General features: G+C 68.6%; 70 protein-coding genes, 3 tRNA genes and 1 pseudogene (1 of these 74 running past the window's edge). 46 read left to right on the top strand and 28 right to left on the bottom strand.

The features are described from left to right. From NE236_RS10185 to NE236_RS10170, 4 genes are all read right to left on the bottom strand, one after another. Positions 1-1,701, bottom strand: the 5' portion of a protein-coding gene (locus NE236_RS10185; RefSeq protein WP_252841635.1) for a sensor histidine kinase. Its footprint begins 615 nt before the window's first position; 1,701 of the gene's 2,316 nt are visible here — the first part of the coding sequence; its start codon is at positions 1,699-1,701; its stop codon lies off the left edge, out of view. A gap of 266 nt (positions 1,702-1,967) precedes the next feature. Continuing rightward, positions 1,968-3,497, bottom strand: a complete 1,530-nt coding sequence (locus NE236_RS10180) for a serine/threonine-protein kinase (RefSeq protein WP_252841634.1) — start codon at positions 3,495-3,497, stop codon at positions 1,968-1,970. Between the two features lie 44 nt (positions 3,498-3,541). Next, complete coding sequence (locus NE236_RS10175; RefSeq protein WP_289850191.1) at positions 3,542-4,537, bottom strand: serine/threonine-protein kinase; 996 nt, start codon at positions 4,535-4,537, stop codon at positions 3,542-3,544. Positions 4,538-4,959: 422 nt separating this feature from the next. Then, entirely contained in the window at positions 4,960-7,503 is a 2,544-nt protein-coding gene (locus NE236_RS10170) for a hypothetical protein (protein ID WP_252841632.1), read from the bottom strand. Positions 7,504-7,927: 424 nt separating this feature from the next. On the opposite strand from NE236_RS10170, the gene NE236_RS10165 reads away from it, so the two are divergent. After that, positions 7,928-8,179 carry a hypothetical protein gene (locus NE236_RS10165; RefSeq protein ID WP_252841631.1) on the top strand — a complete coding sequence of 84 codons (252 nt, stop codon included), beginning with the start codon at positions 7,928-7,930 and terminating at the stop codon, positions 8,177-8,179. A gap of 300 nt (positions 8,180-8,479) precedes the next feature. On the opposite strand, the gene NE236_RS10160 is transcribed toward NE236_RS10165, so the two are convergent. Beyond that, complete coding sequence (locus NE236_RS10160) at positions 8,480-9,454, bottom strand: LysR family transcriptional regulator (RefSeq protein WP_252841630.1); 975 nt, start codon at positions 9,452-9,454, stop codon at positions 8,480-8,482. Between the two features lie 81 nt (positions 9,455-9,535). On the opposite strand from NE236_RS10160, the gene NE236_RS10155 reads away from it, so the two are divergent. The 3 genes from NE236_RS10155 to NE236_RS10145 all read left to right on the top strand — a co-directional run bounded on the left by NE236_RS10155 (position 9,536) and on the right by NE236_RS10145 (position 19,173). Next, the gene (locus NE236_RS10155; protein WP_252841629.1) at positions 9,536-10,108 is read left to right on the top strand and encodes an RNA polymerase sigma factor; all 573 of its coding nucleotides are present in this window, start codon (positions 9,536-9,538) and stop codon (positions 10,106-10,108) included. 131 nt (positions 10,109-10,239) lie between these two features. Beyond that, positions 10,240-12,300: an AfsR/SARP family transcriptional regulator gene (locus tag NE236_RS10150; RefSeq protein ID WP_252841628.1), complete on the top strand. Its 2,061-nt coding sequence runs from the start codon at positions 10,240-10,242 to the stop codon at positions 12,298-12,300. A gap of 435 nt (positions 12,301-12,735) precedes the next feature. After that, positions 12,736-19,173 carry a hypothetical protein gene (locus NE236_RS10145; RefSeq protein ID WP_252841627.1) on the top strand — a complete coding sequence of 2,146 codons (6,438 nt, stop codon included), beginning with the start codon at positions 12,736-12,738 and terminating at the stop codon, positions 19,171-19,173. Here NE236_RS10145 and NE236_RS10140 read toward each other — a convergent pair. Next, positions 19,154-27,568, bottom strand: a complete 8,415-nt coding sequence (locus NE236_RS10140; protein WP_252841626.1) for a hypothetical protein — start codon at positions 27,566-27,568, stop codon at positions 19,154-19,156. The genes NE236_RS10145 and NE236_RS10140 overlap by 20 nt on opposite strands. Positions 27,569-28,202: 634 nt before the next feature. Between NE236_RS10140 and NE236_RS10135 the strand changes: the two genes are divergently transcribed. From NE236_RS10135 to NE236_RS10105, 6 genes are all read left to right on the top strand, one after another. Then, positions 28,203-28,637 (top strand): cupin domain-containing protein, encoded by a 435-nt coding sequence (locus tag NE236_RS10135; RefSeq protein WP_252841625.1) that lies wholly within the window; start codon positions 28,203-28,205, stop codon positions 28,635-28,637. A gap of 122 nt (positions 28,638-28,759) precedes the next feature. Then, positions 28,760-29,455, top strand: coding sequence for a hypothetical protein (locus NE236_RS10130; protein ID WP_252841624.1), 696 nt, complete (start codon positions 28,760-28,762; stop codon positions 29,453-29,455). A gap of 50 nt (positions 29,456-29,505) precedes the next feature. Next, positions 29,506-30,012, top strand: coding sequence for a WXG100 family type VII secretion target (locus NE236_RS10125; protein WP_252841623.1), 507 nt, complete (start codon positions 29,506-29,508; stop codon positions 30,010-30,012). Then, positions 30,009-30,518 carry a WXG100 family type VII secretion target gene (locus NE236_RS10120; protein WP_252841622.1) on the top strand — a complete coding sequence of 170 codons (510 nt, stop codon included), beginning with the start codon at positions 30,009-30,011 and terminating at the stop codon, positions 30,516-30,518. The genes NE236_RS10125 and NE236_RS10120 overlap by 4 nt, the downstream gene beginning before the upstream one ends. A 48-nt stretch (positions 30,519-30,566) precedes the next feature. After that, on the top strand, positions 30,567-43,445 hold the full coding sequence (locus NE236_RS10110; RefSeq protein WP_289850190.1) for a hypothetical protein: 12,879 nt from the start codon (positions 30,567-30,569) through the stop codon (positions 43,443-43,445). A 1,001-nt stretch (positions 43,446-44,446) separates the two neighbouring features. Then, on the top strand, positions 44,447-45,328 hold the full coding sequence (locus NE236_RS10105; protein ID WP_252841619.1) for a helix-turn-helix domain-containing protein: 882 nt from the start codon (positions 44,447-44,449) through the stop codon (positions 45,326-45,328). Positions 45,329-45,415: 87 nt separating this feature from the next. Here NE236_RS10105 and NE236_RS10100 read toward each other — a convergent pair whose 3' ends face one another. Next, positions 45,416-46,882 carry a hypothetical protein gene (locus NE236_RS10100; RefSeq protein WP_252841618.1) on the bottom strand — a complete coding sequence of 489 codons (1,467 nt, stop codon included), beginning with the start codon at positions 46,880-46,882 and terminating at the stop codon, positions 45,416-45,418. A gap of 360 nt (positions 46,883-47,242) precedes the next feature. On the opposite strand from NE236_RS10100, the gene NE236_RS10095 reads away from it, so the two are divergent. Genes NE236_RS10095 through eccCa form a run of 5 tightly spaced genes read left to right on the top strand, consistent with a single transcriptional unit; the run spans position 47,243 to position 56,101 of the window. Continuing rightward, complete coding sequence (locus NE236_RS10095; RefSeq protein ID WP_252841617.1) at positions 47,243-47,620, top strand: WXG100 family type VII secretion target; 378 nt, start codon at positions 47,243-47,245, stop codon at positions 47,618-47,620. A gap of 20 nt (positions 47,621-47,640) precedes the next feature. Next, the gene (locus NE236_RS10090; RefSeq protein WP_252841616.1) at positions 47,641-47,958 is read left to right on the top strand and encodes a WXG100 family type VII secretion target; all 318 of its coding nucleotides are present in this window, start codon (positions 47,641-47,643) and stop codon (positions 47,956-47,958) included. A gap of 43 nt (positions 47,959-48,001) precedes the next feature. Beyond that, entirely contained in the window at positions 48,002-49,348 is a 1,347-nt protein-coding gene (eccD, locus tag NE236_RS10085; RefSeq protein WP_252841615.1) for a type VII secretion integral membrane protein EccD, read from the top strand. Between the two features lies 1 nt (position 49,349). Continuing rightward, positions 49,350-52,028, top strand: a complete 2,679-nt coding sequence (locus NE236_RS10080) for a right-handed parallel beta-helix repeat-containing protein (protein ID WP_252841614.1) — start codon at positions 49,350-49,352, stop codon at positions 52,026-52,028. After that, positions 52,025-56,101 carry a type VII secretion protein EccCa gene (gene eccCa, locus NE236_RS10075; RefSeq protein WP_252841613.1) on the top strand — a complete coding sequence of 1,359 codons (4,077 nt, stop codon included), beginning with the start codon at positions 52,025-52,027 and terminating at the stop codon, positions 56,099-56,101. The genes NE236_RS10080 and eccCa overlap by 4 nt, the downstream gene beginning before the upstream one ends. Before the next feature lie 50 nt (positions 56,102-56,151). Here eccCa and NE236_RS10070 read toward each other — a convergent pair whose 3' ends face one another. Continuing rightward, entirely contained in the window at positions 56,152-56,403 is a 252-nt protein-coding gene (locus NE236_RS10070) for a DUF397 domain-containing protein (RefSeq protein WP_308209072.1), read from the bottom strand. A gap of 54 nt (positions 56,404-56,457) precedes the next feature. Here NE236_RS10070 and NE236_RS10065 point away from each other — a divergent pair, with 54 nt between their 5' ends. Next, the gene (locus NE236_RS10065; RefSeq protein WP_252841612.1) at positions 56,458-56,784 is read left to right on the top strand and encodes a DUF397 domain-containing protein; all 327 of its coding nucleotides are present in this window, start codon (positions 56,458-56,460) and stop codon (positions 56,782-56,784) included. A gap of 111 nt (positions 56,785-56,895) precedes the next feature. Here NE236_RS10065 and NE236_RS10060 read toward each other — a convergent pair whose 3' ends face one another. The 3 genes from NE236_RS10060 to NE236_RS44380 all read right to left on the bottom strand — a co-directional run bounded on the left by NE236_RS10060 (position 56,896) and on the right by NE236_RS44380 (position 60,561). Next, entirely contained in the window at positions 56,896-59,484 is a 2,589-nt protein-coding gene (locus tag NE236_RS10060) for a hypothetical protein (RefSeq protein ID WP_252841611.1), read from the bottom strand. A gap of 66 nt (positions 59,485-59,550) precedes the next feature. Then, on the bottom strand, positions 59,551-59,724 hold the full coding sequence (locus tag NE236_RS45015) for an ATP-binding protein (RefSeq protein ID WP_372494296.1): 174 nt from the start codon (positions 59,722-59,724) through the stop codon (positions 59,551-59,553). Between the two features lie 12 nt (positions 59,725-59,736). Next, positions 59,737-60,561: an RICIN domain-containing protein gene (locus NE236_RS44380; RefSeq protein ID WP_252841610.1), complete on the bottom strand. Its 825-nt coding sequence runs from the start codon at positions 60,559-60,561 to the stop codon at positions 59,737-59,739. 578 nt (positions 60,562-61,139) lie between these two features. Here NE236_RS44380 and NE236_RS10050 point away from each other — a divergent pair. From NE236_RS10050 to NE236_RS10030, 5 genes are all read left to right on the top strand, one after another. Next, positions 61,140-61,628 (top strand): cupin domain-containing protein, encoded by a 489-nt coding sequence (locus NE236_RS10050; protein ID WP_252841609.1) that lies wholly within the window; start codon positions 61,140-61,142, stop codon positions 61,626-61,628. Positions 61,629-61,837: 209 nt separating this feature from the next. Further along, on the top strand, positions 61,838-66,700 hold the full coding sequence (locus NE236_RS10045; protein WP_252841608.1) for a hypothetical protein: 4,863 nt from the start codon (positions 61,838-61,840) through the stop codon (positions 66,698-66,700). Between the two features lie 150 nt (positions 66,701-66,850). Next, positions 66,851-68,104: an RNA polymerase sigma factor gene (locus NE236_RS10040; protein WP_252841607.1), complete on the top strand. Its 1,254-nt coding sequence runs from the start codon at positions 66,851-66,853 to the stop codon at positions 68,102-68,104. 193 nt (positions 68,105-68,297) lie between these two features. Next, positions 68,298-70,163, top strand: coding sequence for a substrate-binding domain-containing protein (locus NE236_RS10035; protein WP_252841606.1), 1,866 nt, complete (start codon positions 68,298-68,300; stop codon positions 70,161-70,163). After that, entirely contained in the window at positions 70,160-70,312 is a 153-nt protein-coding gene (locus tag NE236_RS10030; protein WP_252841605.1) for a hypothetical protein, read from the top strand. The genes NE236_RS10035 and NE236_RS10030 overlap by 4 nt, the downstream gene beginning before the upstream one ends. A 363-nt stretch (positions 70,313-70,675) precedes the next feature. Here NE236_RS10030 and NE236_RS10025 read toward each other — a convergent pair. After that, a tRNA-Leu gene (locus tag NE236_RS10025) sits at positions 70,676-70,761 on the bottom strand. Between the two features lie 228 nt (positions 70,762-70,989). On the opposite strand from NE236_RS10025, the gene NE236_RS10020 reads away from it, so the two are divergent. The 3 genes from NE236_RS10020 (at position 70,990) to NE236_RS10010 (ending at position 75,082) form a co-directional block, all read left to right on the top strand. Further along, a complete protein-coding gene (locus tag NE236_RS10020; RefSeq protein WP_252841604.1) occupies positions 70,990-72,297 on the top strand; it encodes a M20/M25/M40 family metallo-hydrolase in 1,308 nt (435 codons plus the stop codon). 109 nt (positions 72,298-72,406) lie between these two features. Beyond that, the gene (locus NE236_RS10015; protein ID WP_252841603.1) at positions 72,407-73,198 is read left to right on the top strand and encodes a hypothetical protein; all 792 of its coding nucleotides are present in this window, start codon (positions 72,407-72,409) and stop codon (positions 73,196-73,198) included. Positions 73,199-73,336: 138 nt separating this feature from the next. Further along, positions 73,337-75,082 (top strand): chaplin family protein, encoded by a 1,746-nt coding sequence (locus NE236_RS10010; protein ID WP_252841602.1) that lies wholly within the window; start codon positions 73,337-73,339, stop codon positions 75,080-75,082. Between the two features lie 276 nt (positions 75,083-75,358). Here the strand turns inward: NE236_RS10010 and NE236_RS10005 are convergent, their stop codons facing one another. Further along, complete coding sequence (locus tag NE236_RS10005) at positions 75,359-75,544, bottom strand: DUF5703 family protein (RefSeq protein ID WP_252841601.1); 186 nt, start codon at positions 75,542-75,544, stop codon at positions 75,359-75,361. A gap of 147 nt (positions 75,545-75,691) precedes the next feature. Between NE236_RS10005 and topA the strand changes: the two genes are divergently transcribed. The 7 genes from topA to NE236_RS09970 all read left to right on the top strand — a co-directional run bounded on the left by topA (position 75,692) and on the right by NE236_RS09970 (position 86,308). Further along, positions 75,692-78,328 carry a type I DNA topoisomerase gene (gene topA / locus NE236_RS10000; protein WP_252841600.1) on the top strand — a complete coding sequence of 879 codons (2,637 nt, stop codon included), beginning with the start codon at positions 75,692-75,694 and terminating at the stop codon, positions 78,326-78,328. Positions 78,329-78,354: 26 nt separating this feature from the next. Beyond that, entirely contained in the window at positions 78,355-80,379 is a 2,025-nt protein-coding gene (gene tmk / locus NE236_RS09995) for a dTMP kinase (RefSeq protein WP_252841599.1), read from the top strand. A 192-nt stretch (positions 80,380-80,571) separates the two neighbouring features. Beyond that, positions 80,572-81,726, top strand: coding sequence for a DNA polymerase III subunit delta' (locus NE236_RS09990; protein ID WP_252841598.1), 1,155 nt, complete (start codon positions 80,572-80,574; stop codon positions 81,724-81,726). A gap of 130 nt (positions 81,727-81,856) precedes the next feature. After that, positions 81,857-83,569, top strand: coding sequence for a S8 family peptidase (locus tag NE236_RS09985; RefSeq protein WP_252841597.1), 1,713 nt, complete (start codon positions 81,857-81,859; stop codon positions 83,567-83,569). 264 nt (positions 83,570-83,833) lie between these two features. Continuing rightward, the gene (locus NE236_RS09980) at positions 83,834-84,313 is read left to right on the top strand and encodes a low molecular weight protein-tyrosine-phosphatase (protein ID WP_252841596.1); all 480 of its coding nucleotides are present in this window, start codon (positions 83,834-83,836) and stop codon (positions 84,311-84,313) included. Between the two features lie 3 nt (positions 84,314-84,316). Then, a complete protein-coding gene (locus NE236_RS09975; protein ID WP_252841595.1) occupies positions 84,317-85,174 on the top strand; it encodes a fructosamine kinase family protein in 858 nt (285 codons plus the stop codon). Positions 85,175-85,243: 69 nt separating this feature from the next. After that, positions 85,244-86,308 carry a WD40 repeat domain-containing protein gene (locus tag NE236_RS09970; protein WP_252841594.1) on the top strand — a complete coding sequence of 355 codons (1,065 nt, stop codon included), beginning with the start codon at positions 85,244-85,246 and terminating at the stop codon, positions 86,306-86,308. A 27-nt stretch (positions 86,309-86,335) separates the two neighbouring features. Here the strand turns inward: NE236_RS09970 and NE236_RS09965 are convergent, their stop codons facing one another. Then, complete coding sequence (locus NE236_RS09965) at positions 86,336-86,956, bottom strand: TetR/AcrR family transcriptional regulator (protein WP_252841593.1); 621 nt, start codon at positions 86,954-86,956, stop codon at positions 86,336-86,338. Positions 86,957-87,040: 84 nt separating this feature from the next. Between NE236_RS09965 and NE236_RS09960 the strand changes: the two genes are divergently transcribed. Further along, entirely contained in the window at positions 87,041-88,552 is a 1,512-nt protein-coding gene (locus NE236_RS09960; RefSeq protein WP_252841592.1) for an FAD-dependent monooxygenase, read from the top strand. Between the two features lie 183 nt (positions 88,553-88,735). On the opposite strand, the gene NE236_RS09955 is transcribed toward NE236_RS09960, so the two are convergent. Next, entirely contained in the window at positions 88,736-91,516 is a 2,781-nt protein-coding gene (locus tag NE236_RS09955) for a lectin (protein WP_252841591.1), read from the bottom strand. 190 nt (positions 91,517-91,706) lie between these two features. Between NE236_RS09955 and NE236_RS09950 the strand changes: the two genes are divergently transcribed. The 3 genes from NE236_RS09950 (at position 91,707) to NE236_RS09940 (ending at position 94,259) form a co-directional block, all read left to right on the top strand. Further along, complete coding sequence (locus NE236_RS09950; protein WP_252841590.1) at positions 91,707-92,534, top strand: PSP1 domain-containing protein; 828 nt, start codon at positions 91,707-91,709, stop codon at positions 92,532-92,534. Positions 92,535-92,618: 84 nt separating this feature from the next. Then, positions 92,619-94,124 carry an alpha/beta hydrolase gene (locus NE236_RS09945; RefSeq protein ID WP_252841589.1) on the top strand — a complete coding sequence of 502 codons (1,506 nt, stop codon included), beginning with the start codon at positions 92,619-92,621 and terminating at the stop codon, positions 94,122-94,124. Positions 94,125-94,186: 62 nt separating this feature from the next. Beyond that, positions 94,187-94,259: transfer RNA gene (locus NE236_RS09940), tRNA-Thr, on the top strand. Positions 94,260-94,662: 403 nt separating this feature from the next. On the opposite strand, the gene hemE is transcribed toward NE236_RS09940, so the two are convergent. Continuing rightward, a complete protein-coding gene (gene hemE, locus NE236_RS09935) occupies positions 94,663-95,754 on the bottom strand; it encodes a uroporphyrinogen decarboxylase (protein ID WP_252841588.1) in 1,092 nt (363 codons plus the stop codon). Between the two features lie 644 nt (positions 95,755-96,398). Between hemE and NE236_RS09930 the strand changes: the two genes are divergently transcribed. Continuing rightward, a tRNA-Thr gene (locus NE236_RS09930) sits at positions 96,399-96,488 on the top strand. A gap of 228 nt (positions 96,489-96,716) precedes the next feature. Here the strand turns inward: NE236_RS09930 and NE236_RS09925 are convergent. Beyond that, positions 96,717-96,890 (bottom strand): hypothetical protein, encoded by a 174-nt coding sequence (locus NE236_RS09925; RefSeq protein WP_252841587.1) that lies wholly within the window; start codon positions 96,888-96,890, stop codon positions 96,717-96,719. A gap of 107 nt (positions 96,891-96,997) precedes the next feature. Beyond that, complete coding sequence (locus NE236_RS09920; protein ID WP_252841855.1) at positions 96,998-97,240, bottom strand: hypothetical protein; 243 nt, start codon at positions 97,238-97,240, stop codon at positions 96,998-97,000. A 331-nt stretch (positions 97,241-97,571) separates the two neighbouring features. Here NE236_RS09920 and NE236_RS09915 point away from each other — a divergent pair, with 331 nt between their 5' ends. Further along, positions 97,572-98,141: a PH domain-containing protein gene (locus NE236_RS09915; RefSeq protein WP_252841586.1), complete on the top strand. Its 570-nt coding sequence runs from the start codon at positions 97,572-97,574 to the stop codon at positions 98,139-98,141. Positions 98,142-98,191: 50 nt separating this feature from the next. On the opposite strand, the gene NE236_RS09910 is transcribed toward NE236_RS09915, so the two are convergent. Together NE236_RS09910 and NE236_RS09905 are read right to left on the bottom strand one after the other, a co-directional pair. Beyond that, positions 98,192-98,497 (bottom strand): YciI family protein, encoded by a 306-nt coding sequence (locus NE236_RS09910; RefSeq protein WP_252841585.1) that lies wholly within the window; start codon positions 98,495-98,497, stop codon positions 98,192-98,194. 138 nt (positions 98,498-98,635) lie between these two features. After that, positions 98,636-99,523, bottom strand: coding sequence for a helix-turn-helix domain-containing protein (locus NE236_RS09905; protein WP_252841584.1), 888 nt, complete (start codon positions 99,521-99,523; stop codon positions 98,636-98,638). 291 nt (positions 99,524-99,814) lie between these two features. Between NE236_RS09905 and NE236_RS09900 the strand changes: the two genes are divergently transcribed. From NE236_RS09900 to NE236_RS09885, 4 genes are all read left to right on the top strand, one after another. Further along, positions 99,815-100,537 carry an alpha/beta fold hydrolase gene (locus NE236_RS09900; RefSeq protein WP_252841583.1) on the top strand — a complete coding sequence of 241 codons (723 nt, stop codon included), beginning with the start codon at positions 99,815-99,817 and terminating at the stop codon, positions 100,535-100,537. A 184-nt stretch (positions 100,538-100,721) separates the two neighbouring features. Further along, positions 100,722-101,597, top strand: coding sequence for an arylamine N-acetyltransferase family protein (locus NE236_RS09895; protein WP_252841582.1), 876 nt, complete (start codon positions 100,722-100,724; stop codon positions 101,595-101,597). Between the two features lie 164 nt (positions 101,598-101,761). Beyond that, positions 101,762-103,249 (top strand): immune inhibitor A, encoded by a 1,488-nt coding sequence (locus NE236_RS09890; protein WP_252841581.1) that lies wholly within the window; start codon positions 101,762-101,764, stop codon positions 103,247-103,249. 432 nt (positions 103,250-103,681) lie between these two features. After that, entirely contained in the window at positions 103,682-104,932 is a 1,251-nt protein-coding gene (locus NE236_RS09885) for an exo-alpha-sialidase (protein ID WP_252841580.1), read from the top strand. 215 nt (positions 104,933-105,147) lie between these two features. Here NE236_RS09885 and NE236_RS09880 read toward each other — a convergent pair whose 3' ends face one another. Then, positions 105,148-105,867 (bottom strand): class I SAM-dependent methyltransferase, encoded by a 720-nt coding sequence (locus tag NE236_RS09880; protein ID WP_252841579.1) that lies wholly within the window; start codon positions 105,865-105,867, stop codon positions 105,148-105,150. Positions 105,868-106,451: 584 nt separating this feature from the next. Then, positions 106,452-106,865: a hypothetical protein gene (locus NE236_RS09875; protein ID WP_252841578.1), complete on the bottom strand. Its 414-nt coding sequence runs from the start codon at positions 106,863-106,865 to the stop codon at positions 106,452-106,454. A 125-nt stretch (positions 106,866-106,990) separates the two neighbouring features. Between NE236_RS09875 and NE236_RS09870 the strand changes: the two genes are divergently transcribed. Beyond that, positions 106,991-107,119: a helix-turn-helix domain-containing protein gene (locus NE236_RS09870; RefSeq protein ID WP_252841577.1), complete on the top strand. Its 129-nt coding sequence runs from the start codon at positions 106,991-106,993 to the stop codon at positions 107,117-107,119. Between the two features lie 300 nt (positions 107,120-107,419). Here the strand turns inward: NE236_RS09870 and NE236_RS09865 are convergent, their stop codons facing one another. Beyond that, the gene (locus tag NE236_RS09865) at positions 107,420-107,833 is read right to left on the bottom strand and encodes a YchJ family protein (protein ID WP_252841576.1); all 414 of its coding nucleotides are present in this window, start codon (positions 107,831-107,833) and stop codon (positions 107,420-107,422) included. Between the two features lie 65 nt (positions 107,834-107,898). After that, positions 107,899-108,789 (bottom strand): alpha/beta fold hydrolase, encoded by an 891-nt coding sequence (locus NE236_RS09860; RefSeq protein ID WP_252841575.1) that lies wholly within the window; start codon positions 108,787-108,789, stop codon positions 107,899-107,901. Positions 108,790-108,886: 97 nt separating this feature from the next. Here NE236_RS09860 and NE236_RS09855 point away from each other — a divergent pair, with 97 nt between their 5' ends. Then, positions 108,887-109,300, top strand: a complete 414-nt coding sequence (locus tag NE236_RS09855) for a winged helix-turn-helix transcriptional regulator (protein ID WP_252841574.1) — start codon at positions 108,887-108,889, stop codon at positions 109,298-109,300. Here NE236_RS09855 and NE236_RS09850 read toward each other — a convergent pair. Further along, positions 109,215-109,907: pseudogene (locus NE236_RS09850) on the bottom strand (amidohydrolase family protein); the annotation flags it as partial. The gene NE236_RS09855 and the pseudogene NE236_RS09850 sit on opposite strands and share 86 nt — an antisense overlap. A 103-nt stretch (positions 109,908-110,010) precedes the next feature. Here NE236_RS09850 and argG point away from each other — a divergent pair. Further along, positions 110,011-111,459 carry an argininosuccinate synthase gene (argG, locus tag NE236_RS09845; RefSeq protein ID WP_252841573.1) on the top strand — a complete coding sequence of 483 codons (1,449 nt, stop codon included), beginning with the start codon at positions 110,011-110,013 and terminating at the stop codon, positions 111,457-111,459. Between the two features lie 21 nt (positions 111,460-111,480). On the opposite strand, the gene NE236_RS09840 is transcribed toward argG, so the two are convergent. Next, on the bottom strand, positions 111,481-112,113 hold the full coding sequence (locus tag NE236_RS09840; protein ID WP_252841572.1) for an NAD(P)-dependent oxidoreductase: 633 nt from the start codon (positions 112,111-112,113) through the stop codon (positions 111,481-111,483). 101 nt (positions 112,114-112,214) lie between these two features. Between NE236_RS09840 and NE236_RS09835 the strand changes: the two genes are divergently transcribed. Continuing rightward, positions 112,215-112,601: a winged helix-turn-helix transcriptional regulator gene (locus NE236_RS09835; protein ID WP_252841571.1), complete on the top strand. Its 387-nt coding sequence runs from the start codon at positions 112,215-112,217 to the stop codon at positions 112,599-112,601. Between the two features lie 185 nt (positions 112,602-112,786). On the opposite strand, the gene NE236_RS09830 is transcribed toward NE236_RS09835, so the two are convergent. Both NE236_RS09830 and NE236_RS09825 read right to left on the bottom strand, forming a co-directional pair. Beyond that, positions 112,787-113,278 (bottom strand): hypothetical protein, encoded by a 492-nt coding sequence (locus NE236_RS09830; protein WP_252841570.1) that lies wholly within the window; start codon positions 113,276-113,278, stop codon positions 112,787-112,789. A gap of 193 nt (positions 113,279-113,471) precedes the next feature. After that, positions 113,472-114,305 (bottom strand): alpha/beta fold hydrolase, encoded by an 834-nt coding sequence (locus NE236_RS09825; RefSeq protein ID WP_252841569.1) that lies wholly within the window; start codon positions 114,303-114,305, stop codon positions 113,472-113,474. A gap of 313 nt (positions 114,306-114,618) precedes the next feature. On the opposite strand from NE236_RS09825, the gene NE236_RS09820 reads away from it, so the two are divergent. After that, positions 114,619-115,290, top strand: coding sequence for a hypothetical protein (locus NE236_RS09820; protein ID WP_252841568.1), 672 nt, complete (start codon positions 114,619-114,621; stop codon positions 115,288-115,290). Positions 115,291-115,343: the final 53 nt, after the last annotated feature.

Raw genomic sequence — 115,343 nt, 5'->3', positions numbered from 1 at the left:
GCCCCCGTCCTCCACCTCGACCACGTAACCGCTGGCCACAGGTTCTCCGCGCACACGCACATACGTCTCTGGTGGTGAAAAGGAAGTCGCGTTCTCGATAAGTTCCGCCAGCATATGGGTAACGTCGGCGACAGCCTCACCCACCAGTGCGGCGGCCGGCCCCGTCTCCACAATGACACGGGTATAGTCCTCGACCTCGGCGATCGCGGCCCGCATGACATCACGTATGGGCACCGGGTTGTGCCAGCCGCGGGCTGGTGGCACGCCGGACAAGATCACCAAGCCCTCGGCGTGGCGGCGCATACGCGTCGTTAGGTGGTCGAGCGCGAAGAGGTCTTTCAAGGCAGCCGGCTCGGTTGCTCGCAGTTCCATGGCGTCGAGCATGGAGAGTTGGCGGTGCAGCAAAGTCTGATTCCGCCATGCGATGTTGCGGACGACCTGGTGGATGCTTTCCCGTAGATATGCCTCATTGATGGCCGCCTCGATAGCGGTTCGTTGCAGGGTGCTCAGCGCATCGGCAACGTTTGCGACTTCTTTGCTCGTGCCGATGTAAACGCGCGGCGCTTCGGCGGTGACGTCTACTCTCTTGTTTTCTCTAAGGTGCTTGATCACCCTGGGGAGGCGCTCGTTGGCCAGATGGAGCGCGGTCCGCTGAAGGGCGGTCAGCTCACGGGCTAGGCTTCGGCCGAACCGTGCTGAGACCGCGATAGAAAGCGCCACGGCGACCAGGCCAAGTCCGCCTGCGGCATATAGCAGCAACATAATTCTGTCGCCGATGGGCTTGGCCTCGCTGGCCAAAGCGACGCCGGTCCGGGCGATCGCTTGCTGCAATGCCGCCATGACCGATCCGGTGGCAGCCCGCCAGCTAAGCGCCGTCGGCGCCAACGAGGCTCTCGCACCACCGGCGATAACGGCGCCTTCCAGTGTGCGAAGGGCAGCGAAGCTTGAGGAAGCGGCCAATTGGCCGAGTGGGGCCCGTAGGCTCGGGGTCAGATCTGCCATTCCGGTATCGAACAAATAACGTTCGTTGTTCGCGGTCTGCACGAACATGGCGTACTCCGGGGCGGTCAGCTTCCCGGTCCTACTGGCCAGAGCCCCGGTCACCAGTGCATCCTCGCGCGCCAGGAGTTCTTCGGCCTTGCTCACATTGACGATCGCGAGACCTTCGCGGTAGACGTTCAGATCGTTGATCATCACGAGGCCACTGTAGAGATGCATGAACGAGTCGATCAACGCGCCGTAATCATCGATCGCACGCAGCGCGTCTACCGGTCCGGCATCGACCCGCAGACGTATGTCGGGCAGCCCGGCGAGTTGCTTCAGCAACTCGCCGAGCCGCTGTCTGGTCAAGGGGCTCGACGTGCGGCGAGCAGCAGATGACAGCACCGATCGACGGAAGGTCTCCACCATCGCGTCCGTGCCCGCCCGGCTGCGTACGACCGACGAGCGCCCCTGCGAACGAGCCGTTGCGACATACGGCACCGATGTGCCCCGCTCCAGTTGGAGCGCGAGTGTGAGCGGCATACCCGGCATGGCGATCTTGTGGAACGTGGTCGACGCGTCGTACTTAGCGAGGGCGTCTCGGGTCGTCACGTAGGCGCCGAACGACCAAATTACCGTCAGTGATGAAAGAGGCACCAAAAGTAGCGCCACTAGACGCAACCGCAGCGAACGGCGCGTAGAACGCTTGTGTGTAGCCATGACAGCCCTATCGGATTCGTATGGGCGCATGACAGGCGCAACATCAGCGCAGGATCGCCCAATGCGGCTGAGTTCACCATCTAGCCGACAATCGCCACAAGCGCCTCAAGTGCCACAAAATGGACTCAGTGTGTCAGGGGCGTAGCCGGGGTTGCTGGTCATCGATGGTGAGGACGGCCGGGTGGGCCCGCGTTCCGCAGACCCCACGCTCGTCGACCGCAGAGAGAGGGAGGCAGGCGTCTGACGTCGTCGGCGTACGCGGCGCATTAGGCCGGCTGGAGTGTTTGGAACGCCGTGGTCAGCGCGGCGGCGTATCGGTTGTTCCAGCGCGCAGCCGCGGCGACGACAAGGATGGTGTACTGATGCCCATTCGCGGTGAAGGCGCGGCCATAGCCGTGCAGCCTGTGGTGGCGGCCCCGGGCCGAGGTGAACTCGATGTCGGCCGTTGTCCAGCCGCGGGCGGAGAACGGCTGGCCCCACCGCAGAACGCGCATGGTGGGGAACGTTGATCGCTGAATCATTTCACGCTGAAATCTTCGCCAGTGTTCGACGGGGTCGGGCACGTCCCAGTGGGCGGCGCTCACCTGAACATAGGCCCCCGTCTTCGGCTCGGTCCATCGTACGGAAGCGGCGGTCAGCGCCTTTCGCCGCCATTTGGCCGGTACGTCGAGCGTCGTCATGCCGGGGCCGTTCGCCTGCCGAAAACCAGCCGCTACGGCGGAGGCCCAGTTGCTGCCATGGTCGGTCTTCTCGCCGGGCGGGCGGAGTGCGACGAAGCCCGCCCCGGCCACGGCGAGTACGGTCAGCGCCGCCAACACCGGCGTCCTCCATTTCCTGGTCCGTGACGGTTTTCCCGCAGGCGGAGCCGCTTCCGGCGTAGGCTCGTTTTGCGTGTGCGGTTCGATCGGGTTTTCTGGAATGGGCGTGTCTGGACTAGGAGATGTCTGCTGGAGGACTTGGGCGAGTCCTTCCGCCGCCTGCTCGGCCGACATCCGAAGCGTCACGTCCTTGGTCAGGAGGCCTCTCAGCACAGGGGTGAGCGGCCCGGCGTGGAGTGGCGGGGTGGGCTCATCGCTGTAGACCGCCTGAAGCGTCTCCATGGCGGTGCCGCGAGAGTAGGGCGGCCGTCCCTCGACGGCGGTGTACAGCGTCGCTCCGAGGGACCACAGGTCGGAGGCGGGGCTCGCCCATTCGCCGGCTACGCGTTCCGGGGCGATGAAATTCGGAGATCCCAGGACCGTGCCGGTGCGGGTGAGGGCCTGTTCGCCCTCGATCGCGGCGATCCCGAAATCGGTGATCACCACGCGGGAGGTCGCGGCCACGTCGCCGGATTCGGTAAGGGTGAGTAGCACGTTGGGCGGCTTCACGTCGCGATGCAGGATGCCGGCCGCGTGTGCGGCTCGGAGTGCGGCCAGCATCTTGACGCCGATCGCGGCCGCCTGCATCGGTCGCATCCTGCCGTTGGCTCTGATGACATCGTGCAGCGAGCGGGCATGAAGGAGTTCCATGACGACGCAGGGCTGGCCGTCCTGTTCAAACACATCGTGAACGGTCACAATGCCGGGATGGGACAGCCGTGCGGCCGATCGTGCCTCTCGTAGCGTCCTTTCGTAGAGCACCTGACGCTCGGCCGTTGTCAGGCCGGGCGGAAAATGGACCGTCTTGACCGCAACTTCGCGGTTGAGTCGCTCGTCGAGCGCGCGCCAGACGGTTCCCATTCCGCCGTTACCGACGCGCGACAGCAAACGGTAACGTCCGGCCAGAACCGAGTCTTCTCTCAACTGCATGGTGGGCATGATTTTTCGATGCAATTAATATGGCAGCGTGTCAAAGCCGAACCTCAGCGGACGATGGCGAAGACGATCAGATCGGCCATGACGGTCACCACTATTGCGACTAGCAATGCCGATTGCAGAGTCGGTCGTCGCCTGGGTGACTTTACCGATGGCTCTGGCGCGACCGGCGCAGACGACACGAACAACTCGGAGAACTCGGTAGTTGAGTCGGAGGGGTCATTCATGACCTGTTCGAGCATGGCTGCGGCCTCCGTGGCCGTTAGTCGCTCGTCGGGGTCCTTGCAGAGGAGGCCATCGATCACGGGTTGGAGGGGCCCGGCCTTCTCGGTCGGAGCAGGGTCATCCTTGAGTACGGCGACCAGGCTCGCCACCGGCTCGGGCCGCTTGAACGGCGGTTTCCCCTCGACCGCTTCATACAGCGTGGCACCGAGGGACCAGAGGTCGGACGCGGCGACCGAGGGTTGGCCGTCCACACGCTCGGGCGCCATGTAGGCCGCGGAACCGGTCAAATCTTCGGTCTTGCTGGTGGTCGCGTCGCTGTGCGCGCGGGCGACGCCGAAATCGGTGAGCACAGCGCGCAGGGACCGCGACTCGTCGACGAGCACGTTGCCCGGCTTGACGTCGCGATGCAGAATGCCGGCCTCGTGCGCAGCGAGGAGCGCGTTCGTGATCTGCAGCCCGATCTTCGCGACAACAGGCGGCTCCAGCGGGCCGCGCTCGTCGATCAGGTCCCTGAGCGAAGGAACGTGGATCAGCTCCATGACGATCCAGGGCCGGTTTTCCTCCTCGACGACGTCGTAGATGTTCACGATCGCCGGATGAGACAGTCGGGCGGCCAGCCGGGCCTCTTGAAGCGTCCGCTGGTAGACCTCGTCATACTCGGCCGGTGTGAAATCGGACGGCAAAAGTATGGCCTTGACCGCGACATCGCGGTCAAGAAGCTCATCGTGAGCATGCCAGACCGTGCCCATTCCGCCGCGGCCGATCTGTGATAGCAGACGGTAACGCCCACCCAGTGTGGAACCTTCTCCTAGTGACATGACCCCTATAAGTACCAAATCGTCAGCTCTATGCGGAGCTGGAACGCCTTGCCGAACGTCAGGCAAAGGACGTGCTTGATCACTGGGCGGCGCGAACGACTCCATTCACCGTCGTCGCGGAGCAGCCAGTCTACGGTTCGAGTCGGCTGCGGCATAGTGAATGGGTGCCACAAAATAGAACGAGAATGTCATGTGTGAATGAGTTCCCGCCGGGCGCGGAGGCGAGCCGTCATGTGCTTAATGTGATGCAACTCATGCAACTCATGCAACCCCTTACCGGCGCAGCACCACTTGCGGATGTCGCGAGCGACGCGGGACCGAACGGGAATCACCTGCCGACGCTGCGATGGTCGGCGTACGAGGCAGGGATCGCTCCGGACGGGCGCGAGGCCGATGACGCTCTGCGGGACTGCCCGGACCTGCTACGTGAATTTCCGGCACACTTCGGCGACCTCGACGCAGAGTTGGCCGTCACTGAGGGAGCTGAACTTCCACCTGAGGCCATTGTCGTCGGTCACGAAGCTGTCATGGACGCCCGGTCCGGAGCCAGCCGTGTGTTCTGTCGGGGTGCCGGCGCCGTGCTGCGGGGGGACGATACCGGATGTCGCGAGATCCGCGGTCACGACGTGTGAGTCGGTCAAGGGATACGGGCTCCGTGAAGAACCGGCGGGATTCACCTCGTGTGTCGGTGTCTGCCAGTCCTTGCGGAAAGTCGGCCTCCCGCCCCGCATCCGCGGGGGAGCGTTACCGCGGGCGATCTGTTGGGCGATGGCGTTCGCCCACTCGGCGCGGTTCTTTGGCAAGGGCGTGTTCTGCACCAGCACTTTCCGACCGGCTTCATGCACAGCGTTTGCGTCGACGTTGTCGCCGGTCCAGCCCAGGGTTCGGTCCGTGCGTAGAATGCCGTTGACGAATTTCAGCAGGTCAGGGTCATTCCGATGCCTGAGCCAGCCGCTCACGCCCCACAGAATCCGCTGCGTCTCCTCGACGGGCCCGTAAGTGTCCGGGACTGGGTGGACTGGCCCGATACCGTCAGCCACCTTCCTCAGGGCTTTGGCGAGCGATTCGGCGTTTGCGGCCGGATCGTGGAGGTACGCGCCGAGTTCCGCGAGGATCGCCTGGACTTCTGAGGCGGTCAATATCGGAGCCGCGTTATCATCGACCACCTCCAGTGCGCGGAGGGTGTCACGCACTGCCGGATTCGTGCTGGTGCTCAGCTCTCTTGCCAACCGCCGCCGGTGCTCGGTCCGTCGTGGATCGTTGTGTTCGGCATCCCGCATCGTGCGCGCGGACTCATAACTTTGGGTTGCCAGCTGTTTCAAGTCCGTGAAGGTGGCCTTCACGTCATTGAGTGTGCGGGCCCGCCGGTGGCTGGACCGTAGTTCGAGCAGCACCAAGGGGGTCCGAAGCCCACGCTGCGCGGTGTCGAGGTTGGCGAAGCGGGTACGCACGCCGAGGGCCTGGTACTGGTCGACGATATGCCCAGGATCGGGAAGCAGGGCGTTGTCGAGGTAGTCACCGATCGTGGCGTTGCTCTCGTCGTCCAGTCGTACCTTCAGGGCGTCACTGGTCAGCCCCGGTCTTTCGACGCCCGCTGTGCGAAGCAACTCCGCGCGGATCTCCGCCGCGCGGTCGCGTAGGAAGTCTTGGACCGGCTGTGGCAGTGCTGCCCGCCATGCCGCGAGATTGGTACGCAGGGCGACGGAGGTACGGTTCTTGATCATCTCCGGGTCCTGTGAGCCACCCGGGAAGGCTGCCGCGACCTGCGTGTACACGGTTGCCAGAAAGAACCTGAGCATGGAGACGTCTCGTTCGTCCAGCAGGTCGGCGGTGGGCGGCGCATAGCGCGTGCCGTGATACAGGGATATCATTTCCCCGGAAAACCGGATGCCGTCCGAAAGTCGCCTCTTCCTTATCGGGTGCCATTCGTTGTCCCGAACGTGCTCAAGAAAGGACACCCCGCTTTCGAGTGGCATTCCAACGGTATAATGCATGTAGAGTTCTGGTCTGATACCGTCTATTGTGGGGTCCGGTATCAGGAGAGCGTCTTCGGCGTCGTGGGTATAGGTGAACCGGTCTTTGGGGAATATCTCCTCAATCGGAGTGCCTTGGGGGGAGTGTCTCATTCGAGACAGGGCGCTTTCGACGGCGGCGAAGACCGCACCTGCACTTCGCCGCGCACGCTCTTCTCCGGGTAGTACCGCTATCGGCGCGGTGACGATCTCCAGGATCGGCCAATGGGTCCACTCCGCCACCTCCTTTCCAGCGCCGAGCAGGTTATCTTCCGATTTGTAGAACGTACCGTCCTTGGCCTTATAGGCACCGTTGTTGTCGAGGACTACCTCGAACGTGCCGTCTTTTGCGATGATCTGGAAATCGTCGCCGGTTATCCCTGGGCGGAGTGTGACGCGCGGTAGGAGTTCCGCCTCGAAACCGATCGCACCGCCCGGCAGGACCGGGAGCGGTTTGCCGGCGATGTGGTGCGCGACCCATTGCGCCCGCCCCCGCGGGTTGCCGGGCGGCCTTCTGCCCGCCCGTTCCAGCTCTCCCAGCGCGTTTTGAACGTCCTTCCCGTCGATGTCCTGGCCGGTTCGTCCAAGTTGGCGCAACTGTGTGTTGGTCTCGTGCAGGAGGAAGTCATGCGGCTTGCCCGGCGAAGTGCGGTCGGGGGTCGTCGCGATATGGCCTCGACCGGCTCCTTGGGGCCCACGGTGCGTGCGCAGCACGCCAGGGCCGACGGCTGAGCTTCCGCCGGGTTCATTGGCCGGCGCCGGCGGTCGTGATCGGGCGCCTGGTTTTAGATGGTGGAACTGGCCTTCGTGGTCGATGACGCCGGGCGCCGCTTCGACGCAGGCCCCAGCAGTGTGAGCCGACTTACGCCACAATCGAAGGTTTGCGCCCGGCCCTGTCCCAAGCCCTGCGAGTGTCTCCGCGGTGGACGCGACGCCCGTGCCTTGAGCGGTCATGGAGAACTCACCGGGCGCCGTCGTGCTCTACGACGCAGCAGCCGGTTCCACGGGCTGCGGTCAGTCCGGCGTGGCCCGGGCATGGTACCGGACAACACTTCCCCATAGATCGAGTAGCCATCCGATGGCTGCAGGATGGCCGCTGCATAGACAAGTAAGAAGCGTTGTCCGCTCGACCTTCTTTGCAACAGCGTGCTCAAGTCTGGCGTGGCGCCATGGCTTCAATAAAGAATATGCGCGTCAGATATTTGAATTTAGGCGCCAGTCCTTCGGTCCCTGGCCTTCGCGTTGCCCTCTGGGGCCGTACCTGCCAGCGGGTCGAATCGGCGGTGTGCCTGTCGGGCACCGGCTTAGTCCTCCTGTGGGATGGAGTTCGAACCGGCGTTCCGGGTCGTCAGGTAACCGTCCAAACGCTCGGCCGCGCATGTGGGGCAAGATCGAATTGAACACGCCGACCTCAAGGGGTAATTTTGCTCTCAGTGCCAATGACTGCACGATGAACTTCCCGCTGAATTCGCTGCTACCTGCATCGGATACTCGCGCCGAGACGATCGGAGCCGATGCTCGACCGCTTACGGCCTATGCGAGCGCCGCGCTCGAGGCCCGTGGCACATGGGCGGCCCGTCTCGAACGTGAGGACGATCGCCAGAACAGTGACCACACCGAACTCGAATGACAGTCATGGCGAGATCTTGTTGGACGCTCCCGGACGGCTCCACCTAGCGTGACCTCTGGAAAGGCGGAAGGAGTGATCATTTGCGGTACCGGCAGCCCGGGAGTTCCGGGGCGTGGTTCCTTGCTCGTCCTCGGTACGTTGCCGGGCGGACCGGCGAGGCGACCCGGGCCACGCGTCCGTCTTCGTGGCCCACGCCGACCCTCACCGGCGTGACCCCCTGCCTCGACACGGGAACGCCGCGGCTGCAGACCAGCTGTTCCTCCCCCCTCCCCCGAGGGACGTGGCCGGCTCGGCGCCCCCCTACGCCGAGCCGGTCCGCGTCACTCCAGCAGACTCCGAGGGGCCCTTTCGGATCTCCGCTCCGATGTCCTGCCGCGTCGCGGCCAGGACCTCCGAAGTGAACACCATTTCGGAGAGCAGCCGCACGGGCGGGCCGCTGTCTTCCGTGGTGACGAAGTGCACGACCCACTCCAGGTCCGGTTCGGGGAACGGCCGTCGTACCAGGCCCTCGGCCTCTGGCTTGCCGGCGAGCGGTGCGGGGACCAGCGCGATGCCCAGCCCCTTGTGCACCAGCTCCATGAGCATGCTCATGTCGTTGACGGTGAACGCCACGCGCCGTACGAGGCGGCGCGTGGCGAACGCTGCGTCGACGATCCGCCGCGCCGTCCACGTCACGTCGAAGTCGACGAACGGGTGCTTCTCAAGGTCCGGCCAGGTCACTTCGTCACGGGAAGCCAGCGGGTGCCCGGACGCCAGCACCAACTCGAAATCCTCGCGGGCCACCTCGAATGAGTCCAGCTTCTGGCCCGCCATCGGTGTGACGAACGCGCCGGGCTGGGCCAGGAACGCCGCGTTCAGCTCGCCCCGGAGCAACTGGTCGAAGACGGCCTGCGTACCGAGCTGCTCGAACCGGAGCGTGACGCCGGGGAACTGCATGTGGAACGACGCGATCAGCTCGGGCAGGTCGACCAGGTCACCGAGGCACTGCTCGGAGCCGACGGAAAGGGCCCCTTCCGGCGAGTCCTCCGCGAGCTCCCGCAGTGCGGCGCGTGCGTCATGCAGCATGCGGCGGGCGTGCGGGAGGAAGGCGTGACCGGCCGGGGTGAGCGCGACGGCGCGGGGCGTGCGGTCGAACAGCTGGGTGTTCAGCTCACGCTCCAGACCGCGGATCGAAGAGGACAGCCCCGACTGGGTGACATACGTCAGCTCGGCGGCCCGCGTGAAGTTGAGCTCCTCGGCGACCGCGACAAAGAACTCGATCTGCCGGATATCCATGGGTCACCCCCCGCCGAGCATCATATCGATCCAAGCGCCGAGGTCAGAGGGGATGTGCGCCGTCCGTCGGACCTCGGAGTCGTGAACGAGATCTCTGTCAGAACTCGGCCGACCGCCGCAGCACGTGCGCAGATCGATCTCGTCCATGCGGCACAGCAGGGTGACCTGCAAAGCCTCGGGCTACTGCTGAAGACTCATTACGCCGGGATGTACGCGGTGGCGTGCAGCATCCTGGGAAGTGTTCCCGATGCCGAAGACGTCTGCCAGGACGCTGCCATCACGGCGATGTCCCGGCTGGGAGACCTGAGGGATCCCGCGGCGGTGGGGCCGTGGCTCAAGGCCATCGTGCGCAACAACTGCCGCATGCGCCTCCGGGCCCGCCTGCCGGTTCCCGTCGGCTTCCCGGAGGACTCGGCCGTGATGGCCTGCGCCGACGACCCGGCCCTCTACTGCATCGCCACCGACGGTCGGTACCGGCGTCGTGGTGTCGCGACGGCCCTCACGCTGGAGGCGCTACGGATCTCCCGCGAGGCCGGCCACGCGGTCGCCACGCTCCAGGCGAGTTCGATGGGAAGGCCGGTCTACGAGCGCATGGGTTTCACGACCGTCTCGTACTACCGCCTGTTCCAGTTCGATCCGGCGGAGGAGATCTGACCGGAGGCGACTCGGGACGGCGAGAGTGACGTCCTGACACCCGGCCGCCGCCGTCAGCGCACGCGACGACGGAAGGCGTACCCGGGTCGTGAAATCGATGGGCTGAAAAGGCGGCAAAAGGCGGACGATCAGTGGAAGAAGTGCGAATTCAGATCCTCGGTCCGTTGCGGATCTGGCGGGGCGACGTCGAGCTGGATGCCGGCCCCTCGCAGCAGCGTTGCGTGCTGGCCCTCATGCTCGCCCGCGGCGGCGGCCCGGTCAGCATGGCCGAGTTGATCGATCTGCTGTGGGCCGACGACCCTCCGGCCAGCGCGGTCAATGTGATCCACAAGTACGTAGGCGCGCTTCGCCGCCTGCTGGAGCCGGAACTGACGGCTCGCGCGCAGGGCTCATGGCTGATCCGGCACGGCAACGGTTACCGCCTTGTCGCCGGTGCGGACCACCTGGACCTGGCCGCCTTCCGGAGCCAGGTCGACATGGCGAGGAGAAGCCTGCGCGAGCACCGGCCGGACGACGCGCTCGACCACTACATCCAGGGTCTTCGCCTGTGGCAGGGGCCGCCGGGCGACGGCCTGGCCGAGAGCACGGCGGCGTCGGTGGCTCTGCCGGCCCTCGAGGACGAGCTCTTCGAGGCGGCCATGGAGGCCGCCGAGCTGGCCATGCGCCGGAACCAGCCGGCCCGTGTGCTGCCCGTACTGCGGCGAGCGGCCGGCCTGGGGCCGCTGAACGAACCGATCCATGCCCTCTTGATGCGGACGCTGGCCGCGGCGGGCCAGCAGGCCGAGGCGTTGTCCGTCTTCCAGGCCGTACGCGACCGCCTCACCGATGAACTCGGCATCGATCCGGGGTCGAGCCTGAGGGAGGCGTACCGCCAGGTGCTGAACCAGAGCGCCGCGGCAGCGGAGAACCGTCCCGAAGCCGAGCTGCCGAGAACCGGTCGCGGAGTGAATCCCGAGCGGATCGAGCCGGTCGACTCGGCGTTCCTGACTCCGCTCGTCAGACCCGCCCAGCTCCCGCCGGAGCTGCCGAACTTCTTCGGCCGGAAGACCGAACTGTCGACCCTGACCGGACTGTTCGAGAACCGGCGCCTGGGAGAGCGCACGAGCCCGTTGATCGTGGCGATGGACGGTATGGGCGGGGTCGGCAAGTCGACGCTCGCCCTTCATTTCGCCAGCCGGATCGCCGAGCGGATGGAGGACGGCCACCTCCATCTCTACCTGCGGGGAAACGAGACCGAGGCGCTGCCGGTCGGTGACGCCCTGAGATCTCTGCTGCACGCCCTGGGCGTGCCCGCGCAGCGGATTCCGGACACGTTCGACTCGCTGGTGGGCATGTACCGGAGCCTGACCGCGCGCAAGAGCCTCCTGATACTGCTGGACAGCGCTCGCGACGTCTCGCAGGTCCGGCCGTTGCTGCCCAACTCCGCTGAATGCGTCGTCCTGGTGACCAGCCGGGCACCGCTGGTCGGGCTGGCCGCGTTCGACGGCGCCCATCTGCTGCACGTCGACGTCCCCGACATGCCGGAGGCGCACGCACTGCTCGAGAGGCGCCTGCCGCCGCTTCCGCCGGACCTGCGCGACGAGCTCATCGACGAGGTCATCACCGCATGCGGCCGGCTGCCGCTGGCCCTGGCGATCGTGGCGGCCCGGATAAGCGCCCGTCCGCATCTCTCGCCGGCCGCGGTGGCCGCCGAGCTGAGGGATGACGAGGGCCTGCTGGGCGCCTTTCCCGGCGGACACGGCGTCAGCGATCCACGTACCGCCTTCGCCTGGTCCTACCAGCGGTTGAGCATCGGTGCCGCGCGGCTCTTCCGGCTCTCGTCGCTGGCCCTCGGCCCCGACGTCTCCGTGGCCGCGTACGCCAGCCTGGCCGGGCTGGACCCGCGGAAGACGCGTGAGCTTCTGCGGGAGCTGTCGGAGGTGGCGCTGTTCCACGAGCACAGCGCCGGCCGGTTCTCCTCCCACGTCCTTGTGAAGGCCTACGCGAGAGAACTCTGCGCCACGACCGACACCGAGCAGGAGCGGGACGAGGCCACCAGCCGTCTGCTGCAGCACTATCAGCAGCTTCAACGCACAGGTCGCCCTGAAATCGCACCGGACCCCGATCCAGCCGCCGCCCGCGGTGGCCGGCGTCCGTCCGGAGCGGCCCGGGCGTTACAACGAGGCGATGGCATGGTTCGCCGCCGAACATGACGTACTCGGTCACGCGGTACGGGAGGCCGGTCTTGAGGTTCCCCCGTTGCGCGGACACCTGCGGTGTGGTCACTTGTGAGGGGGCTGCGCATTTCGTTGCTGTCCGTGAGGGTCTGAGAGCAGTATTCTCGCTGCCGGGTGGAATTGGCACGGTTATTCAAGTATCCGTCGCCAGTCTTCTGTTTTGGCTGATCCCGTGTGTGGCCCGTCTTGTCGGCGGTCTGATCGCAGAAATCTATCGGGTGGAAATGTTGGGGCGGGTGGTCTGCGGTAGAAGGGCAGCGGGCTGTTCAGCCGACTTTCACCTGGTGTTGTGGAAAGAAGTTCGCGTTCGTACATAGACTGCTGCCGCAGGTTCAGGGGCTCATCGGACCGCAGGCTCTCTGACACCGGTGAGTTTGGCGGATCCGGCGTTGTGTCTTCGCGAGGAGACGAATGACCGAACGGAACCGACCGTGGCGCACGTCCAGCCGGAGCGGTGCAGCTTTCTGCGTGCAGGCGCGAGCGATGCATGTGCGCGCCGTATCCGGGACGCGTGAGCGGCCGGCCGAAGACGGGCGGCGCGGCGGCGTCGGAATTTCCGCGCTGCCGACGTCCTCGCCCGTGCGGGACCGGGTGGACGCAGGGAAGACATCCGCCAAGGACGACTTCTTCGAGGAGTTCGACTGGCTCGCCGCCGCGATCGACAGCGGCTGGCCGCAGGTCGAGGCGCCCGAGCCTCCCCGCCCGGCCGATCCGCCGGATCCACCTGCGCCGTTGCCGCCCTGGTACGTGCGCCAGGGCGGGTTCGGCGACGGCGGGGTGTCGTCGATGGCAGAGGTGGTCAGCGAGTCCGTACCGGAGGGCAAGCCCCTCGACACCACGGTCGACCAGTGGATCACCGGGGTGACCACCGGGATGAAACAGGCGACCGCCGCGAAGGTACGCGCACGGATCATCGCGTTGCTGGGAGAGGACGACCCCCGGGCGTGGGAGCGGCTGCTGCGCCACGGCAAGCTGATCGTCGCGGACGGCGTGCGGGTGAAGCTGACCTTCTCCGCCGAGCAGCTCGGCTACGAGCCCGGCGAGCCGGCCGAGCCCGGCTACCAGACCTACTTCAGCAAGTACGGTGACACCTCCTACGCGGAGGGCGAGTCGTCCCACCGCCGGACCGCCGGAGGCGCCCGGATCGAGCCGGTGCTGTTCGTCGCGGCGGCCGCGCAGGGGGGCCTGTCACACGTATCGCCGTCGGTGAAGGTCGGCGCGGAGCAGGGCCACTCCTCCGGGCACAGCGTCGCGATGGAGGTACAGTCCGGAAACCGGGTCATCGCGAACGCGACTCACCTGTTCACCGCGAAGGTCCGGGTCGCGGCGGCGGTGAACCGCGAGGCCGGCCGCGCCGTGGTGCTGCCCGGCAAGGCGCGGCTGGCGTTCCCGACGGTGTACTCCTCGGCCGCCGAGGAACGGCCCGGCGACGGCGGGCATCCGACCCTGCGGGTGGTCGAGCCGTCGGTGTTGCAGGGCCTCGACCACGCGGTCAACGCCGCGGTCCCCGGGGACCTGCTGGACGCGCTGACGGAGACGCTCGAGAACGAGCTCGGCCTACCGGAAAAGGCGGTCGACGAGATCCGTCAGGAGATCGCCGAGGAGTACCTGAACGAGAAGACGCTGAAGGACCGCAGCCAGTGGTGGCTCACCAACAGCTGGGTCTCGGGCCTCATCACCAAGAAGCTGTCCTGGTTGCGCTCGTTCAGCGGTCACCTGGAGATCAGCGCGATCCCGCGCACGGTGCGTTACGTCACCACGACCGAGCAGGAAGTGCTCATCCGCAACGACATCGCGGACACGGCCATGTTCCGCGACGGCGGCGAGCATGAGAGCTCGGCGAACATCGCGCCGGGGCTCGCGCTGGGCGTCGAGATCGGCGACCACCTGGCCACGCCCGGCTTCGACCCCCTGAAGATCTCTTCGGAGCACGGCCACGGACGGACGGTGGCCGGAGGCGGGCAGACCAAGAACGCCATCATGCGCAAGGACCGGCTGGTCCGCTACCGGACCGAGTTCGAGATGACGGTCATCCTCCGGTCGGACAAGGGCCAGGCCAAGGTGACCAGACCGGTCCTCGGCGAACTGGCCGTCGGCCGCGAGCACGCCAAAGAGTTCGAACGCCGGGCCCTGGGCGGGAAGCACACCGGCTCCGGGCTCGTGATGGCACCCGGGGAGTTCGAGGTGCCCGACGGACGCGAGCCGGCACCCGTGCTTCCACCGCGACAGAAGGCGGGTTTCACGCAGCGGCTCCGGGACAGGTTCATCCGGAGCGACACGACGCCGGCGCCGTTCCCCAGTGGCGGCGTACGCGGTGTGGACGACCTGCTGCGGCTCGCCGGCCGGGGGCCGATCGAGATCGCCCTGCCGCCGGCCCTGCACGACGGCCGGGCGCCGACCGGGCTGCGGTCGGAGGGCCGGCGGGCGCTGCTCGGAAACCCGGGCGTCACGTGGGTCTTCATGGGGGACGAGGCGTCGAGTCTCGTCTCGCGCGCCGAGGGCCCGGCCAACGCGTCCTGGCGGTACGTGGTGGACGACGAGGCCCGGGTGGTGGGCGCCCTGTTCATGGAGGAACAGCCGACGGGCGTACGGGAACCGCGCGGGTACGTCCCCAACCCCGCGGCGACCGCCCCGCCGAAGGACGCGGAGCAGCAGCGCCCGGACGCGGCGACGGAGCCCACGCGGGAAACGGTGACGGAGCCAACGCGGGAACCGGTGACGGAGACGTCCGATCCGGTCGGCGAGCTGGACCGGGCGCTGCGCGTGGCCGGCCTGAGCGGCGTCGCCGACTTCGTCACGGGCGGCGGTGTACCGCAGGTTCAGCTCAGTGACGCGCTCCGCCGGCGGCTGGACAAGGCCGCCGCCTCCGACCCGCTGGCCCGGGCCGTCATTCTGATGCGCACCGCACCGGGGATCCATGTCATTGGCGCCGACGGCCGGCCGCTCGCGGCCGAGGACCCCGACGACGAATCGGCCGAGGAGCGGCACGACGCCGGAACGCCGGTCGTGCCGCCGGAGAGCCGGTTCGTCATCGACGGCGTCGGCAGCGGGCACGGCCCGCTGCGGCCCTGGCATCACGTCCCGCATCCGCGCGAACCGAGGGCGCTCGCCGCCCGGAAGGGGCTCGGCCGCGGCATCGTCCGTGAGACGCCCGGCCTCGAAGAGGTGTACCGGGAAGTGCGGAACGCCCTGGCGCACCAGATGCGCGCCGCTGGCGTCGAGAACGCGCTCACGGCGAGCGAACGCCAGCACCTGGCACGGGTGCTGGCGATGAAATTCGGTGTGCCCGGCCTACGGGGTGCCTACGCAGGCCTGCTCGACGGTGGCGTCGCGCACGAGGTGCAGGTCGGCGACTACGTGTTCACGGTCATGCTGGACGCGGAGCTGCGCCACCTGCGCCGTGAGCCGGTGGCCGAGACCGGCGTCACCCTGGACGCCCAGCGCAAGGGCGTCACGACGATGGACGTCGAGGAGAAGCGCGGCGTGGGGCTCGGCGCCGGTTTCGACATCCGGTTCCGGGCCAAGCTGGCCCACGTTTTCAGCATGGACATCAACGCGTTGAAGCTCGGCTACAAGCGTTCCTGGGCGCACAAGGTCATCGACAGCACGGGCATCAAGGAGTACCGCCGCGACCGGACCGCCGGGAACGTCACGCGGTTCGAGTACGAGACCGCCTACAAGCTGGCGGTCACCACCCGCCGGGCGTCCGAGGGCGTCGTCGCCGCCCAGGTCCGGGAGTTGTCCGGCGACGCGTACTGGACCGCCGTGACCGTGTCCGACGCCCACCTGCCGGACGAGCCCGTGTCCGCCGACGAGCTGCTGGAGGTCGGCCGGGTCACGGTGGAGAACGGCCCGCTGACAGATGAGGGCGTCCAGGAGCTCGCCGGCGGGCAGGGTAAGGAGTTCGACCTCAGCGAGAAGGGGCTGTCCGGCATCCAGGTCGGCCTCATCGGCGTCAGCGAGATATCGACGCAACTGGCCGCGATGGTGGCCCAGCACAACCACCTGTCCTGGGCCGGGACGAAATCGGACGCGTTCCAGGAGGTCCTGGGGAAGATCGTGCCGTCCGGCGGCCGGTACGGAGTCGCCGAGCGGATCCTGCGGGCCGGCACGCAGACCTTCCTGGAGGCCAACGCCCGGACGACGATGCGCGAGAGGGGCCTGGTGGTTCCGCTGCCGCCGACCGCGGACGGGTGGCAGCAGGAGGTCAGGATCCGCATGCGGACCTTCAACGCTCGTCACGACAAGACGGTCAAGGGCGGCACGCTGGAGCAGTACACCGAGGCCGACCTTCGCTTCGGCGAGGAGAACGAGGTCACCGACACGCTCGACGCTGCCGCCGGCCTGAGCGGCGTCGGGCGGATCGGCGGGACCCCGCCCCAGGAGGGCGCACGCACGGCCAGCCAGAAGTCGAGCAGTCAGATCTCGGGCGGGGTCATCGGCAGCGGGGGCGCGTCGTGGGGCCGGCACGACGGCGACCTGGGCGGCGGCCTGGACCTGAACCTCGGCACGTACTCCGGCGACGGCGAGATGTTCGGCGCCGACCCGGTGTACACGCTGGAGTACCGCCGCTGGCGTCGCCGGTCTCGGATTCCCGAGCGGCCCAAGGACCAGAACGTGTTGAAAAAGAAGCGAGCCACGCCCACACCTTTCTCCTACACGGTCACCCGGCACGTCAGGATCGACCGTGGGATGGAGATCCTCGCGCCGTACGTGCGCGCGGCCGACCACGGCCTGCCCGTTCCCGCCCGCGACGGTGTGACCGTTCCCGCCGGCGACGGCCTGACCGTTCCCGCCCGCGACGACCGGCCCGTCGTGCAGGGCGAGCGCGGCTACCTCGAGAAGAACCTCGCGCTGGCGGTCGCGTACGTGGAGGACGTGGACGCCGGCGGGGTCGGCGACACCATTCGGCGGATGCTCGGCGAGCGCGTCGATCCGGAGCTGCTGCGCGCGGTGGAGACGGCGTTCTCCGAGGAGGCGGTCCGCGCCCAGTACGGCATCGCGCGCCGCGGCGGGATCCGCCGGATCTTCACGATGCCGGCGAAGCTCTGGCCCGACCACGGCGCCTGGGACCACATGAAGATGTCCCCGCGCACCAGCGGCACCATGCACACCGGCATCCGGGTCACGGCCACGGAGCAGTCGGTCGAGTACGAGCGGCCCCGGCCGGACGTCAAGGTGACGACCGGCGGACAGGCGTTCATCCAGAAGGGCAAGGCCCGCAGCCGCGGACGCACCGGCCGGGTGTCCGGCTTTGTCCACGGCCGGTGGGCGGGCGCGCCGTACGGCCTGCGGCCGGCGGGTGGGGTGAGCGGCGCCTACGAGTCCGGTGGCCGTTCGAAGGTGGGCACGAACTCGACCGCGCGCGACATCCGTCGCGCCACCGCGCAGGACACCTCGCAGGAGTTCACCCACACGGTCACCTACAACATCGAGATCTTCTACCGCTACTCGCCGGACGAGCTCACCCGCAAGGCCGGACGGCTTCTCTCCCTCGCGCCCGAGCTCCTCGAGGTGCTGTCACGAGGGGAGAGCCGGCGGTTGTGGCAGCGCTTCTTCCCGGCCGACCGGCCCTCGGCCGTAACGGAGCAGGTGCCCGGCCGGGCTACGGTCCTCGTCCCCACGCACCTGACGACGACGGCCTCCCGTGCGTCGGCCGCCGGCCCCGTGGCACCACCGGTGACGCTCGCGCCGGCACAGGGCGTCGCCCGAACGACGGCACCTGCTCCCTCGGCGTTGGCGACGGCACTGGCCGAGCACGTGCAAGCGCTGTCGGTGCCGGGAGCCGAGAGGCTGCCGATATGGGCGCCGCTCGCGGCGGTCCCGTGGCGCCGCGTCGACCATGAGGCGGTGGAGCAGGGCGTCGAGCCGATCGTGGAGGAGTTCGCGCCGGGCACCCAGGACGGCCTCACCCTCGACCTGGCCCTGGATGAACGCAACCTGCGCGCCAACATCGCCGCGCTGCTCGCCGGAACGTACAGCATCCCGCTGGTCAACGGTGACCACCTCACCGTCCAGCTCGTGCCGTCGCGGGCGCGGTGGCTCGGCCGGGGCCGATACTCCGCCCTCAACTTCCCCGAGCACGCCGCCGAACCGGACCGCGTGAACGAGACGCACCGGCGTTCGAGCGGCGGTATCGAGTTCGACCTCGGCCACCCTGCCGGCCATCCGCTGAAGAAGGACGCGGAGCGGCCACTGCTGGACCCGGGAGTCGGTGCCGACCGAGACGGCACGACGGTCCGCGTCACGAAGAGCTCGGCCGGTGACTTCGTCGAGTCCAACCGCCAGCGCGACGGCGACTTCGACTACTACGTGTTCGACGCCGAGTACCACGTCACGGGCCCGTACGGCCATCGGCTCAGGGTCGCGACCGTGGACGGCCTGGCCGGCATGCTGCCCGCCACCGTCGTGGCGCGGCTTCTCGCCAAGGACCCGGACCTTCCCCTCGAGCGGGCCCCGCTCGACGCCGAATGGGCGCAGGATGGGACCCTGCCCTCCGGGGCGGCCGCCCGGATCGTCGAGAACGCCGGTGGCGCGGAGGCCGTGCGCGCCGCCGGAACGCTGCGACTGTGGGCTCCGGCCGAGCACCCGGCGGCCGCCACCGTGACCGCAGGGCGGCTGGCCGCGGACGCCGGCGTCCCGGTCGAACTTCTCATCCGCGACGCCGACGGCTCGATCGACCGCCACCTCGTGGCCGCCGCCGGCGACGAGACCTCGGACGGCGTCGATGCCGCTGGCCTTAAGTGGACGCCCAGCAGCTACAGCGCCGGGGGCTCCTCGGAGGGCGAGGGGACGTTCTGCGTCGAGGTCGCCGTGACCCAGGTCATGATCAACGCCAGATCACAGTGACCTCGACGCAGAACGGCCCCTTGCTGTAGCTCGATTTACTGTATTGCAGGCCGATGTCATCGGTCTCGGCGTTCTTTCGCTGTGGCTCCCGCTCGTCCGTCTCCGGGACGCGCGTCGAGGCGGCCCGATCGTGTCCAGGCTCGGCTTGCGGCTCCTCCAGGAAGACGCGAGGGTGATCCGGACGGGAACGCTCACCGGCCGCAGGGCTCGGCGGCCTGACCCCCGCTGATCCCGATCTGCGCAGGGAGGCGACGGCGGTGGCGTGCAGATGGGGAATGGACGACGCGTCGCTCGCCCCGCTCGTTCCGTCCGGTCCGGCGTCCCCGCTCGACGACCTGAGGAGAGAAACAGGCTGTGACGAGGGGAGCCGGAGCGAAAAATGCTGATCGGGAGCGACGATCAGGAAGGTCGGCCACGCGCCGGCCTCCTGCCGCAGTTCCTCGGCGCTCAGGCTCCGGATCTCCGCCCCGGGTACGTACGTGCGATACCGCCCTCTGCCGAGCGCGACCGCCGCTCCCGTCGCGGTGTCGCCGTCGAACGCCACCCACGTGCCGCTCCGCAGGTCGTCCGGCAGTTCGCTTCTCGTCCTGACGAAGCGGTCGGGTCGACTGAGTTCCTCTTCGACACGCTGAGACAGGCTCATGCCACGGTCGGCCGTCAGGAAGTCCAGCGCGTTGGTCCAGTCGGTGCCGACGATGTCTTCCACCGTGACGCCATTGTTCGGAGCGCCGTGCATGAGCCAGAAGACCGGAGCGTAGTCCGCCAGCGGACGGCCGGGCCCCGCGTGGGGGACCGTGCGCCCGTCGTCCTGCATCGACAGGTGCGCGTCGGTGAGGGTCAGCCCCATGGGAACCCGCGGCGGGTCCTGGCTGAGCAGCGCCTGCGGCACGCGCGAGGAGGACGTCCCTCCCCGCTTGGCCAACGCGGCGGCGGACGACCGGAGTCGCTGGAAGATCGCCTGTCCGAGGCGGAGATTCGATAGCCCGTCGACCGGGTTTCGTACCTCGCCGTCCAGATTGAGGTCCAGTGACGCCGTCACACCGGCCGGCCGGCCCACCGGCCGGCCCAACGTGTCGAACCACCGGACCGTATCGCCTTGGTTCGCCGCCACGAGCGGGCGCCCGGACGAGAGCACCAGCGACACGGCGCCCGAGCGGGCCTGGATGAGCTCGTCTTCGATCGTCGCGGCGGTCGTGTCCGGCGACCGGGTCCGGTACGCACGGCGGACGCGTGGCGACCGGGCCAGCCGTTCCAGCGAAGTCAGGTCGTCGAGCCGCTCGCCCATCCGCCGTACGAAATGCGACGATGGCCGCTGGAGTTCGCCCGGCCGGGCGAACTCCAGCAGGCGGTCCAGGATTTCACCCGCAGTGGCCGCGTCCTGGGTCCCGCGGACCTCAATGCGCCGTTCGCTGCGCCAGTCCAGCTCGCTCCGCCAGAACTCGTGGGCCTCGTATGCGTGCCGCAACCGCTCCGACATCCCCGGGTGCACCGTCTCCAACCGTTCGCGGCGGGCGGCGATCTCCTCCGCGACGGCCTGCTCGAACGTCTGCTGGCGCGCCATCGAGTCTTTGTACAGCCGGCCCAGCTCGGCGTCGTCGAGCGCGAAGGCGGCGACGTCGGTGCGGTGCCAGTCCGACAGCAGCCCGTGCCGGTACGCGAGGTCGGCGGTGAACGGGCGCTCGCCCCGTTCGTCGGAGACGTGGAGGTTGCCATCCTCGTCGACCCGGTCGCGGGCCGGGTCGAAGGAGTGCACGCCGCCGTCGGGGGCGATCCAGGTCGACCGCATCGCGCCGCCGGCCTGCCGGACGTCGACGCGCACGTGGGTGTCGAGGGCGTGCGCCACGTCGCGAGCGACGTACACCGGGTCCTGCCCGAGCACCGATATCCCGGGCGGCAGCTCCGGCAGGACCTGGAGCGACGGGCGGGGACGCCCGTCGCGCGCCGACGCGTTCGCGATCGCCTCGTTCACGGTGTCGCGTGCGGCCTGGACGTCTCTGATCATCGCGTCGACGTCCTGGTTCATCGCCGTCGCCAGGTCGGGTGTCCTCGCGGGCTGCCCGTTCGGGCCGATGCGCTGCGCCGGGTGGACGGCCCGGTTCCCCTGCTCCCACTCCTGGAGTTGGCCCAGCCGCGTCTCATAGGTCCGCCGGTTCGCCGGTTCGGCGACGTCGTCGCCGACGGCTCCGCGGGCGGCCCCGAAGTCGGCCCGCATGGTCTCCACCGCCCACGACAGCGCCGCGCGGTACCTCTGCATCGCGAGGGTCCGGTCGTCGGCGGTGAGGACGACCGGCCGGTCACCGCCGGTCTGGGTACGGATCTGGCGGGCCACGTGCTGGTAGGCCCATGCGGCCTCCAGGTGGTTTTCGGCCGCGCCGGTGAGCAGGGGGGCGAGGTCGAAGGCGGGAGCCCGGCGCATGTCCGGCCAGGGCTCGGTGCGTGGCCGTGCGTCGGCCCGCTCCTGCTCGATCTTGGCGCGCAGCTCGTTGACCTCGGCCTCGAACAGCTCGGCGTACACGTCGCCGCTGATCGGGTCGCTGTGGAACCGGCCCTTGAGCGTCGGCTTGCGGAACATGTGGTGCTGGAACTTGTCCGCGTGGAGCCGCCCACGGAACTGGAGCCGGACCATGTAGACCGGACCCTGCTCCTTGGCGTGCTGCTCACGGCGGTAGTTCTCGGTGCCGGCGCTGTTCTGGTTCAGTGAGGTGACGCGGCTGCCGGGCTGGTCGGGGTTCCAGGTGTACGGGGGTTGGTCCTGGGACGGCTTCAGCTGGGGTCCCACGGAACCGTCGACCTGGTAGTCGCCCTCCAGACGTACGTGGTCGGTGCCGGCGAAGGTCGTCGTGCCGCTCTGGTGCTTGCTGTAGCGCCCGGTTCCGGTGCCCTCCTTCATCGGCGCGATCACCTGCAGGTCGTACAGCCCGCCCTCGAGGAAGAGGTCCGCGCGGGTGTCGGCGTCCCCGGGCATGTGGAGGCCCTCGGCCACCTGGTAGGTGCTGCCGCCGGTCGCCTCCGCGAGGTGGTTGGTCAGGTGCAGCCGCGACAGCAGGATCGGAAGCGACCGGCTGGACTCCTCCTTCGGGCCCCCGGCCCCGAACATCCGCGCGACCGCGCCGGGCTTGAACACCTGTGCGAGCATCTTCTGGGCGATCGGCAGGGCGTCGTCGATCATGGTTCCGGCGATGAACCCGTTGCCCGGCAGCTTCGGCAGGGCCGCCAGGTCACGCCGGGCGGACGGGCCGCGGATCACGCCGGCCTCCGCGATCGCGCGCGGCACCTGGATCTCCAGCCGGCCCGGCACCGTGACCTCCGACGTCCGGTTGTGCCACGTCATCCGGTTGAACTTCCTCTGCAGCAGGTTGTTCAGCGGTCGGCCGGACATCCTGAGTCGCCGCACCTTGACCGTCATCGCCTCGCCGAAGTCGGCCAGGTAATGACCGGACCAGTCGTAGACGGTCTGCTCGGTGACGCCCGTCTCGGCGCGCGTCGTTCCGCGGTGATGCCCTTCGGAGATCTTCGCGGCGCCCGCACCGGACCCGGTGTAGGTGTCCGTGCCGCCCGCGCTGAGCTTGGTCGTGAGGGACTGGGAACCGTCCTTGGACTTGGAAGTCGAGGCGCTGCGGTAGCCGTGGGAGTAGACCTCGATGCCGGTGTTCGGCACGAACTCGCCGACCTTCGGCGCCGAGGTCAGGACGCTGGAGATGTTGATCTCCACGATGTCGGTGAGCAGCCAGCCGGACGGGTGGGCCAGGTAGAAGGAGTGACCGTTCGTGGACAGGAACTCCTCGAACATGCCCACGTCCCGGCCCTGGGCCAGCATCGCCTGGAGCGCGTCGACGCCGCCCTGCATGCGGCCGACGACCCGTCCCCTCCGGTCCCAGATCTCGGCCCCGGCGGCCAGCATGCCGGGTGCCACCGCCTCGATCTGCTCCTTGACGATCTGGTACGTGGTGCGGCCGTCGTCGTGCCGGTAGGTCTGCATGCCGCTGTGGCCGAGCATCCGCCCGCCCGGGTCCTCACGCGTCAGGTACTCGGGCAGTTCCATGTGCTCGAGCGGCGTCTTCGGGCGCGGCAGTGGCCGCCGCTCTTGCGGAAGGACCGTCTCGAACCGCTCCCGCGTCGCCGCCTGCCGGATCGGGAGCGCGCCCGCGGAGTGCAGGTCGTACAGGAGCTGGACGAGCTCGTCCTGGTCGTCGGTCCCGTCCGACAGGTGGGGCACCGTGGTCATCCAGCGCGCCAGGATCTCGGCCACCACGTCGCCGTTCAGGGTGAGGTCACCGTTCCGCCAGGCGTTCATGGCCTCGATCAGCCGCCCGTCCGGCAGGTTCACGGCGCCCTTCGCGTAGTCCAGCAGGTCCTGGCTCCCGGACATGTCGACGGCGCCGGACGAATCCCGCGGTTCCTCCAGCCTCGTGGAACGAGTGAAGGTGGCATTGAAATCCCGCCGGACGTCGGCGTCACGTACCGGCGTCGAGCCCGTACGATGCATCCTCGAAAGGGCGTCTGCGAAGCCGTTGGCGTGGCGGAGACGCCCGGCGCGTTCCGTGTCGAGCGCGCCGGCCGGCTGCGTGGTCCGGGTGCGCAGGTCGGTTCTCCAGCGCGTCAGGACCCTGGCCACGGTGTCACCGCTGAGCGTGAGCTTTCCGTCCTGCCAGCGTGTCAGGGCGTCGGTGAGCTGTGCGTCGGAGATCGGCACGCTGTCATCGGCGTAGCGTTTCAGCGCCTCCGGCTCCGACAACAGGAACATCACCGTGCGCGGGTCGAGCCGTTCCCGCACCAGGCGCTTCGTCCAGATCGGCGCGGGCTTGGAGTGTTTTTCCTGCCGGGCCGAGACGGCGAGGTCCAGCCGGGCGGTGAAGGCGTAGACCTGGTTGAAGTCGAGCTGGATCAGTTCTTTGGCGCCGGTGCGCCCGCTGGAGGTCGAGGTGTTCCACTGCCAGCGCCGGTTGAGGTCGGCCTCGCCGGTCAGCCCGGCGGTGCCGGCGCCGCCGCCGAAGGCGAAGTCCAGCTGGTCCCAGGCGATGCCGAAGGAGTTGTTGTCGGTGAGCCGGTTCTCCAGCAGGGCGAGCTTGATGTCGCCCTTGACGAACTTGTCCCCCGAAGAACCGCTGAACCGTACGTCGTGCATCTCGCCCGAGATGTCCAAGGCTCCGAGGGTGTCGACGAACAGCCCGGTGTCGAACAGCCGGTCGGTGGTGTACTCGCCCTTGAGGATCTCCCGCAGATGAGCCCGTACCCCGATGGTGCCGGCGAACGTGTCGATGTCGGCGTCGGCGGTGCCGGCCGGTCCGGTCAGGTCGGTGAGCGCCCGGCCGGCCAGCTCCCGCAGGCCGGTCGTGTCGACGAAGTAGCCGACCCCCTGGTCGAGGAGGTCGTCGGGCGCGCGCCCCTCCCGCACCGGCCCGCGCTGCTCGGCGGTGCCCAGCGGCATCAGGTGCACCACCGCCGTCTGACCCGGCAGGCGGACCTGCCGCGGGCGCCGGTCCTTGCGCAACCTGTTCCTCGTCTGCTCGGGGGGCCGGCCGACCTCTCCCGTCCGCTCGGGGCGCTGGACGATCTCTCCCGTCCGCCCGGAGTACTTGTACTCGAAGCCGACCTCGTAGTCGCTGGTCAGCGTGAACTCATCGACCTCGCCGGGGTACTCCAGGAGCTCGGGACGGTTGTTCAGGAAGCCGACGCTGTCGGCGGCGCCCACGGTCCGCTGGATCTCCACGCCCATCGCGGCGCCCCTGAGGAACGTGTACAGCCCCCGGAGCGAGACGCCGGCCGCGAGCTTGCGGGACCGGCTGACGCTCTGCCCCGTGGTGTCCATGCCCATCGCCAGGTTCACCGTGTGGTACTCGTTCGTGGTCCGGTGGTACCTCGGGGGGCTCGTGGCGCTCTGCCTGGCCTTGACGGTCACCTTGACCGAGTCGACGTCGAGATCCGTGCCGGCGATGCCGCTGCTGAGCCGGAGCGTGAAGGTCATCCCGTCCTGGTGGATCTGGTCGTAGTGGGAGTCCAGACCCTGCGTGGAGATCATCTTCCTCAGCAGGTCACGGTTGTCCAGCCGCCGGCGAAGCCGGTTGCCGTGGCTGTACCAATGGTGCCGGGCGAACGGGTCGTCCTGGTCCGGTGGCAGGAAGCCGAACCTGCTCACCTCGTTCTCGACGATCCCGCGGAGCCTGCTGACGGCCTCGTCCGACACCCGGACGAGGCCCATCCCGACGCCCTTGCCCTCCTGGACGTGCAGCGGCACGTCTTTGCTCTGCGGGTCCTGCGGACGGCGTCCGGAGTCCAGGACCGCGTCGTCCCGGTACGGCATGGTGTTCCCGTCCGGGGGGTTCTCCAGGGTGGCCCGGTCCACCGTGAAGCCGTGCGCGAACGCCGCCTTCACCGGCATCCGCACCAGCCCGCGCCCACGGACCGGCGTCGTCGGCTCGGCCCGCCGCCCGCCGAGGACGCTCACGGTGGCGTGGTGCTCGAATTCGACGTTGTACGCCGCGGTGCGGCCGGTGTACCGCGGCACCAGGACCCACAGGCCGGTACGCCCCGCGGACAGCGTGTCGGTGCGGGTCGTGCTGTACGACGCCGCGGCGCTGAGGTTCAGGCCCAGACCCTCGATGCCCGGGTTCGGCAGCAGGTCGAACTCCACGCTCAGGGCGGCCGTGGTGGAGTTGGTCAGCGTGTGGCCGCCGCTGCTGCCGTCGATCGCGGTGCGGACGTCCTCCAGGTGCACCTTGTCGCTCACCGCACCGACCTGCTGCGCCGCGGCTGGGTTCAGCAGCCGGCTGTGCACCTGCACCATGGCGATCTTCTTGCCCTGGTCGTCGTGCAGCGTGATCTGGTAGCCGATCTGCCGCCCGTTGACCGCACTGTCGAGGTGGGTGTTCAGGTTCCACAGCTTCTGCAGCAGTTCCTCGCGGGTGACGCTCCCGGCGGGCAGCCGCAGACCCTGCCGGCGCAGGACCGTGAGGGTCTCGTCGAACAGTCGCGGGATGTCGGTGAGGCCCGATGCGTAGTAGTTGCTCGGCAGCGTCCCCCTGCGTCTGTCGACCTCGGGGCCGGTCGCGGTGACCGTGGTCGTGGGTGCCGGAGACTGCTCGGTGTACGGCTTGGGCACCCACACCAGCAGCGCCTCTTTGCCCGACTCCGGGATGTCGTGGCGCGGCAGGCCCTGCCAGCGGGGCACCGGCTCGTTCTTCCTCTGCTCGCGGATCTTGTAGGAGACGTTCACCTCCGGATACGCGATCAGATCCGCCTCGATCCGGCCGTCCTCGACCTTGCCCCGCTCGGCGTCCTTGACGGCCGTCGTGCTCCGGTTGGACTGATTGGCGGTCCCGGCGATCGAGCCGCCGACTCTGATCAGGTTGAGCACACGCGGTGCCAGGCCGCCGATCCCGAACGAGAACCCGATCTTGCCGCGGGTCGCGCCGGTCTGCCCGCCGTACGTCTCCCCGTGCGCGCCGGTGCCGTACGCGGCGTTGATCGTGCCCACGGCCATGGAGGAACCGTCCGGAGCGGCCTGCTTCGACGGCGCGGTGTACGAACCGGCCGGGTTGCGCACGACGCGTTGTGGCCGCTGGGGATCGAAGGTGATCAGGATCTCGATGGACCCCATCGGGACCACCAGCCCGCTCGCGTTGTCGTCCGTACTCCGGCCCAGCAGGTACGGGTAGTTGGCGAGCAGCCGCTGCACCAGATCGTCCTGCTGTTTCTCGGTGAAGGTCTGATCTCGGACGGCCATCTCGAAGCCGATCGCGGCCAGCAGCGCACTCATGTACGGCAGGCCGGCACGGGGCACGCCGATGGAACGGGCCATCCCGTCCAGAGGCCGGCTCTCCGTCACCGGCGCGTCGATCGTCGGCACTTCCCGTGCGCCCGCGGTCAGCGAGGCCGCGATCGGCAGGCCGTCCGGTATGCCGGGTTCGTGCAGCCGGAACGGTTCCGGCACCGGCCCGTCCTGGCTGGGGCGGAAGAACGTCAAGCCGGTGTCCAACGTCAAGCCGTTGTCCAGGTCGAGCCGCATGCCGTCCGGGGCCGCCAGAACCGGCCCGTCGAACTCTCGCGCCAGCGGTTCGGCCACCCCCGCCGCGCCCGGGACCAGCAAGAACGGCTGCATGCCCGGAGCCCTGGCGGCGATCGTGCGGTGCAATGTCGCCGCCGACACCGGGTGGTCACCGACCACCACCCGACCGTCGCGCTCCGCGGCGATCACGAACACGGTCTGCGGCGGCACCAGGTCACCCAGCGCCCCCAGCGTCGCCTCATCGAAACGCAACCCATCGGCGGGCGCACCCGGCAGCCACAACGCCACCGGCCGGCCGCCGACCACACCCACATCCGTGCCGGCCAGCAGCTCGACGAGCGGCGCCGTCCGCTCCGGACCGGACTCCGTGTCCAGCGCGGGGGACCGCATCGCCGATTCCTCGGCGGTAGATTTCTCACCGTCCCGCTCGCTTTCGCCTTCCGCGTCGGCCCAGCGAACGGTCTTCCTCCGGCTCGCCACGGTCGCATTCGCCGTCGGCTGCCCGGAGGTACGAGGAATGTCGTAGGCCCTTGCCTGGACGCAGAAGGATTGCTCGGCCCCGTCACTCCACCTCGATGTGCGCCAAGCGGGTTCGGCCGGCGTGATCTCCGATCGGCCGCCCGCGTCGACGTCGGCCGGATCGACGCGGCAGGGGCCTGTCGCCCGCTGACCACGAGCTGTTCGCATAGATCGCTCACCTACCGACGACCGCCGAGCGCAGCACGGCCATGAACCCGACTTCCTGACGGCTGGATGTACGCCCAGGGCCCGAATGTTTCAAACATGTATCACGCAAGTTAGAACAAAGGAAGAGAAATCGTTTCCGACAGACGTGTCCGCTATATGGGTTTGCGTATCCGTGCCATTCGGTTGAACTTCAGCGCCATCTGGGCTCTGCTGAGGGTGCCGACGTGTCAGTGAGTGATCGGGTGTTCAATGCGTTGGCGCCGGCGTTCTAGCCGTGCGCCTCGGCTGGCGTGCATCCTTGTTTACCGCTACCGATGCAGAGGGTTCGGGGAACATCATGAGATATTCAGGACGGTTCGCCGTCGTCGGTGCCGTCGTCGCCGGTTTGTTCCTCGCTGCAACTGCGGCGAACGCCACTCCTCCCGGCCCTGGTGTTAGCGGCATGGTCATCACGGACGAGACCGTGGGCGACAAGCACATCGTCGTGCGTGAGATCACCCTGCCGCCGGGACAGAGCACCGGCTGGCACTACCACGACGGAAACCTGTTCGGCTACGTCAAGCAGGGCACGCTCAGCCACTTCGACTCCTCCTGCAAGCCCGACGGCGTATACCGGACCGGCGGCACCATCGTCGAGCCGGCCGGTTCGAATCATGTGCACATCGGACGCAATCTCGGCACGGTCCCCGTGGTACTCGACGTGCTCTACATCCTTCCGGTGGGAAGTCCCCTGTCGGAGGACGCGCCGAACCCGGGATGCGATTTCCAGTAATCCGTAACGGCTTCTCGCCACGGATGGGCTCCGCGCACGACCCGACCGGGCTTGGACCGGCCGAGTCGGCGTGACCCTCTCATCGAGAGCCCGAAACCCACTGGGAGTGAACATTGGGCGGCGTGACACCAAAGTACGGCCCGCCGTTTCAGCCGCCGAAGGGCGGCAACGGCTCCTCCGACCCGGACAGCGGAAAGGACTTCTGGGGCGATGTGCCGGATTTGGCGGTTCCCGCGCCATGGGGCACTACGGGTCCGCCTTCGTTCAACGACGACCCGTCGTCTCCCGCCGGGGCGGGCGAATCGCCGCCCGGAGGTATACCGCTGACCACACCCATCTCGGTGAATCTGTCCTCTCTACGTTTCGCCATGAACAGCATGCTCTCCGATGTGAAATTGCTGGTGAGCGACTACGAGAGCTTGAAGTCCCTGGTAGCCGCGCAGAAGGACACTGTCTTCGGTCAGAACGCCACCGTCACCGAGGTCGGCAACTCACTCGGTAACGCCGCAGGTCAGGCCAGCGGTGGCGGTGGCAGTGGCAGTGGCAACCCTCAGGATCATACGTATGGGAGCCAGATCCAACCGTACGCGCAAGACTTCGCGGCCAGCATCAACCCTGCTCAGGAGAAGACGCTCGAGGCGATCGCCAACTCCCTAGAGCTGGTCGGACAGTTCATCGCGGGTGTGGACAGAGCGGGCCAGACCTATAGTCATGCCGACCGTCTGGCAAGATTTCCCGAGCCAAGAATTTGGCGGCTTTCCGATTCCGGCACTCCGATCACTCCTCGCACTCCGACCGTTCCTGACAACCAGGTGTGACCAATACCTGAAGGCCGATCCTTCCGGCGCTGAGATCAATGGGATGTCCAATGGCGAATCCGCCGTCGAGTTCGAGCGAGTTCAAGGTTGACCTGGGTCAATTGCATGATGCGATCGGCATCGTCAAGAAACAGCATGATGTGATCAGTGCCGAGCTGGACAATGTCGCCAGCGAGTTCAACGGATGTAGGGAGTCCTGGAACACTCCGTCGACCGCATCGTTCGATGACGTAAGCACGTGGTTTACGAATGTCAGTACGGACGTCAATTCAGTACTGGCTGAAATGGTCAGCCGAATGCAGGCGGCTTATGACAACTACACGTCGGCGGAAGAAGCCAACGTCTCAAATCTTGAAGCACATGGCAAGAAGCTGCTGGGCAGCTCCGAGCGGTTTGTTGTTGGGAGCCACGGCAAGAAGCTGCTGGGCAGCTCCGAGCGGTTTGTTGTTGGGAGCCACGGCAAGAAGCTGCTGCGCAGCTCCGAGCGGTTTTTTGTTGGGGGCGACGCCAAGAAGCTGCTGCGCGTCGCCGCGCAGCCCCTTGATGGGAATGGGTGACCACCGAGTGGGCGACCTTGGCCCGTCGACTGAGAGGCTGTGCATCGGTCATGGCAGTTTCTGACGTAGACTACGATAGTGTTACAACTTATTACGTCAATCCGCACAATGGCGGTCCGGACGATCTCTTCACCCATATTAATAACATCGTTGCGAGTAACCAGAATATCGTTGACGCTCTTTCCACTATCAACAAAACGCTTAGTGATCTCAACTTGGGATGGGCGGGGAAGACGTCTCAGGAAGCCAAAGACTTTGGCGACCGGTGGAACGCCGTTATGAAGGAACTCTTCGGCACCGAGGACGAACCGTCGATAGGTGCGCTCAACCTCATCGCGACCGGTTTGTACACGGCCGCCGGCACGTTCGCCCAAGCCGAGCTGGCGCTCAGTGACTTCTTCGGCAAGTTCGTGGATGCGCTTTGGAGTTCAACGGGCGGCGGCTCTGGTGGCGCTCCGCAGAGTATCACCGACGCCACGATGACGGCGGTTACCGAAACCTGGTAGCCGAACGCGGCGGCACCATCATAACCCGATCTAGGGTGGGGAGGATTCATGGCTGAAACCGACTTGTCCCTGTTGGGCGTGGACACTGCCGCGCTCTACGACCTGGGCAATTATTGGATCATGCTCGGTGACGCGCTCGCGCTTGGTACCCAGTCAATGGTTGACGCAGTGGCGAGCATGAGCTGGACTGGCGACGCGTCCAAGATGGCGCGCATGCTGTGGTCTGAGGTGAATGAGCCAGGCCCGATTAGCGGGGGGATGCATCCGCATACGAATGGAGGCCCCTACCTTTCGGCGGGCGGCGCGGAAGGCATCCCCCAGTGTCTTCTGCAATGTCGGGACGCTGCGTACGAGATCGGTGGTGCCATTAATTACTACGCCGATCAGGTCTTGGCAGCCGTGGAGAAGTATAACAAGGAAGCCAAGATCGAGCTCATCCTCCAGATCTTCGGGGTCGTCTTCGACTTCTTTGCGTTCGGTCCCCTTGGTGAGCTACTCGGTGCGGCCGACGCGATACTCACCGATATCATCTCCAATCTGGTCAGCGTCGTATCGCGAATCGCCAAACTGGACGGGCTGGTCCCCGAGACCGTTCTTCGCTTCGCCGCGGGGGCCGTCAGCGGAGCGGTGGTAAACGTCTCGCTGGAATTTACTGCCGAGGCCATCGCCAACGCTGCCGTCGGGAACCACCACTGGACACCCAACCCGGCGGGCGTGGCCGGGGCGGCGGGCCTCGGTGGCCTCATCGGGGGTATGGCGCACGGTGGCGGCTTCGGGGGGCGCGGGAAGGGTGAGTTCGATGGGCTGAATGCCCCCGATGTGCCCTCGGTCGGAAAAGTCCCGAATGCCGGCGATATCGAGGGAGCTGCGGCACACCCCGGCACGGTATCGGTCTCGGGCGGCGGTCAGAGGGGCGAGGTGGTGCCCAACTCTACGATCACCACGGCCGATTTCAAGGGCATGTCCGGGATGCCGGGCAACGGCGAGTCCAAAATTGACCCGACGGGCGTCCACAGCGACCCATCGGGCCTGCCGGGACCGGGTGGCGTTTCGGTCACGGACGGGCTCGGCCGCCCGGACGTGAGCGGTCCTGCTCCGGCGACGCAGATCTCGGGCGGCGGGTCCGCTGAAGAGAGCGCCAGGCCGGCCGGAACTCCACGTCCGGAGCCCGCGGTGTCCTCCGCAGGAGGGGCTGCCGGCCGTCCCCCCGCCGATCACACTCCAACCTCTGCCCAGATCACCCCCGGCGAGATCGCCTCACGGCCCGGCGGTGAGGTCGTGGCGCCCGGTCCCGCGGATCCTTTGCAGAGTGGACGGCCGGCGTCCGCGGACCCTGGCGCCGCGGCCGGTGGGAGGCCCGGGTCTGTTTCGTCGCGCGGTGGTCCGGGGGAGCCCTCTGGGCAGACTCCGGTCGCGGACAACGGAGCTTCGGGCGCGCACGGTCCTGGAGCCGTCAGCGATGGCCTCGTGGCCAACGGCGGCAACGGCCCTCGGCCGTCGGCGGTAAGCCCGCAGGGCAGGCCGGGCGCACCGGCGAGTGAGCGCCCGGCGTCGGGTGACCCGTCGTCCGAGCACGACCCCGCGGTCGTCGGCCGGCCCGGTACGGCAGGTCCCACGAACGGCGACCCGCTATCGCCCACGCCCGGGCGGACGGGAGCCGGTGGCCCGCTTTCGCCCACGGCCGGGCGGACGGGAGCCGGTGGCCCGCTTTCGCCCACGGCCGGGCGGGCGGGAGCCGGCGGGCCGGAGTCGGCGGTCGAGGCCGGGCGGGGTGCGGGTGCGGGTGCGGCTGAGTCGGTGGCCGGGCCTTCGGGTGCGCGTCCGGGCGAAGGTGCGGCGGCGGCCGCGAAACCTCAAGGCGATGGGGCCGTCCCTCCGGCAGGGCCCGCGGAGGGGGCGCGGGGTGGGCGGTCGGTGTCCGCGGACCCGGCTGCTTCGGCCGATCGGGCGGTCGTTTCGGGGCGTGGTGGTGCGGAGAGGCCTTCTGGGCAGGGTCCTGCCGGGGATGTCGAGGATGCGGGCGCGCGGGACGCCGGGGCGGTCAGTGGTGGTGCGGCGGTCAACGGTGGTGGCGGTTCCCGGGTGCCGGCGGGGAATCCGCAGGCCAGGTCGGCGGGCGGGCGCGCGGAGACGGGTGAGGCGCCGTACGAGCGCGATGCCGTGGTGGTCGACCGGTCGGGTCCGGTTGGTTCGGCGAATGGTGGTGCGGTGCCGCCTGCGTCCGCGCGGGCGGGAGCGGGCAGGTCGGAGTCGGCGGTTGAGGCGGGGCGGGGCGTGGGTGCGGCCGAGTCGGTGGCCGGGCCTTCGGGTGCGCGTCCGGGCGAAGGTGCGGCGGCGGCCGCGAAACCTCAAGGCGACGAGGCCGTCGCCCCGGCGGGGACCGGCCGGACGTCGCCGCCGACGTCACCGGAGCGGCCGGCCGCCGGCACGGGAGCGAAGGCCGAGGGCCCCAGCGGCGGTTCGAGCGGATCGAAGGTCTCGTCGTCGGAGGAGCCGCCGTCCCGTACGCCGGGACAGGAGAGCGAGACCGTCCACGGGACCACGCGGGCTTCCGCCGTCGGCGAGGACGTACCCACCGGTGTTGTGCGGTCCGATGAGCGGCCGACAGGGAGTGTCGGTTCGGCCAGGGCCGGCAGTGAGCCGAGGACCCCGCGCGATGAGCATGCCGCTCCTGCGGAGGAGAGGCGAAGCGACGCCGGGAGCCCACGGGCCGGCTCGAAGGACGTCGCGGGCGACGGGGGTCCTGAGCGCTCGGCCGTGCCTCGCCGTGACGGTCCCTCCGCCGGCCCGGCCGACGACGCCCGGAGGACACCGGCATCACCGGAGGGCAGAGGCCAGGAGAGCGCCAGGCCGTCCGCTCCGGCTGACCGGGGAGAGCGGCTCACCGGACCGTCGGGCGAGCGGGATGCCTCGGGCGGGCACGGCGCACATCGGCCCGAGGCCGGTGAGGAGGCCGCCGCGCTCGTCTCGCAGCACGGGCCCCTGACCAAGGCCGAGACGTGGCAGGCCTTCAAGAACACGCGGGACGCCGACTACGCGGGCCGGTTCTCGAAGGAGGAGCGGTTCGCGCACGCGACACGCGATCTCGACGTGGACCATGAGGTCGCCAGCGCCGAACGGGGTTTCCGGGAGGCTGACCCGGAGCTGGCCGCTCACCTGCCTGCGGACGGGACCGCCGCCGTGAGCAAGGGATTCCGGGAGGCTCTGCACGACGCGTTCTCCTCCGCATGGAAGAAGAGCGCGGGGCGTCCGGAGGAGACTGACGCGTGGTCGGAGACCTACACGCGGCTTCGCCAGGAGCTTCCCGACCGGTTCGCGCAGGTGAGCCTGCAGCATCGCGAAATCAGCCGGATGGACACCGCCCTCAAGGACGCTGCGGACGGATTCGGGGAGAAGGATCTCTTCAGGGGCAATTACCTGCCGAAGGAGAAATTCGACGAGAACGCCGTCAAGTTCGACGAGGCAACGGGAACGTTCTCCGTCGATCACGAGAAGGCGGGACCGTACGGCAAGCTGCAACTGGACGTGCACAAGGACGTCGTTGAGACCGTGAACTCGGCCTGGAGGGACGCCGGAGGGCTCCCGACAGGCGAGGCGGCGCGCGGACTGGAGAACGACCTTGGCCAGATCCGTGACGGGCTGCACGAACGCCTTGAGAATCTGAGCAACCAGGAACGCCAGGTTCAGCATGGTGAACGGGCTCTCGACGAAGAGCACAGCGCGCGAGGCACCCCCCTGAGCCGCGACGTGCTGGACCGGGTTCGTAAGGAGTTCGGCGACGAGATCCGAAGTCGGTATAACGAACTGCGCGAGCAGGCGACGGGGCGTGACCCCGGATGGTTCGACCGTGCCTGGGACGCGGCGGACGAACACATGCGCGGCACGGACGCTCTCCGTAACCGTCTCGATCACGGCGAGTTCCGTGAGAAGGCGCTTCAGCAGGGGAAGCAAGCCCTGCGGAAGGCCGTCGCCCGAGCCCAGGGCGAGGACGGTGGGGAAGGCCTCGGGGAGTATGTGGGCCCCGAAGGCGAGGAGCGACTGACCACGGATTGGACGAAGGCCGTCGAGAAGGCCGTCGACGACCACTGGTCCTCACTCCCGGGCCGGGACTTCCGCAGCACAGGCCGCCCCCAAGAGAGCGTGCGGTCGTCCGTGGATGACGATGCCGTCTCCTCGCGCGGGAGCGTTGGGTCGGGGCGGGATGATGTTTCCTCGTCTTCTTCGGATCAGAGTGTGTGGCGGTCTGGGAATGATGACGATGCTTCTTCGTCTTATTCGCATGAGCATGAGTGGTTGCTGGGGGATGACGACGCCGCTTCCTCGCACGGGAGCGTGCGGTCGTCCGAGGGTGACGATGGTCTCCGCGAGAGCGGGTGGCGGCGGCTGGGGGATGACGATGCCGGCCTGCATGAGGGCTTGCAGATGTCCTGGGAGGAGCGTTTCCAGCAGCTCAGCCACACACTGCCCCAACGGATCGCGCACGAGTCCGACAAGAACATCGTCCTGCGAGGGGCCGCCAACGACTTCGAACAGATCGCGGGCCATCCCGACGACCTGTCGGCCGGGCACACCGTCACCCCAGAGTCGTTCGAGAAGCTGTCGAGCGATTTCCGTACCGACACCGTCACCGAGTACGACCGGCTCTGGGGGCCGGAGGGGACGGACTCCAAGGCATGGCTCGAACACGAGGCCCAGCACGAAAACGTCTTCGAGACGACGCTGACGGGCCTGCGTGAGGCACCGTACCGTCCGGGAGACCGCGGGCCCGAAGGGCATGCGGAAGAGTCGGCCGCAGGCGGCCCAGCCGATCCTCGGCCGCCCGACGATGACACGAGTGGACCCGCCGTCCCGTCTTCCGGCGACCGGCCGACGCCCACGGCGGCCTCGGCCGACCGGCCGGTTCCTGAGCCGGGGGCGCGTCCGGCCGAGCACATGGGGTCGGATCCAGGGCAGGTCCACGCCCAGGTCGTGCGCGAGCGGCCCACGTCATCGAGCGTGCGGTCACCGGGTTCACACGAGGAAGGTCTCGGTGCGAAGGGCGCTGGGGAGACGACCCCGAAGCCCACAGGGGAGCACGATCTCGTCGAGACGCCGGAATCCTCGGTGGCCACGCCGTCGGAGATCGTGGACGGCTTCACCAAGACCCTGAACCGAGTCGGCGAGACGGCCGCCATCCGCGACGATGCGTACAAGACCTTCCAGACTCAGTTCGAGGCCCGCTATCCCGAACTGCGGACACGTCCGGCCGTACGCGACGTCACGCCGGTCCGCGAGTGGTTCGCGGACCGCTGGACGGCGGCGGCGAAGGAAGCCGGTGGCTCCGAACACTTGACGACCGCGACTCAGGAGCGGCTGAAGGGCGAACTGACGAGCCGGCTGCCGACCGATACGAGGCCGCCGGCCGACGATCGCCTACAGCGGCGGTACGAGCGGGAGTTCCACATCGCGCTGCGCGTCGAGGGCGGGACTGACTACGCCAATCCTGATCCCACATGGGATCAGACGACCACCGATCTCTTTCATCAGAGGCTTGACCGGCTTCGGGAGCGGTATGTCGCGGATCGTATTCCGCTGGGTGTAAACCGAACGGAGCAGGTCGAGCACTTGCAGCAGGTCATCGTGAAGGCGGCGACGATGCTGAGAGCTCGGGTGGAACCGATTGGCGCGACGGTCCATGCTTTCAACGAGCGGACGCGCGACATGAGCCCCCATGCCGGACGCGACCAGACGCTCAAGGGGGACCCCGCCCTGTTCTCCTGGTACCGGCGGCAGCAGGCGGACATCGTACGGCGGTTCTCGGACGCGCTGGAGCTTCACGGGCCCGGCGCGGAGCTGGAGCGCGTCTTCCAACAGCGGATCACGACGCTGCGTGACATGGCATGGTCCAGGCTCGAGGCAAGTCGGGAGTTCGGGCGCCTGCTCGACAAGGCCGCTCCTCAGGAACTGGCCACACCTGCCGCCCGGACATGGGCCGCCGACCAGGTCGAGGAAGTCCGCGAAAGGTTCGTTCAGGCCCATATCGACTGGCGGGCCACCGTGACACCGCCGGAGGCGCGGGGGTCGGCTTCGGCGTCGGCCGAAACGTCGGGTTCTGTTGATTCGCCGGTTGTCGCGGACCGTGCCGTGGCGGAGGAGGAGCCGGCGCGTGTCGAAGAGGCGCGGAGCTCGGCTTCGGCGTCGGCCGGGGCGTCGGGTTCTGTTGCCGAAGAGGCGCGGGGGGATGACGATTACGGCCTCCACAAGAGCGGGTGGCGGCCGCTCAAGGATGACGATGCTTCTTCGTCTTATTCGCAGGAGCATGAGTGGTTGCTGGGGGATGACTCGGATTCGGCGTCGGCCGAGGCGACGGGTTCTGTTGATTCGCCGGATGTCGTGGATCGTGTCTCGACGTCGGAGGAGCAGGACCGCCTCGTTGTGATGCAGCGTCGCGTCATCAGGAGACAGCAGAAGCGCGTCAACAAGGCGATCGCCAGAGCGGCGGCGAATTTCGCGGCTGGGCCCCACACCCTACGCGAGTTCAATGTGCCGGACGGCGCTGTCTCCAGGTCCGTCCTGTCCGTCGTACGTGATCGGGTGCAGAGCGGGTTCGACGACGTGATCGCCAGGGAGACGTCCCCCCGTAAGACGTTGTTCTACCCTGGCCCCGAGAGCGTCGACGTGCGGATCGCCGATCTGAAGGCGCGGATCAGCGGGCCGGTCGACCGCCTGGTCAAGGGGATCGGATGGGCCCTCGAGCGCGAGGCGGCTCGCGAGGCAACCATCGCGAGGGCTCGCGCCATGGTCGACACGGCCGCATGGACCTGGCAGACCGTGCTCGAGCAGAGCACGGCTCTGCGCAATCGGCTCGGCGTCCAGAGGCCCGTGCCCGCCGACGTCTTCGGCGCGATCCGCGAAGGTTTCGCCATCAGGGCAGGAGCCCGGTTCGACAGTGTCTTCGACCGCGCCTCCGAGAGTAGGACGACCCCCGTCGGACAGTCACATGAGCAGCTGGAAAAGTTGCTCAACGCGGACAAAAGTCGCCTGCACGACTGGTTCCTGCTGCCGATCGCACACAGGGCACTGGTGGCCGAGGCGATCCGGATGTTCGACGAGCGGTTCGACACGACCGACGCCGGTCGCGAGCTCGCCCCATGGCCGGTCGGCCGCCTGAGGAACGCGTTCGCCGCCCTGGCCGGAGAAGTCTTCGAATCGGTCTTCGACAGCGTCACCGCGGATCCGGTCGACCTGACGGCCCGTATATGGGAATGGGAGGACCGGATGAACGGCCTCCTCGGCGAGCTGGCCGGGCTCGTCGGCGTCGAGTCCGCGGCGACGGAGGAACCGCGGGCCGACACCACGTCATTCCACGGGCTGAGTGACGAGTACGACGTGGCGCAGGAGGAACTCGCCACCGGGGATCGTGACGACCGGGCGTCGGCCGGTGTTGTCGAGTCCCCGATGCACGAACCGGCCGATCTCGACGCGGTACGGGAATCGCTCGGTGAGCGGTCCGCCGGCGAAGCCGAGGCTCCCGCGCGCGGGACCGATGATGCGGTTGAGAGCCAGATCGGGACGCCGGCGCCGGCCGATGACGCCGAGCGCGCGGTTTCTGATCTTGGTGAAGTGCCTGTACTGCGTGAACTGGGTGCCGAGAGTAGCGATTACAACCTCGATGTGGCACGGGAACTGCTCGAGAAGGAGTACGAGGACTCCAGGGCCCGGCACAACAATGCCATGCTCGAAGCACGAAGGATCATTCGCGAGCTCGTCGGGCGGACGCCCAGCATTTCCGACCCTGGCGGGGTCGTCTCGGACATCGATCGGGCCAGGATCCTCACGGCGGCGTGGATCGTCCGCATGGGTAGTGAACACGCCAAAGAGTTCGCCGATTCCGCGCTTACTTTGGTGCCTTCACGTGAGCCCATGGCGTCCGAACCGGAGCAGTTCACTCGTGCGGGCCTCATGGCGAAGGCCGCTGAGGCCGGCGAATGGCTGAACGGTCTGGCGGATGAGGCCCGCGAAAAACTGTTGGACAGGGCCGGTCAGATCGTCGCGGATCACCACGAGTCACCCCCCGTCGGCGGGACCGTCGAGTCGCTGCGGCAACGGGAGGCGTACGAGGCCGTCCTCCAGGTTGTGGCGCACGCTATGGCCAAGGCCGCTCTGGACGGCGCCGGCCCGGAACAGGCCGAGGCGGAGGCCGATGGGCTGGCGTCGTGGCTGGCCGACGCACTGGGGACGCGGCACCGGACGGGCGGCGCGCCCCCGGAGGGTTCCCAGCCGCCCATCACCCTGGAGCTTCCACCGGCCGCCGGTTCGGCGGTCACCGCCTCGACCGATGGTGTGGACGAGACGGTGCACGATTACGCCGATCTCAACAGGGCGCGGAGGGCGCTGGCCAAGCAGTCCGGCTCCCGGTACGACGACCCGATGGAAAAGGCGTGGACGATCGTCCGTGACCGGAGCGGTCTCCGGCCGACCTGGAACGACCTCGGCGGAGAGGTCTCGGACGTCGACCGCATCCGGCTCCTCGTGGCGGCCCACATCGCCCGCGAGCGGAGCGACGGGCACTTCCGTTCCGACGTAGACCAGAGAGCGTCTGAGCCGGTCCGGTCGGACCACAGCGGCGAGGTCTCGGACGTCGACCGCGAGGCGGCACCCACCGTCCATGACAGGAGCGCCGAGGCCTTCGCCGATTTCCTCCTGGCCGCTCTCTCGGCGTCCGCGCCGTCGCGATGGACCAGCGACCTGACCGCCGAGGTGAACGGCATACTCGGCCGTTGGCGTGTCCCCTTGTCCACGTCCGAGGAGGTGCTGCGCGCCTACCATGGCCTGCCGGACGAGGATCGGAAAGGCCCGATGCGCACGGTCGCGCAGCGGATCGCCGACCGGCTCGTCAACGGGGAGTCGCTCCGGCTACCCGGAGGCGCCATCGGCGCGGAGTTCGAAAGCGTCATCAAGCTCCACGCGGACGCGGAACTCAAATACGCGACGCTGCTGGCCGACAACGAGCGGCTGGGTTTCAAACTCGTCGTCGATCACCGCAACTTCTTCATCGACACAGAGGGTGACTACTACCCGACAGCGGAACTGTTCAAAGCCTCGAACAAGCCGCTGAAAGAGCGCCAGGACAAGACTCCCATCGTGGAGTTCGTCACTCGCCCCGGAGGAATCCCGGGCGAGCACAAGAAGTGGACCATCAAGGAGATCATCGCCCAGGTAAGCACCACCATCAACGCGTTGGCGAAGGCCGAGGAGCCCCTGTCCATCGCGGAGTGGCTTCCCGAAAGCGAGGGGTGGACCGTCCACCGGCCGGAGATCAGGGGCGAGGTCCTGCCCATTCGCACCGGCCAGGCGGATGATGTGACGTTGTACGCCCAATACACCGTTGATCTCAGGCCGACGGAGCTGTACGGCGCCCTTCAGGACGTCCTCGCGCAGGGGAAACAGGGTACGAACTCCGCACGTTTTCTCCAGCAGGGACTGGAATTCGGCACTGAGATCGCGCGCGATTTCGCCGCCCTCCTTACCGGCACCGAACTCCCTTCGTCGGCCGTCGACGTACTTGATGAGATCGAACCTGTTGCGGCCGTACGGGGTTTTCTGGCACTGGTTTATCCTCATATCACCGCCATTTTCCGGGGCGCCCTTGTAGGGACAAACCTGATCAAGAACTGGGTACTCGCCGCATCGCGGACCGATTTCGCGGCGATACGTGGTCTCCTGCCCGAGGCCTCGCGGTTGTTCCTGGAGTTCTACGCCCCGGCCATCGAAAAACGGCTGGTTGAGAAGTTCCGCGAGGGCTCTCCCGAGCTCGACGAGCAGGCGGCCGGAGCGAACCTTCTTGCCAAGCGGTTGTGGTCCACGGACGGCACGATCGGCGACTACCTGAACAGCGCCCTGCTCGAACCACAGGGCAAGCCGGTCGACCAGCTCACCGGCATCGGTATGTGGACCCACAACCGCAGGACACATGACGGCCAGCTTGCCGTGGAGCTCCGTGGCTGGGGCCCGTATCCGATCGGCCTCGGCGAGGTGCCGGAGGTCATCGACTCGCTCGGCACGATGCTCGCGGACCGGGAGAACCGGGCCGGGCGGAAACGCTTCCAGACCTCCGCCCGTGGTCCGCGGCTGCTCGACGCGGCTCGTCTGCTCGCGGACCACCCGAGGGCGGCGGCCTTCAGGAGTTTCAACGAAGACGGTCTGGGCCAGTTGAAGCGGATCTGGCGGAAGAAGCATTCCAAGGACGGTACGGAACTGCTGCCGGTGGCCGACGTGGCAACGATCCTGGTCGGGCTCCGCGCCCTCGATGTGCCGGAGCCGACCTCCGCGCAGGACGTCGCCGATGCGATTGAGGTGCTGCAAGCGGCTTCGAACCGGCTCAAGCTGATCGCGGCCGACAAATCCACGGCGATCCAGAACATGGCGCACGGCGCACTCGAGCGGTTGGAGGCCGTCCTCGAGCCTCTCCACGCCTACACGCCACCGTCCACGGGGCAGGAGCAGGCCGACGCGGGAGCCTTCACCGCGGATCACAGCCAGATCAGCTTGGATCTCTGGCAGGTGGCGTCCCTACTCAGCGAGACCTCACCCGAGGAACGGGTGAGGGTGTTCGGCGACTTCCTGATGGGACTGGATGCCACGTGGAGGCCGCGTTACCCGCGGGGTGAGCTGTTCCCAGTGGCGGATGTGGCCACGGTCCTCCGCGGACTTCGCTCTCCGCACGATGAGGACGTGCCGTTGGACATCGAGGACGGCGAGCCGCTCAGCCGGCTTCGCTCCCACTTGGAGACGCTGGCCGATGATCCCCAGGTCGGCGATCAGGCACACGAAACGCTTCAAAACCTCGACGCGCTGGAGGCCTATTTTTGGTCTTCGAACATCGTCTCTTCTCCGGACGCGCTGGGGGAGATCGAGAGCGGTCTGGAGCCGGACGTGGCTCCGTCGGTGCCTGGTTCTCCTTCGGTCGGGTTGGACGAGTTCGAGTTCGGCCTCGCGCCAGGCTCGCCGTCGTCGGTTCCTGTTTCTCCACGTGAGCTCGTGGCGTCCGAGCCGGATCCGGCCACTCTAGAGACCCTCATGAACGACGCCGCTCAAGCCGAAAGGTGGCTGGACGAACTGCAGGATGAGGTCCGCGATGACCTGCTGGCCAGGGCCAGCGGTATCGTCGGCCTTTATCATCAGCCGCTCCCCGGCGACATGACCGGCGAGCGCGTGGAACAACCACGGCCGGTGTACGAGGCCGTCCTCCTGGTCGTGGCGACGACTCTGGCCAACCCCGATACGGAACAGCCCGAGGTGTACGCCCACGAGATGGCGTCGTGGCTCGCCGAGGAGTTGGGGACACGGCGCCTCCCGGACGTCGTCATAGAAGACGATGAAGCCGACATATCGGGCTTCGCCGCCATCGCTGTTCGAGCACGGGTATCCGCCGAAGAGCTGTCCGCTTTTCTGATCCTACGAACTGAACGCGGAGAGAAGCCGAAGCTTGACCAGTGGCGGGAGATGGCTCCGGAGGATCTCCAGGGGGAGATCGACGCGGACCTGAGGGTCCTGAAGCGGGCTGCGGAATCGCTCGCGCCGATGGGTCTTGATGACATCGCTCGGGTTGCCGTCGAATGGGGTATCGACCTGCCGGAGCTCTGGATCTTCGGCCGGGAGTTGCGTGAGATCTATTCTCGAACCCCCGATAGCCCTCATGCGAGCCTTGAGTCGTTCCGGCAGGAGCAGGTCAGGAAGATGTTCCGCGCGGTCCCGGGTGCCCGCGTGGATGGCGATAGCATCGACGTCAAAAGCTTCCTTAACGTTGCCGGCGCCGCTGAAGTATCCGCTGACGTGCTGCGCGCAATGCTTCTGTTCAAGGGTGGTGACGCGGCGCAGGAACTCGAAGATTTGGAAGCTTTGGAACTGGACCAGCCAGCCGCCTTTCACCAGGAGGTCATCGACTACCTGGCCCTGCTGGAAGGTGCCGCGGAATCGCTAGCGATGAGCGCGAACGATGTCGCGTGGTTTAGCGCCCGGACCGGAGTCCGTCCGAATGACCTCAAGATCTTCGGTCGGGAGTTCCGTGAGATCTACTCTCAGGCGTCGGATACCGGTCCGTCTCGCGCGGAGCCCGAGTCATCGCTGACCGGCGAAGCGATCCGGAGGCGTGTCCCGGAGGCGGAGGCCAGGCTAGAGGCGGCCGCACGCATGCTCTTGACGTACGCGTCACCAGAGGACATCGCGGATTTCGCGGCGATGGCGGCCCGCCTGGGAACCGACGCCGAGGGGATGCGCACCGTCGTCGAGGCGGCGCGTGCGAGGAACCCGGTCCTGGGGATCGCGGATCTCCGGCGGGTCTCTCCGTACGATTTGCTGGATCTCGTCGTCGAGGATCACGGAACGCAGGCCGAAAGACCCTCCCGCGCCACCGTCAATCACCGCGTCTGGTTCGAACAGGCCAGGGAGATCGTGGACAGGCTGGCCGAGAAGGAATCGTTGCTCAGGCTGGCCGGCGAGATCATCGCGCACCACCACGAACCGCTGCCCGTCGATATGACGACGGTCACACCGGAGAAACGGGCCGCCTATGAGGGCATCCTCTACGCCGTCGCGGAGCAATTGCATTTCGTGTCCGGGCCGGACGGTAGCGTGGACGACGAACTCACACCGGCCATTGCGCTGTCGGAGCAGTTGGCCGATGAGACGGGCACCGGACGCCGCACCGGCGGGGCGCCACCGGGCAGCCGTCGGCGGCCCCTGAATCTCGTTGAGATCGGTGGCGGTGGTGAGTCCTCCGGTCTGCGGGCCGGGATGTCACTGGACCGTGCCGGGGCGGTCGTGCCGGTCGAGATGGGTGAGGGCTACGACTGGCGGGTCTCGGGGTATAGCAAAGGCCCGTACTGCGTGCAGGTGGCGCTCGTCGGTCGGGGTCAGCTTCGGGGAGGCCGGGTGCGGCGGCGCTGATCCCAGGCGCGGAGGCTGTGAGTGTTGGTGGCGAGCTCGCGGGCGAGCGCCCGGATTCCGATTCCGGAGTCGGCCAGGGCGTCCGCGAGTGAGGTCCATCACCGTGCAGTGAACTCCTTGTCGATCCGCGCGTAAGCGGCCACGCGGCTCGGGCGTTGGCGACAGCGCGGGTCCGGGCTGTGGCGATACCGGCCCAGTGAACGACGACTGAACGCACGTCGTTGGCCGCCGTCGTCGGTGGAAGCGCCTATCCAGTCTTCGTCCATCCCGCGTATCTACGCTCGATCCGACCGATGCGGAACCGGCTGCCGTTATGGGGCATAGGCGAGGAGGAGGCCGGATGCGGTGTTCGGCTTCGAGGCCGCCCGGGGGGCCGTCGGTGGGGCCATGTTTTGATCATGGCTTCTTAACAGCTCCCTCATACTTCATCGATGTCCTTTTCCGTGCGACGAACCATGCGTGGACGGCGTCGATACACCGGCCGAGCCTGACGAGTGGCGTCGGTGTGCGCCGGCATGAGTTCGGGGTCTCGGTGTTGCTCGCAAGGAGTGTCATCGGGTAAGGATGAAAAGGCTGGTAACCCGTTACCGGTCGGCGTCCGCGTGGGATTGGCATCCCCATGCAAGATAATGGCAGGGATCTTCTAGCTTCGCCCCGGATCGGTCGGCGTAAGGTCATTTACGGTATTGACCGACCACCGGCTGCGACCGTTAGCGAGCCGAGCGACGGCAGTGACCTTGCGGTGATGTATGGTCCACGGTCCAAACAGGTCACTCGGTCGTCATCACCATGGATAGTTCCCCCTTGGCCCGACTGTTGTTTCGACTTGATCCGACGCTTCCGGTTGAGGCGACGATCGCTGACTTGGCGCACGAAAAGCCAGGCGGTCGAGATAGAAAGGAAACCTGTCCAAGGTGGTTACATGGCATATCGCGATACCGCAGGATATGCCACTGCGCGATAAACTGCTTCAGCGCCTGTGGCAAAAAGGATCTTCGCACATGGGATTGCCGGCCGCCTCGCCGGAGATGGCCGTGCCCGCCGTGGCGGACTACCGGGAACAGGTGACATGGCAGAGCCTCGATGACCTGCTGATCGTCAGGAGGGTCAGCGGTGCGCACAGCGCGCACTTCTCCCGCCCGTCGCTCGAAGGCGGGTGGGCCGATTTCATGGCCGTGTTCCAGGTGACCGCCGGCTCCGTTCATATCACCGACGCGGAAAATGACGTGGTGATCGGCCCGGGGATGGTCAGCATTCGTGATTTCGGGAACGACTGGAGATATTCATCGGGTGAGGAGACGACCTCGCGTATTCTGATCTTCCCCAAGCAGGCGTTGTCCGAGGTTTCCCACGAGCGGCTCATCCCTTTCGTGGCGGTGGAGTCGTCCTCGCCGGAGGCCCGCTTGCTGCTCGCCCAGCTCGACGCGCTCGGCGAGACCGCCGGCACGTTGACGTGCAAGGCTGCGAAGAGAGCCCGGAACGCTACTCTCCACCTCATCAGAGGAATCCTCGATGCCGAGCTTTCGTCCGAGGCGCGTTCATCACATATGCGTAGCCGTGCCGAACGGTACATCGACCGAAATCTCCGCGATCCGTCCCTGGATCCCAACACCATCGCCAAGGACCTGGGTGTGTCGCTACGTACCCTGCACCGGACCTTTGCTGAATCGGACGAATCCGTAATGGCCTACGTGCGCCGGCAGAGATTGGACCACGCTCGGATCGAGATGAGCACCCAGGATTCCTCGGTCACCATCGCCTATCTCGCGGCGAGATGGCAGTTCTCCGACGCAGCCCATTTCTCGCGGGCATTCCGGCAGCGCTTCGGTCTCACGCCGACGCAGTACCGGAAGAGGGGCCAGAACACGCGTCTTCGCGCGTAGGACCTGGACGCGATCCAGTGCGAGCCCGCCGACGAGAAACGCCGGTCCACCCGGCGGGGACGGACCGGCGTCCGAAGCTGTTCCGGGTTACTCGACGAAGATGTCCACCGGAGGGCGCATCTCCGCGCAGACCCGCAGGACGTCGTGGATGACGTGGTCCTCGAACGCCTTGAACGGCGCCGGGTCGATGGCCACCTCTTCCTGGTCGGCCGCGGGATACGCCTGCTGCGTGAGCAGGTAGTCGAACCGCGGAGCCCACTTGCGGGCGCCGAGGCGCGCGGTGGTCGAGCAGTTGTCCACCAGGTGCGCGATGCCGCGGGCGTGCATGTAGGGGTTGAGGGAGTCCACGGCCTCGATGACCGACTCGTTCGCGATCTCCGAATACGGGTGTCCCTTCTCCAGGAAGGTGTCCACCTGGGCCATCATGACACCGCAGAAGACGCCGGCGGTGAAGGGGCTCAGCGGGATCTCGCTCTCCACCCGGTCATCGCGCACCTTCTGGCCGACCTGCCACATCGTCGACTGGTCGATCTTGCCCATCGGGAAGTGGTCGAGGCGCTTCCCGGCCAGCACGACGCTGCGGATCTCGTTGCCGGACTCCACCTCGTCGTAGATCTCGTGGGTCAGCTCGAGGCCGACCGGGTACGCCGCCGCGTACGCCTGGGCGAAGACGGCCCTGTCGTCCTCGCTCAGCCGCTCGTACAGGCCCCGGAGCCCGTCCTTGGAGATGGTCTTGGAGATCGGGCCGGTGACCGACTCCGCCGAGAGCCGGAACGCCGACTCGTCGCTCATTCCATACCCCTGGTACCGGCGGAAGAGGCTCTCCACCACGCCGTGCACACCGGCCGCCAGGATCGCTCGTTCACCGGTCAGGTCCGACAGGTACTCCGAGCGAAGCGTGGTCTGGAACGTGTACGGCGCGCCGAGCGCCACAGACCAGGCCAGGGCGCGGTCGACGGCGCGGCCGGTGACGTCCTGGTGGACCGCGAAGCTGGCATTGATCCCCGCGCCGTTGACCTCGGAGCCCTGCAGGTACAGCGCGCGCACCGAGGCCCCCATGCCCTTCGGGCAGACGCCCACGACGTCGATCTCGGCGGGGAACGTCTCGTTCCGATCCGCGAGGTAGCCGAGGAGGAAGCCGTGGGACAGGCCCAGCGTGGTGCCCGGCCGCAGCGCGGCGAAGATCTTCTCGTACAGGTCGGTCTGCGCGGCGTCGGAGATCAGCAACAGGACCATGTCCGACGCGGCGATGACGTCGAACATCTCGCCGAGCGTGCCATCCGCCTCGCGGAAGCCGGCCTCTCGTGCCGCCTCGAACGACCGCGACCCCGCCCGTAGGCCCACCGCCACGTCGATCGCGCCGTTCAGCGAGTCGCGCAGGTTCTGCGCCTGGGCGGAGCCCTGTGGTCCCCACCCGATGACCCCGATCTGGCCGACGCCCTCCAGGGCGGCGGGGAGCCGGTCGAAGAGGTGGCGGCCGCCGCGCACGATGGCCTCCCGGCGTCCACCGAGCGCGATGTATTCCTTGTCGAAGACGGTGGTCTCAAAATCCAAAGTGTCCTCTTGCATTTCCTTCTCTCATGACGACGGTGCCTGGTATACGGCCCGGAGCGTGAACCTGCCCGTCGGGTCCCCAAGGTTAAATGTGTAACCCGCAGGTTAATTATTCCAGAAAACATCGACGGCAGGCGAGAACGTCCCCGCCGCGAAGGTTGCAGGAGGGCGCCAGCGACGTGGGCGTCGGACGTCCTGGTTCAACGGCCTGGCGCAGGCGTCCTAGACCTCGCCGTGCGCCGACTGGAAGCATCCGGTCGAGACATATGTGATCCCGTCTCATCGGGGTGTTGGCCGATGTGGGTTCCTGTTGCAGTGCGCCCGCATTACCCGTGATATTTACGAAGAAAGGCGGACGCCATGGCTGCGAATGGCGGCACGACGACCGTGGGGGGCGTGACCTACCAGGTCACGCCCGAGTATCTGTCCAATGCCGTGACGAGTACCACCAACACCGCGACGGAGATCGACGGCATCCTGGCAAGTATCAAGTCGTACGTCGTCAACCTGGAAGCGTCGTGGCAGGGCGTCGCGTACAGCACCTTTCAAACACTGATGGCCGAGTACGACATCTACGCCAAGATGCTGCACGACAGCCTCACCGACATCGCCTCCGGCTTGCAAGGCACCTACGTCAACTACGTCGACTCCGAGCAGACCAACATCAACAACCTTCAGTCGCTCGACGCGTCCCTTCCCGCCGGAAGCCAGACCATGGGCGCAGCGAACCTCGCCTAGTCAACGAGAGGACGTTTCTCATGGCGAACACGAACATCGACGGCAGCAAGATCCTCGTCGGCGAGGGCCTTGAAGGCGCCGGAGCGTGGTTGAACTCCCAGGCGACCATCTGCGCCGACGACCTGTCGCGGCTGAAGGCGCAGCTCGCGCCACTGGTGGACACGTGGAACAGCATGGCGTCCACCTACTACCAGGACATGCAGCATGAGTGGAACGTCGCCGCCGAGGGCCTGTTCGGCCCGGACGGCGTGCTCGGCCGGATCGCCCACGCGATGAACGTCAACTGGGGCAACTACTCCGACGCCGAGTGGTCCAACATCAAGACCTGGCAGCACTGACCCGGTCCGTACCTCCTGCCAGTACCGATGCGAGGAATCCGACGTGGATGATGAACGGTGCCGGATCACCGTGGTCGGCAGGCGGCGCCGTGTCGACCTCGCCGTGCCGGCCCACGCTCCGATCGCGGAGTACGTGCCTGAGCTGACACGGCTGTGCGGCCAGGAGACCGATGAGACCTTCCCGGCGTCGTGGTCGCTCGCGCTGCCGGGCGCCAGACCGTTCCCGCTGGGTGTGTCGCTGCTCGAGGCAGAGGTCGTGGACGGCGCGACGCTGTACCTGCGCGACGTCGTCGACGGTGAGACGGATGAGCCGGTCGTCACCGACCTGGAGGATCTGGCCGAAGAGGTCCGCGGCGGGTGGGATCGGTGGAACACGCGTCATCGCGTCCTCACGACCATCGGTATCGGCCTGGCCGTGATGGTCGGTGCCGTCGCGCTGCTGACGCTGACCTCGCCCAACAGCCCGGCGACCATCATCTCCATCCTCATGGGATCCGGTGTGGCACTGCTCGGCGGGACGGCCGTCCGCCGCGACTGGGCGATGCCCGCGCCGCTGCGGGCGGCGGTCGCGATGGCCGCGTGCCCGCTGTTCGCCCTCGCCGGCTACGCGCTGCCCGCTTCCGTGAACACCGCCGGTGCCGGGATCATGGCCGGGGCCTTCATCGGCGCGCTGGCGGCAGCGCTCGCGGTGCCGGACGTGTCCACGCTGCTGCTGCTGGTGGTCGCGGCGATCGCGTTGCCGGTCGCGATCCTCCTCGCTGTGGCGCATGCGACTTTCGTCGAGTCCGCGTCGGTCACGGGCGTGGTCGCGCTCATCGCGCTGAGCGCCGCGCCCGCAGTCGCCGGGCGCCTGGCCACGCTGGCTCCGGTACGCGGGAAGAAGGACACGCCGGCCGACCCGGCGGGGGAGATCGCCTTGGTCCTGCGGCGTGGCCGTGGCGCTCTGATCACGCTGGTGCTGATCCTGTCGCTGGTCGTCGCCGCCTGCCTGCTGGTCGTGGCGGATTCGAGCGACCCGTTCGCCGTCGCGCTGGCGGCGTGCGTCAGCCTCGCCCTGCTGGCCCAGGCCGGTGAGAGCGAGGTCCCGGTGGCCGTCATGTCCCGTCTCGCCGCCGGATTCGCCGGTGTCGCCGCCGTCGCCCTGCGCGCGCCCGTCCATCTGATCCACCTCGCCTCGACGCCGGTGGCCCTGATCGTGTGCGGCCTCGGCGCCGCCGTCCTCGGCGTCGGATGCGGTCTGGCGGGCCGGAGGGCGCCCGCCGAGATCCCGGAGGAGCGTCCGTCCTGGTTGGGGACGCTGGGCATCGTGATGGTCGCGCTCTCCGTGCCACTCGCCGCGGGTGTCTTCGGGGTGTTCGGCGACCTCGCGCACCTCGGCGGACGAATCTGACGTGAAACCGGCCTGGCAGCGTGTCTCTCCGAACGGCTGGGGCGCTCACCGTACGATCGGCGCCGCCGTGCGCGCGGCCGACGACGGCGCGACGGTGTCGGTACAGCCGGGGGTCTACCAGGAGTCGGTGGTCCTCGACCGGGACGTGACGGTCGTCGCGGCGAAGGGGCCGGGCACGGTGCGCATCGTGGCCCCGCAGCGGTCCGCCCTCATGCTGCACGGATGCGCCGCGACCGTCCGGGACATCACGATCGAGGCCGCCTCCCCGAAGGAGACCGCCGTTCTGATCAAGGGCGGTGCGCCGGTGCTGGAGCGGTGCGAGATCGCCCGCGGCCGCGTCGAGATCACGGCGGACGCCGAATGCGTGCTGCGCGGATGCGACATCCACGACGCGGTGTACGCCGGGGTCTACCTGACCGGCACTAGCCGGGCCGTGATCGAGGACTGCACCGTGCGCTCGGTGGACGGTGACGGCATGCGCCTGGACGACGCGGCGCGCGCCGACTGCGCCCGCACCACGGTGGACGACGTGCAGGGCAGCGGCCTGCGCGTCGCCGGCACCGGCGGCGGCGTGTTCGACGACTGTGAGATCAGCCGGACCGGTGACGCCGCCGTCTCGATCGAGGCCCCCGCGCACCCGCGCCTGCGCCGGTGCCGGCTGCGCGACACAGGCGCCGAGGGAGTACGGATCGAAGGCTCGGCACAGTGGGCCGGCGACCGCGCCCGCGAGGACGAGACGACCGACGGGGACGGGTCCGCCGACGCCGGGCGGGAGGAGCGCAGGGTCCGGCTGGAGCAGTGCGAGATCACCCGTACCGGCGACGGAGTGTCCGCCCACGGCGACTCCGGCGTCTTGCTGAAGGACTGCCATGTCCGCGAGGTCAAGGGCACCGGTGTGCTCGTCTCGGGGAACTGCCGCATGGATCTCGAGGACGTCCGCCTCGTCGACGGGACCGGAACGGCGCTGGTCATCGCGGACTCGGCGGACGTCCACGCCCGGCGTACGGTGCTGACCCGCACGGCCGCCAACGGCGTGCACTGCAGCGGTGCCGGCACCCTGACGCTGACCGACTGTGAGGTGTCCCGCACGGCGTTCACCGCCGTCCACCTCGACGGCGGCGCAAAGGCCACACTGCGCGACTGCCGCGTGTCCGAGACGCCCGAGCACGGCCTGCGTGTGCGTCAGCAGGCCGGTCTGCGCGCCGAGGGCGTCACCGTGGAACACATCCAGATGGCGGCGCTCAGCATCGAGGGCGGCGACGCCCTGCTGCGCGGCTGCCACGTCAGCGACGTCGACGTCGGCGCCAAGATCGCCACAACGCACCGGCCGCTCCTCGACGACTGTGAGTTCACCGCCATCGCCCGTACCGCCATCGAGGTCGGAGCGGACACCGGCGTCCTGATCTCCGGAGGCCGTATCGAGAAGACCGGATCGGCCGGGGTCTTCCTGGACGAGCGCAGCGAAGCCTGGTTCGAGGGCATGCGGATCACCGACATCGAGGGCAGCGGCCTGATCGTGTGGACCGGTGCCCGGCCGCGGGTCCGGAACGTCACCATCGCGCGTACGGGCAAGAACGGGCTGTACGTCGCGCCGGGAAGCGCCGGGGTGTTCGAGGACTGCGACATCTCCGAGACGGGCTTCCCGGCGATCTACGTGGGGGAGGAGGCGACGCCGACTCTGCGGCGCTGCGTGGTCCGCGACACCGGCGAGGACCTCACGCTCGCCGACGGCGCGGAGCCGGTGTTCGAGGACTGCTGGACCAGCGGCGTGGCCGGCAGCTCCATGCCGCAGGGCGAAAAGGCGCCGAGGTGGGCGGGCGGGAGCGCGCGGACCGAGGCCCCGGACGAGCCGGAGGAGGACTCGAAGGAGAGCCTGGAGGACCTGCTGGCCGAGCTCGACCGTCTCGTCGGGCTGGACCGGGTCAAGCAGGAGGTCAGCGCGCTCGCCGACCTCATGCAGATGGTCAAGCGACGTGAGGAGCTCGGCCTCTCGCCCCCACCGCTGTCGCGGCACCTGGTCTTCGCCGGGAACCCGGGTACGGGAAAGACCACGGTGGCCCGCCTGTACGGGCGGATCCTCGCCGCGCTGGGGCTGCTGGAACGCGGCCATCTGGTCGAGGCCGACCGCGGCGACCTGGTCGGAGAGTACGTCGGGCACACCGCGCCCAAGACCCAGGCGATCTTCCGCCGCGCGCTCGGCGGCGTGCTGTTCATCGACGAGGCCTATGCCCTGGTCCCGCACGGGCAGAGCACCGACTTCGGGCAGGAGGCGGTCTCCACGCTGGTCAAGCTGATGGAGGACCACCGCGACGAGGTCGTCGTGATCGCCGCCGGCTATCCGGGCGACATGGAACGGTTCATCGACTCCAACCCCGGCCTGGCCTCACGTTTCACCAGGACCCTCACATTCGAGGACTACCTTTCCGAGGAGCTCGTCAGCATCGTGGAACACCACGCCGAGCAGCACGACTACCGGCTGGCCGACGACACGCGTGAACGCCTGCTGGACTACTTCGCGGCCTACCCGCGGGGCGGGCGGTTCGGTAACGGCCGCACCGCCCGGCAGGTCTTCCAGCGGATGACCGAACGGCAGGCGCAGCGCGTGGCGGGGCTGACCTCCCTCAGCAAACAGGACCTCACCGAGGTGCTCCCCGAAGACCTGCCGCAAGGGGCCGCATGAGCAGGACTGCCTTTCACCGGTCTGCGCGTACGATGCCGCCGGCGATCCCCGAAGAGAAAGTCACCCTGGGGGCGCCGCCACAGAAGCCGCAGAACAACAACGCCTCGAACTGGCTCTACCTCCTGTTGCCGCTGCTGAGCAGCGTCAGCATGGCGGCCTACATGGTGACGTACGGCAAGCCCTGGCTGGTCGTCCTGGGCATCTCGTTCGTCATCGTGTCGGTCGGGGTGACAGTGGCGGTCCGCGTGCAGTTCCGCAACGCGAACCGCCGCACCCGCGACCGCCAGCGTGAACGGTTCGACGAGCATCTCGCCGACATCCGGCGGCAGGCGCGCGCCGTCGCGAGTGCCCAGCGGGTGGCGGGCGCGTTCGCCCACCCGAGTCCGGAGCGGCTGTTCGCGATCGCGGTCGGCCGCCGGCGGGTGTGGGAGCGGCGGCCGACGGACGAGGACTTCCTGAAACTGCGGCTCGGCGTGGGGCGAGGCCCGCACGCGTTGCAGATCCGTCAGAGCGGGCGCAGCGATCCGATGGCCGAGTACGACAAGCAGTCCCAGCGCGCGGCCGCCAGGGTCGTCGCCGCCAACGCGACCGTGGGCCGGCAGCCGGCCTGGGTGGATCTCGCGCGGTCCGGTGTGGTGAGCCTGCTGGGGCCGGAGGAGGCGACGCAGGCGGCGGCGCGTGCCCTCCTCACGCAACTCGCGGTGTTGCACGCGCCGGACGACGTGTCGGTGGCGGTGTGCGCGAACGGCGCACCCGGCTGGGAGTGGGCCAAGTGGCTGCCGCACACCCACGACCCGGACGCGCGCGGGGCCGAGGCCGGGGTGGTGCCGCTGGTCGCGGAGGACCTCGACGGGCTCGCCGACTACCTCGACGACCACCTCACCAAGCTTCAGAACCAGCGGGCGGAACGCGCGACCCGGCTCAGTTCCCTGCGCGACACCGGACCCCGCCACCGGCTCGTGGTCGTGTTCGACGGGTACCGGCCGGACGAGGCGTGGGCGCGGACGCCGCTGGTCCAGCGCCTGATCGGCGAGGCCGGCCCGGAGACCGGCATCACGGTGGTCTGCCTGGTCCAGCGGGAGAAGGAGGAGCCAGAGCGAGTCGGCGTGCGCGCACGCCTGGACGGCGCGGGCGGGCTTGAGCTGACGAGTCGTGTCCCGGCCCTGCACAGCTCTGTCGAGGACGCGGTGGCGGACCGCATGGACCCGGCCCTGTGCGAGCAGATCGCCCGCCGCCTCGCGCCGCTGCGCCTGTCGGGCGAGCGCGAGCAGGTGCTGTCGCGGACGATCTCGCTGCCCGACATGCTCGGCGTGCCGGACCTGGCCAGGTTCGATCCCCGGACGCGCTGGCGGGCGCCCGACGACGAGATGTTGTTGCGGATTCCGATCGGGGTGACCGGCGAGGGCGAGGACCTGGCACTGGACCTGAAGGAGTCTGCTCAAGGCGGCATCGGCCCGCACGGGCTGGTGGTGGGCGCGACCGGGTCGGGCAAGAGTGAGCTGCTGCGCACGCTGGTCACCGCGCTGACGATGCAGCACTCTCCGGAGCTGCTGAGCTTCGTGCTGGTCGACTTCAAGGGCGGCGCGACCTTCGCCGGCGTCACCGAGCTGCCCCACGTGGCGGGCCTGATCACCAACCTCGCCGACGACCTGGCGCTGGTGGACCGCATGCGGGCCGCGCTCCAGGGCGAGCAGCAGCGGCGCCAGCGGATGCTGCGCGACGCCGGGAACGTCGACTCCCTGAGCGACTACCAGCTCCGCCAGGCCGCCGGCGGCACCGACGTCAACGGCAAGCCGCTCGAACCCCTGCCGTACCTGCTCATCGTGGTGGACGAGTTCGGCGAGCTGCTGTCCCAGCGTCCCGACTTCATCGACCTGTTCGTCCAGATCGGCCGCGTCGGACGCAGCCTCGGCATGCACCTGCTGCTGGCCACCCAAAGGCTGGAGGAAGGCCGCCTGCGCGGCCTGGAGTCCCACCTGTCGTACCGGATCTGCCTGCGCACCTTCAGCGCCGCCGAGAGCCGCGCCGTCATCGGCACCCCCGACGCCTACCGCCTGCCGGCCATCCCCGGCTCGGCCTACCTCAAGGTCGACGAGTCCGTCTACGAGCGGTTCCGCGTCGCCCACGTCTCGGCCCCCTACCAGGAGCCGTCCGAACGGGAACAAGCCACGCCCGAGAGGGTTCCCCCAGTGCCGTTCGCGTTCCGCACTCCGCACCAGGGACGGGATGAGACGTCTCTGGAGACTCCTGTGTCGCCGTCGCCACGGGCCCTGGCGGGTGAACGCACCGAGATGCAGGTCGCGGTCGAGCAGGTGCGCCGGTACGGATCGCCGGTGCACCAGGTCTGGCTGCCGCCGCTACCGGCCCACATCACGCTCGACTCGGTGCTGGGAAGCATCGACGTCGACGACCCGGCCCACGGGCTCCAGGCGACGATGTGGCCTCAGGGGCAGCTGAACTTCCCGATCGGCGTGGTGGACCTGCCGGTCGAGCAGACTCAGTACCCGCTGGTCATGGACCTGGCGGGCGCCCACGGCCACCTCGCGCTGGTCGGCGCGCCACAGGCCGGCAAGAGCACCCTCCTGCGCACCACGCTCCTGGCCGCGATGCTCACCCACACTCCGGAGGAGTTGCGGTTCTACTGCGTCGACCATGGCGGAGGTGCGCTGCTGAGCCTGCAGGACGCGCCGCACGTGAGCGGCGTCGCGGGCCGCCACGATCCCGAACGCGCCAGCCGCGCGTTGTCGGAGGTGCACCAGCTCGTCGGTGCCCGCGAGCGCCTCTTCGAAGAGCTCGGCATCGCCTCGGCGAACGACTTCCGCCGGCTGCGCGACGAGGGCGAGTTGCCCGAGGGCGTGGACGCGGCCGACGTCGTTCTGGTGATCGACAACTGGGGCGCCGTGCGCGAGGTGAGTGAGGGCGCCGAGGCGACGGTCGTCGACATCTCCTCACGGGGTCTGGGCGTCGGCGTGCACCTGGTCGTCAGCGCGAACCGCTGGGCGGAGATCCGGATCAGTCTGCGCGACAACATCCGCGGCCGCATCGAGCTGCGGCTGAACGAGCCCGCCGAGTCCGAGGTGAACCGGCAGGCGGCCCGGCTGCTGCGTACGGTCACGCCGGGGCGCGGCGTCGCCTCGCCGGGGCTGGTCTACCACGCGGCGCTGCCGCGGATGGACGGGTCGCAGACCACCGACGGCCTCGGCAAGGCCCAGGAAGCGGTCATCGAGGAGATCGCGGCCTGCTGGCCGGGCGAACCCGCACCCCACCTCCGCGTCCTGCCCAAGCGTGTGTCACCCGCCGACCTAAGTGCCGCACGGCACGCCGAAGCGGCCCAGGCCACCGGCGCGCTGCGCCGGCCGCCTGTGAGTGAGGTCCCGATCGGACTCCGCGAGCTCGATCTGGCGCCGGTGGGGCTGGACCTTTGCGGTGTGGATCCGCACTTCCTCGTGTTCGGGGACTCCGGCTCCGGGAAGACGTCCTTCCTGCGTGCCTGGATGCGCGGTCTGACGGAACGACAGGCGCCCGAGGACGTGCGGTTCGTGGTCATCGACTACCGGCGCGGCCTGCTCGACGCCGTCCCCGCTCCGTACATCGGCGCACAGGCCGGAGACGCGGAGTACGCCGTGGCCTACGTCGAGCAGTTGGCGGAAAAGCTCCGCGACCGCCTGCCTCCGCCGGACGTCACAGGACAGGACCTGCGGGAACGCAACTGGTGGACCGGGCCCGAACTCTATCTCGTCGTCGACGACTACGACCTGGTCGCCGGCACGTCCCGCGGGCCGCTGGCTCCACTGGCCGACTACCTCACCCAGGCTCGGGAGCTCGGCTTCCACCTGGTGGTGGCACGCCGCGTCGGCGGCGCCTCGCGGATGTTGATGACCGATCCGCTGGTCAGCAGGCTACGTGAGCTCGGCTCCCCCGGACTCGTGCTGTCCGGCGACCCTCGGGAAGGCGTCCTGCTCGGTGACCAGCGCGCCGCCCAGCGCCCGCCCGGCCGCGGCGTGCTGGTCCGCCGCGGCCGGGCGACGCAGGTCGTGCAGACCGTACTCGATGAGGAGGAGCAGGAGTGGTAGCCGCGGCGACGGTCTTGACGCCGCTTCGTGCGGCCACCACTCCCCGGCCGTCAGGTGGGACCTACACCGCGCCTTCGGCGATGAGTCGGTTGGACCGGCGGTTGGACTGGCGGTTGGACTGGACGGGTGAAGCGTTCGTCCAGTCCCTTCCGGAACTCCGCCGGCAGCTCCAGCTCTCCGGCCTTGATCCGAGCGAGCAGGGCGATCCACGCGCTCGGCCGGAAGAACAGTTTCGGGCCATCGGGGTCCTTGCTGTCGCGGACCGCGACCACTCGCTCGTACTCACCCGGTACTTCCGTCACTGGCTCACCTCTTTACGGTAAGACGTCGTACTGACCGCATTATGCCTCAACCAAGTGAAGAAAGAGAAACCCATGGCTGGGATAATCGAGTCGGCAGAAGTGCTGTTCGTCGACGGTGCGGACGTGCCTGTCGAGCATAAACACGAAGACCACATGGTGGTTTTGCGGGATGCGGACGACCCCGACGCCGTCGCGCTGTATTACACTCCGAACGAATGGGAGGCGTTCATCCTCGGGGTTAAGGATGGCGAGTTCGACGACCTGGCCGCTGAGCCTGACGAGTCCGACCTGTCCGACGACGAGTCCGATGGCGGCCAGGCCGCCGCCTTTCCCTGGACCGGTCGTCCAGGATATCCGGTAGGCGGGCAATCCAGGACCTGAGTACCCGTGAACTCCGGCGCGCGAAGCGCCGAAATATACGGCACGTTCAGGCGGTGCTTCCTTACTGTTAAAAGCCGTGCTTCTTGTCGAATTCGCGACGTCGGCCGCCGCTCACCTGGGCCACCGCTGGATCACGGCAACGCTGACGCAATGGTCGCTGAGGCTGACGCTCGACTTTGTATACAGGAGGCCGTCATTGCCGAGCTCCACGTTCGCCGAATGTGTCGCCGGCGCTGGTGGTGTCGGCAGCGGCCGTGAAGCTGTCGCCTGCCCTGGTGGTGTCGGCAGCGGGCGCGATCGAGATCCACGACCCTGCGGAAACAGCTCATCGACGAGAGATTTGGCAATAGCGGAGACGAACTGTAGCTCATCCGACGCGTCGGGCGCGGTGACGGCCTCGACGATACTCGCCTTGTCCCGTAGAAGGGGGAAGTATTCGGGCCCCTGCACTACCTCGTTGAGGCGGGCTACCATCTCACGGGTGATCTGGGCGTCACCGAGTCCAGCATCTCTTTTGCGCTCGTCTCGCAAATGCTCCAATAGTAGTTCCACGTTATATTCCAGCCAAGCTCTATCCACCGGTTCTTTCGTGTCGGGCGCCGTTCTCGGTTGCGAACCGGCGGGTTCTCGTGTTTGCCGGGGGTGGGGATGGGCGGCACGGTGTTGGGTGGGGCCCGGCTGAGATCCACGACCTTGCGGAAGCAGTTGATCGACGAGAGATTCGGCAGTAGCCAAGACCATGTTTAGGTCTGGCGACGAGATAACAGCCTTGACGGGATCCGACTCTCTCTCTATGGCAGCGAGATGCTCGGGCATCCACATTACCTTGGCGAGACTTTTTACCATGTCTCGGGGAATGTTGGCGTCGTTGGGCCTAGCGCCTCCTTGGCGCTGGTCTCGCAAATTCTCCAGTAGGCTAGTCGCTACAATTTCCCGCCAAACCGTCTTCGCCTCATTCCGTTTTTTCTTAGCCTCACGTTCGGCCTTCCTAGCCTCACGTTCGGCCCTCTCTCTGCCCTTCTGTATAGCTGAGGTTTCACCATAAACTTCACCATTCGTTAGTATGGTCTCGGCGACGCGCTTGACCGCTGAAGCCGATATCGGCTGGCGGGGAGCAATGCTGCCAAATGCGGCGTCCAGTAGTTCATTCGCCGCATTCGTCGCAATTCTATTACGCCAAGCGTTGGCGGCCGTCTCGATTTCTTCCGGACGCATCGTGGTAAGATTTGAGACGGAAGGATTGTCGGAAGGGTCATTCGCGACATACTCTCCGATAAAACGCATCAAGTTACTTGCGTTCACCGTCAAGTGCCATTGGTCGCGCCGATCGCTATCGGTGGCGATGTTGATGTCGATCTTGGCATGGTGGGCAATCAGCATTAGGTGCCGGACTGAATACGAGCCCGAGTCGGATCCTCCAAGGATATTGGAGGCCTGGTCCCGGAGGGCACCGGAAATCGTACTCGCGACTGTTTCCGCGATTTGGGATCGCGCACTGGCTGACTCTGCTTGAGAGTAAGCGTGATACGTTGACCCCAGGAACGTTCTTACCGCGCTGAAATGCTCGGGAGCAACCTTGAGTGTCGCGCTGAGTCGATAAAGGAACGTCGCGTTCAGCTTCCATTCTGCGGCCAGCGTGGTGATATTGTCGGGAATCCGATCGAATCGCAGAGAATACCCTACCAACTCATCGGCCGAGATGTCCCCTAGTTCCTCGAGTAGCTTGTTGAATTTATCATCGTTCCACCAGCCTTTTCCTTTTGCTACCTCCAGCTCATAGTTTGTTGTAGTGGATCCGAAAAAATTTCTTCCCCGGCGTCGTCCTGGAGAGTACCGGAATGCGGTGGGATGCCCTGGTTCAACGGACGAGGTGGGACCAACGTCTGTTGTGTTCCCAGCTCGCCTTCCGCTGGCTTGCGCTGATTCCGGGACGGCGGGCGGGGTCGGCCTTGCCGAGCTTGCTTCGTCTTCCTGGATGGTCGCGGGGCTGGGGGCGTTTGGGTTCGGCCGCCTCCGCCTCCGACTCATCTCTCCCTGCCGAAGCACGTATTCCGGGGCATTCAATTGGCTGGTGCTGGCGTCGTTCGCCTGTGGCAAAGATCCGCCTGGCGATGCACCTCCACGCAGGATCCCTCTTTTAGGGTGGCCGACGCTCAGCCGTGAGGCGATCGTCCTTGCCTCTTCTCTATTGCCGCCGTTACGTAGGTGCTCAGCGATGACCGCTACCGCCTGCCAGGCGTGGGGCGCTTTCTTCCAGGATTCGAGTGTCCAGTCCCTGGGCGAGTTGAGGCCAGGGGGGAGTCCGACCCCGTCCAGTATTTTGATCGCTTCGCCGACAGGTTTCTGAGCTGGATCGTCGGCGGTGCGCTTCCCTGCCCATGTCACGAACGCTGCCAGCGCTTCTTGGTCGGCCTTGGCCAGGCTTGCCGGGGCGGGCGAGGCGGTGGAAGCGCTGCGGGGCTGTCCGCTCTGCCCTCGCGGGCGGGGTCTGTCCAGCGTGAAGACCCCGTCGCTCAGGGTTCCCGCGCTTGCCTGTACACACGCGGCCCCGGGCGCCTCCCCGCTGTGTCGCGACGTAAGCCACATCGCCTCTTCGGCCTTTACCTGCGCGCCATCCTGAACCGACATAGCCTCTCGAAATCCTGTTGAGCCATCGAACGGACACTCACCCGTCCAGACGTGAAGAAATACATCAACCATCCCGCGGACGGGCTCCTCGGCGCGAGAATGAGCGCGCCATCTCCGAGCACGTGCCAGGCACGGGTTTCAGGCCGGCAGGCTCAGGATGAAGGTGGAGCCCCGGCCGGGTTCGGAGGTGGCCGTCACGGTGCCGCCGTGGGCCCCGGCGAGTTCGCGGACGATGGGGAGGCGAGACCGCGCTGGCTCTGCGGATGCTGGACGGCAAAAAAATGGTCCCTTCCTCCGGGAGGAAGGGACCACTTCTTCTTGGCGTCAGGCCAGTCGCCACTTCTGATTCGGGTGCCCGTTGCACGTCCAGATCTGCAGAGGGGCGCCGGCACCCGTCCACTTGTTCTTGACGTCGACGCATAGGTTGGTGCCGCTGTGCACGATGTCGTTGGCGTTGGTGAGCCTGAACAACTGCGCGGAGCTGCCGTTACACGACTGGACCTGCAGAGGCGTCCCGGCGGACGAGCGGGCCGCGGTCATGCACATCCCCATCGATCGGAGCGTGCCGTTCACGAACGACCACTGCTGCTGCCTCAGATCGCTACGGCAGTTCCAGATCTGCACACGGGTGCCGTTCACGGCGTGCCCGCCGGAGACATCCATACAACGGTGCGAGGCGTAGCCGACGATCGAGTGAGTGGCGACCGTGGCCATCACATTCGCCTGCCTCTGCGCCGGTCCGCCACCCGACCCGGAACTCGCGTTTGCCACGGCAGGATCTCCGCCGTGGGCGCGGTCGCCCTTGGCTCCATTGGGGTTTTTCCCGAGGGGCGCGGCGGCCGGGGGTTGGTTGGCGCCGGGGGCCGCTGGGGGGCGCTGGTACAAGATGCGCGGCGAGCCGGACGGACGCAACGATTTGGATCGCTGCTTGTCCGCGGCGGCCACCGGCTTCGCCTTGGCATGCGGGCGGAAGACGATGGCGCCCACGCCCAGTGCCACGGCACCGGCCAGCACGACCGTCATGCCGATCGTCACGAGATAGCTGGACAGGCTCTTCTTCTCGCCAGGTGGCCGTACGACCGCACGGAAGGCGCGTGTCAGATCGCGGCCTTTCGGCTCCTCTGGCTGTTCAGATGTTGGTTCGGACACGCTGGGTTCCCTCAAGGTGGGTACGTACGCGGACGCTGTATCGGCTACCCGCCCGCGGCAACGGTCGAGCGGATGTGATGCGGGGTGACGTCAGGTCAGGTGCAGGACATGTACTTCACGGAGGAGAACTGGTTGTACGGGACCTGGTCGAGTTTTCCGCCTTCCTGATCGCGCTTGATGATTCCTCCAAGAAGTGCCTGAATGAGGGTAGCTGGTTTTCTCATGTCGCTCGCGTGGCGACAGAGTGAGCGGCGTAGGAATGGCATGAGGATATAGGATCCGTCAATGCCGGAATCCGTCCACGGTCCTACTGTCGACCTTCTCATGATCTGACCCGTTGAATGAAAGAACGTGGGTGCCATATCAAGGAACCTGAGCGCCACCGGATTTTGTCTGCGTTCATGTCCTCTCAGCCGCGGTGAAATATGCGCTTACCCGGTGCGGTCATCCGCGCCCTCGTGCCACAGACTCGGCGTCGCGGGGGTTTGGCCAGCTGAACCGGGCAATGTGGTAGCTTTCGCGCCCAGCGTCTCGTTTGCCCAGGTGGGCGGCGCCTCCTGGCTATAAAAGGGTGGATTATGGGTACGTGGGGCGAGGACGGCTGGGCGGTGCGACCCGGCGAGGGAAAGCGGGTTGATCTCGGCGGACCGCACTGGCTGGAGGTACTGGTGAGGGGGGCCGAGGTCGACCAGGCGCTCGGCGCGTTCGTCTTCGCCCACGATGTGATCGAGGAGAACCCGCCGCACGCGCACCACGGCTTTATGAAGATCGCCTATGTGCTGGACGGCGAGTACGACTTCCGGGTAGGTGACGCCATATTCTCCGGCGGCGCGGGAACGACCGTCGTGGTGCCGAAGGGCAGTCAGCACACTTTCACGACACGGACCGGCGGCCTCATGCTCTTTGTGTCCTCCCCGGCGGGCAACGAGGAGATGTTCCTGGAGATGGGGCGGCTCGGCCCGGATGCCACACGCGAACAGCTCGAGGAACTCAACGCACGCTTCCAGACCAACGGCCTGTCGGGCGACGAGGGACTTCCCTGGCGTCGGATGCGCGCCGCGAAATAAGCGGAGAAGGCCGGGATGACGTAATTGATAGAACCCTGGTGCCAGCTTAAAGAATTGTCGCGCCAGAAGCCCTGTGGTGACGCAATCGCATTTACTGGCGCCTTTCGTTAGACTCGCCTCTGACGTGTATCGTGGATACGGAAGCGGGATGGGGCAGCATGTCAATCGCGTGGCACAAGTCGAGTTATAGCGATGTGGCATGCCTCTCGATGACCGTGGCCGAGGCCCAAATAGTAGGCGGCCAGGTCGTGCCGGCCACGCTCCGGCCGCCCACGGCCGCCACCCGCGGCCGAGGCGCATCCGGCGCTTCGGCACCGGCCGAGCCAAAGGCCGGCGTGTGGACTGATGTGGATCGTGGAGCGCTGGAGAACTTCGAGGAGTGGATGCGCGTCGATCCGTCCATCGCGACGTACTGGTTCAATGAGGCCAGGGAAAGGATGATGCAGCAGGGAATCAGGTTCCCTGTGGACATGGCCGCCGACGGGTTCGCCTTGTCGGCGAGCAATCGGTCTGAAACCTACCGCGTGACCGCGGTCGTCGCTATGGACCTAAACGACTATGGTGAAGTGCGTGCCGACCGCACCGCCAGGCGCTTGGGTGCCGGTCTGCCACGGGGCGGGGGCCTTGACGGTGGCGCACCGGAGTCTTCATCCATGGGCGCGCGGCAGGCGTCGTCGGCTGCAGATCGTGACACGGACGCGCCGGAGTCTTCATCCATGGGCGCGCGGCGGACGTCGTCGGCTACAAATCGTGACACATCCAGCGCGGCCGGCCCGGCTCCGGCGGAGGCGTCTGGTCTGCAGGAGGGCGCGATCTCGGTGCCCCGCAGAGCGGGCTCACCGCAGGCGACGACGGCCGGCAGTTCCGTATCTCAGCGCTCTAGGCGTGGCCGGGGCGATGCTGTCCCAGCTGCGTTCCTCGACAGTCCCCCAGCGGCATCGTCCGCGGTCACCGACCGGCCGGCTCCGGTCGCTTCTGAACCGCCGGTCGCGCACCCGACCCATGAAGAGCCGGCTCCGGTCGCTTCTGAGCCGCAGGTCGCGCACCCGACCCATGAAGAGACCGTCACCACCCCCTCGGATCCTGTCGGCGGCCGGTCAGAGTTCAGCCTGGGTGGCCTGCCTGCGGGTATCGGCTGGGGGCACGCGCGGTTGGTGCATTCGTGGGACTCGGAGCCGGGCACGACAGAGACCACGTCGCTGTACGAGGCGTTTCTGGCCGCGTCCGATGGCCGTCTCCCCGTTGACGACACCTCCGGTGGCCGCCGGGTCATCAGCGATGCCGGAGAACTCCGCCAGTTCGTGGCCCAGGGTATGGGCGCTAAGCAGCTGGACGGGCAAAGCTGGCAGCTGGCGAAGGATGCGTTCCGCCAGGCTGCCAGCGAGATGGTGGCGAGCGCAGGGCAGGCCGAAAACCTCGACAATGAGGTCGCGACGCTGATCGAGGAGCAGATCGACACCGGCGTGGCGTGGGGACAGATGGTGGCCAGCTTCCAATCGCAGGGCCACTGGGACGCGCTGGAGAGTGCGCTCGCCCCTGTGATGCTCAGCGAGTACTCCGGAACGAGTCTGCTGGTGCTGCACGCCGACGGGCGGATGAGCTCCTACGGATCCGGTCCTGCGTTGGTGGTCGCCCAGAGTGTGGGTCCGGACGGAACGCAGCGATGGGTCGGCGTGCCGTCGAGGGCGGATGGCCAGGCGCTGGGCGGGTTGTCCGGCGGACAGGTGAAATGGGCCGCCGACCACGGGATGGCGTTCGTCGGGGACCATGGCGGCAGTGATTTCTTCGACGCGTTGGCGGCGGCCGGCCGCGGTGCCGGGCTCGGCGAAAGCTTCGGTGACGGACAGGCGTTGCGGACCGCACTGACAAGCCGTATGCGGATGGACACGTCACTCGACGACCCGGACTCGAGCGTCTTCTGGGCCAACTTCGAGGCGGAGTACGTTCGGGCGACGGTGCGAGACGACGGCAGTGACCAGGACGCCGCTGCGCCGCGATGGCAGGAGATCGCCAAAACGGACGCTGGCCGGAGGGTGTACAACGGCGAGGCATGGCAGGAGATCATCGCTCAGCTCTCCGGGGGGCGCGACCATGGTCTGACCGATGGGCTGTTGCGGCTTCTCGGGCAGCGTTACTTCGAGGCACGTGTCCTGGAGACGGACGCTCAGCCGCTGTCCCCGGGTGAAGAGCCTGGGCTCACCGTGGCACGCCTTACTGGTGACGGGGCGCGTTCCTGGACGGGGCTGGCACCGGTCCGGGCACCGCACGTGCGGGGTGCCGTTACCAGCCCGGCCGACGTCGCGGGAGGGCGGAGTAGTACGTACGTTCCGGTTTACGGGCCCGCCACGAGCGGGCCGGTGATGCCGACAGGCCGGGAACCGGAGGGGATGACCGCAGCGCAATGGCGATCGGCGTTGCGTCATGACCGGCAGGTCGTCGAGGTCCACAAGGGCGCCGACGCCTTCTTCAATGCCGTGCTGGCGGCCACGGGCGAGTTCGGCGCCGGGCAGGTGCCCGTCGAGAAGGTGACGGAGCTGCGAGGCCGTCTCGTGGAGCGGATTGATCAGGAGAAGAACGGAAACCCGGACGGCTGGCTGGTCGTCTACACGATCTACGCCGAGTTGTACAAACAGCGCGAACAATCAGGACCGCAGGCGGGTGCCGAAAACGATGTCCACGCGTTGGACGCGCGCATCAGTGAGCGGATCGAGAGCGGCCAGGCGCTGGATGACATCAAGGCGTCCATCGCCGATCCGGGCAGCTGGCCCGAGCTCGCCGAGCAAATAGCGCCGTACTTCATGAACCGGCTTGGCTCGGCCGTACGGGTGATCGAGACCACTGGTGAGGTCAGTCGGTACGGAAATGGCAGGCCGCTGTATGTCGCCCACCTGCACGACACGAAGGATGGGGTCCGGCGATGGGCGGCGTTGCCGTGGGTGGAGCGCCGGTTCGCGGTGGGTTCGCCGCTCAGCGCTCCCAACCGGTCCGATCCGGTACTGGTCGGCCTTGGCCTGGCGGCTGATGCGCAGAGAGCCGCACAGGCGAAGGCAGGGTCGGTCGATTCGGCCGACTCTGTTCTGAAGTCGTTGCAGGACGCCCGCAATAGCTGGCTGGCCAACGGGGCCGGCTCGTCGGCGCCCTCGTCGGGCGTTTCCTTGGAGGTCGCCGACCTCGAAAGCGCGGTAGACAGACTGCGCCCCGCCGATGATGTGAGCGCCGCGCGAGGTCGCGGTGACGCGGTCGCGGCCGGTTTGAACCTGGGGTCCGCGGTCCGGCTGATTTCACGGCTCTTCGAGGAGCGGGGCGGGATCCGCCCGGCGCCGACGGCCGGCCGAACCGGGGACGCGGCCGCCACGGGCGAGGACTGGGCAGGGATACGAGCCGACCAGTGGGTGGTCGCTCGCTCGCTTCGGGAACTGATCGGCGCGATCCCGGCGGGCAGCACCGCACTGTTCGTCAGCGGCGGGCGTACGTGGGTCGTGGCGGACACCACCAGTGGGCGGCGGCTGGTGGAGTTCAGCCCGGCGAACCCTGCGGGCAGCGTGATGGCGCCCTCACCGCGGGCGAGCGAGTCCATGAGCTCGGCCGGGTTGGCAGTGGTCGTCGGCGAGGACGGGCACGTGATGCCTGTCAACGAGCTGGTCGGGCCGTTCGTCTCGGCCGTCGGCTGGGACAGCGACGACATCTTCGCGCCCGGGTCGTTCCATCAGGCATCGGCCGCCGATGGGCCATGGACGAGCGAAAGGCAGCGCGAATGGGCGCTGGTTCACGAGCGGCAGTTCGACGAACCCCAGCAGGGAGACAACGCCTTCTTCGAGGCGACGATCAAGGCGGCCGGTGGACGGCTCACCGTCGGCGGCAAGGTGATCACCGATCCGGCGGTCCTGCGTACGGAGCTGGCCGAATGGATCGGCACGAATGCCGCTGAGCTGAGCAAGTGGCCATTGGTCCCGGCCGGGTACGGGTTCGCCGGTGGAGAACGCGTCCTTGAGGAGTTCCTGCGCGCCGCGGCGGAGTTTGACAGCGCGGCCGTGCACCGCCGGATGGTCGAGCATTTCGAGACCGGAATGGCGGCCCAGTACATCGAAAGGGCCATCGCTCAGCCAGGGCATTGGGAAGAGGCGGTCCGGTTGCTGGCACCGCCCCTGCTGGCCGAAGCCGCCGGTGTCAGACTGACGATCCTCGAGCACGATGGGAGTGTCCTCGCGTACGAGCCCGCGGGCGCCAGTCAGGCGGGCGATCTCGTTCTGGCCCGCACCAATCCCCGCAGCGCGACAACGCCGCTCTGGTCGGCGCTCGTGGGCGAGGCGGGCAAGACGTTGCCCCGCATCGACGCGGACAAGACGATCCGGATCACCGCCGGGCCATCGACAGGTCAGCCGGCTACGCTCAGTGGCCATCAGCAGAACATCGCCGGCACGAGAGAACTGGAGGTCCAGCCCACCGAGGCGGGGGCCGACTCCATCTACAGTGCGGTCCTGGCGGCAATGGGCGGCGGTGTCCTCCTCGACCGCGGCACCTTCGTCGACACCCCGTCCCAGCTGCGCGAAGGACTGGCCAGGTCGCTACGGGAACGGCCGGACGTACTGGGCAGGGACGCCCGAGGGCAGATCGACCAGAGCGACGAAGAGATCATCAGTGCCCTCACCGACCCCGTGGCCCGAAACACCGACGGGATCGCCCGGCACCTGATCGCCCCATACCTCGGTGTCGAGTTGAGCATCGTCGAGCGTGAGGGTGAGATCCGTGCAGACGGAGGCGGTCGGTCGATCACCCTCGCTCCCACCGGCAGCGTGGACAATCCCCACTGGGCAGCGCTCGTCCCGAGTCGGTCCGTGTCGCACGACATCGCGCCGGTCGGCCTTCTCGGGCTACCGAAGCTGCCCCTCGACGCCGACCAACCGCAGATCTCCAACAACAACAAATGGAGCAGGGACGGTTTCGAACTTGTCGAACCCGAAGCCCGGGAAGTCGGCAGCCCCTGGCGCAACGCCACGTTCTGCCTGGAGGACGAAGACGGCAACATGGCCTGCGTATCCGTCGCCGTCGTCTATCAGCGCCTGCCGCTGTGACGACCAGGCCCATCCGATGGCCCGAGAGGATAGGGAGGTCCAGTCGGGCGGGCGCGAAGGCAGAGGCCAAAGGCCCATGGGCTGGGGTGTGGGGCTCGTCGTCGGCTAGCAGCGGGCCCCGAGCCCAGTGATACGGCGGTGGAGGAACCGGTGTCTCTTACCGAGGATCTGCGGGCAGGGGCCCCGGGGGCTTACGCCGCGCTCTATGACGAGCACGCCGGATCTTTGCAGATCTACTGCCACGTCATGCTCGGTGACAGAGCAGCGGAGGCCGTGCGCGACGCCTTCGTCGCAGTAGCGCGTAACCCGGATTCGGTGCCGGCGGACGAGGACACGCTGCCGGTGTGGCTGCACGCGCTGGCCCGCGCCGAATGCGTGCGGCACGGGGCCTTCGTTCGCAAGCCCGCGACCACGCTCATGTCGGATCCGATGTGGCGGGCGCTGGCCGGCCTGGAGCCCGAGGACCGCGATGTCCTCGCCCTGGCCATCTCCTTGGTGCCGGAGGAGATCGCCTGGATCCTGAACATGGCACCGGACACGGCCGCCGCTCTCGTCCAGGGCTCGCGGCGGAGACTGGAGCGCGCCCTCTCCGCGGGCCACGGCCAGGAGGCGCATGACCCGGTCGTGCTCACCTCATTCGACGAGGACACGCTGCGCCGGCTGATAAGACGACGGTGCGAGCCGTCGGAGGACCAGTCGGAGCGGGTGCTCGCCGCGTGTGCGGCGGTGGAGGGCACGCCCGATGAGACACTGATCTTCGACGCCGACGGGATGCCGGTCGTGCCGGACCCACCGTCCGAGACCGCCGACGAGCCGGCTCACGCTTTCCCGAAGGCCTCGCCGGACCCGGACGCCACGCCGATGCCGGAGGACGACGCGGCCACCAGCGCGGAACTGGAGGAGAGCGATGAGACGCCGGCCTCTCGTGCCGGCCGCGCCGAGCGACGGAAAGAGTTCCGCGGCCGCCGTATCGAGGGCCTGCTCCAGGCCGCGGCTCTGGCGGCCCTGGTGCTCGTGGCAATGGGCGTCATGGCCGTGCGGTCGGACCATTCCTCGGAGGGCTCGTCCGGCGACAAAGGAACGGGCCTCTCCCATGAGCGGAAGCGCACCGCCGAGCCCTCGGTCCGGGCCACCCCACCACCTCGAATGCCGCCGTCCGAGCCACCGGCCGCCGTGCCGTCGACGGATCCGGGCCCTTCGTTTCCACCCGACGCCTCGACCGGGCCCCAGCCGAGCCCGTCAGCGCTTTTCCCGGACTCGCCGTTCCCTCCGTCCCCGCCGGTTCTCCCGAACCCGCCGGCCCACCACTCGAAGACGCCGACTCCTCCGCCACCTACCCCGAGCCCTACCCCCACTGGCAAGAACTCCGGATCCCAGACACCCACCCCGAGCCACCGGCGATGACAGCGCCGACCGCAAGCTCCGGCAAACCACGGCCCTATCAGTGGAAAGCCGCTAAGGTACCCCGTCCAGCGCAGTGACCAAATACTGAAAAGTAAATTCCTGCAGTGGCTGGATGATCGACTCGTGCTTCATTGGTCCGGAAGTCTTTCGAGGGTGGCCACGTTCGGCTAGAAAAGCCGTGCCAATCTCTTGAATGACAAGGTCGGCCGTAAGTCGCGGCTTTTCTTCATCGAATGGTTGTCTCCGTGTTGATTTAAGCGCGTTAGAGTTTCGCTCCAAAACAGCGCAAAAGGGGCAATCGGGGGCAAAAGTGAGTGAACGGCGTCGTAAGGGTAGGAGGCGTAGCCAGCGGGCCGCATCGGGGCGCCGTGCGTGGTTGATCAGTCTGGGTGCTGTCGTCGGCGTGCTGGTCGTTCTGGTGGGAGCGGGGACATATGCGCTGGCGGGCCAGCGCGGGTGCGGTGATCGTCTCGTGCTCGACGTCGCCGTGGCGCCCGAGCTGGCTCCGGCGGTTCAGGACGTCGCGACGGTCTTCGCCCGGCAGCGGCACATGGTCGACGGCCGGTGTGTACAGGCCAAAGTGAGGGCGGCCGATCCGGCCGGCACGGCGCTGGTGCTGTCCGGCCGGGGGTCGATGCCGGGAGAGACCATCCCCGACGTGTGGATTCCCGACTCTTCCCTCTGGCTGGCGCTGGTGCGCGGTACGGCAGGCGTGCGGATCGCGGCCGACGGGACACCGGTTTCGGTGGCCCATACTCCGGTCGTCGCCGGGACGACGCGCTCGTTCGCCGCCTGGCTCAGCCGCGAGGACATCAAGCCGACCTGGGAAGCGCTGCTGAGAGCATCGGTAGAGCCCACCGGTACCGCGAAGGCCGACGCCGGCGGGATCAAGGGAGTCAACCTGCGGATCCTCGACCCGGTCGGCCAGTCCGCCGGCATGGCCGCGCTCGTCATGGCGCAGATGTCGCTTCAGCGCGCACCGGACGCGGCGTCGGCGTTCACCCAGCTCGCCCAGAACCTGCGCAGCACCGTCTCCCCGACTCCGGAGTCGCTGCTCGCCGCACTAGGACGCGGCACGAAGGGCAAGGACCCTGTGCTGATCGTCCCCGAACAGTCTCTTTGGGCGTATGGTCGCACGGCTCCGCCCGTTCAGGTCGAGGCGCTTTACCCGAGCGAGGGCGAGATAAGCCTGGACTACCCGTTCGTACCGACCACCGAGGACGGCGCGAGGAGCCGGGCCGCCCGCTTCCTGGAACAGGCCATGCGCAGCGCACCGGCCCGGACCGCCGTTCAGGCGCTGGGCTTTCGCGATCCCGATGGGCATGCCGGTGACGGCTTCACCGCCGTCAGCGGGCTGAGCCCGCGGATTCCCCGCGCGTTCCCGCGATCTTCAGCCACCGTGGTGACCGACGCTATCGCGAAGTGGAACCAGTTGTCGCTGCGCACGCGCGTACTGGCCCTGCTCGACGTGTCCGGATCGATGCTGCAACCGGTCGCCGGGAACGTGACCCGTATGCAGGCGACCGTCAAGATCGGGCAGGGCGCGCTCGCGACGCTACCCGACGACACCGATGTGGGTCTGTGGACCTTCGCCACGAACCTGGACGGGAAGCGGGCCTATCGCGTGCAAGTACCGATCGGGCCATTGCCGGCCCGGGTCGGATCGACCAGCCGCCGCCAGGCCATCACCCTCGCCCTGGACCAGGCACGGCCCAAGCCGGATGGCGACACCGGACTGTACGACTCAGTGCTCGCCGCGGTCCGGTCGCTCCGGAGCACCTTCAAGCCGGGGTACTACAACAACGTCCTGCTCTTGACGGACGGCAGGAACGACGACCACGACGGCATCACCCTCACTGGGCTGCTCAACACCCTCGAGCGGGAGGACGACCCGGCCAGACCGGTCCCGGTCATCTCCATCGGCTTCGGCCCCGGTGTCGACATGGCGACCCTGCAAAAGATCGCCGCTACGACCAACGGTGCCGCCTACCACGCCCTTAAACCCCAGGACGTCCAGCGGATTCTGCTGAACATCATCGCGGAACGAATAAGTAAGTGACGCTCTCCGCGGCACGGACGGCTGATAACGGCGGTCAGATCGCAAAGAAGATCAAGAGCGCCTGGCAACGGTTCGGTTTTAAGGAACTGACCATGACGGACGATGGATGGATCATGGTCGCGCCCGACATCGGTGTGGGAGCACGTTGATCTCGCTACGGTGAACTACCCCCGCTCGGCACCCGAATGATCGGTTCGGGCGGGCTAGTAGGGCCGGCAGGTGGCAGTCCCCGCGCCCGGCCGGGCGCGGGAACTGTGGAACGGCGTCAAACGATGTTGAGAACGTCGAGGAATCGTGCCGCGGCGGCGGCATCGCCGGGCGCGGGGGTGCGGGGGGCGGAGCCCCCTGCCTGGGGGGTCCGGGGGTCGCCCGTGCGTGGAGGGAGGCGGCGTGGGGGCGCGGGGGGCGGAGCCCCCTGCCTGGGGGGTCCGGGGGTCGCCCCCCGGGCGGAATGACGAAGGGCCAGCGGGAAGGAAGCTCCGCTTCCGACCACACTGACCCCAGGACCGAAGTGTCCGAGGGGGGACTTGAACCCCCATGCCCCGTAAAGGGCACTAGCACCTCAAGCTAGCGCGTCTGCCTATTCCGCCACCCGGACGTGGTGTGCCTCCGCGGCTTCCCGCGTCGGCTGCCACACGATAGCAAATCCCTGGTGATGCCGCGAAGTCGGTTTCGGTCGGGTGGCGGGTGGCGGGGTGGAGGCGTGGCTGCGGGAGGATGGTCCTGCCGGAACAACCTGGGCGAAACGAGCCGGATGCCGGTGACGGGCCGCGCCGACGCGGTGGGCGGGTCCTCCGGTTCGGCGCCGTGTGTGCGAGGAGGCAATGTGAGCGACCCTTCGGCGGAGGACGAGGTCGTCCAGCTGTGCAGCGACCTGATCCGCATCGACACCTCCAATCCGGGTGACCACAGCGGGCCAGGGGAGCGGGCGGCCGCGGAGTACGTGGCGGAGAAGCTCGCGGAGGTCGGCCTCGAGCCGAAGATCTACGAGTCGCACGCGAAGCGGTCGAGTGTGGTCGTACGGATCGAGGGGACCGATCCCCAGCGGGACGCGCTGTTGATCCACGGGCATCTGGACGTCGTCCCGGCGCGTAAGGAGGACTGGACCCGCGATCCGTTCGGCGGGGAGATCGCCGACGGCTGCGTGTGGGGGCGCGGCGCGGTCGACATGAAGGACATGGACGCGATGGTCCTCGCGACGGTCCGGGAGCGGCTGCGCCAGGGGCGCCGGCCGGAGCGCGACGTGGTGCTGGCCTTCCTCGCGGACGAGGAGGCGGGGGGCAAGTGGGGCGCGCACTGGCTGGTCGACAACCATCCGGAGCTGTTCGAGGGCTGCACGGAGGCGATCGGGGAGGTCGGCGGTTTCAGCCTGACGCTGCCGAACGACGAGCGTCTCTACCTGATCGAGACGGCCGAGAAGGGCCTGGCCTGGATGCGGCTGATCGCCGAGGGTACGGCGGGGCACGGGTCGATGGTCCACCCGGACAACGCGGTGACGGCGCTGGCGGGGGCGGTCGCGCGGCTGGGTGAGCACGAGTTCCCGGTACGGCTGACGAAGACGGTGCGCGCCTTCCTGGAAGAGGTCTGCGACGCGACGGGTGTGGAGTTCGACGCGGGCGACATCGACAAGATGGTGAGGGAGCTCGGGCCGCTGTCCCGAATGATCGGCGCGACAGTCAGAAATACCCTGAATCCGACCGTTCTGGATGCAGGCTACAAAGCGAATGTAATTCCACAAACCGCCACCGCTCAGGTCGACGGCCGATTCCTGCCGGGCCATGAGGAGGAGTTCTTCGCGACCGTCGACGAACTGCTCGGCGAGCACGTACGGCGGGAGTTCGTCCACCACGACATCGCGGTCGAGACGGAGTTCGACGGGCCGCTGGTGGCGGCGATGGCCTCGGCGCTGAAGGCGCACGACCCGCAGGCGCGGCCGGTGCCGTACTGCCTGTCCGGTGGGACGGACGCGAAGTCGTTCGCCACGCTGGGCATTCGCTGCTTCGGCTTCGCGCCGCTGAAATTGCCGAAGGATATGGATTTTTCCGGAATGTTCCACGGCATCGACGAACGCGTTCCCGTCGACGGTCTTCGCTTCGGCGTGCGCGTTCTCGACCATTTTCTTGATCACGCCTGAAAACCTCTCGGCAATTGTCGATTCAATGCTCTCCGTGGTGATAGCGTGACTCACCGTACGGAACGCCTTTGCGTTCCACGCGGTGGGTCGATGCCAAGGAGGGCGTGTGGTGTCCAGGTGGTCGCGGTCACGGAGGTGCGCCTCCGTCGTCGTGCGCTGCCCGGGTCTCCTCACGCGACCGTGTCTCCGCAAGCGATTTGGCACCCGGCGCCTGCTCGGTCTCCTCGCGCTGCCGGTCACGCGGCGCCTGCTCGCCATGGCGGGCATCGCGGTCGCCGGTTGGCTGCTCGGAGCCGCCGGGCAGGCACACGCCGACACCGTTCCGGGAGCACGCCTTCCCAGCGCCGTCGCGCACACGGGTCGGCATGTCATCGCGATCACGCGTGACATGCCGCCGTTGCACGCCGCCGCACCGGCCGTGCACGTTCCCGGGGCGGTCCTCCGGCACTCTCGCCTGCCGTTGATCCCCGCCGCGCCGTCACGGGCGGCGGGCGGAGTGGCCGGAGCCGTACGGCCCGGCACCTCGGAGGTCACGGCGGATCCTTCTCGGGCACCGCGGCACCCCGGCCACGGCCATGGCCATCGCGCCGCGGCCGGTCGCGGGCCGGTGACGAGCACCGGCCCGTTCGCCGCAACGGGGGCGTCCGAGAAGGCCTCCGCCGATCACGCGACCCGTTCCCGGGTCCCCGCGCCGGCCATGCCACGGATGCCGCAACAGCTGCCGCACCGGGCGCAGGCGCTTCCCCCGTCCGTCGGCGACGGCGTCATCCAGACGGGGCTCTGGCGCGCCCCCGGGTTCGGGGCGGCCTCAGGCCGCTCGCGCGCGTCCGCTCTCATCGTGCGGACGGTCCCTCCGGCCGTCCGCACCGCGGCGGACGAGCCTTCCTTTTCGCCTGACTAGTTCCCCCATCACCGGCCCGGCCCCCCGCCGGGTCGAGGCGTGCCCGCATTCGTGCGGCCACGCCGTGGATCCCCCCGAGAGACGTTCTCCGAACCCTGAGAGACGTTCTCCCCACCCTGAATCAAAGGAGCTTCATCCATGCCTACATGGGCGAAGAGCACCGCGCGTGCCACCCTACTCACCGCGAGCTTCGTCGCGCTCGGTGCCGGTCCGGCCCTCGCCGACGTCACCGACGGCGCGGGCAGCGTGCTCGGCGGAAACCAGGTCAAGGCGCCCGTTTCGGCGCCGGTCGACGTCAGCGGCAACGCCGTCGCGGTCATCGGGCACTCGATCGCCGGGTCGACCGGCGGCGCGTCCGTGCGCCGTGGCGGCACCGGCGGCGGGCAGTCGACGTCCGGGCGGCACAGCGTCGGCGGCGGCAACCAGGTCGACGCCCCCATCAGCGCGCCCGTCAACGTCTGCGGCAACGCCGTCGCCGTCGTGGGCCGCTCCGCGGCCGGCTGCGAGGGCGGCGCCTCCGTCTCCGGCGGCCACAGCGGCGGCAACGGCGGCAACGGCGGGCGCACGACCGGTGGCGGATCGGTGCTCGGCGGCAACCAGGTCAACGTCCCGATCAGCGCGCCGGTGAACATCTGCGGTAACTCCGCCGCCGTGCTCGGCAGGGCCGCCGCCGGGTGCGAGGGCGGCGCCACGGTCAAGCGCGGTGGCGACGGCGGCGGAGGCTCGACCTCCGGGCGGCACAGCATCGGCGGTGGCAACCAGGTCAACGTCCCGATCAAGGCCCCCGTCAACGTCTGCGGCAACGCCGTCGGCAACGCGATCGCCGGGTGCGAGGGCGGCGCGGCGGTCACCGGCCCCGGGAGCACCGGCGGCGGCCGTACCAACGGGCGGCACAGCGTCCTTGGCGGCAACCAGGTGCAGGTCCCCGTGACCGCGCCCGTGAACGTCTGCGGCAACGCCGCTGCGATCCTCGGCGACGCGGCCGCCGGGTGCTCGGGCGTGATCCCCCCGGTGCGCGGCGGCTCCGGCACGGGCGGCCGGACCAACGGGCGGCACAGCGTCGGGGGCGGCAACCAGGCGACCGTTCCCGTGACCGCGCCGGTCAACGTCTGCGGCAACGCCGCCGCCGTCATCGGCCACGCGTTCGCCGGCTGCGGCGGCGGTGACGACCACTGCGCCTCCGCGCACCACGTCACGGCGGCGCGGGCGCCGCTGAGCGAGCTCCCGCAGCTGCCGGGCACGTCGTCGCGTACGGGAGCGGTGACGGCGAACCCGGCGGCCATGCCCGTCTTCCCCCGGCTGCGGTTCCAGCCGCTCCGGCGCGTGAGCGTGCCCGTGACGCCGGCGGTGCCCGACGTGCCGAGGCCGCCCGTCGCCGTCCCGGCGCCCCAGACCCAGACCCAGGCCCAGACCCAGCGGACCGCGTCCCTCCCGGTGGGCGGCCGTCTGGCCGACCTCGCCGACGACCTTCCGGGCGCGTTGCCGGAGCTGCCCAGGCCGGTCCGGTTCGGCGGCCCGGCGGACGCCGCTCAGCCCGCTTCCGGCACCACTCGGACCGCCTCCGGGACCTCCACGGCCGGTTCCCCCATCGGGGGCGACTCCGGCGTCGCCGGGACGGTTCCGGGCGCGCGGGCGCTTCCCGACCTGCCGCGCGTTCCGGTCACCCGGCCGGTCCCGCAGGCGGGGGCGGCGCTGCCCGTCCCGGCCAGGTTCGGCCTTCCGCCGGTGGGCGGGCCGCCGAAGCGCATCCCGCCGATGCGGACGGTCGCGGCCCAGGAGCCGGCCCAGGCGGAGCACGGAGCGCTGGCCGCCCTGGCGCTGGCGGGACTGCTCGCCGCGTCCTCCGGTGCCGTCTCCATGGTCCGCCGCCTCCGCGACCGCTGACGGTTCGTCACGGGTCCGCTGACGGTTCGTCGTGGGTCCTCCGCTGACGGTTCGTCACGGAATGGCTGATGGCTTGTCGCGAGACCGCTGACGGCTTGTCGCGGGGCCGCTGAGGCGGCCGTCGCGGCGTGAGCCTGCCGGCTTTGCCTGGCCCGGGACACGGGGTTTCGGGCCAGGCAAAGCCCTATAAATGGGAAAGTTCGCGCCAAGCTGTGCCCTGCGCTCACGTGCGGGGCACATTGCTGTAGCGTCGAAGAGGCCGAGAACTGGCGGCCCCTACAAGGTGCGCGTGGCGCGGATGACCTTGCGGCGTAGCTGGATTCGTCGGCGTCCGTCCGGGTACACCCGCACGCGGACGAGTTCCCACCCACCACGCTCTGCGTGCTCGACCATGACTTGCCTCGCGGCATCCCGTGTCGTGCCGCGCGGCAGATGCAGTACTAGGTAGGAGTACTCCAGCATTGGCCTTATTCTGCTCCGTCTAGGGGTCCTCACGGGGAGCGTGTGATCCTCTTCCGCGGAATCGGTCTACCGCATCGGACGTTGACCGGCTTCGGGGTGGCACTTGATGACTCCCGCCGTAGTCGAGATTTGTGAGGTTCAAGCACCGTGCCCGACAGCAACGGCACAACGAGGTCCAGCCGCAACCGCCTGGTGATCGTCGAGTCGCCCGCGAAGGCCAAGACGATCGCGGGGTATCTCGGCCGTGGCTACGTCGTGGAGTCCAGTATCGGCCACATCCGTGATCTGCCGGAGAAAGCGGCCGATATTCCGGTGAAGTACAAGGGCGAATCCTGGGCCCGGCTCGGGGTGAACGTCGAGCACGACTTCGAGCCGCTGTACATCGTGAACGCCGACAAGAAACAGCAGGTCGCCAAGCTCAAGAAGCTTCTTCAGGACGCCGACGAGCTGTTTCTCGCGACGGATGAGGACCGCGAGGGCGAGGCGATCGCCTGGCACCTGCGCGAGGTCCTGAAGCCGAAGGTGCCCGTGCACCGCATGGTCTTCAACGAGATCACCAAGGACGCCATCCGCGCCGCCGCGCAGAGCCCTCGCGACCTGAACCTCAAGCTCGTCGACGCGCAGGAGACCCGGCGCATCCTCGACCGCCTGTACGGCTACGAGGTCAGCCCGGTGCTGTGGAAGAAGGTCATGCCGAAGCTGTCGGCGGGCCGGGTGCAGAGCGTCGAGACCCGTCTGGTGGTCGAGCGGGAGCGCGAGCGCATCGCGTTCGTCCCGGCGCACTACTGGGACCTGTCGGCGACGTTCGACACCGGCAAGCCGGAAGAGCCGTCTTCCTTTAACACCACTCTCGTCTCCCTCGACGGCAAGCGCGTCGCCCAGGGCCGCGACTTCACCGCCCAGGGCACGCTGAAGACCCAGGACGTCCTCCACCTGGACGAGGCCGCCGCGCGGGGCCTGGCCGAGCGCCTGCGCGACCGGCCGTACTCCGTGTCCTCGGTGGAGCGCAAGCCGTACCGCCGCAGCCCGTACGCCCCGTTCCGTACGACGACGCTGCAGCAGGAGGCCAGCCGCAAGCTGGGCTTCTCGGCGAAGTCCACGATGCAGGTCGCGCAGAAGCTGTACGAGAACGGCTTCATCACCTACATGCGAACCGACAGCATCACGCTGTCGGAGACCGCGATCAAGGCCGCGCGCAACCAGGCGAAGGCGCTGTACGGCGCCGACTACCTCCCGGACAAGCCGCGCACCTACCAGAGCAAGGTGAAGAACGCCCAGGAGGCGCACGAGGCGATCCGGCCGGCCGGCGACACCTTCCGCACCCCGGGCGAGACCGGCCTGTCCGGCGACCAGTTCAAGCTGTACGAGCTGATCTGGAAGCGCACCGTGGCCAGCCAGATGAAGGACGCCACCGGCCAGTCGGTGTCGGTCCGGGTCGGCGGCGAGTCCACGACGGGCGAGCGGGCCGAGTTCGGCGCCTCCGGAAAGATCATCACCTTCTACGGCTTCCTCAAGGCGTACGTCGAGGGCGCGGACGACCCGTCGTCGGACCGCGACGACCAGGAGCGCCGCCTGCCGCAGCTGGCGGAGGACGACCCGCTCACCGCGACCGAGCTGGGCGCCGAGGGCCACTCGACCCGCCCGCCCGCCCGCTACACCGAGGCCAGCCTGGTCAAGGAGCTGGAGGACCGGGAGATCGGCCGGCCGTCCACGTACGCGAGCACGATCGGAACGATCCTCGACCGCGGCTACGTGTTCAAGAAGGGCACCGCGCTGGTGCCGTCGTTCCTGGCGTTCGCCGTGGTCAACCTGCTGGAGAAGCACTTCGGCAACCTCGTCGACTACGACTTCACCGCGCGCATGGAGGAGGGTCTCGACGACATCGCGCGCGGCGAGGCCGAGCGGGTGGGTTACCTGCAGCGCTTCTACTTCGGTGAGAACGGCGACGAGGGGCTGAAGGAACTGGTCAGCGACCTCGGCGAGATCGACGCCAAGGAGATCAGCTCGTTGCCGATCCTGGGCAGCGACATCGTGGTCCGGGTCGGGCGGTACGGGCCGTACCTCGACCGCGACGGCGAGCGGGTCACGATCCCCGACGACACCGTGCCGGACGAGCTGACCAGAGAGAAGGCCGAGGAGCTGCTCGCGCAGCCGAACGGCGACCGCGAGCTGGGCGTCGACTCAGGCAGCGGGCACCCGATCGTGGCCAAGAAGGGCCGGTTCGGCCCGTACGTCACGGAGATCCTGCCGGACGACGCTCCGAAGAGCGCGAAGCCGCGCACGGCGTCGCTGTTCGCGTCGATGTCGCTGGACACCGTGACACTTGAGGACGCCCTGAAGCTCCTGTCGCTGCCCCGCACGCTCGGGGAGATCGACGGCGAGCCGGTCACCGCGCAGAACGGCCGGTTCGGCCCGTACCTGAAGAAGGGCACGGACAGCCGGTCCCTGCAGAGCGAGGACCAGCTGTTCACGGCCACGCTCGAGGAGGCCAAGGAGATCTTCGCCCAGCCCAAGCAGCGCGGGCGCGGCCGGGCCGCCGCGGCGCCGCCGCTGCGCGAGCTGGGGGAGGACCCGGCCGGCGGCGCGAAGATCGTCATCAAGGAGGGGCGTTTCGGCCCGTACGTCACCGACGGCGAGACCAACGCCAGCCTGCGGAAGGACGACGAGGTCGAGTCGATCACCATGGAGCGGGCGCTTGAGCTCCTCGCCGAGCGCCGTGAAAAGGTGGCGGCGGGCGGCGGGAAGAAGCCGGCCCGGCGGCGTACGGCGAAGTCTCGTTCTTGACGCTCTCGGGTGGATACGCTGACACAATGACCAGAACGGGCAGCTCTCCCGGCGTGCTGTCGATCAAGCCGTTTCGTCGGCTCTGGATCGCCTTGTCGTTGTCCAGTTTCGGGGACTGGCTGAGCATCCTCGCACTGACCGCGTTGGCCGGCTCACTCACCAAGGGCTCCGCCGAGAACTACGCGATCGGCGGCGTCCTCGTGGTGAAGCTGCTCCCGGCGCTGGTCTTCGGACCGCTCGCCGGTGCGGTGGCCGACCGCTTCGACCGCCGCACCACGATGGTGATCGCGGACATCCTGCGGTTCAGCCTGTTCCTGTCGATCCCGATCGTGGGCCGGCTCGACTGGCTGTACATCGCGACCTTCCTGGTCGAGGTCGTGACGTTGTTCTGGATCCCGGCCAAGGAGGCCACGGTCCCGAACCTCGTGCCCAAGGACCAGCTGGAGAAGGCCAACCAGATCAGCCTGATCTCGACGTACGGCTCGGCGCCGGTCGCCGCCGGGACGTTCTCGGTGCTGGCGCTGATCTCGGGCGTGCTGTTCGAGACCCAGCGGCAGCAGGCCAACCTCGCGCTGTACATCAACGCGGTGACGTTCCTGGTCTCCGCGGCCACGATCTTCTCACTGCGAGAGATCCCCAAGCAGGGCGGCAAGGTCTCCGTCCCGTCGATCCTCAAGCAGATCTTCGCTGGCTGGCGGTTCGTGGGCTCGACGCCGCTGGTGCGCGGCCTGACCGTCGGGATCGTCGGGGCGTTCGCGGCGGGCGGCGCGGTGATCGGCATCGCCAAGGTCTACGTCAAGGCCCTTGGCGGGGGCGACGCCGCGTACGGCGTCGTCTTCGGCATGGTCTTCGTGGGCATGGCCATCGGAATGTTCCTGGCCCCGCGCATCCTGAAGGAATTCAGCCGCCGTCGGCTGTTCGGCCTGGCGATCATCGGGGCGGGCATCGCCCTGGCGCTGATCGCGATCATTCAGAACCTCGTCATCGTCGCCCTGCTCACCGCGCTGCTCGGAACGGGCGCGGGCATCGCCTGGGTGATCGGCTACACGCTGATCGGCCTGGAGGTCGAGGACAGCCTGCGCGGCCGCACCTGGGCGTTCCTGCAGTCGCTCGTACGGGTCGCTCTGCTGCTCACGGTCGCCGCCGTGCCGTTCATCGCGGGCGCGGTCGGCGAGCACCGCATCAAACTGAACAAGAACAGCGTCTACCACTTCGACGGTCCCAACGCCGTGCTGCTGCTCGGCGCGCTGGTCGCCGTCATCGTCGGCCTGCTCGCCTACCGGCAGATGGACGACCGCAGGGGCGTCCCGCTGTTGCGGGACCTGATGGCGGCGCTGCGCGGCGAGGAGTACGCGCCGGAGGAGCCCGGCGGCAGCCGCGAGCGCGGCGTGTTCCTCGCGTTCGAGGGCGGCGAGGGCGCCGGGAAGACCACCCAGGCGCGGCTGCTCGCGATCTGGCTGCGCGACCAGGGCTTCGACGTCGTCACCACCCGCGAGCCCGGCTCGACGAAGATGGGCATGCGGCTGCGCGCCATCCTGCTGGACAAGGAGACCACCGGGCTGTCCGCCCGTGCCGAGACGCTGCTGTACGCCGCCGACCGGGCGCAGCACGTCGCCGAGGTCATCCGGCCGGCGCTGCAGCGGGGTGCGATCGTCGTCACCGACCGCTACGTCGACTCGTCGCTGGCCTACCAGGGCGCCGGTCGCGAGCTGAAGGGCAAGGAGATCGCCGAGGTGAACCGCTGGGCCACCGGCGGCCTCACCCCCGACCTGACGATCATCCTGGACGTGCCGTCCGACGTCGGGCTGGGCCGGTTCGCGTCGCCGGCGGACCGGATCGAGTCCGAGCCGCGCGAGTTCCACGAGCGCGTGCGCCGCGGGTTCCGCGCCCTGGCCGAGGCCGAGCCGCACCGGTACCTCGTCATCGACGGCACGCAGCCGCAGGCGGACATCACCCGGCAGATCCACGACCGGGTCCGCAGCATCCTGCCCGACCCGGTCCCGGCCACCGCCGAGGCCGTCACGAGTACGATGCCTGTCATCTCCGACTGAAGCGGGGCGGGAGGCCACGTTCGGCGGCGGGGTACCGTCGTGTTCCAGAACGAAGGGCCACCCGCCGGCGGGAAACTCGCCGCCCCCGAACCCGTCGGCTCGGAAGCCGTCGGTCCGGGGTGTGCCGGTCTGGAGTCCGCGCGGCCGCGTCGTCGCCGCGCCGCGGGTGCGTACGGAAGCAGGGGGCGTCGCGTGACGGTGTACGACGATCTGGTCGGGCAGGGGCCCGTCATCGAGCAGCTGCGCACCGCCGCCGCGGCCGGGGCCCAGGCCCTGACCGGTGAGGGCGGCGGTGGGATGACGCACGCCTGGCTGTTCACGGGACCGCCCGGATCGGGGCGCTCGGTGGCCGCGCGGGCGTTCGCCGCCGCGCTGCTGTGCCCCGACCAGGGCTGCGGGCACTGCGCCTCGTGCCACCAGGTGCTGTCCGGCACCCACGCCGACGTGGAGGTCGTCCGCCCCGCCGGCCTCTCGTACGGCGTCCGGGAGACCCGTGAGCTGGTCCTGCGGGCGGCCTCGTCGCCGACCGGCGGGCGGTGGCGGATCGTGCTGTTCGAGGACGCCGACCGGTCCACCGAGCAGGCCGCGAACGCCCTGCTCAAGGCCATCGAGGAGCCTCCGACCCGCACGGTCTGGCTGCTGTGCGCGCCGTCGCCGGACGACCTGGTCGTCACCATCCGGTCGCGCTGCCGTCTCGTGACGCTGCGCACGCCGCCCGCTCACGCGGTCGCCGACGTCCTCGTGGGCCGGGACGGGATCGACCCCGACGTCGCCGCCGCGGCGGCCCGGGCCGCGCAGGGGCACGTGGGCCGGGCGAAGCGCCTGGCGACCGACGAGCAGACGCGCCGCCGCCGTTCGGAGGTGCTGGCCGTCCCCGGGCGGCTGACGGGCGTCGGCCCCGCCGTCGTGGCGGCCGAGGCGCTCGTCAAGGCCGCGGAGGCCGAGGCCAAGGAGCTCGGCGCCGAGAAGGACGCGGGGGAGACCACCGCGCTGCGCCAGGCGCTCGGCGAGAGCGCCAAGGGCCGGATGCCGCGCGGCACCGCCGGGGCGCTCAAGGAGCTCGAGGATCGCCAGAAGTCCCGCACGACCCGGATGAAGCGCGACGCCCTCGACCGCGCCCTCCTCGACCTCGCCTCGTACTACCGCGACGTGCTCGTCGTGCAACTCGGCGCGGGGGTCGAGCTGGTCAACGCGGACCGCGCCCGGGAGGTGCGGGCGGCTTCCGGTCCTCCGGAGGACACGCTGCGCCGCCTGGAGGCGATCATGATGTGCCGGGAGCGCCTGAAGGCCAACGTCAATCCGCAGCTCGCGGTGGAGGCCATGGCGATGGCCCTGCGTACCGGCTGATCTCACACTGGCCATAACCGGCCATAGATCTCACCCGTCGCACCACTGGACGAACCACGCACGGAACCGCTCTGATGCCTCCATTGCCAGTTCTTTACCGGCACTGAGTTGACATACATGGAGGTGTGCAGTGCGGCGCGCCATCGTTCTCGCTGTCTGTGCCGCCGTCGCGGCGGCACTCGCGGCACCCGCGCAGGCGGGGCCCGCGACGCCCTCGGCCGACGGAAAGGCCGCGGAGTACGTCGTGCTCTACAAGGAGGGCGTCTCTCTCGAGAAGGCGCACGCGGCGATCAGAGCCGCGGGCGGCACTGTCGTCCGAGAGAACAAGGCCGTGGGGCTGGCCACGGTGCGTTCGACGCGCACCGGATTCAGCGCCGACGCCCGGCGGCAGGCCGCCGTCGACGGAGTCGCGCGCGACCGGGCCGTCGGCGAGGCGCCGAAGGTCACGCGCCGGGCGGCCGACAAGAACATCGCGGTGGAGAAGGAGGGGCGCGACGGCGGGAGCCGCGGCCCCGCCGCCAAGGTGAAGGGCGATCCGCTGGCCGGCGGCCAGTGGGACATGCGGAAGATCCACGCGACCGCCGACGGGTCGTACCGGGTGGAGCCCGGCGACCGCCGGGTGCTCGTCGGGGTCATCGACACCGGCATCGACGGCACCCACCCCGACATTCGGGCGAACTTCGACCGCGGACTCAGCCGCAACTTCACCAAGGACATCCCGGCCGACGCGAACGGTGCCGAGGTCGACGGCCCCTGCGAGCACCCCTCCTGCGTCGACCCGGTCGACGAGGACGACAACGAGCACGGCACGCACGTCGCCTCGACCATCGCCTCCCCGCTCAACGGTCTCGGCGTCGCCGGCGTCGCGCCGAACGTCACCCTCGTCAACGTGCGGGCCGGGCAGGACTCAGGATTCTTCTTCCTGCAGCCGGTGGTGGACGCGCTCACGTACGCGGCGGACGCCGGGATCGACGTGGTCAACATGAGCTTCTACACCGACCCGTGGCTGTTCAACTGCCCGGACAACCCGGCCGACTCGGCGGAGTACCAGGCCGAGCAGCGCACGGTGATCGCGGCCTCCGAGCGCGCGCTGGCCTACGCCCACCGGCACGGCGTCACCATGGTGTCGGCGGCGGGCAACGGCGCCACCGACTACACCAAGACGATCACCGATGACTCGAGCCCGGACTACGCGGCCAAGCCCGGCGAGGCGCCCTACAGCCGCACGATCCCGCCGAGCTGCATCTCCGAGCCCAGCGAGGGCCGGAACGTCATCGCGGTCTCCTCGGTCGGCATCAGCGGCCGGAAGGCGTACTACTCCGACTACGGCAACGGCTACGTGGACGTTGCCGCGCCCGGCGGCGACGTGTACGACACCGCCGACGGCAAGCGCGACGTGACCAAGGCCATCCTCGCGGCCTACCCCGAGTCGCTGGCCAGGGCCCGCGGCGAGCTGAACGCCGACGGCACGCCGAACGTGCCGTACGTCGTCCGCGACTGCAAGGGCACGACCTGCGGCTACTACCAGTACCTGCAGGGCACGTCGATGGCCTCGCCGCACGCCGCCGGCGTCGCGGCGCTGATCATCAGCCGGTACGGGCACCGCGACCCGAGGCACGGCGGCCTGACCCTGTCCCCGGACCGGGTCCAGCGGATCCTGCAGGGGACGGCGACCGAGCAGGCCTGCCCGTCGCCGCGCGCCTACACCTACACCCGCTACGTGCTGCAGCCGAACGGCACGTACGCGAAGGTGACCGACACCCACACCTGTGAGGGGTCGACAGGCCACAACGGCTTCTTCGGCAGCGGCGTCATCGACGCCCTGCACGCCGTGGGCCGCTGACACCCCCGCCCGGAGACACGGCCCACCCGCACCGCGGGTGGGCCGTAACCGGTTCCAGGGTCACAGGTCCGAGCCGCCGGTGGCGTCGATCCAGCCGGCGGTGACCCAGCGCGCCTCGTCGGCCACCCAGGCCCGCGATGGCGCGACCCGCGCGACTGGAGGCCGTCGCCGAGCTGGCGATGCGCGTCTGGCCGTCCTGACCGCCCGGTGGATCGTCCACAACCTGTGGATGCCGGACCGCCGTGCGCTGATTACCCTTGCCGCATGCCGTACCGCGTCACGTTCGTCTGCACGGGCAACATCTGCCGCTCTCCCATGGCCGAGCACGTCTTCCGCCGCCACGTCCGGGATGAAGGCCTCGACGTCGAGGTCGACAGCTCGGGCACCGGGCACTGGCACATCGGCGACCCCGCCGACGAGCGCACCGTCGCCACGCTGCGCCGCGCCGGCTACACCTCCTCCCACCGGGCACGGCAGTTCGAGGCCGCCTGGTTCGACCACTACGACCTGATCATCGCGCTGGACCAGGGGCACCGGCGCGACCTGCGACGCCTGGCCCCGGATGAGGAGGCCGCGGGCAAGGTCCGGCTGCTGCGCGAGTTCGACCCCGGCGCCCGCGACCTCGACGTCCCCGACCCGTACTACAGCCGCAACTCGGCCTTCGAGGAGGTGCGCGAGCAGATCGAGGCCGCCGTCCCGGGCCTGCTCGACCACGTTCGCGAGCGGCTCAAGAACGTCGGCTGACCCATGGATCGCCTCCTCGGCACCCCCGTCACGGACGTCGCCGACCTCGGCACGAGCCACGAGTGGTCGCTGCGCCGAGTCACCCTCGCCGACGGCCGCCGGGTCTTCGTCAAGGAGGCCCGGCGCCGGATCGACGGGCTGTTCGCGGCCGAGGCGGCGGGGCTGCGCTGGCTGCGGGAGGGCTGGCGGCGGGCCGCCGGGGACCAGACGCCCGGTCCCGTACTCGAAGTGCTCGGCGTCGACGACACGACCCTCGTCCTGCCCTGGATCGAGAGCGGGGCACCGACGCCGGAGGCCGCGGAGCGGTTCGGGCGGGAGCTGGCCCTCCTGCACGGCGCGGGCGCGGAGGCGTACGGCGCGCCGTGGCGCGGCTACATCGCCTCCCTGCCGCTGGACAACACCGAGGGCTCGTCCTGGCCGGAGTGGTACGCCGAGCGCCGCGTCCTGCCGTACGTCCGGATGGCGGTGGACCGCGGAGCGCTGTCGGCGGACGACGCGGTGCGGTTCGAGCGCGCCGCCGCGCGCATCCCCGACGTCGCCGGACCCGACGAGCCGCCCGCCCGCATCCACGGCGACCTGTGGTCCGGCAACCTCGTGTGGGGCCGCGACCGGGTGTGGCTGATCGACCCGGCAGCGCACGCCGGGCACCGGGAGACGGACCTGGCCATGCTGGCGCTGTTCGGCGCGCCGCAGTTGGAGCGGATCGTCGCCGCGTACGACGAGACGGCGCCGCTCGCGGACGGCCGGCGGGCGCGGGTGCCGCTGCATCAGCTGCACCCGCTGCTCGTCCACGTCGTCCTGTTCGGCGGTTCCTATCGGGGGCAGGCCCTCGCCGCAGCGCGGTCCGTGCTCGCCCTCTGAGAGGTCGGCCCGGCAGCGTCCACCGGCGGCCGGCGCTCCCGTCACAGGCCCCGCCAGTAGATTTCAATCATGAAAACCCCCGATCTTCTCCTGTCCAGCCGAAGCATCTCCGACGCGCCGATCCAGGACTTCGACATCGTTGTCGTGGACAGACGTCCCCTGGTGGTCTGCGTCGACTCTCGCGGTCAGCAGGCGCTCACGTGGGATCCGGTCGATGACCACTGGGCCGCACACCCGCTGGACAATCCGTTCGGGCCGGACGAGGACGAGTCGGACTGCCTGCTCAAGATCGGCGCCGTGGTCCTCGACGGACGGATTGTGGTCGGCGGAGGCGGATATCGCCAGGCGTTCGCTCAGTGGGACCTGGAAACCGGCGCGGTGCGGACCTATATCCGCAACGAGCACGGCGGACTGGCGAGGACGTCCACCATGGATCTGGGCGGACGGCCCGTGTTCATCTGCGGTGACAGCAGCGTGCCAGCGATGGTGCGCCTCTGGGACGCCTCCCAGCGCGACTCCCTCACTGAGTACGAGGAAGATGACGAGAAGTGGTTCGAGGTCGACTACCGGGCCGAGCCCACCGACCTGGTCACGCGTGGTGAGCGCGGGCATTTCGACAGCATCGGCGGGCTCGGCTCGGGAACGCTCGGGGGGCATCCGGTAGTGATCTCCGGCGGCGTGGACGGCCGCGTGATGCTGTGGAACATCCACAACAAGGAACTCCTCGTACAGTTCGAGCGCGCTCCCATCCCGATCATGGGGGTCGGGCTGGCGACCGTCGACGGCCGGGTGCGCGTGGTGGCGGCCGGCAGCAAGTCGGTGCTGCTGAGCGACCCCGGCACCGGCACCTGGGATGACCGCATCGACATGCCCGAAGGCGATGACCGGGACGACGAAGGCATCCGCTGCATGGACGTCGGCGTCGTGGACGGCAGGCCGGTCGCGGTGACCGGCGCCGAGGACGGCACGGTGCGTGTGTGGGACCTGCAGGGCCGTCGCCTGCTCGGCGGGCCGCTCACCGAGCACAAGCAGGAGGTCTTCGCCGTCCGAGTCACCGAACTGGGCGGCCGCACCGTCGCCGTCACGGCTGGCCAGGACTGCCAGATGCGCGTATGGGACCTCGGCCGGCGATGAATTCTCCGTGGACGGCGGGTGGGAGCGCTACGCCGCCGGTGGCAGCAAGGCATGGGCGGCCTGGGTGGCCAGCCACTCCGCCGCCTCCGTCCAGTCCCAGCCCATGCCACGGACGGTTCTCCAGGCGTCGAATCCGAAATAGAACCAGAGCGTCTGTTCGATCCGTGTCCTGGTGAGCTCGGGACGCAGGCCACCCGTCTTGATCAGCCGTTCGGCGATGACGCCGAAACGCTCCTGGACGATCCGGGTGGCGAGGTCGGCGGCGGCTGCGATGTCCGGGTCGGCGTTTCGGTTGTCGAGCAGGATCGTGAGGGTCTTCTGCTGCCTTCGCTGCACCGTCCCGGTGCCTTCCGCGGTGATCCGGAGAATCTCTCGCGGGTCGTCGAGCGTGGCGATCCTTTGCAGGCTGTCGGAGCCGGCCGTATCGGCGGCGCTGTCCTCGGTCATCGCCAGGATCAGCGCGGACTTGCCGCCCACGCTCGTGTAGACGGTGTTCACGGCAACGCCGGCCGCGGCTGCGACCTCGGCCACGCTGGTGCGCGTATACCCCTGCTCGGCGAACAGCTTCCTGGCCGCCTCGGTGATCACCCGGCGAGTGTCCGCCGCATGCCGGCTCCGGATCTCGGACGTGTAGTTGCGAGGCGGCATGACTTGATCCTAACGGACGAACATTCGTTGGAGTGGCATTACTATGAATGTTGGAATGTTCAGTCCGGGCATCAGGAGATATCCGTGAACGGAATCAAAGAGGAGGCGCCCGTGCAGGTCATCGTCGTGGGTGCCGGGCCGGTCGGGCTCTGGCTCGCCGCCGAACTCGCACTGGCGGGCGTGTCCACACTGGTGCTCGAACGCGACGAGCAGCGCAGCCCGCATTCGAAGGCGCTCGGACTGCATCCTCGTACGCTCGAGGTGCTGGCGATGCGGGGTCTGGCGAGGCGGTTCGTCGCTGAGGGAGTTCCGCTGCCGAACTGGCATTTCGGCATGCTCGAGAGACGGCTCGACTTCACTGGGCTCGGCACCCCATACCCCTTCATGCTCGCGTACCCGCAGGTGCGCACCGAAGAGCTGCTGGAACGCCGCGCGAGGGACCTCGGTGTCTCCATCTTGCGCGGGCATTCGGTCACCGGCCTGACACAGGACGATTCGTCGGTCACGGTCGAGGTGGCCGGCGCGGACGGGACCTCGACCCGGACCGCCCAGTTCGTGGTCGGCTGTGACGGTGCCGGCAGCACGGTCCGCAAGGCCGCCGGCATCGACTTCCCCGGTACGGACAGCACGGCGTACGGCTTCATCGGCGAGGTGGTCCTGGATGATCCTCCCGGCACCGTGGTCAGCACGCACAACGCGGCCGGCGCGCTGATCGCTCTGCCGTTGGGCGGTGGACGGCACCGGGTCACCGGCTTCGACCCGGCGAACCAGAACGCCGGTGATGAGCTCACCCTGGAAGAGCTGCGGGCCATCACGAGCCGGGTGACCGGCACCGACTACGGCATGCGCGATCCGAGTTGGCTCACCCGGTTCGGCAATGCCACACGACACGCTGCGACCTATCGCAAGGACCGCGTGCTGCTCGCCGGAGACGCCGCGCACATGCACTGGCCGGCCGGCGGCGTCGGACTCAACGTCGGCGTGCAGGACGCGATGAATCTCGGCTGGAAGCTGGCCGCCGAGGTGCAGGGCCGCGCGACGGCGGGCCTGCTTGACAGCTACCACGACGAACGCCACCCGGTGGGCGAGGCGTTGGCCGAGCACACGCTGGCTCAGGGGGCGCTGATCACCGCGATCACGCCGGACGGGCAGGCACTGCGTTCCCTGCTGAACAACCTGCTCGCGTCCCACCCGAATCTTGAACGCGCCCTCGCCGAAAAGCTGGCCGCACTCGACATCACCTACACGCCCTCCGACCCGGCGGCGCACCCGTTGGTCGGTACGAGAGCGCCTGCGACGGAGCCAGATTCGATCATCTTCAGTGCCCTGCAGGGCGGCCGACCGGTCCTCCTGGACCTGTCCGGCGGTAACCGGTTGGGCAGAGCGGCCGACTCCGCGTCGGCCATGGGCATCGAGACCCATCCCAGCCCGCTCGCCGAGACCGGCGGTCCGGACTGGTCCGGCGTCGGCGCGGCGATCATCCGGCCGGACGGACATGTGTGGCGGGCCGTGGACGGCTCCCCCGCGAATCTGGAGTCGGCAGTGATGCGCAGTCTCGACAGCCTGGAGGCCACATTCGCTCCTCGGACAGGGTGAGCGTTCGAGGCGTCGCCGGCAGAGCATGGTGTCGGCGAGGGCCGTGAAGGCCGCCGCTGGAGTCACCTTGCCGCCGGTGTCGGCGGCAAGGTGACTCATTCCTGGGGCCGCGACCGGGTGTCGCCGATCGATCCGGCGGCGCACCAACGGCCCCGGCGGTGCGGTCCCTCCCGCGTCCGACGGTCAGCCCGGCAGCGTCCATCGGCGGCCGGCGCTCCCGTCGCAGGCGGCGAGCTGGAGCTGTGTCGAGTCGACCGGTTGGGGGGCGGCGAGGCACTTGCCGGACCGCTGCTCGACGAGCGACTTGGCCGACGCGTCGTACGTCCACCGCTGGCCGCCGCCCGTACCGCCGCACTCCCACAGCCGTACGTTCGCGCCGTCCGCCGTGCCGTCGGCGTCCAGGCACAGACCGAACGAGGTGAGCGTGCCGTCGGTGTGCACCGTCCACTTCTGGGCGTTGGTCCCGTTGCAGACGTACAGCTGGACGGGGTTGCCGTTCGCGGCCCGGCTCGACCGGACGTCGACGCACTTCCCGGCGACCGCGGAGGTGATCGGCCCGGTCCGGGTCGGCGGCGCGCCGGTGCCGGCGTACGAGGGAGGCGCCGACGACGCGGCGGTGGCCCAGGAGGTGTTCGCCTTCGTGCCGAGGGCGAGCCGGAGCGTGCCGCCGTTCAGGACCGCCGACGGCCGCAGGTAGGCGTTGTTCCACGTCCGGCCGTTCCACGTGGCGCTCTGGACGTACGGCGCGCCCGGCGCGGCCTTCGGCGCGTCGATCGTGAGCGTACGGCCCGTGCCGAGCGCGATCACGACCTTGGTGAACTCCGGGCTGCCGAGCGCCAGGTCGGCCGTGCCCGGGGTCTCGGGGTAGACGCCCATCGCCGACCAGACGTACCAGGCGCTCATGGTGCCGAGGTCGTCGTTGCCGACGGTCCAGCCGGTGGGGGAGTCCGGCCACAGCCTGTCCCGGACGTTGCGGATGATCTCCTGGGTGCGCCAGGGCCGCCCGACGTAGTCGTACTCCCAGGGCAGCTCGATGCTCGGCTCGTTGCCGAGGTTCGCGTGGTCGCCGCCGCTGCCGTCGTAGGCCGCGAGGACGTGGTCGAGGTAGGCGATCATCGCGGCGTTCCCGCCCTTTGCGTCCGCGAGGCCGCGCACGTTGAACGGCACCATGCCGGTGTACTGCCAGGACGTTCCCTCGGTCATGTTGCTCTTGGAGGCGGGATTGAACCCGCCGGTCCACGAGCCGCTTGCGGTGCGGGGCTGCATGAAACCGCTCGTGGTGTTGAGGAGGTTCTTCCAGGTCTGGGCGCGGTCGACGAATCTGGTCCGCGTGGCCTTGTCGCCGAGCGCGCCCGCGAACGCGCCGATGGCGAAGTCGGCGGTGTCGTACTCCAGGGCGGTCGAGACCGAGCCGTTGAAGTTGCAGCAGCCGTACACGCCGTTGCTCGGCAGGTACCCGATGCTCTCGAGGTAGTTCAGCCCCGGCCGGGCCTTGGAGGCGACCGTCGCCTGATGGACCATCGCGTTCTTCGCCGCGGCCGTGTCGAAGCGCCGGCCGCCGAAGGCGTACAGGTCGGCGATGATCGGGTCGATCGGATCGCCCACCATCGTGTACGTCTCGCCGTTGGCCTGGGACCACTTCGGCAGCCCGCCGCTCTGCGCGTAGTCGTTCACGGCCGACTGGGCGATGTCGCTCGCCCGATCCGGCGCGATCATGCCGAGGAGCTGTGCCTGACTGCGGTAGATGTCCCAGCCCGAATAGTTGGCGTACTGGGCGTGACCGTGGGCGACCGCGTGCACGGCGTTGTCGAAGCCCATGTAACGGCCGTCGGCGTCGCTCATGACGTTCGGGTGCAGGAGCGCGTGGTAGAGGGCGGTGTAGAAGACGTGCCGCTGCGCGAGGGTGCCGCCGGCGACGCGGATCCGGCCGAGCGCGGTGTTCCACGCCTTGCGGGCGGCGGCCCGTACGTTCGTGAAGTCCGGCGTGCGGACCTCGGCGTCCCGGTTGGCCTGGGCCTCGGCGTCGGAGGTGAACGACAGTCCGACCCGGGCGGTCACCACCGGGTTCTTGGTGGTGTCGAACGTCAGGTACGCGCCGTTCGGGTCGGCCAGCGGCGCGGCCTGCGGCTGCTGCGGGCCGTGCGGCCGCGGGCTGTTCGGCGCGTCGCCCTCCTCCGGCGGGGCGGCCTGCGACGTCGCCCGTGCGGCCGAAGTGGCCGCGAGCGTCTTCGCGCCCGGCCGCAGCGTCGCGGCCTGCCATGTGCCGGCCGTGAACGGGTGGTCGAAGGTGACGGCGAAGTGGACGGTGTAGCGGTTGCCCTGGCCGCAGAAGTTCCCGCTGGTCACCGCCCCGACGACGGCCCGGTCGCCGACCACCTGCCAGGTGTCGGCGAAGGTCCCGTTCTGGCTGCCGGTCAGCTTGAACAGCAGGTTCGCCTGGGTGGTGGCCGGAAAGGCGAACCGGCCGATCCCGCCGCGGGCCGTCGTGGTCAGCTCCGTCCGGACGCCGTTGCCCAGCTTGACCGCGTAGTAGCCGGGCGAGGCCGACTCGTCGGCGCGGGAGAACGAAGCGCTCGCCGAGCCGGCATCGGCGACGGCGCCGACCGTCGGCATGATCGGGACGTCGCCGTACGCCCGGCACCCGGGCCCGGCCATGTGGGTGAGGCTGAACCCCGTGATCGTCGAACTGGTGTAGGAGTACCCGCCGCCGTACGGCCGCGGGTTCGTGTCCGGGCTCCACTGCACCATCCCGAACGGGACGTCGGCGCCGGGAAAGTCGTCGGCCGCGTTCGTGGTGCCGATCAGGGGATTGACCAGCGAGGCCGGGGCGGAGACGAGGGCCGCGGCCTCCGCCCGTACGGGGGTGAGCAGCGCACCCAGGACGGCGGCGGTCGACAGGAGGAGGGCGAGCGGTCGGGGCGGGCGGGTCGCCCTGGGCGGGGCGAGGGGGCGGGGGAGGGCCATACGGGGTTGCCCTTCGCGGAGGAGGCAGGCCGACGACAACGTTGTCCGATCACGTCTACGCCCCGTCCGGGAAGTGGTCAATGGATCTGTCAGGGCTCGGCCATTCGTGTGATCCCGCTCACGCCGGAGTCATACCGGTTGCGCGTAGGCTGACGGCCAGGTTGGACCCCCCCGGTGGACGGAGCGAGGCATGGGCATGATGATGGCCGTCAGCTTCACGCGATACGGACGTCTCTACTACCTCGACCCCGGCCCGCACTCGCCGAAGGTCGGCGACAAAGTGCTCGTGCCCACCGATTCCGGCGCCGAGGTGGCCGAGTGCGTCTGGGCCCCGCAGTACGTCTCCGAGGACGTCGAGCTGCCCGTCTGCGCGGGCATCGCCGAGGAGGAGCACCTCGCCCGCGACGAGGACAACCGGCGCCGGCGCGCGGATGCGCGGTCCATCGCCAAGAAGCTGATCCGCAAGCACGAGCTCCCGATGAAGGTGATCGGGGTCGACTACCTCGACCAGGACAACGTCTACAAGATCTACTTCTCGGCACCGAACCGCGTCGACTTTCGGGCGCTCGTCCGCGACCTCGCCCGCGCGATGAAGGCGCGCGTCGAGCTGCGCCAGGTCGGCCCGCGCGACGAGGCGCGCCTCCAGGGCGGCATCGGCCCCTGCGGCCGCGACCTGTGCTGCGCCACCTTCCTCAAGGACTTCGAGCCGGTGTCGGTCCGAATGGCCAAGGAGCAGGACCTTCCGGTCAACCCGTTGCGCATCGCCGGCGCCTGCGGGCGGCTCATGTGCTGCCTGAAGTACGAGCACCCGCTGTACGTCCAGGCGCACGACCGTATGCCGCGGCTCGGCGCGCGCGTCCAGACAGAATCGGGTCCCGGCCAGGTCGTGGGCCGTAACGTGCCCTCGGACACGGTCACCGTCCGGCTCGACGGCGGCGGCCGTTGCGCCTGCCCGTCCGCGTCCGTCTGCTCCCCGCGCAAACAGCACGACCAGCACTATGGTGACACTCTGGGATGACTCGCCGGTACGCTGAGTAGCGAAAAAGCGGGTGCGCCCGCGTAGGCTGCGAGCGAACCCTACGGCGACGAGAACGGTAACGGCGTGAAGAAGTTCCGTACGGTCTCCGTGCTGGCGGCGGCCGCAATCGTGGTGACGGCCTGCACGGACGCACCGAAGTCCACTGCGTCGGCCCCGTCCCCCAGCGGCAGCGCATCCCTGTACTCCCAGAAGATCTCGTGGCGCGACTGCGGCGGCGGGTTCCAATGCGGCACCGTGCAGGTTCCTCTCGACTACAACCACCCGGGCGACCGCCCCATCGTCCTCCCGGTGATCCGCCTGCCCGCCGAGGGCGGCCAGCGCAAGGGGTCGCTCGTCCTCAACCCCGGCGGCCCCGGCGGCTCCGGCGTCGAGTTCGCCCGCGGCTCCGCCCGGCAGTTCGGCGCCGACCTGCGCAGGAACTTCGACATCGTCGGCTTCGACCCGCGCGGCGTCGGCCAGAGCCGCCCCACCGTCCGCTGCCTCACCGGCAAGGAACTCGACCGGTTCTTCGAAACCGACACCTCGCCCGACAACGCCGCCGAGCTCAACGCCCTCGTGAACGTCAGCAAGGGATGGGCCGAGGACTGCAAGAACCGCATCCCCACGCTGCTGCCGTACGTCGGCACCGCCAACGCCGCCCACGACATGGACATCCTGCGCGCCGCCCTCGGCGACCAGGGCCTCACCTACTACGGGGCCTCGTACGGCACCTACCTCGGCGCGTACTACGCCGAGGAGTTCCCCAAGCGCGTCCGCGCCCTCGTCCTCGACGGCGCCATCGACCCCAAACTGTCCGCCGACGAGATCAACATCGAGCAGGCCAAGGGCTTCGACACCGCCACCAAGGCCTTCGCCGCCGACTGCGTCAAGACCAAGGACTGCCCGCTCGGCACCGGCACCACCAGGTCGGCCCTCGCCCGGCTGTCCGACCTGTTCGCCCAGGCCGACAAGAGGCCCCTCCGCAACGGCCTGAACGACGGCCGCGTCGTCGAGGAGTCCCTCGTCGAACTCGGCGTCGCCGCCGCCCTCTACAACAAGCAGACCTGGCCGGTGTTGAAACTCGCGCTCAAGAGCGCCATCGACCAGAACGACGGCACCACCCTCCTGCGCCTCGGCGACCTCCTCGTCGAGCGCAACAGGGACGGCACCTACTCCAACCAGAGTGAGGCCAACATGGCCGTCAACTGCATCGACAAGCCCTACGACCGCGACCTCGGCGCCTGGCAGAAGCAGGCCGACCGCGCCAAGCAGGCCGCCCCGCTCTTCGGCCAGTTCGTGGTCTGGGGCACCCTGCCGTGCGGCTACTGGCCCGCCCAGGACGGCACCAAGCCCGTCGCCTTCGCCGCCAACGGCGCCAAGCCCATCCTGGTCGTCGGCACCACCCGCGACCCGGCCACCCCGTACAAGTGGGCCCAGGGCCTGGCGTCGCAGCTCAAGTCCGGCGTCCTCCTCAGCCTCGACGGCGACGGCCACACCGCCTACCTGCAGGGCAACCCCTGCATCACGACCGCCGTGGACCGCTACCTGGTGACCGGCACCCCGCCGAAGAAGAACACCATGTGCCACTGATATCGATGTACGAGGTGCCGCCGGAACCCGGTAGACTCTCTGCGTCACACAGTGTGTGGCAGGCCGCCTTAGCTCAGTCGGCAGAGCGATTCACTCGTAATGAATAGGTCATCGGTTCGATTCCGATAGGCGGCTCCCAGGTCAAAGCCCCCTTCCGATCATGGAAGGGGGCTTTTTGCTAACGCCTTGTGCGCCCAGCATGGGCGATCGCTTGGGGGTGAAAGTCCGCTGGAGGATGAGGCGGTGCTAACTCCGAGCCGGAGGCAAGGGCGTCGCCGAGGCGGTGCGTGAACGTGGACATGCCAAACTGGCCGTGCAACGGGGCCTCCGGTCACGGGAAGATCTTGGTCCGCCGCTAGGCAAAGCCGACGCGGAGCCTGACGCCACCGCCGCAGTCCCTGCCCCATCGCCTTCGGGAACTCTCCCCGCCTGAGCCAACTAACTGTGACGGGACACGATCATCAGCCGCGAGTCCAGAATAGCTGTCACCAGTTCCGCGGAGCGGTCATCCCGGTGAGCAGTCCGGGTCCGCGGGTGATTATTCCAGCCGGTCTGGCGGGGCGGGCGTGGTCCAGGAGCGTACGTGCTCGGCCAGGGCAGTGACATGCTCCGGCGGCGTGGTCTTGGCGATGCCGTGTCCCAGGTTGAACACGAACGGCCCCCCGCTCAGGGCGCGCAGGATACGGCCTGTTTCGGCATAGAGCGAGGGTCCGCCGGCGACCAGAAGCTGGGGATCGAGGTTGCCCTGTACGCATCGGCCCAGGCCGCGCTGTACCTTCTGCGCGGCCCATTCGAGGGGAACCGTGGCGTCCAGGCCGATGCAGTCCGCGCCGGTCGCCTCGGCGAAGCCGTCGTAAGCGAGCCCGGCGCCGCGGGGGAAGGCGATGACGGGGACGTCCGGGTGCTTTACCTTGAGCGCCGCGATGATAGCGGCGACCGGCCTGACACACCAGCGTTCGAAGAGGGCGTCCGGGAGGATTCCGGCCCAGGTGTCGAACAACTGCACCGCCTCCGCGCCCGCCTCGATCTGGCGCTCAAGGAACTGGGTGACAGCGGTCGTGAGCATGTCAATCAGGGGCTGGAACCCATCGGGGTCGCTCAGCGCCCACTGCTTGACGACGGCGTGTTCCGACGGGCCGCCGCTGCGTCCTTCGACCATGTAGGTGGCGATCGTCCACGGCGCGCCGGCATAGCCGATCAGCGCCACTTCGGGAGGCAGGGCGCGGGTAAGCTGCCGTACCGTCTCGTAGACCGGGGCCAGTTTTTCGTGGAGCCTGGAGGTGCTGAGGAAGTCGGCTGTGTCCGCTGCCGAGCGAACGGGGGGCGTCAGGACCGGCCCGTCGCCGACCCGGTAGTCCAGGGTCTGGCCCAGCGCGGCGGCGACCTGCGGAAGGTCCGCGAAGACAATGGCGGCATCGAGCGGGAAGCGGCGGATCGGCTGCAGGGTCACCTCGACAGCGTGTTCGGGCGAGTTGCAGAGCCCGACCATGCCCCCGGCGGCCTCACGGACCCGGTGGTACTCGGGCAGGTAGCGTCCGGCCTGCCGCATCAGCCATATCGGCGACCGCTCGGTGCGCTCTCCCGCGAGCGCGCGCAGCAGCAGCTTCTTAGGCCGGACGTTGCCGGACACCCGCTTGTGGCTGACTTCTCCCCGTGCAGCGATGTCCACCCTGTTCCGTCCTGTTGAACTGCCCCCAGGCTTCGGGGGAACCCGGTTATCGGACTCCACCCCCCGGTGAGGGGGCGTTGTTATCGTAGCGGTGCCCAGTCTGGGCGACCCGGCAGGCACCAGATCCGTACCGCGTGCGGTCCCGGCGCGGTCAAGCCGCAGTGCGGTCTCCACGCGTTCATCCCACGGGCCGACGTCGCCCACAGCCAAGACCGACCCTTCGCGCGGCCGACCGAACCGGCCGCAGGCGGGTGCGTCGTAGTGACAGATCGCTTAGGACATGGGCACCTAAGCGGTCCGCGTCTCGGTCGGCGACGCCGGAGGGGCCGAATACGGATCGAAATCAAGAGCCGCTGCGACAAACCTGCAGGTCAGTCGAGTTGCGCGGTGGGTCTGTAAATCCGTCGGCTTATCGAGGTGGTCAGGTGATGGCTGGCGCGCAAGACGATCGCCGCGGGTGGCTGCCGCCGTTCGGGTTGGGGGCGATCGCTCAAGCGCCACGTACGTCGACTCAGACAGCGCCGAGCACACCAAGACTGCTAACGCCTTTGCTAACAACGCCCCCGGACGACCCTGGACAGCGGTGGACGGCTCAGCCATGAGCAGCCAGGTCAGCGGTTAGATCTGGACCGCTATGGACATGCGTAGCCTCACTCGTAATGAATAGGTCATCGGTTCGATTCCGATAGGCGGCTCCCAGGTCAGAAGCCCCCGCCCGGTCACGGCCGGGGGCTTCTTGAATGACTGGGTGACTACGGCTCCGCGTCGAGCGTTGAGAAGGTGTCGTCCATCGCCTCAGCACCGGCGGCCGGGGGGCTTCACTCCGACGGACGATCAGAGAATCCCCGTCCGGATGGCCTCTAAGGCCACCCGAACGGGGATTTTTCAGTCACCGACACCGTGGTGGCGGCGACAGTTGGAAATTACGGACGGAGCTTCAGCTGGGGCAGAAGTTCGGTCATGCTCTCCTCGGTGTCACCGGGCCACACCTCGAATTCCCTGCGAGCGCCGAAGAGCCTCACGGTGACGTCTCTGCCTGTGGCGTTGGCCTCCCTGATGGCGGCCTGCACCACGAACGGGAGCTCCTCCTCGGGCATTTTTTCTCCCTGTCTTCGCTGGGCCCCGCACGGGGCGGGACGGACCTGCCTCTTCACAGGCCTAACCAAGACAGTCGAAGCAAACAGCCGCGCGACATGTACCTATCTCAGAATGTCAGACGTCCCTGCTCCTGACCGGAGGCCGCCGCCCACGCGTCGGCGCCACACACACGTACGTGCTCAGACGGGCTCCGATGAGTGACCGAGTGAGTGACTTTGATGGCCTTGGCGAACACATCGGCCGCAGCCGTCTCGGCCGAGCGGACCACGTGCGCGTAGACCCGAAGCGTGATCGCCGGATCGGCATGGCCGAGCCGGGCCGCGACGACGTGTACGGGGACGCCGGCCAGGAGGAGCGTCGTCGCGTGGATGTGCCGAAGGTCGTGCAGCCGCGCGTACGGCGGCGGTTAGGTCAGGAGGCTTCCTCTCCGTGGGATCGTTGTAGGCGTTGATCAGCTTGCGACAGGCCATCGGCGAAGGCATTCCACCTCCGCATGGTCAAACAGCGCCTCGTGGCGCACGCCGCGCCGCTTCCGGGCCTCGGGCCGTGGCCGGCCCTGCGGTCCGGGTCGGCTTGTCCTCGAATTACCTGACCTGCGTCTGTGAGCAGGCGCGAAGCCGGATGACGGCCAGCCAGGGGCGGCTCATCCGTTCGAGGGCCGGAGATGTAGCGTGCGCTCCGTGAACGAGCTGAGCTTCCGAGGGAAAGATCGGTATCACCCATCCTGGCCGCATTTTGCGGCGCTGGGCGTCGGGTTGGTCGTCGAAGGAGCCTTTGCCTTTTTTCAACTCGGCGTCGTGGGCTCCTGCTGGCTGCTGGGCGGGACGGCCGCGCTCGTCGGTCTCGGCATCTCCATGGCGCTCCGGAGCCGGACCACGGTCGGGGCGGCCGGAATAACCATCTGCTGGGGTATCGGGCGTGGTCGTATCTACCCCTGGCAGGAGATCCGGTGGATCGACGTACGCGAGACCAAGAGCGAATATGGGACGGTGATCGCGGCTCGTATCACCCTCGCGGACGGGCGGCGTCGCTCACTGCCTGCGCTCCAGCACAGCACCCGGTACCCCGACCCCGATTTCCACATGGATTTCCAGCGGGTAGTCAACTGGTGGGAGTTGAGCACGGACCCGGCCGCACGGTTCCAGCCGCCGAAGCGGTTGCGGAACCAGCTGACGCCCCAAGTGGCCGGACTCATCGTAGGTCTGCTCATAACGGTCATCATCGTGCTCCGCGTCACCATAAAGGGCTAGGCGAGCGTACGGTCACGAGCCACCGGCCGAGATCAGTTCAGAAAGGGCTATCAGTGGTGGAGGCCGGTGAACGATGGGCCGACCCGGCATGGCCGCACTTCGACCTTCTTCCAGACATCGCCGACCATGTAAGGCTCGACTGCGAGCCATGCGTCCAGATCCTCTCGCGCCGGGAAATCCAGGACCACCATGGAACCGATCATCTTGCCATGATCATCGAGAATTGCCGTGCCGTACAGCATCTGCCCCGACGCCACCATCTCATCACCGAGTGCGACGTGCTTGGCGCGCGCCCGCAGACGCCGTTCGATCGCCTGATCATCTGTGCCGTCATAGGCCACGAGCAAGAATTGCATCCAACCTCCGCGCTACGGCAGCATATCGGGCAGCCTCGCCCTGACTCGTCTTGGTGGCAATTCCCGTTGCAGTTCGCTCGGGTTCAGTCGGTGTGCGGGTATGTGCCGCTCAGGTAGTCGCCGAGCTTTCGGCCGGCGTCATCTTCTCGGCGCGCCGGGCGAACGTGAATCCTGTTCGCCGGCGGTGGCGTCTCGGGGCGCAGCCGGTGTCTGCATGACGGAGGCGAGGAGTGCCAGTTTTTCGGCGCTGTCAGTGCCGGGGTCGGGGTGGTAGACGACGAGCTTCTGGCCTGCGGCACCGGCGAAGCCCAGCCTCTCCCGGTTCAGCCGGAGACCGCCGACCTGGGGGTGGTCGATGTGCAAAGGGGCGCCTTCGCATGCTCGTACGTCGTGGCGGGCCCAGAGCCGGCTGAAGCGAGGGCTGGCAAGGGAGAGTTCGCCGACGAGTTCGATGAATCGGGGGTCGTCCGTGTCGGTGCCGACGGAGTCGCGGAAGCCGGCGACCATGACCACGGTGGCGTTCTCCCAGTCCGGGTAGAGAGCCTGCTCGGCAGGGTCGAGGAACACGTCCCGCAGGCGGTTGGCTCCCGCCGCGAGACGCGGTGACAGTGCCGTCGCCAAGGCGTTGGCGGCGAGGACGTCGAGGTAGCGGCTCTCGACGTGTGCGGGTAGCGGGAGCGTGGCCACCAGCTTGGCGATGCCCGGAGGGACAGTCTCCTTCCGGGGCCGGCGCCGGTGCCTTCGGGGTTTGTCTGCGCCGAGGCGTAGCAGGTAGGCCGTCGCATCGTCGTCGAGTTGCAGCACGCGGGCGAGGGACTCGAGGACCTGCACGGAGGGGTTGCGATCGCGGCCCTGTTCCAGGCGGAGGTAGTAATCGACGCTGATGCCGGCGAGCATTGCGACCTCCTCCCGGCGCAGCCCCGGCACGCGCCGCACTCCCGAGACGGGGACGCCGACCTGCTCGGGGGTGACGCGCTCACGGCGGGCGCGAATGTAATCGCCCAGCGGGTTCGGTTCCTCGGTCATGTCTCCACGGTAATTCGGACGGTCGCGCGCGTGCCTGGTCCTGTCACCCCCAGGAACGCGGGGGGGCCTGGCTCGGTCAAAGCCTGGGCGGCAGCCTGATCAGCGGTTCACCGAGCCGACACCGACCTCACCGCCGGTATCGACGGTGGCCCACCCGTCGGGGAGACCGCGAGGCCGTCGTCGCCATGGCCGTCACCGGCACCGACGGCTTCCAGGAGGACGCCGGCGAACTCGGCTGGTGACCCCCATCCTTCCGCCCCCAACGCGGACAAGCACAGCAAGGAGCGAGACATGTCAACGTATCTCCTGGTACACGGCGCCTGGCATAGCGGACAGTGCTGGGAGCGAGTGGTCTCGTTCCTGACGTCGGCCGGACATCGGGTGCTCGCCCCGTCGCTGACCGGCCACGGAGACAAGGCACATCTGCTCAGCCCCGAGGTAGGGCTTGACACGCACGTCGGCGACATCGTCACGCTGATCACCGAGGAAGACCTCACCGAGGTGGTACTCGTGGGACACAGCTACGCCGGGCTGGTCATCTCGTCTGTGGCCAACCAGGTCCCGGATCGGATCGCACATCTGGTCTACCTCGACGCGATGGTCCCGGAGGACGGTGAGAGCGCGGCCGACGTCATGCCCCTGACCCAGGTCATGATCGACCTCGCCGCGAAGTCCGATGGTGGCTGGCGGGTTCCGCCTCCCGAGCTGCCGCCGTCCTCGGGTCTGTTCGGGGTTACCGACCCGGTGGACGTCGCCTGGCTGCGCACGATGCTGTCGGATCAGTCGGTGCGTTGCCTCCAGCAGCCGGTCCGACTGGACAACCCGGCTTTGAACGTGATCCCACGGACGCACATCCACTGCGTCGCCGGCGTGCCGGAAGGCTATGAACGGAGGTCTGTCCCCGCGATACAGCCCAACGGTTCCCCGGCACAGGTGTGGGAGTTGCCGACCGGCCACGACTGCATGATCACCATGTCGGCCCAGCTCGCCGAGCTACTGCTCAAGCTCGGGTGACCCGCCCATCCGGCGCCAACCGCACCAGCCTGGGATTCCGGGGCGTCGATCAGCGTTAGGTCGGCGGCGGTGAGCAACCGGGGCCGGGCGCCGTGCTGGGGCGTGCGTCAGGGCCGCAGCGCGAGCTATCACTGCTTGGCGTACTGCTTCCGTGGCGGTTTACGATGCGTGCCGGAGGTGGCAGATGCCCGCGTTCGACACGGCCGCCTATCTTCGACGCCTCGGCGTTTCCGACCTGGGACCGCCCAGCGTCGCGGGCCTGCGCACCCTTCACGCCGCGCAGGTCGAACGCATCGCCTACGAGGCCCTCGACGCCCACCTCGGCCGGCTGACCTCCATCGATCCTCACGACTCCGCCGCGCGGATCGTGGCCGGACGCGGCGGTTATTGCTACCACCTCAACGGCGCGTTCTCCCTCCTGCTGCGCGCCCTGGGATATGACGTGACCTGGCACCGGGCAGGAGTGCAGGAGCATGATGTCGTGCCTCCTCCGGGTCCGGCGCTCGCCAACCATCTGGCGCTGACCGTGCGCGGCCTGCCGTCCGGGGAATGCCCGGAGGGAGTCTGGCTGGTGGACGCGGGGCTGGGCGACGGGCTGCACGAGCCGCTGCCGCTGCGTGTGGGGGAGTATGTCCAGGGGCCGTTCCGGTTCCGGGTCGGGCGCTCGCAGGTCGAACCTGGTGGATGGCGGCTGGAGCACGATCCGCGTGGAACGTTCGCCGGCATGGACTTCGGGATGCGGCCCGCGGTGGTGACCGACTTCCTCGACCGGCATGTGCACCTGTCGACGTCCCCGGAGTCGGGGTACGTGCGGACGTCCACGGTGATGCGGCGCGACGCCGACGGAGTCGATGCACTCACTGGGTGCGTGCTGCGGCGGATCGGTCCCGGCCCGGACCGGCGGCGTGTCCTGGAGACCAGGAGCGAGTGGTACGAGGCGCTGGCGGAGGTGTTCGGGCTGGACTTGACCGATCTGGGCGCCGCCGACCGTGAGGTGTTGTGGGCTCGCGTCCGCAGCGCCCACGAGGCTTGGTCCGCCCGTCGCAGCGCGGGTACCTGACTCGCGATGGGGCCGACCAGCCGGCGAGTTCCGCGTCTGAGCGCGTCGTCAACCCTAATATCGAACAGATCTCGACATCGACGGTTGTCATCGCGTACGTGGACCGCGCAGCGCCGTTGAACTGACACTCAGAACATCTCATCTTCGCCCGAGAGGCGTGTCGAATGTTCGAGCCCCCAGCCATCCCGTTTCGCACGACCAGGGCACGTCTGCTGGGTGCGATCACCGCGCTCGTTATTGCCGCCTTCACCTTCGCTGCCGTCACGCTTGTGGTTGTCGCGAACTCTCACCCGGCGGCGGCGGTGACCAAGCATCGTGTGCTGTTCGACGACAGCAAGGCCGAGACCGCGGGCAACGCCGATTGGATCATCAGCACGAGCATTCCCGACCCGACGACGCAGAACGCCTCGCCGACAGTGGAGACGGACTGGACCGGCGCCATCTCGGCCTGGGGTGTGGCCTTGCAGAAGACCGGCAACTACACCCTCGACACCCTCGCCCCAGGCAAGACCATCACCTATGGCGATTCCTCCAACCCCCAGGACTTGTCGAACTTCGACGAGTTCGTGCTGCCCGAGCCCAACGTCCTGCTCAGTACGGCCGAGAAGACAGCGGTGATGACGTTCGTCAAGAACGGCGGCGGGCTATTCCTGGTCTCCGACCACACCGGCAGCGACCGCAACAACGACGGCGCCGACTCGCCGAAGATCATTAACGATCTGATGACCAACAACACGGTCGACAGTACCGACCCGTTCGGATTCAGCGTCGATCTGCTCAACATCGCCAGCGGCTACCCGACCGCCATCACTGACAGCACCGACCCGGTCCTGCACGGTCCGTACGGAACCGTGACCGCGGGCGCCCTCTACAACGGCACCACCGTGACCCTGCACCCGGCCGACAACGCAGGCGTCAAAGGCCTGCTCTACTTGACCACCGCGACGCCGGGCGGGACCACCGGGGCCTTCTTCGCCACCAGCACCTTCGGCAACGGCCGGGTCGCCTTCTGGGGTGACAGCTCCGACATCGACGATGGCACCGGCCAGTCCGGCAACACCCTGTACAACGGTTGGAACGACGCCAAGGCGACCGACGCGCAACTCGGCCTGAACGCAACTGAGTGGCTCGCCGGCGCCGGCACCACCACGCCGACCCCGCCGCCGACCTCCTCGTGCACCCCGGCGCAACTGGTCACCAACCCCGGTTTCGAGTCCGGCTCCGGCGCCGGCTGGACGGCCACCTCGGGCGTCATCAACACCTCCTCCAGCGAGCCGCCCCGTACCGGCGCCTACGACGCCTGGCTCAACGGCTACGGAACGGCCAACACCGACACGCTCTCCCAAACCGTGACCGTCCCGGCGGCCTGCTCGACCGCCTCACTCAGTTTCTGGCTGCACATCGACACAGCCGAGACGTCCACCTCGACCGCCTACGACACCCTGAAGGTCCAGGTGCTCAACAGTTCGGGCACCGTGCTGTCGACCCTGGCGACCTTCTCCAATCTCAACGCCGCCACCGGCTACCAGCAGCACAGCTACAACCTCGCCGCCTACGCGGGCCAGGCCGTCACATTGAAGTTCACTGGAACCGAGGGATCGCAGCTGCAGACTTCGTTCGTCCTCGACGACACCGCGCTGAACGTCTCCTGACCCGCCTCCGGTCGTCCGTACCCGCGTCCCGGTGGCAGGCCGGCCGGGACGCGGTGCACCGCTTCCGCCGTTCCCTGAGGACTGTCTGAAAGATCAGGTTAAGGGGGAGACGGAAATGATCTTGGAGCTGTAGCGTCGGCTGTGCCGTTTGGCGCCTGCTGGGAACACGCTGCCCGGCTTGGCGGCAGCGTCCCCTGTGGAGACACCCCCCCATCGAGGATGAGGAAGGCACCGTTGAAACGACGTTCCAGATCAGTGGTGGTCGCGGCGGCCACCGTGTTCGCCTGCACCTTTGCGGCTCAGTCCGCCTTCGCGGATGGTTCTGACCCTGCCAGTGTGGTGCCGGTATCGGGTACCAGTGCGCTGCCGGCGGGTTGTGGGCTGTCCGCGGGCGACGGTTATGTGCTGAACTCGAATGCCGAGGTTCAGCCCATGGTGGCGCGGGATCCGAAGAATTCGTCGCATCTCGTCGCCGTGTACCAGCAGGACCGGTGGAACCGGTACGGCAGCAACGGAGCCGTCACCGCCGTGTCCAACGACGGCGGCGCGACCTGGCATGCGTCGGCGACGCAGCCCGCGTTCTCCCGGTGCAACGGCGGTACCGCGGCCAACGGCGGGGACTACGACGTCACGACGGACCACTGGATCACGATCACGCCGTCCGGCGCGGCGGTGGCCGCGTCGTTCTCGCTGTCGCGTACCGGTCAGGTCACGGCGATGCTGGTGTCGCGGTCCAGTGACGGCGGCGAGCACTGGGACGCCCCGGTGACCCTGCAGCGGGACGACACCACGGAGTTCTTCAACGACCGTCCGGCGATCACCGCCGACCCGTACCACCCGGGCGTGCTCTACACGGTGTGGGACCGGTCCTTCAGCGAGTCGGACGGCACCTGGGGACAGCCGGTCTACATGGCGAAGTCGACCGACGACGGGAAGACCTGGACCACCAAGAAGGTGTACGACTTCCCCACCAACAGCGGCGCCATCGGTACGGTGGTGACACCGATGGCCGACGGTTCGCTGTTGCTCGGCATGCACGTGGAGACCGACACCACCGCCGCCACCCAGGTCGTCCGCTCGACCGACGGCGGCGACACGTGGTCGACGCCGACGCTCAACGTGGCGGCCCCGTTCACCGTGGGTACCAAGATCCCGGACCCCGACAACTCGAGCGACCCGGTGCGCAACGCCACGGAGCCACTGCTGGCGGCCCAGCCGGGCAGCAAGGTGGTGAACGCGGTCTGGCAGAGCCAGGACACCGACGGCACCTTCCACGTCGCGTACGCGCGGTCCACGGACGACGGGCAGACCTGGTCCAGCCCGGTTCGCGTGGACAAGACGCCCACCGGTTCGGCCGCGGTACCGGCGATCGCCGTGTCCCCGGGCGGCACCGTGGCGGTCACGTACTACGACTTCCGGAAGAACACGTCCGCCGCGACCCTGCCCACCGACTTCTGGGCCGTGACCTGCGCGGACGACTGCACGGAGTCCGGATCGTGGCGCGAGCGGCACATCGAGGGCTCGTTCGACGCGAGGACGGTGCCATTGACGAGTTCCGGTCGGATGCTCGGTGACTACACCGGCCTGGTCTCGACCGGCTCGGCATTCGTGGCCGTGTACGGCGTGGCCACCGGCAACACCACCAACCCGGTGGACATCCACAGCGCGACCTTCTACAACTGACCGGCCGGGTGCGACCCGCCGGCGCTTCCAGCGCCGGCGGGTCGCACCGACCAGGTGGCGAGCCTTGCGGGCGGAAGCCGACGATTCCCACCGACGCCGAGCGCGCCCTGCCGGCCGAATGGCTGGATCGAACCGGCGACAGCCCATCCCTCCGGTGGCCTCGATGGTCCCGGCTGAAAACGCGATCAGAAGCAGTCGAACGGCGTACGCATCGGTCAGGGCGTGCCGGCTTTGCGCGCGAGAACAAGCAGGTGCCGCGGGCTGCCGTCCTCGCGTCGGCCGAGAGCCGTCAAGGGGACTGTCGTCACGGTGAATCCGGATGCTGCCAGGTCGTTGCGGACCGCGTGCAACGGCCAGGTGCGGTAGTACATGACGAACGGGGGACGCCACACGGCATTGCGGACCCGCACGGCTAGGTCGAATCCGAGCAGCGCCCAGTACCAGCCCGAGGTGATGGGCTGCGGCGAACCGATCGGGAAGGCGAAGAGCCCGCCGGGCCGCAGCGCGCGGTACACCCCGGCGAACAGCGCGGGCCGTTCGGCGGGCAGGAAGTGCCCGAGCGCTCCGAAGCTGACCGCCAGGTCGAAGGCCTCGGCGAAGGGCAGGGCCCGGCCGTCGGCCCTTACCCACTCGGCGTCCGGGTGCGCGCTGCGCGCCTGCGCGAGCATGCCAGTGCTGAAGTCGACGCCCGTGATCCGTCCTTGGCACAGGTGTTCGAGGACCCGCATGCCCGCACCGGTGCCGCAGCACACGTCCAGTCCCCGGTCGAACGGCCCGAGCGGACGCAGCGCGTCGGCGGTCGCGTCAAGAACGCCATCGGGGGTGCGAAACGGCGTGCGGTCGAACTTCGGAGCGAGTAGGTCGTAGCCGCGCTCGACCGAGGACAGCGCCTGCATCGCCAGTTCACGCAGAGACGGGCCTTGAGGCGAGAACACCGGCCAAGGATACTTCCCCGATGCCGGACGGGCCGTAAGCTCCGGGATCACGCACCGCAGCGCGTGTCAGCCGCAGATCAACAACACTTCGCCTCCGCGGACGTGCCCTGGGAGAGGTGCCGGCGACCCGGTCCCTGACAGCGCGGGTGTTGGAACTCGGACCGACGTACCTACTGGTCGGCCTCGGCGGCCCTGGTCGGTCCCGCGATCGCGTTGATCGTCGGCTGCGGTTCAGCCTTCGAGTGCGTGCTCGTGCCTGGTCAAGCACAAGGTCGAGTTCTTGTTCAACGACTCCATCGCCACCCTCGACGACCGCGACGGCCGTCCGGCACCGAAGGCCGATCCGCCAACACCGCCCTCGCCCTGCCCGACTGTGTTGGAATGCAGCCCATCGGCACCGATCACCAGGTCGAACGTGCGCCGGGCGCCGCTGTCGAAAGTGACCTCCACGTAGAACGCGGGCGGCCTTTAACGAAGTCACAAATCCAGGGCGGCTCTGAGTGCTGTGGCTGGAGGTTGGCACGGCCGGTGACGAGATAGGGGCGCGGCCGCCCCGGCGAGCCCTTCTGCGTCGCCCTCCATGATCAGCCGCAGTGCTCCCATGGGCTGTCGTACTCAAGATTAGTGCTGTAGCCGCCGCCCCATCGGACGCACTGCCCCGGAGCCGTAACCTTCGACGGGCCAGCATAGTACTTGTAGTATCCGCCATCGGCAAAACCGTCGCCGTTCTTCGCCCATACGTAGGCGTTGACCGTTTCGCCGTTACCGTAATATTTGCCCTGCTTCCACGTGACCACACAGTCGGTCGAGCCGTTGTACATCAGGTAGACGATGGCCTTGTCACTCAGAGCGTGGCTGTCGACCTGGTGGTAGCTCCCGCCGCCGCATGCGGCGATCGGCGATGACGCCGCGTTCGCCGGGCTGCTCATGGCCACGGAACCGGCAAGCAGCGCCGCAGTGGTAAGCGTGAGCGTTGCTTTCTGCTTGAACTTTCGCATCGATTTCCCGTCATTTCTTTATGATCCGCGGTATCTGGCCGGGATCGGCACAGCTTCCTGGCCCGTACGGCCGGGAACCACTCAAGGACTGTCCGCCGCGACCGCATGTCGGCAAGGCGCGGTGTTTGCACGACACCCTCGCCGTCGCCCGGGCCCGCCAAGCCCGCGGCGAATCCATCACCGCCATCGCCCAACACCTCAAGATCGGCCGCTCCACCCTCTACCGAGCCCTCACCCCGGACACAACCGACTGATTGTTTCCTGGGGTCGAGAGCAGCCGAAGGCGGGCGAGCGAGACTTCACCTTCGGTCACGCAGGGCTACTTTGCGGCTGGTGGCACGGACCCGAGTGGAGGGGCGTATGGGCCCGCATCACCGGTCCGGAAGTCGGATCCCGCCCGACCTGATGCGCCGCCTGCAGAACCAACACCCGACCGGACCGGCCTGATCCCCGCGAAGCCCGGCCGTACCTGCGCTCCGCGTCACGGCTGCCTCCAACACGCAGTTCAGCGCCTCGCGCCAGCCATCAAGATCATCTCAATGTGGGTTTTGGGCTTATGCGGGCTGGACCCCAACAGGGCCGACGTACAGCCAGGTGCCGTCTTGGAGGACGAAGCGGCTGTGTTCTTCCATGTGCCCGGGGCGGTTCCGCTGGATGTAGTGGGCGTGGAAGTGGACGGTTCCGTCGGTGTCGAGATAACTCCCGTCGGCGGTCTGGAGGACTTCCAGGCGCTGCCACCGCAGGGTCTCGTCGAAGTCGATGTGCGGTGGCCGCGTCGACGGGTGCCACGTACGCAGGAGGTAGGTCTCGTCACCAACGCAGAAACCGCTGAACCGCGAGCGCATCAGCCGCTCCGCCGTGGGCGCCTTGGCGTCTCCGCGGTGAAAGCGCCCGCAACAGTCGTCGTACGGTGCGGGCAGCCCGCAATGGCAGCGTGCACCACGATCGTCCGGGCCGGGCTGAGTCATGCCCTCATTGTGTCGCGACGAGGTCATCGCTGTGGCCGACTGTCACATGCACGCTCTCTCTGGTGTCATTCGCCGCGAGGAGTGCGCGGCTCCGGTCGGGCGAGGAAGGACGTCAGCAGCGGGAGCAGGGCGTTGGGGCGGTCGAGTGGGATGATGTGGCCGCAGTCCTCGATGAGGTGGCCGGTGAGGTCGTCGGCGACGGGTCGCAGCTGCCGTTCGAGGGCGGTTCCCACGGGGTGCGCGCCGACGGCCATCGTGGGCACGGTGAGCCGCCCGCACGCCACGGCGTCCCGGATCTGTCGTGCACTGGCGGGCAGGGCCCGGTAGTAGGAGAAGGCGCAGCGCAGGGCGTCCGGTCCGGCGTAGGCGCGGACGAAGGCGTCGCGGATCTCGCCGGGCAGGCCGCGGCCGTGCGTGCCGGCGGTGAGGAACCAGTCGATGTACTCCGCCTCATGACCGGTCAGGACCGTCTCTGCGAGGCCGGGGACCGCGTGGAAGCCGAACCACCACGGCGGCCCGTCGGTGAGGAAGTCCTCGGCGCCGGGAAGCCGGCCCAGCAGCGACTCCATGAGGACGAGCCGCCGTACGCGGTCGGGGCGCCGCATGGCGAACAGGAACGCCGGAGGGGTGCCCGCGTCGATGCCGACCACCGTCGCCGATGGTTCGCCGAGAGCGTCGAGGAGTTCTTCGGCGTCGGTGGAGAGGGTGCCGGCGTCGTACCCGTCGGGTGCCTTCGTCGTGGCGCCGAATCCCCGCAGGTCCGGGGCGATGACGCGGTAATGCCCGGAGAGCCCGGCGATGACGTCGGTCCACAGCCGCCAGGTGTGCGGAAAGCCGTGCAGCAGCAGGACGGCGGGCCCGTCCCCGGCGATCGCCACGTTGATCTCGATGCCGTTGGCCGCGACCCGATGTTGGGAGATCTCGGCGACGCTGGGACGTGAGAGGGACCTGGGCATGACCACTCCCTGTGGTTACCAATAGTGACCAGCTGAGACTAGGTAACCTCCGCAACCAAGCCAAGACCGCACTTTCTCGACAGGTGGTGAGCCGCAGGTGACCTCCTCTCCGACCCGTACGGCGAAGGGAGCACGCGGCGACCTCTTCGATCCCGAGTGCCCGACCCGCCGGCTGCTGGACCGCATCGGCACGAAATGGACGTCCATGGCCGTCAAAGTTCTCGCCGAGGCTTCCCCCCAGGAGGTGCGTTTCGCCGAGCTTCGGCGGCGGATGCCCGGCATCTCGCAGAAGATGCTGTCCGCGACCCTCCAGAGCCTGACCCGCGACGGCCTGGTCGCCCGCCGGGTGGAGCCCACCGTGCCGCCGCGGGTGCACTACCGGCTCACCGACCTGGGCCTGTCGCTCGAGAACGCGCTCGCCGTCGTCAGGTACTGGGCCGAGGAGCACATGGCCGAGATCGATCGCGCCAACGCGAGCAACGACGCCCAGGCCGGCGACGCCGACCGGTAACTCCCCGACGAGGCGGGACACGCGGGGACCAGGTCAGGCCGAACAGGGCGGCGGCGGTCGCGCCGAGTACGCGGTCGCGGATCTCGCCGGAGGTGGTGACGCGTTCGACGGTCGCACGGGCCAGTACGGGGTCACCGTAGGGGGCGTCGGATCCGAACAGTGTCCGTTCGGGTATCTCGGTGATCGCCAGGCGGACCGCGAAGATGATGCCGGCGGTGGACAGCTCGAGGTACATGGTGGGGGTGTCACGCACCAGTTCCACGGCGTCCATCCAGTTCAGGCCGCCGAGCTGGCTCACGACCAACGGCACGCGCGGATATCTGCGCGTGAGCGCGGCGAGGGTCTGGAGGTCCTCGGCCGTGGTGGGTGCGAAACCGTGCACGATGACCGGAAACCCGCCCTGATCGCTGGAGGCCTGGAGCACGGGCTCGATGCGAGCCGCCTGCCCGGGTGGCGGAGTCGGCTCTCCGATGCCCCGCAGTCCTCGCCCCACGACGTCCCGCTCCACCGCGGCCGCGATCTGCTCGGCCGGCAGCCCCAGCGGCACGGAGCCACATCCGATGAACCGGTCGGGCCATGCCGCCAGGGCGGCGTCGAGTTCCGTCCGGGCGGCCTGGTAGGTGGCTTCGGCCCCTGGGGGCTGCTGATGTCGGTGTCTCGGCCATGCCCCGCTCTTGCATGGTCATGCATCATCATGCATACTTGTGCTCATGTCCAAGGTGCTCACCTCCCTGCCTGTCGGCGAACGCGTCGGGATCGCCTTCTCCGGTGGCCTCGACACGTCGGTAGCGGTCGCGTGGATGCGCGAGAAGGGTGCCGTGCCGTGCACCTACACCGCTGACCTGGGCCAGTACGACGAACCCGACATCGCCTCGGTGCCCGGGCGTGCCAAGGCGTACGGCGCGGAGATCGCCCGGCTGATCGACTGCCGGGCGGCGCTCGTGGAGGAGGGGCTCGCGGCCCTGGCCTGCGGAGCGTTCCATATCCGGTCCGGTGGCCGCACCTACTTCAACACCACCCCGCTCGGCCGGGCGGTCGCGGGCACCCTGCTGGTGCGCGCGATGCTCGAGGACGACGTGCAGATCTGGGGAGACGGCTCCACCTTCAAGGGCAACGACATCGAGCGGTTCTACCGTTACGGACTGCTCGCCAACCCCTCCCTGCGGATCTACAAGCCGTGGCTGGACGCCGACTTCGTCAGCGAGCTCGGCGGCCGCAAGGAGATGTCCGAGTGGCTGCTGACCCACGACCTGCCCTATCGGGACAGCACGGAGAAGGCATACTCCACCGACGCGAACATCTGGGGTGCGACCCACGAGGCCAAGGCGCTCGAGCACCTCGACACGGGCATCGAGATCGTCGACCCGATCATGGGCGTACGGTTCTGGGACCCCTCCATCGAGATAGCCGCCGAGGACGTCACGATCGGCTTCGAGCAGGGCCGACCGGTGACGATCAACGGCAAGGAGTTCGCCTCCGCCGTCGAGCTGGTGCTGGAGGCCAACGCCGTCGGCGGCCGGCACGGCATGGGCATGTCCGACCAGATCGAGAACCGCGTCATCGAGGCCAAGAGCCGGGGCATCTACGAGGCACCGGGAATGGCGTTGCTGCACGCGGCGTACGATCGGCTGGTCAACGCGATCCACAACGAGGACACCCTCGCGAGTTACCACACCGAGGGACGGCGACTGGGCAGGCTGCTGTACGAAGGCCGCTGGCTGGACCCGCAGGCGCTGATGCTGCGCGAGTCCCTGCAGCGCTGGGTCGGGACGGCGGTCACCGGCGAGGTGACCCTGCGGCTGCGGCGCGGTGAGGACTATTCCGTCCTGGACACGTCCGGACCGGCGTTCAGCTACCACCCGGACAAGCTCTCCATGGAACGCACCGAGGACTCCGCGTTCGGTCCGGTCGACCGCATCGGCCAGCTGACCATGCGCAACCTGGACATCGCCGACTCTCGCGCCAAGCTCGAGCAGTACGCCGCACTCGGCATGGTCGGCAGTCCGCACCCGACGTTGATCGGTGCCGCCCAGGCGGCCTCGACCGGGCTGATCGGCGCGATGCCCGAGGGCGGGGCCGAGGCGATCGCGTCCCGCGGAACGGTCCCCGCCGACGAGGAGCTGCTCGATCACGCCGCGATGGAGTCCGGCACGGACTGACCAGACCAGAACGGAGACGGCTCAGCCGCCGGACGCCTCGCGGATGCTGACGGCGGCGCGGTGGTGGCGGGGCGCTTCGACCTCGTCGACCAGTGCGATCGCGAAGTCCGCGTAGCCGATCCGGTCGGCCGGGTCACCGTGCTCGGCGACGACGTACCGGCCGGTGCGCGGGCCGTCGTGGTCGAAGTCGCCCGCAGGGGCCACGTACGCCCAGTCGAGGTCGCAGTTCCGGAGCTCATCGAGGCCCGCCGCGTGGCCCAGGGAGAAGGAACGGTACTCGTTCGGGTAGCCGGGCTCGTCCATCAGGGGAGCACCGGATGCCCCCGGCAGGACCGACGCGAGGCCGACCACCACCAGGCGGCGCACGCCCGCCTTCGCCAGGCCGATGGTCAGGGCGCGGGTCGACGCGGTGAAGAAGTCACGGGGTGGCACGGACAGGTCCGCGGCGGCACTGATGGCGGCGTCATGCCCGGCGGCCAGGTGCTCGATGCCCGCCGCGTCCGTGACGTCGCCCGCCACCACCTTCGCGTCCGTCAGGTCGCCGTGGCGGGCGGGGTCACGGACCACGGCGGTGACCCGGTGGCCGCGCCGGTGCGCCTCGGCGACGGCCTGCCGCCCGGCTCTGCCGCCCGCGCCGAAGATCACGATGTTCATGGATAACCGCCTCTCACCGGGGCCGGAGCCTGTGCGCCGACCGGTTCCCGGACGCTATCGAGGTCCGTGGTTACCGCCGGGATACCGGCTATCGTGACGCGATGAGGGAACCCCTGCCCGCCGACATGTTCGACGAGCTGTGCCCGTCATCACTCAACCCGATCCGATTCGGCGACAAGTGGGCGGCGCTCATCATCCGCTGCCTCGAGCACGGGCCGCGCCGGTTCTCCGAGCTGCGCGTGCCGCTGAGCCGTGTCACTCCCAAGGTCCTCACGCAGTCGCTGCGGTCCCTCGAACGGGACGGTCTGGTCAGGCGCACCGTCCACATTACGGCGCCCCCGCACGTCGAGTACGAGCTGACCTCGCTGGGCCGTAGCCTGCTCGAACCACTGGCGGCCGCCTGCGCCTGGGCGGACGAGCACTGGGACGAGCTGCTCGACGCCCGCGAGTCGCACGACAACACCGTTCGCCTCGACCACGCCGGATGACACGACGGCGGCGACCCCACTCCCACGGCCGCCCCCCGGGGGGACGGAGAAATTCATGGAGCGGGCGCCGGTGACCTCCTCGACGACTTGCCACGCCCTCCCGCGCACAGTGAACCGGCAAGATCACCGGCATCGCTGCGGTGACGCGGGCCCCGGCGCGTCGTACGCCGGGGCCGCACATACGGTCAGATGCCCTGCTTGATGCGGATCTTCTTGCTGTAGACCCTCTTCCACTTGCCCTTCACCTTCACGCGGTAGGACTTCTGCGCCCAGACGTCCGCGAGGGCGGCCTTGTTGATCGCCTCGAGGTGGTTCGTCTTGGGCCATCCGTCCCCGAAGGGCATGGTGTACTTGTCGATCTTGCCGCTCGGGGAGCCGAAGAAGTACGTCACCTCCGCCTTTGATCCCTTAGGCGCCGTCACCGTCGCGACGAGCGTGATCTCGCGCCACGTGGGGTGGTTCTTGTTGCTCACCACCTGCCAGTATCCGCTGACCTTGACCTTGGTGGGAGCGAGGGCCTTGCCTTTGCTGTCCTTGTTCAGGTTCCAGTGGTGCTTGGGGTGCACTGCGGCGATTCCGACGCCGGACGCGGACCTGATGGAGGCGGCGTTGGCGGCCGGTGCGACGGCTCCGGTGGCGATGATGGTGGCAGTGGCCAGAACGGCGAACTTGCGCATGGGCGGTGTCCTCACTGGTCCGGTTCGGACCGTTCTCCAGTGTCGAAGATCGACAACCGGGCGCCAGTTTATGATCATGAATGGTCGCCATGCGGCTTCTGCACAGTTCTCTTTGCCCGGACAGAGCAGCGCCGGTATGGCCGCGACCGTCTGGGCTGCAGCTGAGCCGACACCGGCCACGGTGGGGCGTCGGTCAGGCGCTGAGGAACTCCTCCACCGTCTCGGCGAACTCCTTCGGCGCGGTGACCCAGGGGAAGTGGGCTCCCGGCACCGAGGTGCTCCGCCCGTCGGGGAAGAGCTCGGCGTACGCGGCGGCCTGGTCGGCGGTGGGTGCGAGGTCGTCCTCTCCGGAGATCACCAGGACCGGTGCCGGAAGCCGATCGAGGGTCGTACGGGTGGCGTCCGTGTCGAACGCGCCCTCGCCGTGGAAACCCGTCCGGGCCGCCCGCACCATCGGATACGACCGGTCGTGTGCTTCGGCCGCCTCGTTCCAGGGGCTGTAGTAGAAGGGCCGGGTGGCCAGCCGGGTCTCTTCGCGCTCGTCTCCGGATTCCCAGGCGTCGAGCGCGGCGAGCGCGCCTTCGTACCACGGCTCCGCGGACCGGCGGTGGATCGCGGCGGACCATTCCTCGTCGGTCGGTTCGAGTCCGACGGCGAGGGGGCTCGGCGCCACCAGGACGAGCCGGCGGATCCGGTGCGGGTGGCGGGCGGCGTACAGGACGGCCACGTCGGCGCCCGCCGAATGGGCGAGCAGGTCCAACGTCTCCAGCGCGAGGTGCTCTCGGAGGGCCTCGACGTCGGCGACGAGTCGGTCGGCGCGGTACGTGCCCGCGTCGGCGGGCACGGCCGAATCGCCGGTCCCGCGGTTGTCCAGCAGGATCAACCGCCGAGACGTCGCCAGGCCGCCGAGATCGCCAAGGTATCCCGACGGCCGGCCGGGGCCACCCGGAAGGCAGAGCAGCGGCTCACCCCGGCCCATGAGGTGATGGGCCAGGACGGTCCCGTCGTGGGAGGAGAAGCTCGGCATGGGCCCAAGGGCAGCACAGACCGGGCGCCGGGCGCAATCCGGATGCAGCGGTCCCTGGCGGGTGCCGTCGCCATCCGCCAGGGACCGGGTCCGCCGGCTCACTGACAGCCGGGGAATCCGTCCGCATCAGGGTTGGGCGACGGGTCATAGGGAGGCGGTACGCCCGGTGGCGTAGTGGTCGCCGCGCGATCTGCGCCCGGGACCGTACGGGATGAGGCCGCTCCTGAGGGACGACGCGCCGGGTGCCGCTCGGGACGCTGAGAGCCGAGCTCGAAGACGCCGCTCGGTCGGCGGTCCGGCGAAGGAGGACACCGTGGAGCACGTACGAGGTTGGCGACCGGCGGGAGTCGGGTTCGTCCTGGCGTTCGTGGCGAGTCTGGTGGCGAGCGGGGTACTGGCCCGAACGTCCCTGTACCTGCCAGACGCGTCCGCGGCGGAGTTGCGGGAGTATTACACCGGCAGCGTCGCCGCCGTGGTGGCCGCCTCGACGCTGCAGGCCGTCGCCGCGCTGGGTCTCGCCTGGTTCAGCGCCGGCCTCGCCCGGACGCTCGATCCGGCGGCGGGGCCGATCGCCGGGCGCGTCCGGTGGGCGGGCGGGGTCTCGGCGGCCGCCTTCGCCGCCTCGGTGGTGTTGTCGCTGCTGCTCGTCCTCATCGCCGACGACGCCGGGGACGGCACGCTGACGATCCTCGGCCGGTCGACTCTGGCCTGCGGGGGTGCGCTGCACCTGACAGGCATGGGGGTCCTGGTCTGGCTCGTGTCCAGGAACGGCCTTGCGACGGGATTTCGGCCGAGGTGGGCGCTGCGTTTCGGCCTCGTCTTGGCTCCTCTGCTCGCGGTGTCGATGGTGTCGATCGTCGCGACGCCCGTCACCCGGCTCGAGCCGTTGTGGCGGTTGCTGTCGGCCGTCTGGCTGATCGCCGTGTGCGCCGCGGGGCGGAGGCGGGTCGCGACCACGGCGCCGTCGAGCGGAACGCCGGTGTGACCGGCCCGCACATCCGGGGTGGCGCGGTGCGGGCGTGCGCCGGCGGTGGGGCC

Origin of the sequence: Actinoallomurus purpureus (assembly GCF_024055795.1) — a bacterium.
Lineage (GTDB): Bacteria > Actinomycetota > Actinomycetes > Streptosporangiales > Streptosporangiaceae > Actinoallomurus > Actinoallomurus purpureus.
This window is presented reverse-complemented; position numbering and strand designations above follow the sequence as displayed.

Excerpts from the sequence above, each read along its gene's own strand:
- NE236_RS10060 (WP_252841611.1), bottom strand. The coding sequence starts at position 59,484 with ATGGTTGATGTATTTCTTCACGTCTGGACGGGTGAGTGTCCGTTCGAT.
- NE236_RS10170 (WP_252841632.1), bottom strand. The coding sequence starts at position 7,503 with ATGACCGCTCAAGGCACGGGCGTCGCGTCCACCGCGGAGACACTCGCA.
- NE236_RS10180 (WP_252841634.1), bottom strand. The coding sequence starts at position 3,497 with ATGCCCACCATGCAGTTGAGAGAAGACTCGGTTCTGGCCGGACGTTAC.
- NE236_RS09970 (WP_252841594.1), top strand. The coding sequence starts at position 85,244 with ATGAAAACCCCCGATCTTCTCCTGTCCAGCCGAAGCATCTCCGACGCG.
- argG (WP_252841573.1), top strand. The coding sequence starts at position 110,011 with ATGTCCAAGGTGCTCACCTCCCTGCCTGTCGGCGAACGCGTCGGGATC.
- NE236_RS10090 (WP_252841616.1), top strand. The coding sequence starts at position 47,641 with ATGGCGAACACGAACATCGACGGCAGCAAGATCCTCGTCGGCGAGGGC.
- NE236_RS09975 (WP_252841595.1), top strand. The coding sequence starts at position 84,317 with ATGGATCGCCTCCTCGGCACCCCCGTCACGGACGTCGCCGACCTCGGC.
- NE236_RS09965 (WP_252841593.1), bottom strand. The coding sequence starts at position 86,956 with ATGCCGCCTCGCAACTACACGTCCGAGATCCGGAGCCGGCATGCGGCG.
- NE236_RS10145 (WP_252841627.1), top strand. The coding sequence starts at position 12,736 with ATGACCGAACGGAACCGACCGTGGCGCACGTCCAGCCGGAGCGGTGCA.
- NE236_RS09890 (WP_252841581.1), top strand. The coding sequence starts at position 101,762 with ATGTTCGAGCCCCCAGCCATCCCGTTTCGCACGACCAGGGCACGTCTG.
- NE236_RS10160 (WP_252841630.1), bottom strand. The coding sequence starts at position 9,454 with ATGGATATCCGGCAGATCGAGTTCTTTGTCGCGGTCGCCGAGGAGCTC.
- NE236_RS10095 (WP_252841617.1), top strand. The coding sequence starts at position 47,243 with ATGGCTGCGAATGGCGGCACGACGACCGTGGGGGGCGTGACCTACCAG.
- NE236_RS10135 (WP_252841625.1), top strand. The coding sequence starts at position 28,203 with ATGAGATATTCAGGACGGTTCGCCGTCGTCGGTGCCGTCGTCGCCGGT.
- NE236_RS09900 (WP_252841583.1), top strand. The coding sequence starts at position 99,815 with ATGTCAACGTATCTCCTGGTACACGGCGCCTGGCATAGCGGACAGTGC.
- NE236_RS09840 (WP_252841572.1), bottom strand. The coding sequence starts at position 112,113 with ATGAACATCGTGATCTTCGGCGCGGGCGGCAGAGCCGGGCGGCAGGCC.
- eccCa (WP_252841613.1), top strand. The coding sequence starts at position 52,025 with ATGAGCAGGACTGCCTTTCACCGGTCTGCGCGTACGATGCCGCCGGCG.
- NE236_RS10050 (WP_252841609.1), top strand. The coding sequence starts at position 61,140 with ATGGGTACGTGGGGCGAGGACGGCTGGGCGGTGCGACCCGGCGAGGGA.
- NE236_RS09875 (WP_252841578.1), bottom strand. The coding sequence starts at position 106,865 with ATGCGAAAGTTCAAGCAGAAAGCAACGCTCACGCTTACCACTGCGGCG.
- NE236_RS10125 (WP_252841623.1), top strand. The coding sequence starts at position 29,506 with ATGGCGAATCCGCCGTCGAGTTCGAGCGAGTTCAAGGTTGACCTGGGT.
- NE236_RS09865 (WP_252841576.1), bottom strand. The coding sequence starts at position 107,833 with ATGACTCAGCCCGGCCCGGACGATCGTGGTGCACGCTGCCATTGCGGG.
- NE236_RS10110 (WP_289850190.1), top strand. The coding sequence starts at position 30,567 with ATGGCTGAAACCGACTTGTCCCTGTTGGGCGTGGACACTGCCGCGCTC.
- NE236_RS09895 (WP_252841582.1), top strand. The coding sequence starts at position 100,722 with ATGCCCGCGTTCGACACGGCCGCCTATCTTCGACGCCTCGGCGTTTCC.
- NE236_RS10010 (WP_252841602.1), top strand. The coding sequence starts at position 73,337 with ATGCCTACATGGGCGAAGAGCACCGCGCGTGCCACCCTACTCACCGCG.
- NE236_RS09950 (WP_252841590.1), top strand. The coding sequence starts at position 91,707 with ATGGGCATGATGATGGCCGTCAGCTTCACGCGATACGGACGTCTCTAC.
- NE236_RS09905 (WP_252841584.1), bottom strand. The coding sequence starts at position 99,523 with ATGACCGAGGAACCGAACCCGCTGGGCGATTACATTCGCGCCCGCCGT.
- NE236_RS09860 (WP_252841575.1), bottom strand. The coding sequence starts at position 108,789 with ATGCCCAGGTCCCTCTCACGTCCCAGCGTCGCCGAGATCTCCCAACAT.
- NE236_RS09830 (WP_252841570.1), bottom strand. The coding sequence starts at position 113,278 with ATGCGCAAGTTCGCCGTTCTGGCCACTGCCACCATCATCGCCACCGGA.
- NE236_RS10035 (WP_252841606.1), top strand. The coding sequence starts at position 68,298 with ATGACAAGGTCGGCCGTAAGTCGCGGCTTTTCTTCATCGAATGGTTGT.
- tmk (WP_252841599.1), top strand. The coding sequence starts at position 78,355 with ATGACCAGAACGGGCAGCTCTCCCGGCGTGCTGTCGATCAAGCCGTTT.
- NE236_RS09955 (WP_252841591.1), bottom strand. The coding sequence starts at position 91,516 with ATGGCCCTCCCCCGCCCCCTCGCCCCGCCCAGGGCGACCCGCCCGCCC.
- NE236_RS09925 (WP_252841587.1), bottom strand. The coding sequence starts at position 96,890 with ATGCCCGAGGAGGAGCTCCCGTTCGTGGTGCAGGCCGCCATCAGGGAG.
- NE236_RS09885 (WP_252841580.1), top strand. The coding sequence starts at position 103,682 with ATGGTGGCGCGGGATCCGAAGAATTCGTCGCATCTCGTCGCCGTGTAC.
- NE236_RS09825 (WP_252841569.1), bottom strand. The coding sequence starts at position 114,305 with ATGCCGAGCTTCTCCTCCCACGACGGGACCGTCCTGGCCCATCACCTC.
- NE236_RS10045 (WP_252841608.1), top strand. The coding sequence starts at position 61,838 with ATGACCGTGGCCGAGGCCCAAATAGTAGGCGGCCAGGTCGTGCCGGCC.
- NE236_RS09910 (WP_252841585.1), bottom strand. The coding sequence starts at position 98,497 with ATGCAATTCTTGCTCGTGGCCTATGACGGCACAGATGATCAGGCGATC.
- NE236_RS10165 (WP_252841631.1), top strand. The coding sequence starts at position 7,928 with ATGTGGGGCAAGATCGAATTGAACACGCCGACCTCAAGGGGTAATTTT.
- NE236_RS09835 (WP_252841571.1), top strand. The coding sequence starts at position 112,215 with ATGAGGGAACCCCTGCCCGCCGACATGTTCGACGAGCTGTGCCCGTCA.
- NE236_RS09980 (WP_252841596.1), top strand. The coding sequence starts at position 83,834 with ATGCCGTACCGCGTCACGTTCGTCTGCACGGGCAACATCTGCCGCTCT.
- NE236_RS10005 (WP_252841601.1), bottom strand. The coding sequence starts at position 75,544 with ATGCTGGAGTACTCCTACCTAGTACTGCATCTGCCGCGCGGCACGACA.
- NE236_RS10105 (WP_252841619.1), top strand. The coding sequence starts at position 44,447 with ATGGGATTGCCGGCCGCCTCGCCGGAGATGGCCGTGCCCGCCGTGGCG.
- NE236_RS10140 (WP_252841626.1), bottom strand. The coding sequence starts at position 27,568 with ATGCGGTCCCCCGCGCTGGACACGGAGTCCGGTCCGGAGCGGACGGCG.
- NE236_RS10175 (WP_289850191.1), bottom strand. The coding sequence starts at position 4,537 with ATGTCACTAGGAGAAGGTTCCACACTGGGTGGGCGTTACCGTCTGCTA.